Origin of the sequence: Hyphobacterium sp. SN044 (genome assembly GCF_021864465.1) — a bacterium.
GTDB lineage: Bacteria > Pseudomonadota > Alphaproteobacteria > Caulobacterales > Maricaulaceae > Hyphobacterium.
The window spans coordinates 14,061-96,689 of record NZ_JAKKUV010000008.1; the positions used below are offsets into that span (position 1 = coordinate 14,061).

Sequence of the window (82,629 nt, forward strand, 5' to 3'; positions counted from 1 at the left end):
CCCCCCCCCCCCCCCCCCCCCCCCCCCCCCCCGTCCCCCCTCGCCCCGGACTTGATCCGGGGCACTCCCCCCGCAGGCGGGGGGAGAAAACTGATCAGAAGGTCAGCACAATTCCCCGACCCGGTTCAGCGCGGCGGTGATGCCCGACAACGAGAATTCATAGGCCGTGGCCGTGCCGCGGGTAGAGGTCGCCTCGACCCGCATCAGCGCGCCGGCCTTCATCGCCCGGACGAGGCGGCGCTCGTCCTCGGTCTCCTCGACGAAGCCGTCGCGGTCGGCGGCGAACATCTCGAACCGGTCCGACCCCACCCGCGCCAGCGGGGGATTGTCCGGACGCAGCGGATAGCCGGCAATGAAGCGGGGTTGTTCGCTGGCCTGACCATTGGCCCAGCTCGACACCATGAAGAAGACCTGGCCGTGATCGACATTCTGCGGCGCCATGTCGGTCGGCTGGGTCAGCGCGTAGCAGACGAGGCCGTCGGCGGTGTCGACGGTGAAGACGTGCCAGTCGGAGTAATTGCCGCGCGAAGTCTGGGCCGCGGCAGGCGCGCTGACCAGGACGAGGGCGGCGGCAAGGCAGGCAAGTCGGCGGAACATCACGTCTTTCTCCAGAGCGGCCGGATTCGCGGAACGCGCCTTGTCCAGCAGGGTTTCGCGGCAGTTTCAAGGCGCTGCGGATTTCAGCCTAGATTGATTCACGGAGTGTGAACGGGCTTGATCGCGCCGCCCGCCTCGCTCACAAGCAGGAGGCAAGGCGAAGGGGCTGCCCCGCGTGAATGACACTGCCGCACAGGATGATGATGCCTCCCGCCGGGCCCGGCTCGACGGGCTGGTGGAGGCGTGCGCGCGCAAGGACCGCGCCGCGTTCGCGGAGCTGTTCGGCTTCTTCGCGCCGCGCATCAAGGCCTATCTGAAACGCCTTGCCAGCGATGACGCCACGGCCGAGGAGCTGACCCAGGAGGTCATGCTGACGGTCTGGCGCAAGGCCGGCCTGTTCGACCCGAAACAGGCTTCGGCCTCGACCTGGATCTATCGCATCGCGCGGAACCGCCGCATCGACCTTGCCCGCAAGGACGGCAAGCCGGCGCTCGACGCCGACGAGCCGCTCTTGCAGCCCGGCGGGGTGGAGGCGCCGGACGATGCGGTCTTTGCCCGCGACCGCGAAGCGAAGGTGCGCGAGGCGCTGAAAACCCTGCCCGCCGAACAGGTCGAGCTTCTGCGTCTCGCCTTTTTCGAGGGGCTTAGTCATTCGGAAATCGCCGAGCGGCAGGATCTGCCGCTGGGAACGGTGAAGTCGCGCCTGCGGCTGGCCTTCGACAAGCTGAGGGGGGTGCTCGGCCGTGACGATCTCTAGACGTCTTGACCCGCGCGCGAACCGATCCATATCCGGCGGCTTCGCGTATACGGCACGACAACCATGACCCAGATCACCGCAACATCGCTGGCAACCGAATACGCGGCCGGACGCCTGTCCGCGCCGCTGCGCCTGCTGGTCGAGACCCAGGCATCGATGCGCGGCGATGTCGCCGCGGCGATCGCCGAGGGCGAAGTGCTCGGCGGGGCGCTACTGGAAAGCGCCGCGCCCGCCGCCATGGCCGGCAATGCCGAAGCCATCGCGCTGGCCGCGATCGAGGCGCTGGAAAGCGGGGCCGGCGAAGCCGCCGGGCTGGGCAGTGCCGCGGTCGATCCGGTGCGGGCCGCGGCGAGCGGATCGAAATGGCTCGACGAAATCCTTGCCCTGCCCGATCCGCTGCGCGAGCGCGTGCTGGAATCCGGGCTCGACTGGCGGTTTGCCGCGCCGGGCGTGCGGCGGATTGCGCTGATGAAGGACGCGGGCGCGGAAGCCGAGCTCCTGCGCATCGAGCCGGGCCATGGCGCGCCGCGCCACAGTCATGCGGGACGGGAATTCACCCTGGTTCTGACCGGGGCCTTCCATGACGGCATCCAGCGCTACGGGGCCGGCGATCTGGCCGCCGCCGACAGCGAGACCACCCACCGCCCGATCGCGGAGGCCGGCGAGATCTGCTACGCGCTCGCCGTCACCGACGGGGCACTGGAGTTCAAGGGCCTCATCGGCACCGTCCAGAAGTGGCTGGGGTAGATTTAACGGTTTCGGTTAGGTGGTGTGTGTGCTCTCCCTTCTCCCCTTCCTTAAGGGGAGAAGGTGCCCGCCAGGGCGGATGAGGGGTTCTGCTCCGAAATTGCGGTGAGTGGCTGTCCCCCTCACCCTAGAGGGGGCGAGGGGAAGATCAGCGCCGGACCCTTGGTGCATCCCAGCTGCCGGGAGAGCCGAGTTCCGGACCGCCGGGCATGAGCGGTCGGTCGGGATAGCCGCCCATGGCCAGGGTGCGATCGTAGAGCGTGATTGCCGCCGCCACCGAGACATTGACGCAGAATTTCGTCGGGATGCGCACGATGTGCTCGCAGCGCGCCTGCATTTCCGGCGTCAGCGATCCGCGCTCGCGGCCGAGCACATAGGCGCAGGCGCGCGGGTGGCGGAAGCTGGGCAGGTCGACCGCGTCCTCGGTCAGTTCGATGCCGACGAGGCTGCAGCCTTCCGGCAGCGCCATGTCGCTGATCCCGTCCCAGCCGAAATAGGGGACATTCTTCAGGCTGCGGGCGGTGTCTGACTGGAATATGTCGAGCGCCTTGTGGTGGGCGTCGACGGTGAAGGCGAAGCTGGCCCCGAAGGCGTGAGCGGTCCTGAGGATCGCACCCAGATTCATCGCCTTTGAAATGCCTTCGACGCCGACGCCGAAATAGCCTTTCAGCGGGCGGACCGGGCGAACGCCCGTGGCGCCCGTCATCCGGCTTTCACGCCCGCGGTGATGCGGCCGTCGGGATGCAGGACGGCGTGCTTCATGCCCTCGGAATTCCACGGGAAGGCGACGCGGCCATCCTTGCCGACCGCGATGATGCCGCCATCGCCGCCCAGACGCTTCACATCCTTCAGCGCCCAGCGGCAAGCCTCGTCCGGGCTTTCCTGGAGATAGCGGATGCGCGCGGCGACCGTGCCGGCGGCGAGCGAGCGGATGAAATACTCACCCTGACCGGTGCAGGAGACGGCCACTTCGGTATCGGCCCAGGTGCCCGAGCCGATCAGCGGGCAATCGCCGACGCGGCCCGGCGTCTTCTTCAGCGTGCCGCCGGTCGAGGTCGCGGCGGCAAGACGGCCTTCGAGATCGAGCGCGACGCAGCCGACCGTGCCGGTGGCGATGGCGCGATTGTCGGGCACGGCGGCGGGTTTGTAATAGAGGTCCGGGTCCTCGACCTCTTCGAGGCCATTCTTGCGCGCGAGACGCGCCGCACCGTCGCCGGCGAGCATGACGTGCGGGGTCTTCTCCATGACCATGCGGGCGGCATCGATCGGCGAGACGAAGCCTTCGAGCGCAGCAACTGCGCCGGCCATGCGGCATGGCCCATCCATGATGGCCGCGTCGAGCTCATACCGGCCCTCGACATTCGGGGCCGAGCCCTTGCCCGCGACATAGAGGCCGGAGACTTCCATCGCGCGGGTCAGGTCGGCGACCACGTCCAGCGCGTTCGTCCCGTCCTGCAGCAGCGTGCGGCCACGCTCGGCCAGGGAATGCAGGTGTTCGACCTCGCGGTCATAGCTGCGCTTGGCGAGAACGCCCGCGCCACCATGAATAACCAGGGCCACAGGGGAGGAGGCCATGTGTGTTTCCTCGGTTTTGCCGCGCCTACGCGGCGGACTGAAAGCTCTATCACCGGTCGCGCGCGGCAAGAAGTCCCGACAGGAGGGCTTGGCGCGCGGGGCGGGGGCGGGTTATCTGCCTGCCAGAGAAGAGTCCACCTTTCGAAACGGGGAAACGCACACGATGAAACTGTCCAGGGATATCGCCGCTATCGTCACCGGCGGGGCTTCGGGCCTCGGTGAAGGCACCGCCCGCCGCCTCGCGGCCGGCGGCGCGAAGGTCGCCCTTTTCGACCTCAATGAGGAGCGCGGTGAAGCGCTGGCGAAGGAGTTGGGCGGCGTGTTCTGCAAGGTGAATGTCGCCGACGAGGCGAGCGTCACTGCCGGGTTCGAGAAGGCCCGCGCCGCGCACGGCCAGGAACGCATCCTCGTCAATTGCGCCGGTATCGGCTGGGCCGAAAAGACGGCGCGCCGGTCCTCCTCCGGCGAAATCATGAGCCACAAGATCGAGGGCTTTTCCAAAGTCATCGCGATCAATCTGATCGGCAGCTTCATGTGCGCGGCGAAGGCCGCCGAGGGCATGCTGGGCGCCGATCCGATGCAAGACGGCGAGCGCGGCGTGATCATCAACACCGCTTCGGTCGCGGCGCAGGACGGCCAGATCGGCCAGGTCGCCTATTCCGCCTCGAAGGGCGGCATCTACGGCATGACGCTGCCGATGGCGCGCGACCTCGCCCGCGAAGGCGTGCGGGTGAACACGATCCTGCCGGGCTTCTTCGAGACGCCGATCTACAAGCAGATGCCGCCTGAGGTGAAAACCAACCTCATGGCGCATTTGCAATTCCCGCAGCGTTTCGGCACGCCGGAAGAGTATGCCGATCTCGTCGCCTTCATGGTCGAGAATGTCTACATCAATGCCGAATGCGTCCGCCTCGATGCCGGCGCGCGGATGGGCCCAAAATAATCGCGCCTTTTCGTTGAATTGGAGCCCCGGAGCCCTTCGCTCCGGGGCTTTTTGTTTGCGTCCTCTGATCCCCGTGCGCCAAGGTGGGCGGACTGCAATGAGCCGGGGGGATTTATGACACTGACGATCCGCAGGGGCGCCACGGCGCTGGCGCTGGTCATCGCACTCGCCGCGCCGGCGGCTGCGCAATGGACGCACCGCTATGGCCAGGTCGATGATTTCGGGCACCAGATCTATCTGGAACAGCACGAATTGCCGATCCTTGCGGGCGGGGTGACCGACCCTGCTCCGGCCCCGGACGGGCGGCGCCTGGCCTTCGCCCAGGAAGGCTGGATCTGGATCCTCGATCTCGAAACCGGGGCGGCCGAACGGATAACGCGAGGCGCGGGCGTCGATTCCCGGCCGCGCTGGTCGGCCGACGGGACGCGGATCGCCTTCGTGCGCGACACCGGATCGGATACGGCGGTGATCGTGCGGACTCTTTCGAGCGGCGCGGAAACGGTGATCAACACGCCGGCGATCGAGCTCGATCCTGAGTTCAGCGCTGACGGGGCGTATCTCTTCTACACGTCCGGCGAGAGCGGCAGTCTCAGCGTGATGCGCCGGCATCTGGCGTCGGGCGCCGACGAGCGTCTGACCGATCTCAACCAGGTGGAACGCAATGCCCGCCGCCTGCCCGGCGGAACCGGGCTGATGTATCTCGCCGGGAATGGCGCGTCGCGCGTGTTGCGGGTCCGCGACTTCCTGAATGGCGGGGATAGTGTCGTCCACACCGAGACGCTGACCTATCACCTGACCGCCGACGTGCATCCCGAAGAGCGGGTGATCGTCTACAGCGCGCCGATCGACAATGACTATCACCTCTGGGTCAGCGATCTGGACCAGCCGGACGTGCATCACCGGCTGACCGAGGGACACCCTTACGCCCTGACCCCGGCCTTCAGCGCCGATGGCAACACGATCTTCTACACCGAGGCGGATGCGAACCGGGTGTTTCAGCTCAGGCGGATTGCGACGCATGGCGGCGCGCCGGAAACGATCGAGATCACCTCGCGCGACTATGGCGAGGCCACCGGAACGCTGTCACTGCAGGTGGCGGGGGCGGACGGGTCCCCCCTCACGGCCCGGGTCGCGATCGCCCGTGAAGACGGCCATCCCGTCGCCAATCCCGGCGGGGCCACCTATTTCGACGGCCAGACCGGGCGGCATTATTTCTACGTTGAAGGCGGGGCCGAACTGACCCTGCCGGCCGGACGCTACACGGTGCTGGCCGCGCACGGCCCGATGGCGCCTGTCGTGCGGACCGAGATCCGGGTGCGCGGCGGGCAAACGGCAGACGCCGCGTTTTCCCTGGCACCGATCTGGGATGCAGGCGAACAGGGCTATGTCTCGGCCGATCACCATGTTCACCTCAATGGCGACGGGCATCACCGGGCGACCCATGGGGATGCGCTGGTCGTCACGGCCGGCGAGGACCTGGACCTGCTGGCGCCGATGTCGTGGAATCGCTGGGAGCGGCGGATCGACGCCGCGCTGGTCGGCGAGATCACGACCGGGCCGGACGGTACGATCATCGATCAGGGCCAGGAAATCCGCTCGCATTTCCACGGGCATGTCGGCCTCGTCGGCGTCACGACGCCCTATGCCCCGTGGTTCTGGGGGCCCACCAATCCGGTGCTCGGCGATCCGGACCTGACCAATGGCGATGTCTTCGTCCATGCCGATCAGACGGGGGCTTTCGCGACCTATGTCCACCCGATCAGCGGCGACGGCGACCCGTTCGAGAACCCCGCCTCGATCCCGCTGGAACTGGCCGCGGACGCGGTTCTCAATGACCGCATGGGGCTGGAACTGGTCTGCGCCTGGACGAGTCCGCTCGGCAATTCGCAACTGTGGTACCGGCTTCTCAATATCGGCCGCCCGGTCGCGGCAATGTCGGGCACGGATACCTGGGTCGACTTCCACCGCACCCCGGCAATGGGGACGGGCCGCAATTATCTCCGCGTCCATGAGGGCGAGCCGGTCACGGCGGATGCGATCCTCGCCGCCGCCGAGGCGGGCCGGGGTTTCGTGACCACCGGCCCGGCTCTGGTCTTCACGCTCGGCGACGGGTCACGGCCCGGCGATGTCACCGAAGCCGGACCTGCCGAATGGCGCATCGATCTGACCAGCACGGTCGGGGTCGATGTCGTCGAGATCGTGGTCAATGGCCAGGTGGTCGAAACGCTGGACGGTGTCGCAGCCGGGGAAAGCCGGACGCTGACCGGAACGGTCGAGCTGCCGCAGGGCGGCTGGGTCGCCGCCCGGGCCTATGCCAGCGAGCGCCGGGACGACAGCTGGCCGAGCATGCATGCCCGCCCCTTTGCGCACGCCTCGCCGATCTGGATCGGCGCGGTCGGGTCGACCGAGCCGGGCGCGCGCGCCGCGGCGGCCGCGGATCTGATCACCGCCATCGATGCGTCGGAAGCCCGGGCGCGTGCCGCCTATGGCGAGCGCGACATGAGCCGCATGAATGGACGGTTCGACGCGGCGCGGGCGCGTTTGCGGGTGATGACGGGCGAGGCCGAATGATCCTCGCCCGCATAACCCGCGCGGTCCGCGAACAGAACTGGGTCGCCGTGGCGATCGAGTTCGTCATCGTCGTGGCCGGTGTCATGCTGGCCTTTCAGATTTCTGCCTGGAACGAGGCGAGGGCGGACCGCAGGGAGGAGGCCGGCTTTCTTCACGCGCTTGCCGCCGATACACGGTATTCGCGCGACCGGCTGGAACAGACCGCCGCAAGGCTCGAGGTTCAGCAGGCGGCGCTTGAACGTCTCCACCGGGTTCATCGCGGTGAGGCCGATGCCAGCGACGAAACCATCTCTGCCGATCTCGCCAACGGCCTGTTCTATCTGTCCTGGCTCGATGTGAACGAGTCGACATTCGACACGCTGGTCGGCTCCGGGCGCCTGAGTCTGATCGATGACCCGGTCCTGGTGGGTCTGCTCCAGACATTGAGCGCCAGCTATGACGATGCGCGGTCCACGATCGACAATGAGTTTCAGACCACCTACCGGTTCTCCGATCCCCTCCTGCTGCAATCGGCGGACATGGCCGCCGTCTTCGGAGCGAATGAGCGATATACCACCCAGGTGCCGTGGTCGTCTGACATTCCTCCTGCACCGCCCGCTTCAAACGACTGGATGTCGGATCGCGCGTTCGGAAATGTCCTTCTCTATCGCGCCGCCTTTGTCGGTGCACTGAGTGGGCAGATCGCGTCGCTGACGTCCGATCTCGATGCGATCCAGACACGGATTGATGCCCGCCTGCGCGCGATCGGCGAAACACCCTGACCCCGCACCGAACTGCAAAATCTTCTGACTTTCATTCTCAATTACTCTGGACGCACCACTCTTCCCCACGTTAAATGCGGGTCATTCTCAAGTTCGACGGGGGTCGAGACCGATATGCGTAACCTGTTTCTCGCCAGCGCGGCGCTGACCGCGCTGGTGCCTGCCGCCGCCCTGGCCCAATCCGACGACCAGCCCGAGTCCGGCCCGCTGCTGGCCGCCGCTGCCGCGGCGAGCGCGGCCGACGACGTGTTCTATGTCTATGGCACGCGCAATTCCTACCGCGAGGACGAGACCAGCTCGGTCACCCGCACCGAGACGCCGATCGAGGAAATTCCCCAGGCAGTGACGATCATCACCCGCGACGTGATCGACGACCAGGCGATGACGGGAATGGGCGAGCTTGTCCGCTATGTGCCGGGCGTGACGATGGGCCAGGGCGAGGGTCACCGCGACGCGCCGGTGCTGCGCGGCAATCTCTCGACGGCGGACTTCTTCGTCGACGGGTTACGCGATGACCTGCAATACCTGCGTGATCTCTACAATGTCGAACGCGTTGACGTGATCAAGGGCCCGTCGGCGCTGGTGTTCGGCCGTGGCACGGGCGGGGGCGCGATCAACCGCATCTCCAAGCCGGCCGACGGCGAAGAGGTCCGCGGCCTGTCGCTGACGCTGGGCAGCGAGGGCCAGCGCCGCATTGCGGGTGATTTCGGTACCGCAGCCTCCCCCGATTTCGGTTTCCGCCTCAATGGCGTGCTGGAAGACAGCGAGAGCTTCCGCGACGAGGTCGAGATCGAGCGCCGGGGCATCGCGCCGGCCGCCCGCTTCCAGCTTGGCGATACGCGGATCGACATCTTCGCGGAGCATTTTGCCGACGACCGCACGGTCGATCGCGGCGTGCCGTCGCAGGGCGCGCGCCCCTGGGACGGACCGGTCGACACCTTCTTCGGCAATCCCGACCTGTCGAACAGCGAGATCCGCGTCTCGACGCTGCGCAGCGTGGTGTCGCGCGATCTCGGGCAGGGCTTCAGCTTCCGCGGCGCGCTGTCCTGGGGTGATTACGACAAGTATTACGAGAACGTCTATCCGGGCGGGCCGGTAGACCCGGTCGCCAATACAGTGAGGATTTCCTCCTACACGTCCGAGACGCTGCGCGAGAATCTGCTCGCCCAGGCCGATCTCGTCTGGGAAGGCCTCTTCGCGGGCATGGAGCACACGCTGCTGATCGGCGTCGAGGCGGGGCGGCAGGACAGTGAAAATGTCCGCGTCAATTCGACCTCGGCGGTGTTCAGCCTCGCCGACCGCGGCCGCAACTACACGCCCGACTTCACCCTGGCCCCGGCGCAGGACAACACCAATGCGCTCGACCTGTTCGCGGTTCTGGTGCAGGACCAGATCCATGTCAGCGAGGCGCTGACCCTCGTCGCGGGACTGCGCTACGACCGTTTCGATCTCGATTTCACCGACCGCCGCCCCGGCCAGCCGGACTTCTCGCGCAGCGACGATTTCATCTCGCCGCGCCTCGGCATCGTCTACGAGCCGATGGCGGGCCTGTCGCTCTATGGCGGCTGGAGCCTCGCCCGCCTGCCGCAGTCGGGCGAGCAGTTCAGCTCGCTCAATGCGATGCGCGCGTCGCTCGAGCCGGAGGAGTTCGAGAGCACGGAAGTCGGCCTGCGCTGGCAGCCCAATGACCAGCTTCTCTTCTCCGCCGCGCTCTACCGGCTCGACCGGATCAACACGACCGCGCCCGGCGCAACGCCGGGTACGACGGTGCTGACCGGGTCGCAGCGTTCCGAAGGGCTGGAGCTGTCGGTGCAGGGCGAGGTCCGCGAGGGCTGGAACATTATCGGCGCCATGGCCTTCCAGAATGCCGAGATCACCTCGACCACAAGCGCGGCACCAGCCGGGCGCGAGGCGCCGCTGGTCCCCGATTTCTCCGCCTCGGTGTGGAACCGGGTGGCGATCACCGACCGGCTCGATATCGCGTTCGGCGTGATCCACCAGGGCGAGCAGTTCGCCTCGATCTCGAACGCGGTGGTTCTGCCGTCCTATACAAGGGTCGATGCGGGCGTGTTCTACGCCCTCAATGACCGGATCGACCTGCAGCTCAATGTCGAGAATCTGACCGACACGACCTACTGGTACAGCGCCCACAACGACAACAATATCAGCCCCGGATCGCCAGCGGCGGTGCGGCTGACGCTGGCCGCCAGCTTCTGATCGTGAAAAGGCCGGGCAAACGCCCGGCCTTTTGGTATTCGGCTTCGGCCTGTGCCCCGTGTGCGAGCAAGGCCGGTGTCCCGGCCGGTGTCCCGATCGACGGCCGGATCGCCTCCCTACATCTGCGGGCGGGCAATATTGTTGCCGAGATTGGCCATCACCTCGCGGGCATCGAATGTGTTCGGGTCATTCGGATGACCCCGGCCCAGAACGATTTCCGCGGAGGCCTCGTAGCGCGTGGTCTCGCGGTAGTGGTGGCGATCCCAGAAGGGGTCGTGCCACGGATACCAGCCATAGGCCGGGTGATAATAGCGGTAGTCCACGAGGAAGCCGGAATAGCGCCACGGATCACGTGACGGACCCCAGGTGCGCGAGTCCTCGTCGGTGGCGCGCGTGACGACGGTGAAGCGCTCATACCCGCGTTCCAGCGCCAGCTCGGCCGCGCGGTAGAGCAGATAGGTCTCGACCGTCTCGCGATCGGTCAGCGAGTTGCCGGAGAAGGAAATCCGGTAGCGGTCGGATTCCAGCGAAACCTGTTCATAGCCATACCCGCCCGGCCGGTCGGCGGCCTGATAGGGGGTCGGTGTTGCGCACGCCGTCAGTAGGGCGGCGGCGCCTGCGATCGTTGCGAACGTCGTGCGAAGCATCATGTCAGCTCCTTCAGTGGCGGGTCCCCGCAATCCCCGGAAAAGGGAATATGCGCGTTCTTCGCGCATTAAGCGAATCACACTCAGGCGGGGTTCATGTGAGGCAAACGATGTTAGGATGGCAGAAGATCCAATCGACGAGGCTTTTCATGACCCGATTTCTGACCGCCGCCGCCGCCGCGTTCCTGCTGGCTGGCGCTGCCGGCGCCGATATCGCCGACGATATCGCGGCGGAATGCATCTCCGAGGGCGAGAATGCCGAGGATTGCCGCTGTGTCGCCGATCAGATGGACGCACATCTGACCGAGCAGGAAATGCAGTTCATGCTGCGCATCGCCCAAGCCGAGACCCGCGACCAGCAGACGATGATGAGCATCGCCAGCGAGACCGGCATGACGGTGGAATCGCTCGCCGCGATGACCCAGAAAATGGTCGACGCCGAACCGACAGTGCGCGAAATCTGCGGCTCGTCGCTGTTCGAATAGTCAGCCCGCGAGCGGCCCGACCGCGCCCGGTGCGCGCGGATCGACGACGAAACTCGGCGGCAGGGGCTCGGGCGGACTCGGCTCCAGCCCCATCATCTTGGCGGTCCGCGCCAGAGCGAATTTCGCGAGGCTCGCAGGGTGCCAGTCGCCGCGCCGTTTCGGCGTCAGCCCCCAGCGGCGGCGTGCCAGCGCGTCGGCATAGACCGCGTTGGCGCTGACCAGCGCCGCCGGGCTGAGAAATTCGCAGGACAGCGAGACGTTGACGCTGTCGCCGTTGACGATGCGGTGCGGCGCATATTGCGGCCAGTGCAACAGGTCGCCGGGTTCGAGATCGAACACCGCTGCGCCCGCGTCGAAGTCCGGCATGTAGTCGAATTGTTCGGCGGTTTCCTTCAGCACGATGCGCTCGAGCGCCGCGTCCGTGACGTAGGGCGCACGGGCCGGATAGAGCCAGACGCGCTTCTGCCCGCGGATATGCCAGAGCGTCACGCGCGGCACGTCGAGATGGTAGAAGACCTGCGCCCCGGGCGAGGAGATCAGCAGGCCGACATCGCGCCGGAAGGTCTTCAGTCCCGGGATTTCGGCCTGAAGCGCGCCGAACATTTCGCCGGCGAGCGCGTCATAGTCTTCGAGCGCGGCGTTCGCCGCACGCAGATTCAGCCAGATGCGGCCTTCGGCGACGGATTTCAGAAGCTCGGCACCGGGCAGATCACCGGCCCGGCCGCGCCGCCAGGACCGCCAGTCAACCGGGTCATCGCCCATGGTGAAGACGCCCAGCTTGTCGCGCGGATAGCGGTCGAGCACATCGGCGAGCGCGGCATCGTCGAACATCGAACGCTGATGGAGCGTGTGGCGGAAGGCCTGCGGCGCGCGGCCGAAGTCGCGGCGGGCCAGCGCGTCGAACTGCCCGGGCTCGAACACCGGTGTCATGCCGCGCTGCCGTAGAATTTGAGCTTGAACGGCCCGCCCCAGAACAGCTTGCCGAGACCACGCACGGCCTTGTCGAGCATGCGCGCCCGTCGCGGGGCGCGGACCAGCCACAGGGCGGCGGCGGCGGTTCCGTAAACGGCGAACTGGGCGGCCCCGACCGCCATCCAGAAGGCGATGCCAGGCAGGTGGCGGGCGGCGGCGCAGGCCGCGCTGGGCCCCTGCCCGTAGGCGAAGGCGCGGCGCAACGTATAGCCGAGCCGCGTGCGGCTGAGCATCGGGTCTTCATAGACGAAGGCTTCGGCGCACCAGGCGAAACGCGCGCCGGCGCGCTCCATCTCCGCGAACAGGAGATCGTCCTCGCCGCCGATGTCATTACGCTCGGCGGAGAAGGGGGCGTCGCGCCGGGGCAAGGCGGCGCGACGGATCAGCGAATTGCCGCAGCCGTAATAGTGGTCGATCACGCCGGATTCTTCCGGCCCTTCGCGCGAGAAGAACTGGATGTAATAGGCGCGGTGGTCGGTGATCTCGTCGGGCAGACGGGCGCGGACCGGGCCAAAGACGACATCAGCCTCGTGAAAGCGCTGCTCGCCAACCAGTTCGCACAGCCAGGCCGCAGGCGCTTCCTCGTCATCGTCAAGGAAGGCGATGAACTCGCCCGTCGCAGCGGAAACACCGGCATTGCGCGCATTGGCGACGCCCGGCTCGGCGGCATGGATGTAGCGGACGGGAATGGCGGCCGCATCGGCCATCGCGCGAACCGCGTCGCAGGCGGAGGCGGCGGGATCGTTGTCGACGATGATCAGTTCGAGCCCGAGGCCGCAGGGATTGGCCTGCCGCAATATGCTGCGCGCGGCGCGGTCGAGGCCTTCGGGCCGCTTGAATGTCGGGATGATGACCGAGATGTCCGTCATGCGAGTCCCCCTTCCCCTTCTTCAGACCGTGCTGCTGCGCATCGACACGGCGCGCCACAGACCGCCCAGACGGCCGCGCCAGTCGAGTTCCGAGCTGGCGATCAGTTCGGTACGCCGATGCAGGCGGGCGACCTGGCGCGACACCGCACCCGGCATGGCTTCGCCGAGTGTCCAGGGCAGACGGACAAGGCCGGTCCGCGCGCGGGCGAGGCCCCCGGCGGTGACGAGGCCGGTGCGCATCGCCTCATGGGCATTGGCATAGTATTTCTTGTAGTGATCGTGCCCGCCGGCGAGGTCGACGCGGACCAGACCGAGATCCGGCATCTTTTCCATCAGCGCATGCAGGATGAGCTGGCCCGGCGACCAGGGCGCGAATTCGGGATCGAAGGCGGCAATCCAGGGATTGTAGTCGCGCCCCGCACGGATGCCGAAGAGGCCGGCGGCGACCCTGCCCTCGACCCGCAGAGTGACCATCAGGCCCTGCACGTCTCCGTGTCCCTCGCGGAACAGGGTGGTCATCATGTCGGAGGCCCAACGTGGCGCGAGAACGTCGTGGCGACCTGAGCGCTGGTATTGCGTGCGTTTCCAGCCGAGCAGCGCGGCGAGCGCCGCTTCGTCGCGGTCCGGCGCGACGAGTTCGACGCTGCCGCGTTCCCGCTCGAGCTGGCGGGCGAGCCGGCGATGATTCTTGTAGCGCTTGGCGTGCAGCGAACGCTGGGATTCCAGAACGGTTTCGAGATCACCCTCCATCCGCATCATGTGCAGGTCCTCGGCCAGATCGAGCCCGCCCAGCCGGCCTTGCGGATCGGCGGCGGCATCGAAGTGCAGGGCGCGTATTCCGGCCTTGTCGAACAAGGTCGCGAGCGGCATCGCGAAGTCGGGCGCCGCGATCAAACCCTGGACATCGGCGAAGGGCGCGCCCAGCGGGCGGGCGAGGCCGCCCGGACGGTGATGCAGCGGCAGGACGGCGGTGAGCCGGCCGCCCTCGAACGCGCAGACGATCCGCACATCCTTGCGGATCCGGCCCATCAGGACGGCGAAATCGGGATGCAGGAGCGGAGTGGTCAGTCCGCAATCGCGCGCCAGTTCGATCCAGGCCTGCCTGAGGCCGGGGTCGATCCTGTCCGGATTCATGACATCGATGCGGTACAACATGCAGGCTCCCGCCATTCCGGCGACGTCACCCGCAAGATTCACGCCATGAGGGAGGGGGTCAGATCGCCTCGATCTGGTTCGACATCGCCGACTGGCGGATCATGCCGGCGAGATAGATCGGTGCCTGGCCATCCGCGCCCGCGAGATGCTTGTTCTTGTCGAGCGTGTTGATGTCGTCCGGCAGCGCATCGGAATCGACCCGCATCGATCCCGACAGGACCAGAATCGGCGTGTCGCCGCACAGTTCGGCGACCGTCTCGTAGGTCTCGCGCGGGCGGACCGAGTCGGGCAGGCGCAGGTCGAGCAGGATCAGGTCGTAACCGCCGGCGGCCAGCTTGCGCTTGGCTTCGCGCAGCGTGCGGGCAACGGTGAAGGAGATATCGAGATCGCCCGCCTCGCACACGGCGTTCTGAACCAGAAGCGCATCGGCGAAATCGTCCTCGACGTGGAGCACTTTGATCGCTTCGTGAGTCATGTCCGGCCTCCGTCGATTCGCTAGCGGATGAGCCGGTTTTGCGCCTGAAATCCTAACGCGGTGTTTACATCTGGTCGGGCCGGGCGGGTACGCCGGAGATATCCACACCTTCGCGCCGTGCCATGGCCTGGACCGTGTTGCGCAAAAGGAGGGCAATGGTCATCGGGCCGACCCCGCCGGGGACCGGCGTGATCGATCCGGCAATCTCCTTTGCGGTCTCGAAATCGACGTCACCGACGAGGCGGGTGCCGCCTTCGCCCTTTTCCGGCGCGGGGACGCGGTTGATCCCGACATCGAGCACGCACGCGCCCGGCTTGATCCAGCCGCCCTCGATCATCTCCGGCCTTCCGACCGCGGCGACGAGAATGTCCGCGCCGCGGCAGAGTGCCGGCAGGTCCTGCGTGCGGGAATGGGCGATGGTGACAGTGCAATTCTTCTCGAGGAAGAGGAGGGCGGCGGGTTTTCCGACGAGGATCGAGCGCCCGACCACGACGACCGACTTGCCGTCGAGCTTGCCCATCGCGCGTTCGGCGAGGATGACGCAGCCCGCCGGCGTGCAGGGGCGCAGGCCCGGCTGGCCGAGGAGGAGGCGGCCGGCGCTGACTGGCGTCAGTCCGTCGACATCCTTGTCGGGGTCGATCGCCGCGATGACCTTGCCGGAATCGATGTGTTCGGGCAGCGGCATCTGGACGAGAATACCGTCCACCGACGGGTCGGTGTTGAGTCGCTCGACGATGGCGATGACCTCGGCCTGGCTGGTCGAGGCGGGCTTGCGGATCTCGATCGAGCGCATCGAGGCAGCCTCGGCGCGGCGGCCCTTGTTGCGGACATAGACGTCGCTGGCGGGATCGTCGCCGATCAGGACCACCGCGAGACCCGGCTTGCGGCCGGCGATGCGGGCGAGCGCCTCGGCGGTGTGTTTCGCGCGGGCGTCGATATCGGCCGCGATGGCCTTTCCGTCGATGATGCTGGCACTCATGCCTCACCCTTCCCGATCAAGGACTCGAGGGCGCGCCGTGTGTCCGGACCCGGTTCGATCCGGACGGTTTTCACGCGCGCCGTGCTTCCGCCTATCACGGCGACGGCGGATTTGGGAGCCTTCAGGGCCTTGGCGAGAAGCGTCTCCAGCGCGGCATTGGCCGCACCCTTTTCCGGGATGGCCCGAACCCGGCATTTCAGGTGCGCCGAGCCGTCGGCGGCTGTCTCGACCCCCTCGATCCGGTCGGCCGAGGCGTTCGGCGTGAGCCGGACGCGCAGGAGAAGGACGCCATCCGTTTCGCGCAGGGCGTCAGATGCCGATACGGGTGTAGATCCAGCCAAGGGTGATGATCGCGAACTGCACAAGCAGCATCAGGATGATGGGCGAGAAATCGATGCCGCCGAGCGAGGGCAGCAGGCGCTGGATCGGTCTCAAGGCCGGCTCCACCAGAACGCCCGTTCCGCGCTGAACCGCCTGAACGAAGGGATTGTGGCGATTGACCACGTTGAAGGCGACGAGCCAGCTGAGCACCACCCAGACCAGGATCACGATGATGTAGATCTGCAGGAGGGTCGTGAGCAGCCAGAAGATCGGATAGGGCATGAAAGGCGGTCTCCGGGATTTCTTCCCGCCTGTCTAGCCGGGGCGGGCCTCCCCCGGCAACTGCGCAAGCACATGCCAGAAATTGTGCAGGCCGGCGGCGATCATGTCGTACTCGTCGAGACCATAGGGTTTGACGATGTAGGCATTGGCGTGCAGCGCATAGCTGTCGTCGATATCGGTCCGCTGGGTGGAGGTCGACAACACGATGATCGGTGTCTTGATCTCGCTTTCGGCACGCACGGCGCGCAGCACGTCGCGGCCGGACACGCCGGGCATGTTCAGGTCGAGCAGGACGAGGTCGTGCGCCTCCAGCCTGATCGCATCGACCGCGGCGGCGCCGCTGGTGACGAGATCGCTTTGCGTGTCCCCGGCCTGTTCGAGGGCGTTCATGATGAAATAGGCATCCTGCCGGTCATCCTCGACGACCAGCACGCGCAGCGGCCCCGTCCGCCGTCCAATCCGTTTCGCCATCAAGTCTCTCCCGGTTTGTCCTTTGGCAGTCTGACCACGAAGCGCGCGCCATGTGCGTGGCCGGTATCGAGGCGGATCGAGCCACCATGGCCTTCCGCGATCCGGCGGCACAGGGACAGGCCGATTCCCGTGCCCGGCCGCTCCTCGCCATGCAGGCGTTTGAGCATTTCGAATATGCGGTCGGCGAATTCGGCCGGCACGCCGATGCCGTTATCCGTGACCGTGATGACGGTTTCGCGACCGTCCCCAAACGCCTCGATGGCGAGTTCGAGGGGTGTGTCGGACCGGTATTTGACGGCATTGTCGACGAGGTTGGAAAACAGGCGGACCAGAAGATCCCGGTCGCCATAGACCGTGCCTTCGGCCGACACGGTCACTTTCGCGGAGACGGCCTCGAGCTCGGCGCGGTTCTCCGCGAGCGCGGCCTCAAGAACCGGCCGGATATCGAGTTCCTCCGGGTCGGGGACCTGGTCGACGAGCTGGGAGTATTCCAGAAGGCTGAGCACCATGCCGCGCATGCGGCCGGTGGCGCCATTGATCTGATCGAGCAATTCCCGTCCGTCCTCGTCGAGGGAGGCGGCAGACTTGCGCGACAGCATTTCGGAGAACATCGCGATGTGGCGCAGCGGCGTCTGCAGGTCGTGCGCGACGGTGGCGGCGTATTCGCGCAGCGTCTCGTTGGAGCGGGACAATTCGGCGGTGCGCGCCGCAACCCGTGTCTCGAGATTGCGCGCCAGGCTGCCAAGCTCGGCTTCGGCCGCGGTGCGGCGTGCGATTTCACCCGTCAGATCCCGGTTGGCCGCTTCCAGCTGCTCCAGCGATGGAATGCGCAGCGCCTTGGGCAGGAGCGGCCAGAGCACGATGGCGGTCGCGACGGACGCCAGCGCCGTGGCCGCCTTGACCACGCCCTCTGCGATGTAATCCGGGTTCCAGATTACCCAGATCGCGAAGAAATGGGTGGTGCCGCACAGGAGGATGAAGGCGGTGAACAGCCAGAGGACCGGCTTGTAGCGGGTTTCCGGCCGCTTCCAGGCGAAGAGGGCGAGAACGACCGGAATGGAGAAGTAGGACAGGGCGATCAGGCTGTCCGATACCGCGTGGAGCGACAACAGCCACGGCGTCCAGAGGAAGCACATGCCGTGCGGCATGAAGCCCGTCGCCATGACCATGTCCTGCATTCTGCCCCCGCGCCGGATGGTTCGCCTCGTAACCTGCCGGAGGTTGCAGATATTGCGGTTGAAACGCAAGACAGTAATCGGCCCCGCCGGTCGAAATTCCCGGAGACCTGCAGACCTGCTTGACGGTTTCGGGCGTGGACCGTATGTGTCCGCTCCCTTGGTGCGGGGCCGTAGCTCAGTTGGGAGAGCGCGTCGTTCGCAATGACGAGGTCAGGGGTTCGATTCCCCTCGGCTCCACCATGGCTTTTCCCGAAGAATCCGTCGCGTTTGTCCGAGTCGATGTACCGATCGACCGTCGGCATGGGTTTACCGTACCCGGCATGCGACGACCAAGGTCTTAGAAGTCCGAATTAAATCAGGTATTTATGTAGATATAGGTTGACCAATCGCCCACCCCCTTTTCATCCGGGTCCGGATAGAATACAGTTTTGTGAAGGTTCGGTGTCACAAACATCTCTGAACCGTCACAAAAGCCGCCGGGGAAGGGCGGCGAAGCTGTCGGACCCGGGAGGCCGCCATGAAGATTTTTTCGACCCTCACCCTCTCTGCCGCCCTGGCGCTCGGCGCCGCCGCGCCGGCCCTGTCGCAGGACGACCCTGACACCGAATTCTACTTCGTGGTCGACCGGTCTGACATTTCCGGCGAACGGAGCGCTCAGGAAATCTATGCGGAACTCGTCGCGACGGCCGACGCCTATTGCGCGCAATTCGGCGATGCCCGCGGCGACTGCACCGAGCAGATGGTGGAACTGGCGATTACCGAGATCGAGGATGTCGAACTTACCGCAATCCACGCCGAGGTCACGGCGCAGCCGGACGGCGTGATGACGGCGTCCTATTCCGGCAACTAGCCGTTCCCGATCCTGTCAGACCAACGCCGCCCCGGTTTCGACCTGGGCGGCGTTTTCGTTCGGATCAGAAGCGGCGGCCGATGCCGATTCCGGCAAAAACCGGCGTGTCGCTGCCGCGAATCGTCACGATCGGGCTGTCGGCATAATCGCCCTGCAATTGCGAGACGCCGAGCACGCCGGTGACCGACCAGTTCTCGGAGACCTGGTGGTCGAGGAAGAGGGTCAGACCAATGTCCTGGACCCCGCCGTCCGCCGCGTAGACCGGCAGGCCGCTCGCCGCAAAACCGGCGGCATCGACCGAGAACAGCTGATCGGCAAAGGAATCCGGCGTGCCACTGACTGACAGATTGGCGATGAAAAGCGTCGAGCGCGACAACGGCGTCGCATAGGCCGCAGAGGCCGACCAGAACAGACCGTCATATTCGCCGGTCACGTCGGCACCCGCGCGGGCGCTGAAATAAACGCGGTCGAATTCGCTTGCCAGGCCTTGTGCCGCGAGCACGCGGACAAATCCGCCCGCCACCACGCCGCCATCGGCCTCGGGGAGGAGGCGGACGACCGCATCGTCGATGTCATTGTCGCGGCCGCCATACCAACGGGCATAGGCGCCGGCTTCCACCCGGCCGGTGTCGAGGAAGGCCGCCGAAAGGCCGGGGCCTTCGACCTGAAGCACGACCCCGCCCAGACGGGCCCGGCCCGCACCGAAGGGCAGGATGCGGTATTCGTCCGAGCCGGGGTGATCGGGCGCGGTGGCTACGCCGAGCGCGACGAAGTTGGGGGCGTCGCCCTCCTGGGCGGACGCAGAAGCGGCGATGGCGATGGCGGCGGCGGATGCGGCGAGCGCGGTTCTGATCATGAGACCCTCTTGGAAGCCTGGTATGACCCGATTTACGTATTGAATCGGGTTTCGGATCCATCCTGCAGTTTGAAAACCGGAAATTTACCCCGGTGTGGCAGAATTTCTGCCATGACGATACGCCAGACCCTCTTCGCCGCCCTTGTTCTTGCGCTCGCCGGAACAGCGTCGGCCCATGCTTCGCCGCCGCCGTCCTCGGGCGATGGCCATGGCGCTCCACCGCAGCAGACACAGCGCGGACGGTCGATCACCTCGTCTCCGGATTTCGTGCCGCTCGCGCCGCTAACGGCCACGCTTCAGGCAGACTACCGGCTGCGCGGCATTCTCCAGATCGAGGCGGGGCTCGAAATCCCCGACAGCCGTCTTCGCGCCCGGGCGGAAGAAATGATGCCAAGGCTGCGCAATGCCTATGTCACGCAACTGTCCATCTATGCCGGCGCGAATTATCGCTATGGCGAGATGCCGGATGCTGAGCGGATTTCCGTGATGCTGCAGCGCGCCACCGATGAGGTGCTCGGCCAGGAAGGCGCACGGGTGCTCTTGGGCATGGTCGTCATTCACGACCGGTAGAATCGGATTCCTGGCCGCATTTTCGAACCGCGAAACCGGTTCCCGCTTCCGCTGAAAATGCTCTGGGCTTGGTCGTCATTCACGACCGCCAGGCCAGCTTCCAACCGCTATTTCGAGGACAGGCGGCGGCAGAGATCGTCGAGCTGTTCCAGCGTGGAATAGGCGATCCGGATTTCCCCGGCTTCCTTTTTCGGCCCCTTGCCATGCCGGATGTCGATGGCGAGGCCGAGCCGGCCGGCGAGGTCGGCTTCAAGCGCCTGCGTGTCGATATCCTTCTCCGGCGAGGTCGCGCGGCCCTTGCGTTCCGGTGCCTTGCCGGAGGCGGCATCGCGGGCGAGTTGTTCGGCGGCGCGCACGCTCATGCCCTTTTCCACGATCAGGTCGGCCAAACCGGCAGGATCGGGAGCGGAAGCAATGGCGCGGGCATGGCCCGACGACAGGCGCCCGGTCTCGAGATGATCGAGCACGCTTTCAGGCAGCGCCAGCAGGCGCAGCGCATTGGCGACATGGCTGCGGCTTTTCGAGACCGCGCGGGCAATCTCCTCCTGGGTGTGGCCGAAGCGTTCGGTCAGCTGTTTGAAGGCGCGGGCCTCTTCCACCGGGTTGAGGTCGGCGCGCTGGACATTCTCGACGATGGCAATCTCGATCGCCTCGCGGTCGGAGAGATCGCGGATGATGACCGGGATGTCGTGGACGCGCGCCCGCTGCGCCGCGCGCCAGCGGCGTTCGCCGGCGACGATCTCATAGCCCTGGCCATCGGGAGCGGGACGCACGAGTAGCGGCTGAAGAACGCCCTTCTCGGCGATGGATTCGGCGAGCGAGGCGAGGTCGGCTTCCTCGAAGCGGCGGCGCGGCTGGTCCGGATTGGCGCGGATATGGTCGATCGGGACCGTCTTGACGCCCGGTCCGTCATTCGTCGTTCCGGCGGCCGTCTCGGTTTCGCTGAGCAGGGCAGACAGGCCGCGGCCCAGGCCGCGCGTGCGTTCGGCGCTCATGCCAATTCCTTATTTCTTTCAGCGGCTTGGCGGCGTTCTTGCCGCAGAATTTCCTTGGCGAGCGCGATATAGGCCTGGCTGCCGGCGCAAGTGAGATCGTAGAGCAGGACGGGCTTGCCGAAGGACGGGGCCTCACTGACGCGGACGTTTCGCGGGATCAGCGTTTCATAGACCTTGTCGCCGAAATGCTCGCGCACATCACTGGCGACCTGGTCGGACAGATTGTTGCGCCGGTCATACATGGTCAGCACGACGCCCTGCAGCGACAGGGCGGTGTTCAGATTGGACCGGACCAGGTCGATCGTCCGCATCAGCTGGCTGAGGCCTTCGAGCGCGAAAAACTCGCACTGCAAGGGCACCAGCACGGAGTCAGATGCTGTCAGGGCGTTGACCGTGAGCAGGTTCAGCGAGGGCGGACAATCGATCAGGACATAGTCGATCCGCTTGCCTTCGTCGGCAAGGCGATCGCGGAAACGTTCGATCGCATGGCGCAGCCGGTAGGAGCGGCGCGGGGCATTGGCGAGTTCCAGTTCCGCACCCGACAGGTCAGGGTCCGACGGGGCCAGCGACAGGCCCGGGATCGTCGTCCCGGTCAGCGCCTCGATCAGCGGGCGCTCGCCGACGAGCACGTCATAGGTGGTCGAGACCCGTTGCGCCGGCGGGACGCCCAGGCCCGTCGAGGCATTGCCCTGCGGATCGAGATCCAGCAGCACGACTTTCTGACCGATCGCGGCGAGGGCGGTTCCGAGATTGATGGCCGTCGTGGTCTTGCCCACGCCGCCTTTCTGGTTGGCGACGGCGATGACTTTCGGAGACGGTTTCCGCGATGTGTCAGACATGGGCCAGCTCCGTGATCTCGATGATCGTTCCGCCACCCCCGGTCAGACTGTCATGCAACCGGGTATGGAACCGCCACGCCTTGCGCGCCTCGGCGATCTCATCCTGATGCTTCGACCCTTTGAGGAACAGTCCCTTTCCGCCGTTTTTCAACAGCGGATGCGCATAAGACAGGAGTTTCGGCAGCGCCGCCATCGCCCGGGCTGTCACGACGTCGAAACCGGGCCCCTTGTCCAGCGCCTCCGCCCGCACCGGAGCGACACGCGCCGGAGCGCCGGTGGCCTCGGCGACCTGTTTCAGGAAAGCGGCCTTCTTGCCGATCGATTCGACCAGAACCACTTCGCCGCTTCCCGCCTCCTGCATGGCAAAGGCGACGGCGAGCCCCGGAAACCCGGCACCGGATCCCAGATCGGCCCAGCGGCCCTCGGCGGGGAGGACCTGCGTCACCTGCCAGGAATCCAGCGCATGCCGGTGCCAGAAGTCGTCGAGCGTCGCGCGGCCGACGAGATTGGTGTGGGCGCTCCACTCCACCAGCAGCTGGCGCCAGGTCTCGTAGCGATCGAGTGTTTCACGTGAAACACCGGTGCGCTCGGCGAAGTCTTCGCGCGTCATCATGCGCTCAACCTGCCTTGCGCTTGGCTGATTTGAGATAAGCGAGCAGGGCGGTCAAAGCGCCCGGCGTCACACCTTCGATGCGGCTGGCCGCGCCGAGCGTAGGCGGACGGGCGGCGATCAACTTCTCCCGCACCTCGTTCGACAGGCCTCCGACCGCGGCATAGTCGAGATCGGCGGGCAGGCGGATCCCCTCGTCGCGGTGGAAGGCGAGAATGTCGGCTTCCTGCCGGTCGAGATATCCGGAATAGAGCGCTTCGATCGCGATCTGCTCCCTGACATCCGGAGTCACCGCGGAGAGTTCCTCGGGCCAGACCCGCTCGATATCGGCCCATTCGATCCCGGGATAGGAGAGCAGGTCCATCATGGACCGCCGCCGGCCATCGGCATTGACCTTGATGCCGTGCTTCAGGGCCTCAGGCGGAGTCAGGGTGAGTCTGGATGCCAGTTCACGCATGGAGTCCAGATGAGTCATCTTGCCAGTAAAGGCGTCCGAACGCCGCGATCCGCACGCACCCAGCGAGATGGCGAGAGGAGTCAGACGCTGGTCGGCATTGTCTGCCCGCAGGGTGAGCCGGTATTCGGCGCGGCTGGTGAACATGCGATAGGGCTCACTGACACCTCGAGTCACGAGATCATCGATGAGAACGCCGATATAGCCTTCCGACCGGCTGACCGTGACCGGATCGGTCCGGCCACCGGCGCCAAGCGCGGCGTTGAGCCCGGCCATTAGGCCCTGGGCGGCCGCCTCCTCATAGCCGGTGGTGCCGTTGATCTGCCCGGCGAGCCACAGGCCCGGCACGGCGCGGACCTCCAATCCCGGCGTCAGTTCGCGCGGATCGACATAATCGTATTCGATCGCATAGCCGTAGCGGACCACTTCGACCTTTTCGAGCCCGGCCATGGTGCGCAGGAAGGCGTCCTGGACCTCGGCGGGCAGGGAGGTGGAAATGCCGTTCGGGTAGACGACCGGATCGTCGAGCCCCTCCGGTTCCAGGAAGACCTGGTGCGCCGTCTTGTCCGCGAAGCGGTGGATCTTGTCCTCGATCGACGGGCAATAACGCGGACCCCGGCCGGAAATCGCGCCGCCATAGACAGCGGAACGGTGGATGTTCTCGGCAATGATGGCGTGAGTACGCGCATTCGTGTGCGTGATGCCGCAGGCGATCTGCGGCACGGTGATCTTCTCCGTCAGGAAGGAAAAGGGGTAGGGCGTGTCATCGGCCGGTTGGCTGTCGAGGCCGGACCAGTCGATCGTGCGCCCATCGAGCCGCGCCGGCGTGCCGGTCTTCAGCCGGCCCATCTTCAGACCCAGCGCGTAGAGCCGGTCGGACAGGCCGATCGCCGGGGCTTCGCCGACCCGCCCCGCCGGGATGCGTTCCTCACCGCGATGGATCATGCCCTTCAGGAAGGTGCCGGTGGTCAGGACCACGGAAGCGCAGCGCCATTCGCGGCCATCGCCGGACGTGACACCCGTCACGCGGCCGGTCGTGTCGAGAACCAGATCCTCGACCGCGGCCTCCTCGATGGTGAGATTATCCGTGGAAGCGAGCTCGGCCTGCATCGCCTCGCGATAGAGTTTGCGGTCGCTCTGGGTGCGCGGGCCGCGCACTGCCGGGCCCTTGGAGCGGTTCAGCAGACGGAACTGGATGCCGGATGTATCGGCGATCCGGCCCATGATGCCGTCCATGGCATCGATCTCGCGCACGAGATGGCCCTTGCCCAGGCCGCCGATGGCCGGATTGCAGGACATCTCACCGATCGTCGCCGCCTTGTGGGTCAGAAGGAGGGTGCGCGCACCGGCGCGCGCCGACGCCGCGGCGGCTTCACAGCCGGCGTGTCCGCCTCCGATCACGATGACATCCCACAGGGACGATGTCTGGGTCATGGCACGGGCCTCGTCCGCCCCGGGATTGGCATCAACCGGGCGGGAGGCGGTGCATAAGGGTTTCGCGCGCGCGAGTCGAGGCCCGCTTCGCGTGATGTTTCACGTGAAACATCACTTGCCGATGCAGAACTGGCTGAAGACGCGGTCGAGCACATCCTCGACATCGATCCGCCCGGTGAGGCTTTCCATCGCCCTTATGGCGAGACGCACGTCCTCCCCGGCCAGCTCCGGAGCCCGGGACAGCATGGACCGACCACGCGCCAGAGCCTCGCGGCCCTCCGTGACGGCGCGGCGGTGGCGGGCGCGGGACAGGGCCGGGGCTTCTCGGGCCGACAGCAACGACCGCACCGTATCCTCGAGCCAGGCCTCGGCCTGATCGAGCCCCGCGCCGGACCTGGCCGAGACGGCAATGGACCGGCAGGGAAGAGTCAGGGCTTCCGCCTGCGCCAGGTCGGACTTGTTCAGAACGGCCAGATCCGCGCTTCGCAACGGGAGCGGTGATTCCTGATTCCTGCTGACATCCGTCGAATCGATAACCCCGATACGGATATCCGCCTCTTCGGCACGGGCGAGCGCCCTCCTGATTCCTTCTGACTCCACGATCTCCGCCGTCTCGCGCAAACCCGCCGTGTCAGCGAGAGTCACGGAGAAGCCGGCGATGACCAGCCGCACCTCGACGATGTCGCGCGTCGTCCCGGGAATGTCGGTGACGATCGCCGCCTCGCGCCGGGCGAGCCGGTTCAGCAGGGAGGACTTGCCGGCATTCGGCGCGCCGATGATGGCAATGGACAGGCCTTCGCGGACCCGTTCGCCGCGATGGGCGTCATCGAGATGGGCGTCCATTTCCGCGATCAGATCGTCAATCGGTGGACCGGCGGTGGCGGCGAGGGCGTCCGGCACGTCCTCCTCGTCCGGGAAATCGATCTCGCCCTCGATCGCCGCGAGAATGGAGATCAGCCGTTCGCGCCAGGCCTCGTAGAGCTGCTTCAGCGCGCCGGACATCTGCGCGAGCGCCTGCAGGCGCTGACCTTCGGTCTCGGCGTCGATCAGGTCGGCGAGGCCTTCGGCCTCGGTCAGATCCATCTTGCCGTGTTCGAAGGCGCGGCGGGTGAATTCGCCCGGTTCGGCCGGGCGGCCGCCCAGCGCGGTGAAGGCCGCGATCATCGCCTCGATGATGGCCGGTCCGCCATGGACATGGAATTCGGCCACATCCTCGCCCGTGAAGCTGCCCGGACCCGGGAACCAGAGCACCAGCGCCCGGTCGATCAGCCCGCCGTCATGGCGGAGGCTACGCAAGGCCGCATCGCGCGGGTCCGGCCGCGCCCCTGCCAGCGCGTCCACCATCGGTCCGGCCTGCGAACCGCTGACACGCAGCACAGCCACGCCGGACCGCCCCGGCGGGGTCGAAAGAGCGAAAATGGTTTCAGTCACAACGACTTAACGAATCACGACTTGCCGGAAGACGACCCGCCAGCCGCCTGGCGCATCAGGGCCATGAACTGGTCCTGCATCTGGCCGCCATAGCTCATCCAGCTCTTCATCAGCGTTTCGGGATCGAGCGCGGACATGTTCTCGCTCATGCGCTTCGACATTTCCGCGACGAGCTGGTCGTTCAGCGGCGTGACGTCCGGCAGGCCGAAAAAGGCGCGGGCCTCCTGCGGCGTGCATTCGATATCGAGCTTGACCTGCATCCTTACCTTCCCTGAACCTCTGGCGACCTTAGGACGGGCCGACGCGGGTGAATAGAGGAGCCATTCATGGGCCACATGATCGAAATCGAATCACCGGACGGCAAGTTCGCCGCCTATCGCGCAGATCCGATGCATGCTGCACGGCGCCCCGCCGTGATCGTGCTGCAGGAAATCTTCGGCGTAAACGCCGTGATGCGCGGGGTGTGCGACGACCTCGCGGCGAAAGGCTTCCTGGCCATCTGTCCGGACCTGTTCTGGCGCATCGAGCCGGGGGTCGACATCACCGACAAGTCGGACGCCGAGTGGAAGAAGGCGTTCGACCTGATGAACAGATTCGATCCCGATACAGGGATCATCGACATCCAGCGCACGATCGACCAGGTGCGCCGCGACAGGATCTGCAACGGCCATGTCGGCGCGGTCGGTTACTGCCTCGGCGGGCTGCTCGCCTATCTCACAGCCTGCCGCACCGATTGCGAAGCCAGCGTGGGCTATTACGGGGTCAATATCGCGAAATATGCCGACGAGGCGAAAACGATCAAAGGCCAGCTGATGCTGCACATCGCGGGCAAGGATCAGTTCGTCGACGCCGAGGCGCAAAAGGCGATGCATGCCGCACTCGATCCGTTGCCGAATGTGACGCTGCACGATTATCCCGAGCGCGACCACGCTTTCGCCCGGATCGGCGGCGATCACTATGACGAGGCCGATGCCGCGACCGCCAATGCCCGCACGCTGCAATTCCTGTCCGCCCATTTGCAAGGCTGATCCGATGAGAGTTTTCGCCGCGCTGTCCCTGTGTGTCCTGCTCGCGGCCTGTGGCGGAGAGGGCGGAGAGACGGGTCAGACGGCCAGCACCCCCGCCGCCAGCACACCGGCACGCAATCAGACCGAGGTGGCACGCCTGCTCGATTGTGCGCGGGAGGAGGGCGTGACGCTGATCTCCGCGCATCGCGGCGGGCCGGGGCCGGGCCGGCCGGAAAATTCGCTCGCCGCCATACGCCATGCCGCGGAAACCGGGGCGGCCTTCGCCGAGATCGACCTCGCGCGGACGGCCGACGGGGCGATCGTGCTGATGCATGACGACACGCTGGACAGGACGACGACCGGGACCGGCCGCGTCGATGCGACCTATCTCGGCGATCTGCGGCGCTTCCGCCTCGTGGACGCCGAGGGCAATGAGACGTCCGAGACCGTACCCACGCTCGACGAGGCGTTCGCGCTGGCGCTCGACGCGGGCATTTTCCTGCAACTCGACCTCAAGGACCTTGCGCCGGAGGATGCGGCGCGGATCGCCAGCGATGTCGGTCAGGCCGGGCGCAGCCTGATCATTGCCTATACGGTCGATGACGGCCGCGCGGCGCGCGGCGCGGTTTCGGCCATCGGCCTGTCACTCGGGGTCGAGGATCCGGCAGCGCTGGAGGCAACCGGGCTCGACACGGACGGCCTCTTTGCCTGGCTCGGTGGCGGCGTGCCTTCGGCGGCGCTGGACGACCGCTTCGCAGAGAACGGGGTGGAGACCGGCTCGCACGCCTTCCGAGAGGAAGAAGCGGGCAATGCCGACTATGCCGCCTGGCGCGCGGCTGGCGTCGAAGTTCTGGCGGTGGACGACGTCATCGCGGCAGCCGAAGCCCTCGGCGCGGCGCGGACGCATTGTCCGGCCGTTTTCCGGTGATCTCCGCAGCATTCCTGATTGCCGTTACGCCGCTGCCTGACGTGGCGGACCTGCTCGATTGTGCCCGGGAAGAACGCGTGAGTCTGGTCGCGTCGTCGGAACCGGCCGATGGCGTGGCCTTCAGAACCGTCCGGTTTTCAGATGCTTACGCCTTCCTCGCCGAACTCCTGGCCGCGGAGACGGGCGAATACCTGCTGATCGTCTGGCCTGACGGAGCCGATCTGGCGGGCCTCGCCCGACAGGTCGAGTCCACCGGGATGAACCGGCGCGTGCTGATTGCGGCCGCCACTGAGGCCGAAGCGGCAACGATCCGCGCGGAAACTCCCGACGCCGGACTTCTGATGACCGGGATCACCGAGCATTACGAGGTGCTGTCGAGCGAGCTCGACCAGCGGGCGATGGCGGCCTGGTTCGACTATTTCCCTGACGCGCACACGGAATACTTCCTCGCCGGGCAGGGGATCGAGACCGTCATTCCGGACTTTCCCTTCGCCGAAACAATGTCGGCGGAGGATTTCGCCCTCGTGCGCCAGCAGCACATCGAGATCCTGATCACCGACCAGCCCGAAGACGCGATCGCCGCGTTCGGCCGGGCCGGGGATAATTGTCCGGCAGGGGGCGAGTAGTCCCGTTTCCCTTCTCCCCCCAAGAGGGGGCGAGGGGAATATCCAGGGCGAGGGACTGGACTAGTCCGCCGTCGCGCGCTTCCACGCCTCGCGCTCCGTGGCGCGGACGAAATAGGCCTTCACGCCCTCCGGCGCGGTGTCGAATTCCCGGATCAGCTTCAAGAGCAGCAGCATGTAGACGACCGAAATATCGGCGGCGGTGAAGCGGCCGGCGGCCAGCCATTCACGGCCCTGAAGGCCGTGTTCGTCTATATATTTCAATAGCTTGGGGACTTCATGCTTGGCCCATTTAGCGAGCGCCGGATTGCGCTGTTCTTCCGGCAGCAGGAAGGTGTGCGCGAGCAGGAGCGAGACCGGCATGGTCATCCCGCCCTCGCCGAAATGCAGCCATTGAAGGTAGCGGCCGTAATCGGCCTCGTCCGGCTTCACCTCGATGTCCGTCGGACCGTAACGGCCGATCAGATACTGGATGATGGCGTTGGATTCGGAGATCGCTGTGCCGTCATCGGTCAGCGCCGGGAGTTTCTGCAGCGGATTGATCTTCGCAAAGGCCTCGCCGCCGGGCGGGCGCTTGGTGAAGTCGACGCGCTCCAGCCGGTAGTCGAGCCCCATCTCCTCCAGCGCCCAGCGGACGCGGACCGAACGGGTGCGGGGGGCGTGGTAGAGGACGAGGTCGGACATTGCGCGCTCCGGAAAAGAAAAGGCCGCCCGGACGCTAGCGTGTCCGGACGGCCTGATCGAGTGGAGATATTGAATATCCCGCTTACGTATTCATCGAGTCGAAGAAATCCGAATTCGTCTTGGTCTCGCGCAGCTTGCCGAGCAGGAATTCGATCGCGTCCTGGGCGCCCATCGGGTTGAGGATGCGGCGCAGGACATAGGTTTTCTGAAGATCGACCTTGTCGACGAGCAGTTCTTCCTTCCGGGTGCCCGACTTGATGATGTCGATGGCCGGGAAGACGCGCTTGTCGGCGACCTTGCGGTCGAGGATGAGCTCGGAATTGCCCGTCCCCTTGAACTCTTCGAAGATCACTTCGTCCATGCGCGAGCCGGTATCGATCAGCGCCGTCGCGACAATGGTCAGCGAGCCGCCATTCTCGATATTCCGCGCCGCACCGAAGAAGCGTTTCGGGCGTTGCAGGGCGTTGGCGTCGACACCGCCGGTCAGCACTTTCCCCGAGGAGGGGACGACGGTGTTGTAGGCGCGGCCGAGACGGGTGATGGAGTCCAGAAGGATGACGACGTCACGGCCGTGTTCGACGAGGCGCTTGGCCTTCTCGATCACCATTTCCGCGACCTGGACGTGGCGGGTCGCCGGTTCGTCAAAGGTCGAGGAGATGACCTCGCCCTTCACCGAACGCTGCATGTCGGTCACTTCTTCCGGTCGCTCGTCGATCAGAAGGACGATGAGGTAGCAGTCGGGATGATTGGTCTCGATCGCGTGGGCAATGTTCTGCAGCAGGACGGTCTTGCCGGTTCGCGGCGGGGCGACGATCAGCGCGCGCTGGCCCTTGCCGAGCGGGGCGACGATGTCGATCACGCGGCCGGAGCGGTCCTTCACCGTCGGATCGGGCAGCTCCATGTTGAAGCGCTGTTCCGGGTAAAGCGGCGTCAGATTGTCGAAATGGACCTTGTGGCGGGCCTGTTCGGGATCAGTGAAATTGATCGAGGAGACCTTGAGGAGCGCGAAATAGCGTTCCCCGTCGCGCGGCGAGCGGATCTCGCCCTCGACCGTGTCGCCGGTCCTGAGGCCGAATTTCTTGATCTGCGCCGGGGAGACGTAGATGTCGTCCGGACCGGCGAGATAGTTGGCTTCCGGCGAGCGCAGGAAGCCGAAGCCGTCCTGCAGCACTTCCAGCGTGCCGCCGCCGTGGATCTCCACGTCGTGCTCGGCCAACGCCTTGAGGATGGCGAACATCATCCCCTGCTTGCGCATGGAGGAGGCGTTCTCGATCTGCAGGGATTCGGCGAGGGAAAGGAGCTCGGTCGGCTTCTTCTCCTTCAATTCCTGCAGGGTCATGCGCTGAACGCCCTTCAGGGATTCGGGGAGTTCGAGCGGGGTATCGTCTTCGTAATCGTCGGACATGGGAGGTCTTCGTCAGGGAAGGTGGATGGGGAGGCGGCGGCCGGAAAGCCGCAAGACAGGGCGCCACGACGACGGCCGCGGACGGGCCGGTTACGGTCGGGACGAGGTTCGGTCTTATTGGGACAACGCGCCAGACGGACTGGCGTTTCGTCCGGGAAGAAGGGAAACCTGCGCGGTGGTCACCGCCGGTATTGATGCGACGAGTCGCACGAGATGCCCGGCCCGTCAAGCGACAGGGTGACGCGGGGTCACGGCCGCGGGACGCTTCAGAAGGGTTTCACCACCGCCAGGAAGACGATGACGATCACGGCGATGGCCGGGATCTCGTTCATGATGCGCCAGAATTTCTCGGTCCGCGGGCGCTCGCCCTTCGCGAATTTCTTCTGCGCGCCGGCATAGAAGCCATGCACGCCCGACAGGGCGAGGACGAGGAGGAGTTTCACGTGAAACCAGCCCGACGTCCAAAGCGCGGAGTTCGCGGCGATCATCAGAATGGCCAGAAGCCAGACCGCGATCATGGCCGGATTGATGATGATCTTCAGGAGGTTGCGCTCCTGAATGAGAAGCGCCGATTCAAGCTCGCCGCCCGGCTGGGCCTGGTGGTGATAGACGAAGAGGCGCGGCAGGTAGAGCATGCCGGCCATCCAGAAGATCACCGCCGTGATGTGAAGCCCCTTCACGATGGCATAGGCCATCGACCCGGGCAGCATGAAATCAAACATCCATCGTCTCCGCGCGGCAGGGGCATTGCCCGAATCCGGCCGGGCAGAGGCGCTGTCCGCCCGGGGGTTTCAGCCCGGTGTCGCCTTGCAGCGCGGTTTTGACAAGCCCAGCCAGCCCGGAAACGAAGTCCGGCGCGGTCCCGGCGGCCGGCACGCGGGTATAGCCCGACGCGCCGTGACGCTCGGCCAGCTCGGCATATTCGATGTCGAGCTCGACCAGGGTCTCGATGTGCTCGGACACGAAGGCGACCGGCGCGAGGAGGATGTGCTTGCCTTCCCCGGCGGCCGCTTCGATCGTCTCGTCGGTCGAGGGGCCAATCCATTTCAGCGGTCCGACGCGCGACTGGTAGCAGACTTGCCAGTCGGACAGTTCCGGCAGGCGCGCGGCGATGGCGGCGCAGCTCTGTTCGACCTGCCACTGATAGGGGTCGCCGGCCTTCACGATCTTTTCCGGCAGGCCGTGCGCAGAAAAGAGCAGGCGGGCGTTGGCCGGTTTTCCCGCCTTTTCCCAGCTTTCGCGGATCAGTTTCGCATAGGCCGCGATGAAGCCAGGCTCTTCGGGATAGCAGCAGATCGTGCGCGCCGGACCACCGCCCGCCTTGTTCCACGCGGTCAGGGATGACCCCGTCGTGGTGGTGGAAAATTGCGGGTAGAGCGGCAGAAGCACGGTTTCATCAGGCGCCCAGGCCTTCACCGCGGCGACGGCCTCTTCCACGAAGGGATGCCAGTAGCGCATCGCGATAAAGCAGCGGATCTCGTCGCCCGGCAGGGCAGATTTCAGCGCCGCGGTCAGCGCCGTGCTCTGCTTCTTCGTTTCGGGATAGAGCGGCGAGCCCCCGCCCATCAGCGCGTAGTTCGCCTTGGCCGATTTGGCGCGCGTGGTGGAAATGAACCAGGCCAGCGCCTCGCGGACCGGGCCCGGCGCACCGATGATGGCCGGATCGCGGAAGAGGTTGCGCAGGAAGGGCTTCACATCCTCCTGACCGTCCGGTCCCCCGAGATTGAACAGGACGATGGCGATCCGCCGGGCCATGGCGTGCTCCCTACTGCCTGATGGCGGCCATCAGGCGTTCGACATGGGCGACCGGCACTTCGGGCGTGATGCCGTGACCGAGATTGAAGATGTGCGGCCGCGATTGCCATGCCGAGATAATCCGGCGGGTTTCATTGTCCAGCGCCTCGCCGCCGGCCAGCAGTGCGGCGGGATCAAGCTGGCCCTGAACCGGCATGCCGGCGGGCAGAACCGCATCGGCCCAGGCCGGGTCGACACCCTGGTCGAGCGCCACGGCGGTAACGCCGGTTTCGCGGGCATAGCGCGGCAGCATCGAGCCGCAGCCGCGGGCAAAGCCGATCACCGGCACGGTGACCCCTTCGGCGCGCAGCCCGTCGACGATTGCCTTCGTCGGCCGCAGGACGGCGCGCTCGAACAGCGGCACGCTCATCCCCTCGGCCCAGGAATCGAAGAGTTTGAGGACTTCAGCGCCGGACTTCGCCTGCATGACGAGGTAGCGCACGGTCGCTTCCGCGAGACGGTCCATCAGCGCGTCGAAGCGTTCGGGATGGCTCCAGGCCAACGCGCGGGCCTTCATCCGGTCCTTCGAACCGCCGCCCTCGATCATGTAGGTCGCGACCGTCCAGGGCGAACCGGCAAAGCCGATCAGCGTGGTTTCGGCCGGAAGCTCGCGCGTCAGGCGCGATACGGTTTCGCCGACAGGACCCAGAATGCCCTCGACATCGCCAACACTCATCGTATCGATCTCTTCCGGGGCCAGCGGATCAAGCTGCGGGCCTTCGCCGGCGACGAAGCGGACATCGCGCCCCAGCGCCATCGGCACAAGGAGGATGTCGGCGAACAGGATGGCGGCGTCGAAACCGAAGCGGCGGATCGGTTGCAGCGTTACCTCGACGGCCAGATCAGGCGACAGGCAAAAGTCGATGAAGTTCTTCGCTTGGGACCGTACCTGCCGGTATTCGTCGAGATAACGGCCTGCCTGGCGCATCAGCCAGACCGGAGGCGGATCCCGGCGTTCGCCCGACAGGACGGCCAGAACGGATTTCATCATTTTCGTATCGCTCATGGAGGCTTCCCTAGGCGGGCGGTTTTCCCCTGTCCATCTCGTGCCCCATTCTTCTTCATTCTTTCTGAAGGAAAGAGAGTCGGAGTCGTTGGTCCGCCGGCAGGTGGGATAAGTACGGGTATGACCGTTCTCAACACCTGCGTGAAGTTTGCACAGAGGATAAGTTGCCGCAGCTAACTGTCAGCATGAAGAAAGCCATCCTGACATATCGAGTCAGGGAGTTAGACGAGCCTGCTGACAGATCGAGTCAGGGAAAAGCCTGTGGACAGTCTCCGGCCGGGCAGGAAAGATCGCGCGTCGTCCACAGGGTGTTCCGCCTGTGGGTAGTGCCCGGTCATACGGGTGGTTTTTCCTCCCTCGGAGGCCGGCTCGCCAGGTGAGACCGGAGTCTTGGGGAAGCGGCGCGGAGTTGTTAACACTTCGTCAACACTTTTGGAGGCCGCTCGGCTTCATGACCGATCCGATCGAGGCCGAACCGGCCAAACCCGTCCGCTTTCACCTGCACCTCGTCTCCGACTCGACAGGGGAGACGCTGCTCGACGTCATGCGTGCCTCGATCGCACAGTTCGACGGGGTCGAGCCGGAAGAACATCTCTACGCCCTTGTCCGATCACCGCGCCAGATGGAGCGCGCGCTGAAGGAGATCGAGGCGGCGCCCGGCGTCGTCATGTTCACCCTCGTCGGGACGGAGATGCGGCGCATGCTGGAAACGCGCTGCGCCGAACTGGGGATTCCCGCCGTGGCGGTGCTCGACCCGATCCTGGCGACGCTGTCGGGCCATCTCGGCCTGCCGATGTCGAGCCGCGCCGGAGCGCAGCACGAGCTCGATGCGGAATATCACCGCCGGATCGAGGCGCTGAATTACGCCATCGTCCATGATGACGGGCAAGGACAGAATCTCGAGGGCGCGGATGTCGTCCTGTTCGGGATCAGCCGGACATCGAAAACACCGACCTGCATCTATCTCGCGCATCGCGGGGTGAAGGCGGCGAACATCCCGCTCGTGCCCGGCGCGCCGCTGCCCGAACGGATCCTGTCATTGAAACGCCCGCTGGTCGTCGGCCTGACTGCGCAGCCGGAACGGATCGTGCAGATTCGCCGCAACCGGCTGCTCTCGCTCAATGAGGACCGCAATACCGACTATGTCGACGAGGATGCGGTACGCGAGGAAATCGTCGAAGCCAAACGCCTGTTTGCCCGCCAGGGCTGGCCGGTGATCGATGTGTCGCGGCGCTCGGTGGAGGAAACCGCCGCGAAGATCATCAATCTTCTCTCCGACCGGCGAGGGCAGGCATGACCGGATTCATCCTCGCATCGGGCAGTGCGATCCGCCGCCAGATCCTGACCGGAGCTGGCGTGCGTTTCGAGACGGAATCTCCCGGCGTCGACGAGGATGCGCTGAAGGAAGCGATGATCCTGTCGCCGCCCGGCGAGGTCGCACAGGCTCTGGCCCAGGCGAAGGCGCTGGCGGTTTCTGCGCGTCACCCCCAAGCGCTGGTGCTCGGCGCCGACCAGGTGCTGGCAATGGACGGCAAGGTGTTCGACAAGGCGAAGGACGAGGCCGAGGCGCGGCAGCGTCTCGAAACCCTGCGCGGCCGCACCCATACGCTCGAAGGCGGGCTCGCCGCGGCGCGCGGCGGCGATCTGGTCTGGACGCACCGGTCCACGGCCACGCTGAAGGTCCGGGAGTTTTCCGATGTCTTTCTCGACTTCTACATGGAGCGCGCCGGCGGCGAACTGACCGCGAGCGTCGGCGCCTATGCCTATGAAGGGCTGGGCGCGCAGCTCTTCGAAGCGGTCGAGGGCGATTATTACGCCATTCTCGGCCTGCCGCTTCTTCCGGTGCTCGACCTCCTTCGACGCGAAGGCGTGGTGATGACATGACGCTGTCGGCCGCGACCCGGATTGCCGGTGTGGCCGGATCGCCGGTGACGCACTCGCTGTCGCCGCTGCTGATGAATGCCTGGATCGCCGCGGCGCGGATCGACGCGATCTATTGCGGCTTTCCGGTCGATCCCGACCGTGCCGAAACCGCTTTCCGGGGAATCGTGCCGCTGGGGCTTGTCGGCCTCAATGTCACCGCACCCCTGAAGACCGTCGCGCTCAATGCCGCCGATACCGCCAATGTCACGGCGCGGAAGATCGGCGCGGCAAACGTGCTGGTCAGCGAAAAGGGGTTCCTGCACGCCTACAACACCGATGCGCCCGGCTTCATCGACGCTTGCGAGATGCACGATATCGACGTGCGCTCCGGCCCGGTCCTTGTCCTCGGGGCCGGCGGTGCGGCGCGGGCAATCGTGCACGGGCTCGTCTCCGCCGGGGCGCCGGAAATCCGTCTCGCCAACCGCTCGAAGGACGCGGCCCACCAGCTGCGCGACGATCTGGCGCCGACGGGCATCGTCTATGACTGGGAGCAACGCAACCGGGCGCTTGGTGATATCCGCCTCGTGGTGAATGCCACGACGCTCGGCATGGCGGGAAAGGGCGAGCTCGATCTCGACTGGTCGCGCTGCGATCCTCGCACCGCTGCCTTCGACAGCATCTACGCGCCCGCCGTCACGGGTTTCCTGGCCGGAGCCAGGGCGGCACGGCTGAAGACGGTCAACGGGCTTGCCATGCTGATCGGACAGGCGCGGCCCGCCTTCGAACTGTTCTTCGGCCAGCGTCCGCCGGACAGCGTCGATGCGGACAGCCTCCTGACCGGCGTGCTCGAGGCGCGGCGATGAAGCTGATCGGGCTGACCGGGTCGATCGGCATGGGCAAGTCGACCACGGCGAACATGTTCGCCGAGGAAGGCGTGCCGGTGTTCGATGCCGACGCCGCGGTCCACGCGCTCTACGCGCCGGGCGGGGATGCCGTCGCCGAGATCGAGGCCGCCTTTCCAGGAACGACCGGTTCGCAGGGTGTCGACCGGACGCGCCTGTCCGAAGCCCTGGCGCGCGATCCCGCGGGATTCGAAAAGCTGGAAGCGATCGTTCACCCGCTGGTCGCCGCAGCACGCGAAAGCTTCATCGAGGAGGCTCGGGCGGCGGGGTGCTGGGCCGTCCTTCTCGACATTCCGCTGCTGTTCGAAAGCGGGCGGGAAGACGCCTTCGACGTGCTGGTCGTGGTCAGCGCGCCGGAAGACGTGCAGCGGGAACGGGTGCTCGCCCGGCCCGGCATGACGGTGGAAAAGTTCGAGGCGATCAAGGCGCGCCAGACTCCCGATCACGAGAAACGGACACGGGCCGACTTCGTGGTCGACAGCTCGAAAGGCCTCGCCGATGCGCGCGAACAGGTGAAGCGCATCATCGCCGTCTTGAGGCCGGCGGCGAATGACGGCATGAACTGAGCCATGCGCGAAATCATCCTCGATACCGAAACCACCGGCCTCGACTGCAATCTGGGCGACCGGATCACGGAAATCGGCTGCGTCGAGGTGGTGGACTGCATCCCGACCGGGCGGACCTTCCACACCTATGTGAATCCACAGCGCGACGTGCCGGAGATCGTCACCAAGATCACCGGCCTGACGGCGGAATTCCTGGCCGACAAGCCGCTGTTCGAGGACGTGGCCGAGAAATTCTGCGCCTTCGTCGGCGACGCGGTGATCGTGGCCCATAACGCGCCGTTCGACGCCGGCTTCGTGAACATGGAGCTCGGCCGGCTCGGCCGCGACATCTATCCCAGCCAGCGTTTCAAGGACACGGTGCGGATCGCGCGGGAGAAATTCCCCGGCGCGCACGCCTCGCTCGACGCGCTGTGCAAGCGTTTCAACATCTCGCTCGAGACGCGCGACAAGCACGGCGCGCTGGTCGATGCGCTCCTGCTCGCCGAAGTCTATCTGGAACTGAATGGCGGACGGACCCGCGCGCTCGACCTCGCCGGCGATGGCGGCAATGCCGGGGCGAAGGTCGCCTTTCCGGCGCGCCCGCAACGGCCGGTCCCGCTGGCGTCGCGGATCCGGGATGAGGAACGCGCCGCCCATGACGCCTTTCTGGAAACGCTGGGCGGCGCGTTGATATGGAAGAAGTTCGGCTCGGCCTGAGCGCTTTAAGCGTTGCCGGCCGGCGGATTGCCGCCTTCGCCCTGCTGGGCGGCCCGCTGGGCCATCTGCTGGCGATAGATTCCCGAGAAATCCACCGGTTCCAGCATCAGCGGCGGGAAGCCGCCATCGCGGGTCGTGTCGGCGAGGACGCGGCGCGCGAACGGGAAAAGCAGGCGCGGGCATTCGATCATCAGCACCGGATCGCGGGTGCGGTCGTCGAAATTGCGCAGCTCGAACAGGCCGGCATAGTCCAGCTCGACGAGGAAGATGTTGGCATTGTCGCGGGTCGCGGTGACGCGGAAGCGGATCGACACTTCGTGCACGTCGGTTCCGGCATTGCGGGTCTTCACCTCGATGGCGACATCGATCTTCGGCGGCTCGGTCGCCCGGAAGGCGTCGGGCGCACCCGGATTTTCGAACGACAGGTCGCGGACATATTGCGCGACGACGCGCATCTGCGGCATTTGCGCGGCCTGCGGATTGGCGCCGGGAGTGGCACCAGGGTTTGCGGGCGTGTCAGCCATGGGAAATCCCCCGGAAACGGTCTATGTTGATACGCGAAAGGAGGGCGCGCGGTAGCACGCGGCCCCTGCCGGGGCAAGCTTCGCCCTGACATGCGGGGCTGACGCTGCGGGCGGCGCACCCTATATCTGGGCCGGACATCGAACCGAGCGTATCGAGGACAAGCATTCGACATGGATGTTGTGACACTGCTCATCGCCGCCGGCGCGGCCCTGTTCTTCGCCATTCGCCTCTACCAGGTGCTGGGGCGGCGCACCGGGCATACGCCCGAACCCCAGCCTGCTCCGGCCAATGACGGTCCGAAAGCGGCCGATCCCGAAGCGCCCATGTCGCCGGCCTTTTCCGGACCGGCCGGCAGCGGCCTGACGGCGATCGCCGAGGCCGATCCGCGTTTCGACCCGGTCGAATTCGTCGCGGGCGCGCGCGCGGCCTACACGATGATCGTCGAGGCCTTTGCCCAGGGCGACAAGGAGACGCTGCGTCCGCTCCTCTCCGACAAGGTCTATGGCCGCTACGCCGAGGCGATTGATGCGCGTATGGCCAAGGACGAGGTCACGACGACCGAGATCGACCGCATCGCCGAAGCCCAGATCAGCGGCGCGGAACTCGACGGCAGGACGGCGCGCGTGAAAGTCCATTTCAAGGCCGATATCGCGACCGAAACCCGCGACAAGGACGGCCAGCTGGTTGCCGGCGATCTCGCCAACAAGATCGACGCCGACGAGATCTGGACCTTCGAACGCCCGATCGACAGCCGCGATCCGAACTGGGTTCTGGCCGGTGTCCGGACGAATTAGGGCCGCCCTCATCGGCCTTGCCTTCGTGGCGGCGTGTTCTCCGGAAAGCCCGGCGCCGCCGCCTGAAGATACCCCCATCCCCGATGAACCGCCCGTCGAGGCGGCCATCCTCTATGCCCCGACCGGCTGGGACAGCGTGTCCGGCTGGTCCGGGACCGATCCGCGCGCGGCGCTAGGGGCCTTCTCCCGCTCCTGCGCGCGTCTCGCCCTGCGCCCCGACGATGCGGTGATGAATCCGCGCGTCGCTGCGACCGGAACGGCCGGCGACTGGCGCGCCGCCTGCACGATTGCGAACCATGATTATACCGACTCCGAGGAAGCGCGCGCGGCGATCGAGAGCGTGTTCACGCCGGTGCGGGTGACCGCGCCCGACGCCGAAACCGGCATGCTGACCGGCTATTACGAGCCGGAGGTGGAGGTCCGCCGCCAGCGCGAGGGCGAGTTCACGCAGCCGCTTCGGGCGCGGCCGGACGATCTGCTGATCGCCGATCTCGGCGCCTTCGAACCCGACCTCGCCGGGCGGCGCATTGTCGGGCGCGCGGCGGAACGCAATTTCGTGCCCTATCGCACGCGCGGCGAGATCGAGGCCGAGGAAGCGGGCGAACCGCTGGCCTGGGGACGACCGATCGATGTCTTCTTCCTGCAGATCCAGGGTTCGGGCCGCATCGTCTATCCGGACGGGGCGCAGGCGCGCGCGGCCTTCGCGGCGCATAATGGCCGACCCTACAACTCGATCGGCCGGGTGCTGATCGACCGGGGCGAGATGGAATTGTCCGATGCCTCGAAAGACGGGATCGAAGCCTGGCTCAATGAGGCCGGACCCGAGGCGGCGCGCGAATTGTTCAACCAGAATCCGCGCTATGCCTTCTTCGCGCTCGAACCGCTGAGCGACCCGTCACTGGGTCCGCGCGGGGCGGAGGGCGTGCCGCTGACCCCGATGGCATCGATCGCGGCCGATCCGGCCTTCCATGCCTTCGGCACGCCGGTCTTCCTGTCGGCCGAACTTCCGGGCGAACCCGGCTGGCAGGGGCTGGTCGTGGTGCAGGATACGGGCGGGGCGATTACCGGACCGATGCGCGGCGACATGTTCTATGGCTGGGGTGAGACCGCCGAGCGCCGCGCCGGGTCGCAGCGCTCGCAAGGGGAATGGATCATCCTTTTGCCGCAAGAACTCGCTGCCCGCCTGACCCAGGCGTCATGAGCAAGTCCGGAAAGTCCGGACGCGATCTGCGGCCGGAGGAGCGGGCGATCTGGCGCAAGGTCGCGCGCACGGCGCGGCCACTCAATCCCGGCCAGTCCGGACCAACGCGCGAACATTTCGCCGGGCTTCTGGACGGCAAGGTGAAGGAGACGGCGATCCGCCTTCCGGCGGCGAAGCCGCTCGACCCGCCGAAGACCCCGCCGGCAGACCGGTCGGCGGAAAAGCGGCTGCGGCGCGGGAGGGTCGAGATCGAGGCGCGGATCGATCTTCACGGCATGACGCAGGAGCGGGCGCGGGCGCTGCTCGGCCGCTTCCTGCACTCGGCGCGGGCGCGGGGACTCTCGACGGTTCTGGTGATTACCGGCAAGGGCGTGACTGTCCCCTGGCGGGAACGCTCCGAGGAGGAAGCCCCGCCCGGCGTCCTCAGACGGAAGCTGCCGGAATGGCTCGCCGAACCCGAATTGCGCCATCTCGTTTCAGGCTACGCCCCGGCTCACCGCCGTCATGGCGGGGAGGGGGCGTTCTACGTGACGATGCGCTTCCCGCGGGAAGGGTGAAGACCCCTCACCCTAACCCTCTCCCTGCAGGGAGAGGGAATTCTGTCCGGCGTTTCTTTCCCTCTCCCTCGAGGGAGAGGGTGGCCCGAAGGGCCGGGTGAGGGGGATCAGAGAATAAACTTCGACAGATCGGCATTCTTCGCCAGGTCACCGACCTGTTCGCGCACGTAATCGGCGTCAATCCGGATTGTCTCGCCGGTCTTGTCGGACGCGGTGTAGCTGATCTCCTCGACCAGCTTTTCCATGATGGTCTGGAGGCGGCGGGCACCGATATTTTCCACGCTCGCATTCACTTCCGCCGCCGCATCGGCGATCGCCTCGATGGCGTCGTCAGTGAAGTCGAGCGTCACTTCTTCCGTGGCCATCAGCGCGGTGTATTGCCGGATCAGGCTGGCATGCGGCTCGGTCAGGATGCGGCGGAAATCGTCGCGGGTCAGGGCGCGCAGCTCGACCCGGATCGGCAGGCGGCCCTGGAGTTCCGGAAGCAAGTCGGACGGTTTGGCGACGTGGAAGGCACCCGAGGCGATGAACAGGATGTGGTCGGTCTTGATCGGCCCATGCTTGGTGGCGACCGTCGTGCCCTCGATCAGCGGCAAGAGGTCGCGTTGCACGCCTTCGCGGCTGACATCCGCGCCGCGCACGTCGGAGCGGGCGGTGATCTTGTCGATCTCGTCGAGGAAGACGATGCCGTCATTCTCGGCCAGCCGGATCGCTTCGGCGGTGATGGCCGCGTCATCAATCAGCTTGTCCGCCTCCTCGGCGATCAGCGGCTCGTAAGCCTCCTTCACCGTGGTGCGCACGCTTTTCGATTTCTTGCCGAAACCCTTTCCGAGCAGGTCGGAGAGGTTGAGCACGCCCGCGCCGCCCGGCATGCCGGGAATGTCGAGCGTCTGCATCGGCGAGCCGGTATCGGCCAGCTGGACCTCGATCTCCTTGTCGTCGAGCTCGCCGGCGCGCAGCTTCTTGCGGAAGCTGTCGCGGGTGCCGGCCTGGGCGTTCTGGCCGACGAGGGCGTCGAGCACGCGTTCCTCTGCGGCGGCGTGCGCCTTGGCGTGGACATCCTCGCGTTTCTGCTCGCGGACCATGCCGATGGCCACCTCGACGAGGTCGCGGGCGATCTGGTCGACATCGCGGCCGACATAACCGACCTCGGTAAATTTGGTGGCCTCGACCTTGATGAAGGGCGCGCCGGCCAGCTTGGCGAGCCGGCGGGAGATCTCGGTCTTGCCGACCCCGGTCGGCCCGATCATCAGGATATTCTTCGGCGTGATCTCTTCACGCAGATCCTCGGCCTCGACCCGGCGGCGGCGCCAGCGATTGCGCAGCGCAATGGCGACGGCGCGCTTGGCGTCCTTCTGGCCGATGATGTGGCGGTCGAGTTCGGAAACAATCTCGCGGGGAGAGAAATCACTCATGGAAGAAATGTATCCAACAGGCTATCGGAGGTTTGCCCGACCCATTTAGGAGGGGAGAACGGGCCTGACCAGTGCCGGAGGGTGCCGCAATGACAGAGCGTCCGCGTTTCCACCTCGCCTTTCCCGTCCACGACCTCGAAGCCGCGCGCGCCTTCTATGGCGGGATTCTCGGCTGTCCGCAGGGGCGGGAAGACCCGGGCCGCTGGGTCGATTACGACCTCTACGGCCATCAGGTCGTGACCCATTACGCGCCCGAGGAATGCGGCGGGGCGGTCACCAATGACGTCGATTCCAAGAAAATCCCGGTCAAGCATTTCGGCCTGATCCTCGAATGGGACGCATGGGAAAAGCTGGCGGAAAAGCTGAAGGCCGCGAAGGTGCCCTTCCTGGTCGACCCCTATGTCCGCTTCGCCGGCAAGCCGGGCGAGCAGGGCACGTTCTTCGTCATCGACCCGTCGGGCAATGCGCTGGAATTCAAGACTTTCCGCGAGGAGCGGATGATCTTCGAGAAAGATCTTCAGGCGCACTAGACGCTGGCGTTCAGGCCGCGCAGCGCAATTCGGAATGAAGCTGCCCGTGCCGGACGAGTATGCGGGCGATGTCAGGCGTTTGCGGCGTGGCCTCCCAGACGCCGCGCTCGAACGTGCCGCCGAGGACGATCCCGTCCGGGCGCGGGAACATGTATCCGAACCGTCCGGTATAGGCGTAGTTGATCTCGGGCTGGGGCAGGAGGATGGCCAGCTGGCCGCGCACCGGGATCAGGCCTTCATCGCCGAACAGCGCGTGTGATCCGAGGCCCGTGCAATTGAACACCAGCGTTTCTGGCAGTCCGGCGATATCCGCCGGTTCTGCGAAGCGCCGCCGCCTGATCGTGCCGCCGGCGATCCGGAAATCACGGATCAGCTGGCGCAGATAACGTCCCGTCTCGACATACATCGTCGTGAAACGCGTGACCCGTTCGACCGGAAACGGGTGCTGCGGTGAGGCAAGTTCGCGCAGATCAGGCGGAAAGGTTGGCAGCAATTGCTGTTCGGTTCCGCCGAGATTGTAGGTCGGCAGCCAGCGGATCGAATACTCGTCCCCGACCATGAGCTGGAAGCGGTTCCAGCTGTAGGCGGCCGCGGCGCGGAATTGTTCGCGCCATTCCGGCGTCACGCTGTCGGCGTTGAAATGGCCGTAGGGGTGCCATTGCCCGCCGGAGATATTCGACGTCGTGTCGGGCGGCAGATCCTCGGTATAGATGGTGACCGGGAAGCCCTCGTCCTGAAGCAGGCGCGCGGTCGACAGGCCCATAACGCCGCAGCCGATCACCGCGACCGGGCCCTGATGACCGGGCAGGCCGAGATCGGCCGCGAGGCGGGATGTGCCCCAGCTGAGCGTGATCCCGGCGCCCCCATGGCCGTAATTGTGGACCAGCGCCTTCTCGCCCAGCGCCTCGCGGCGCACGACGAAGCCCGACGCGCGATAGGGGCGCAGGCCGGCGACGCTGCGGATCATCCGCTCCGGCGAAACATTCACCGGCGCGAGGCAGTTCGCTTGCGCATTGATGCTGGATCGCGATGCCGGGGTCGCGCAGCCCGCAAGCGCCAGCGCGCCGAGGCTGGCGGTGACCGCCCTGCGATGGGGAGAAAAAGTTGGCGCTCTACGCATCTCCCGACCCTAGGGGATGATCGCGCGGGGCGGGAAGCGGAATTTCCGGTTCGGGGGCGGCCCAGGTCAGTCGCCCAAACTCTCCACCACGAGATTGCCGTTGGTGTAGACGCAGATGTCGGCGGCGATGGCCATGGCGGCGCGGGCGATCTTCTCCGGATCGTCCTCATAGGCGTTGAGCGCGCGGGCGGCCGACAGGGCGTAATTGCCGCCCGAGCCGACCGCGACGATGCCGTCTTCCGGTTCCAGCACATCGCCTGCCCCGGTGATGAGGAAGGTGGTTTCCGCGTCGCCGACGATCAGCATGGCGTCGAGGCGCCGGAGATAGCGGTCGGTGCGCCAGTCCTTCGCGAGTTCGACGCAGGCGCGGGCAAGCTGGCCGGAGAATTGTTCAAGCTTGGCTTCGAGCCGTTCGAACAGGGCGAAGGCGTCGGCGGTGGCGCCGGCGAAGCCGGCAATCACCTTGCCGCCGGCCAGGCGGCGCACCTTGCGGGCATTGGATTTCATCACGGTCGGGCCGACCGAGACCTGGCCGTCGCCGGCAAGTACGAACCGCCCGCCCTTGCGCACGCCCAGGATCGTGGTGCCGCGCCAGCCGGGTTTCGTGTCATTCTGCGTTGTCATGGAATTGCGCCCGTTCGTGAGTGATTGCGGACGCCAGATGTGGACCGGGGGCATGGGGTGATCAACCCCGCACCCCCGTCACTCTCCCCCGAGAATGTTGCGATTGGCCGCGATCAGGCGGTGCGACGCGATCCCATCGGCTGGGCCATATAGGCCTCGAACTCGTCCGCTGGGATTGGCCGCGAGAACAGGAAGCCCTGGGCGAGGGTCGCGCCCTCTTCCTTCAGAAGAGCCAGCTGTTCGGCGGTTTCCACGCCTTCGGCGACCGTCTTCAGCTTCAGCGCCTTGGCCATGGCCAGAATGGTCTCGACCACGATGCGGGCGTGCTTGTCCTGGGCGACGCCGCGCACGAAGCTCTGATCGATCTTGAACACGTCGAAGGGCATGCGCGTCAGGTAGGACAGCGAGGAATGCCCGGTGCCGAAATCGTCGATCGCGAAGGAAATGCCGCGGTCGCGCAGCGGCTGAACCTGTTCGATCACACGTTCCGGATCCTTCATCGCGATGGATTCGGTCAGCTCGATCTCGAGGAGGTGCGGGTCGAGGCCGCACTGTTCGAGCGTCTCCATCACCGACAGGGCAAAGCTTTCGCGCTCGAACTGCATGGCCGAAACATTGACGGCGATCGGCACATTCATGCCCTGGCGCGCCCATTCGGCGGCCTGCTTGCACGAGGCCTTCATCACCCAGTCGCCGATTTCGCCGATCAGGCCGCATTCCTCGGCCGCGCCGATGAAGGCGCCCGGCGAAAGGAGGCCGGCGGTGGGGGGGTTCCAGCGCACGAGGGCCTCGGCACCTTTGACCTCGCCGGTCTCGATGCAGATTTTCGGCTGGTAGAAGACGACGAGCTGGTCTTCCTTGACGGCTTCGCGCAGCTCGTTTTCCAGCACCAGACGCTCGAAGGCGGACTGGTTCATGCTCGGCTCGAAGAACTGGACCGCATTGCCGCCTGACCGCTTGGCGTGAGCCATGGCGAGGTCGGCGTGACGCAGGAGGGTTTCCGGATCCGCCCCGTCTTCCGGGAACATGGCGACGCCGACGGAAGCGCCGAGGAAGACCTGGTGACCGGACACTTCGAACGGGCGGCGGATCGCGCCGATGATCTGCTGACCGATGCGCGCGGCGTCGGCCTCGTTGTCGATCTGCGGCAGCATCAGCGTGAATTCGTCACCGCCAAGGCGCGCCACGAGCGAGGGTTCGCCTTCCGACCCGTTGGCGAGATCGCAGGCCCGGGCGGTCTCGCGCAGGCGGCGCGCGACCATCTCCAGCAGGCGGTCGCCTTCGCCGATCCCCAGCGAGTCGTTGACGCGCTTGAAGCGGTCGAGGTCGAGGAAGAGCACGGCCCCGCGCTTGTTGTCCTCGACGGCGCGGCGCGCGACCCGCTCGACTTCCTTGCGGAAGCGCTCGCGGTTCGGCAGCTCGGTGACCATGTCGACATAGGCGAGGCGGTGAATGCGTTTCAGGTTCGCGTCGATGCGCGCCAGCATGCGGTTGAAGGCATTGGCGAGCACTTCGAGCTCGTCGCCCGTCTTAACCTCGATGCGCACATCGAGCGACTTGGTCGAGGCCTGGCGCGCGGCTTCGGTGAGCTGGGCGATCGGCCGCATGGCGCGGCCGATGGCGATGGCCGCAACCGGCAGGACGAGGCCCAGCGCGAACAGCGCCAGGAAGAAATGACGCTGCGCGGTTTCAGCGGCGGCGGCGCGCAACTCGTCGAGCGGCGAGACGATGTAGACCGCCCCGGCCAGACGCCCGGCGCTGGTGTAGACCGGAGTCGCGACGTGGACGGTGTCTCCGCGGCGCTCCAGGCGCATTTCGCCCGCACCCAGCGCCATGACGATCAGGGGATCGGCAGCCATTGAGGCGTGCTCGATAAGATTGGTGTCGGTCTCGACGATGACCCGCCGGCGGATGTCGGTGATGAAGGCTTCGGACACGTCCGGGCGTTCGATCATCCGCTCGACGCGGCGCGTCATCAATTCCTCGTCGAGGTCGATGATGTCGTCGGACACGTTGAGCGCCAGAATCTGGCCCAGCATGCCCGCGCGTTCGATCAGGCGCTCTTCGAGGTCCTGACGCGCGGCATGGTTTTCCATCAGCACGAGCAGCGCCGTGGCGAAGGCCAGCAACAGCCCCACCAGCAGGGTGAATTTCATCACCAGCGAACGCATGCAGCGTGCGACGACGTTCCGGATCGGGGCCATCAGATCAGCCTTCCTGCAAGGTGGAAGGCGCGTCCCTCGACCGCGCGGACCGGATCGCCCGCGAGACGTTCAAAGACCGGATTCATGCGTTCCACCACCCGTGGTTATCCATCTGGATGGGGGACATTTGCAGAAATGCCTTGAAACGCGGTTAAGGCCGCGATCAGGTTTCGTTAACGGGGGACCGGAAAATTGCCAGCCCCCCGTTCACTTTACGGTAATCCCTTCATACCGCGCCTATGGTTGACGCGGCCGCGGGCCTCATTCCGTTCAATCCAGGCGCGCATTCTTGCGGCTGGCCAGTTCGGACAGCTTGGTTTCCGGACGGGCGCCGAAATGGGAGATGACCTCGCCTGCCGCGATCACGCCGAGGCGGCCGCAATCGGCCAGCGGCAGGTCGCGCGCCATGCCGAGCAGGAAGCCTGCGGCGAAGAGGTCGCCCGCGCCGGTCGTGTCGACGACCTTCTCCACCTTTTCGGCCGGCACTTCCGCCGTTTCGTCGCCGCGCACGATCACCGCGCCCTTTTCCGACCGGGTCACGGCCGCGACCTTGGTTTCCGCGCGGGCGCGCGACAGCGCCTCCTCGAAATCCTCGGTTTCGAACAGGGATTTCAGCTCGGCTTCGTTCGCCATCAGGATATCGATGTGGTTGCGCACCAGGTGGCGGAAGCTCGACCGGTGACGGTCGACGCAGAAGGTGTCTGACAGGGTCAGCGCGGTGCGGCGCCCGGCCGCTTCGGCCAGTTCGGCGGCGCGGACGAAGGCGCGCTTCGCGTCGTCACGGTCGAACAGATAGCCTTCCATGAAGGTGATGTTGGCGGCGGCGATCTTTTCCGCGTCGACATCGTCTTCGGAGAAGAAGACCGAGGCGCCGAGGAAGGTGCACATGGAACGCTGGGCGTCCGGCGTGACATTGATCAGGCAGCGCGCGGTCGCGGGGCCGAATTTCAGCGGCAGGGTCGCGTAATCGACGCCCGCGGCATTGAGGTCATGGGTGAAGATTTCGCCCAGCGCGTCGTCGGCGACCTTCCCGACATAGGCGCCGCGGCCGCCGAGCGAGGCGACGCCGGCCAGCGTGTTGGCGGCCGATCCGCCGGAAACCTCGCGGCCCGGGGCCATCTTCGAATAGAGGTCGCGGGCGCGGTCCTCGTCGATCAGCGTCATGCCGCCCTTCTCGATGCCGTTGTCGGTCAGGAAGGCGTCGTCGCACGGGGCGATGACGTCGACGATGGCATTGCCGACACCAAGAATGTCGTAGCGCAGATCGGCCATGAAAAACTCCGAAGGATCAGTGTGAGGGGCGGGACATGCCGCCCGTTTTGAAAGGTTCGCGCGTGCTTTACGGGAGCGCGCCGCGCGGCGCAAGGCGAAGCAAAAGGCGGCACTTTGCCGGTCACACGATCTCGTCGCTTGCGCCCCGCCGGCGGGAGGGCTAATCGCCGCGCCATGACACGGATCGCCTTTCTCACCGCCGATTGCATGATCGAGGGAAATCCCGGCGCGCGCAGCGACGCCTGGGAACACACGCTGGAATTCGGCGCGATCCGGCCGGCCTGCGCCGCGGCGGGGATCGATCTTGTCGAGGCGATCTGGGACGCGCCGGACCTCGATCCGTCCGCATTCGACGCGCTCGTGGTCGGCACGTGCTGGGACTATACCGAGAAGCCGAACGCGTTTTTCGCGGCGCTCAAGCGCTTCGCGTCGGTGCGGCCGCTGCTCAACCCGGTCGGCACGCTCATGTGGAATCTCGACAAGGGTTATCTCGCCGATCTTGCCGGGCGTGGCATTCCCACCGTCCCGACCGTCTGGGCCGACCGCGCCGATGCCGAGGCCGTGGCGCGCGGTTTCGCGGCCTTCCCGGAGGCCGACCGCATCGTGGTCAAGCCGCGGGTCGGCGCGAGCGCCTGGCGTCAGGCGCGGATCGCGCGCGGCGAGGCCCTGCCGCCGGCCAACGAATTGCCGCCGGGGGCCTGTCTGGTCCAACCTTTCCTGACGGCGGCGGAGACTGAAGGCGAAGTGACGCTGATGTTCTTCGACCGGGTGTTCTCGCACGCACTTGTGAAGCGGCCGAAAGCCGGGGATTACCGCACCCAGTCGATGTATGGGGCGACAGAAACGGCGGTCGAACCCGATGCGGAGGCCGTCGAGACCGCCGCCGCGGCGCTCGATGCCGTTGAAGGCGATCTCCTCTATGCGCGGGTCGATCTGATGCGAAGGGGCGACGGAAAATACGCCGTCATGGAACTCGAACTGATCGAACCGTATTATTATCCTGTACAGGGGCCTGATCTGGGGCGCCTGTTTGCGGCCGGGCTGAAGCGTCTGGCGGGATAATTTTCCCCGATTGCCTTGTCAGGGCAGGAGGGGGTTGTTAGGCCACAACCGCCCGCGCCCCTCGCGGGCTTCAAAGCAGCGGAAAATGCGGAGGCCTCCCTCGATGGACGGAGCCGAAACGCGCCATGACGCCCCCGAGCTGGACGATACCGGCAAGGCCGTCTTCACCGAGATTTACGACAAGCCGGACCCGCGGGACTATTATCTCACGCTCGGGCGGCACAATTACCTGATCCCCGACGCGGCAGCGCCGGTCTTCCAGTCGGTCTATGCGGCCTACCGGGAAGTGCGCCATGCCAACCGGCTGCACATCACCGATATCGGCTGCTCCTACGGGATCAATGCGGCGCTGCACAAATACGGGCTGTCGATGTCGCAACTGCTGGCGCGCTACGCCGCCAAGGATGCGGCCGGGATCGATACGAAAGACCTCGAGGAAGATGACAAGCGCTTCTTCCGTTCGCTCGAACCGGTCGACGACCTGGTGTTCTACGGGCTCGATGTGGCGGCGAACGCCATTCGCTACGGCATCGCGACGCGGATTCTCGACGACGGATCGGCGCGCAATCTCGAGAACGACCCGCTCATCGCCAACGAGGCGCGGCCGCTGGGCGCGACCGACATCATCATTTCCACCGGCGCGGTGGGCTATGTCACCGAGACGACATTCAAGCGCGTGATCGACGCCTGCGGCAAGGAGAAGCCCTGGATGGCGCTGTTCGTCCTCCGGCAATTCGATGCCGGGGACATCGCCAGGGCGCTGGAGGCGGACGGTTATGTCTGCGAAACGCTGGACAGCGCACTCTTCCCGCAGCGCCGCTTCACCGATGCGGGTGAGCAGCGCGAGGCGCTCGCGCGACTGGCCGAGATCGGACGCGAGCCCACGCCGGTGGAAAAAGCCGGCTGGTATGCCGCCGAATTCGTACTGATGCGGCCGAAGGCCGATGCGGAAAAGCTGCCGCTGGCGAAGATGATGCCGGCCTCACGCCTGCCCACGGCCAGCTATATTTAGACCGCAATCCGGGGCAGAATGGTCCGGACAGACAGGGAGTGACACCGATGCGTGCTTTTCTGATCGCCGTTGCCGCCTTCGCCATCGCCAGCTGTGCGACCACGACCGACACCGGCGGCAATGCCGAAGTGCGCTCGATCACGATGGAAGACGAACCCTGCTTCGGTTTCTGCCCGGTCTACCGGATCACGCTGACACCGGGGGATGCATACGTCCTCGACGGGCAACGCCACACGGCCACGCAGGGGATCAGCGAAGGCATGCTTCAGGCGGGCAGTTTCGAAGCGGCGGTCCAGGCGCTGGAGACGGCGGGTTTCCGCTCGCTTCCCGAAGACCTGACCTACAACAACGAGACGGCCTGCCCGGGCCCGCAGATCTCCGACATGCCCTATACGCGCATCACGGTCGACTATGCCGACGGCACGCATTCGGTGCACCACTATCACGGCTGCACCGCACCGGAGATGCGAAACCTGCGCGAAACGCTGCGCGGCCTGATCGATTACGACACGCGGATCCGCCCGCAGAACTGACAATAAGCGCCGGCCCTCAGGCCGGCGTTTTCGCCTCATAGCGGCACAGATCGGCGAGGGCGCAATTCGGGCAGTCGGGCTTTCTGGCCTTGCAGACATAGCGTCCGTGCAGGATCAGCCAGTGGTGCGCGCCCTTCATGAAGTCGGCGGGCGTGATCGCTTCGAGGCGCTTTTCCACCTCCAGCGGGTTCTTGCCCGGTGCCAGGCCGGTGCGGTTGGAGACCCGGAAGATATGGGTGTCGACGGCGATGGTCGGTTCGCCGAAGGCCTCGTTCATCACAACATTGGCGGTCTTCCGGCCGACGCCCGGCAGGGATTCCAGCGCTTCGCGCGATGTCGGCACCTCGCCGCCGAATTCCTCGATGATGCGCTTCGACAGCGCGTAGACATTCTTCGCCTTGTTCCGGAACAGCCCGATCGTCTTGATGTGCTCGCGGATCCCGTCCTCGCCGAGCGCGACCATCTTTTCCGGTGTGTCGGCAGCGGCAAACAGGCCCTTCGTGGCCTTGTTCACCCCGACATCGGTCGCCTGCGCCGACAGGGCGACGGCGACGACGAGGGTGAAAGGATTGGTGTATTCCAGCTCGGTACGCGGATCGGGGCGAAGCTCGGCCAGCCGGGCATAGAGATCGGCGGCTTCCTCGGTGGTGAAGGGCGGGATTTTCTTCTTCTTCGGCATGTCACCGGATTAGCGGGGCGCGTCCGGCGCGTCATCCCGTTTCTTGCTGGCCGTCAATCCGTCAGGCGGGATCGCGGCCGGTCTCGAAGAACAGCCAGATGGCGATGACGACCAGCAGGGCGGAGAGGACGCGGCGCAGGATTTTCAGCCGCCGCGGATTGCTGACCAGCGCCCGGGCCGGGGCGGCGGCGAGCACGATGGCGGTGTGAATGAGCGTCGCGATGATCACCGACAGCAGCGTCAGAAGCGCCGCCTGCAGGGGCAGGTTTCCGGCCGGGTCGATGAATTCGGGCAGGACGGCGACATAGAAGAGCGCCGCCTTGGGGTTCAGCGCATTGATCAGGAATCCGCGGGAGAAATGCTTCAGCGACCCGTTCGGCAGTTGCGCGGGCGAGGTTTCGCCGGCTTCGCGCCAGCCCTCGATGGCGAGATAGACTAGGAACAGGACGCCGCCCCAGCGCAGGACTTCATAGAGGGCGGGCGCGGCGGTGATCAGGGCAGCAAGGCCCAGGCCTGCGGCCGCGCCGATGACCAGCAGGCCGAGCGCGATCCCGGCCGCGGCTGAGAGACCCGCCCGGCGGCCTGTTCCTGCCGACAGGACGGCCAGCCAGGCCATGTTGGGTCCCGGCGTCACCTCGATGACGAGGACGGCAATCGCAAAACCGAGCAGGCCGGAGGGGTCGGGCATGGCGCAAGGCTAGTCCGGGCCGGGTGAAATCGTCACCTGCCAATCGCGCTCACACGCCTATATTCTGCACCGCGATGAGCATGGTCGTTGAAACCTGGCCCGCCGAGGCCGAAGCGCCGCCCCCGCCGGAGGGCGAGCTGTTTCTCGATGCGGTTCTCTCGCCCAACCGGTCACTGCCCAATCCCGGCTTCGCGGCGCTGATGGCGGTGGTCGTGGCGATCAGCTTCGCGGCGGGGATCGTTTTCTTCTCCATCGGTGCGTGGCCGATCCCCTTTTTCTTCGGGATCGACGTGCTGCTCGTCTGGCTGGCCTTCAGGATCAGCTACCGGGACGGGCGGCGGCGCGAACTGATCCGGATCGACCGGCGGCATGTCTTCGTGCATCGCCGCCATCCGAACGGTCAGGTGCGCCACTATGTGATGCCGACCGCCTGGGTCCGTGCCGCCGTTGCCGACCGCGGCGAGCATCACGCGCAGTTTTCCCTGAGCGTCCGGGGGCGGGCGCTGGTACTGGGCAGCTTCCTGTCGCCGCCCGAGCGCGAGGACCTGGCCGATGCCGTGGCGCTGGCGCTCGCCCGCGCAAAAGCGCCGCAAGAAGCGGGTGGCGCGCCGGTCTAGGCCGGGGCAAGGTCGCCAGCATGACGACCGCAACTCTCCATTCCTACGATGTCGAAGCCGCCGCGCGGGACTATCCGCGCGTCACCGAGGCGCTCAACTATCTCGGCGACCGCTGGCAGGAACATCCCGATCTCGCCGAGGCCGCGCGCGCGGCGGGATTGTCGCCGCACCATTTCCAGCGCGTCTTCACCCGCTGGGTCGGTGTCTCCCCGAAACGCTATGTCGGCGCGCTGGCCCATGGCGCGGCGCGCGAAGCCATCGACGACGGGGCGAGCGTGCTCGACGCCGCCTTCGAGGCCGGCCTGTCCGGTCCGGGGCGGCTGCACGACCTCTTCATCGCGCACGAGGCGATCACGCCGGGCGATGCCAAGCGCAGGGGCGAGGGGCTGGAGTTTACCTGGGGGATCGCGCCGACGCCGTTCGGCGAGGGGGTGTTCCTGATCGCGCCGCGCGGCCTCTCCGCGCTCGCCTTCACCGACGGGCGGAGTGAGGCGGGGTTCGAGGATCTGCGCGCGCGCTATCCGGCCGCGTCCTATGTCCGTGATGATCACGAGGCGCGGGCCTGGGCGACACGCATCTTCGAGCGTGCGGGCGAACGCATTCCGCTGGCGCTCTACGGTACGCCCTGGCAGCGGCAGGTGTGGCGGGCGCTCCTGTCCATCCCGCCGGGCGCGACGACCACCTACAAGGCAATCGCGGAACAGGTCTGCACCGCCAAGGCTTCCCGCGCCGTCGGGGCGGCGGTCGGGGCCAATCCAGTCAGCTTCCTGATCCCGTGCCACCGGGTGCTGGCGTCGGACGGGCGGCTGACCGGCTATCACTGGGGGGTGGAGCGCAAGCGCGCCATGCTGACCTGGGAGGCGGTCGGGTAGGTTTGCTGATCGCTTTTCCTCCCGCGTTCACGGGGGAGGTGTCAGCGAAGCTGACGGAGGGGAAAAACCCCCCTCGCCCCGGAACCAGTCCGGGGCACTCCCCCGGCAAGCGGGGGGAGAAAGAACGAGACGCCTTCGCGGGAATGACGGGTGCGCGACAAGGGATGAAAGCGGAGCGAAAACGCCCTAGATAGAGGGCGATGCCGAATATCTTCCTGATCGCGCTTTCCATTGCCCTGATTGCCGCCGGACTGCTGGTCCTGCGCTGGGCGCTGGCGCGTGCCGCCCTCCTGAAGGATGCGAAAGAGGAATATGACGCCCGCCGTATCGACCGTCCGGGAACCGTCGCTGGTGTGGAGCGGGACGATTTCATCCGCATCTATGTCTCGGCGAACGAGCCGCGCTGGGCGCTCTACGCTGCCGGGTCCCTCATTGGCGCTGTGCTCCTGACCTTTCCGGGCCTGTTCCTGCTCAACACGATCTGGGAAGGCGTGCGCGCCGCGACCGGGGCGTCGGACGTGTTCGCGCCGGGCTATTATCCCTGGATGTTCTTCATGGCCTTCGGCCTCGTCGGCACCTGGGCGGTGTCCGGCATGATCGCGTCGAGCCTTTATTACCGCCGTGCGCCGGAAGGCTTCGAGGCGGCGATGATGCGCGCCCGCGGCACGCCGATCGAGGAGGTCGAGATCAGGCGCCGCCGTCCGAAATGGGCGCGCCGCGCGCGACCAGACTGAATGTTGGCCTGACTACACTGAAGCCGAACGAAACGAGGGCTCTCCCGATGCGCTATCTTCACACCATGCTGCGGATTTCCGACGTGGACGAATCGCTGCGCTTCTTCTGTCAGGGGTTGGGGCTGAAGGAAGTCCGCCGGATGGACAGCGAGAAGGGCCGGTTCACGCTGATCTTCCTCGCCAGTCCGCGCGACATCCAGCGCGGCGGATTTCACATCGACGGCACCAGCGTGCCCGATGGCCTGCCCTGTATCGAGCTGACCCATAACTGGGACCCCGAGGAGTATACGGGCGGGCGGAATTTCGGCCATCTCGCCTACCGGGTGCAGGACATCTACGCGATCTGCGCGCGCCTGAAGGGCATGGGTTACACCATCCACCGGCCGCCGCGCGACGGGCGCATGGCCTTCGTGAAAAGCCCGGACGGGATTTCGATCGAATTCCTGCAGTCTGGCGATCCGCTCGCGCCGCAGGAGCCCTGGGCGTCGATGGAGAATACGGGGAGCTGGTAACTACCTCGCCGTCACCGTCAGGCGCTTGATACGCTCGGCGCGCAGCGGGCGCGGCCCGGCCTCGGTCAGAAGCGTCAGGATGACGGCGTCGCCGATCATGGTCAGCGCGCTGGGGCGGCCCTCGATCTTCATTTCGCTCTCGTCGAGCTCGACATAATCCACCCGCAGCGTCCGGCCGGCGTCGATGGCGCGCTCAAGCGCGTTCAGCACCGCCGGGACGGGTTTCAGCTCGCCCGGTTCAGGCAGGACGGGTTCGGCGGCGAGGCGCTGGACCCGGTCGTCGCCCAGCACAGCCGACAGGGCGGCGAGCGAGCGCGCGGCGGTCTGCGCGCCTTCTTCCTTCGCCACTAGCGAAAGAATGCGGGCTCCCCGCCACAGCGTTTCGGCCTGGCGCCAGGTCAGGGCCGGCATGGGCGGGCCGTCACCGGGGGCCAGGACATAGCCGAGGCCCGCCTCGCCCTCGATCGGGATGCCGGATTCGATCAGCTTCGACATGTCGCGGTAGATCGTCCGCTCCGACACCGAGAAACGCTCGGCCAGCGCCTTGGCGGTCAGCGCGCCCGGGGCGGCCTCCTTCAGGGCGCGGACAAGGTCGACGAGGCGTTTGGAGCGGCTCATTGGAAGTCCTTCGAGGGGCAGGCCGGTCTTCTTCGCCCCGCTTGCGGGCGGCGTCAATGTCGGGAGCGGCGAAAGCGCTGTCGGGAGATGTCAGCCGGCGATCACATCCCGCATGGAATAAAGTCCGGCCGGCTTTCCGGCGATCCAGCGCGCCGCATCGATCGCGCCGCGCGCGAAGACCCGGCGGTCATGGGCGACATGGCCCACCGTGATGGTTTCGTAGTCGGACAGGAATCTCGCCTCGTGCTCGCCGATCACCGACCCGCCGCGCACTGACGCGACCCCGATCGTGCCCGGCGCGCGGTATCCGGTCTGACCGGTGCGGCCCATCGTGGCGACCTGGTCGAAGGCCTGACTGCGCGCTTCCGCGATCGCTTCGCCCATCATCAGAGCGGTTCCGGAGGGGGCATCGGTCTTGGCACGGTGATGGGTCTCGACGATTTCCGCATCCCAGCGATGCAGCGGCAGGGCGGCTGCGGCCTGGCGGATCAGATCCTCCACGATGGCGACGCCGAGCGAGAAATTTCGCGCCGCGAGGATCGGAATTTTCTCCGAGGCGGCCTTGAGGCGTTCCGACTGTTCAGGGGTCAGGCCGGTGACACCCGTGACCATCGCCACGCCGCCCATCGCGGCGAGCCGCTCGGCGGCGGCGACGGTTGCGTCAGGAACGGAGACGTCGATCACAACGTCAGCGCCCTGGGAAGCGTCCTCGATCCGGACGAGCGCATTGACGCCGGAATATTCGACCCCGGCGAGCGTGCCGATATCCTGACCGTCATGTTCGGAGTCCGAACGCACGATCCCGCCATGAAGATTGAAGCGCCGGTCGAGCGCGATCTCTGCGACAATCGCGCGACCCATACGCCCCGACACGCCGAGAATAGTAATGTTCACGGGCATGGTTGGTCTCCCTTCCCATCACATCCCTGCGAGCTTTGTAGCGATCCGGTGAAGGAAAAGAAAAGATATTGCTGAAACACTTCCGGGGGGAATGATGCCGATCCTGACTCTTGCCGCCGCAGCGCGTTTCAGCCGTCCGCCCTCTCCCGCGCCGCCATCGGGCCGATGACGCGCTGATAGAGAATGCCGATCCCGACCAGGGCCGCGCCGAGCCCGATGAAGGAAAAGGCGCGCCACGCCCCGTCGAGGCCCGACAGGTCGAAGAGGAAGACTTTCAGCGTCGCCAGCGTCAGCCCGACAAGCCCGGCATAGCGCGCCGCCGGCATGCGCCGCCACGCGCCGATCAGCAGGAGAGCCGTGGCATATCCCACGGTAACCGCGGAATAGGCCCAGCTCTCGCCTGGCAGGATCGGCGCGTCGATCATGTCCCGGCCATGTTCGAACCAGCGGATGAGAAGGATCAACGCTTCGTAGAAGACCGCCGCGCCGATCAGCCCGATTGCGGTGCCCCACTTGCGATAACCCTGACGGCGCAGGGCGGCGGCGTGGAGGACGAGGAAGATGGCCGGCACGGCATAGGCCAGCAGAATGCCGCTGCCGAGGTCATTCCGGGTCAGCGCATAGCCCCACCACGGATTGAATGCGGTCAGCAGGGCGAACAGGCCCAACCCGGTGCCGATCAGCGTCACCCCCTCGATCAGGCGCGGGGCAAGGCGCAGCTTCGGTCCCAGGCGCCAACGCAGAGCCGCGGCGGTCGCAGCCCAGCTCGACAGGTGCAGTCCCACCTCCCGGAAATCGTTAAGGATGTTGCGGCCGAGATCACCCCCGCCCATGGCGTGGCGGATCTGCATGAAGACGAGGCCGATGCCGAGAATAAGCGCGCCGCCGGTCAGGGACTGGACCGGCCAACTGTCCGGATCGTCTCCGCCGGCGCGCAACTCGCGCGCGGCCTGCCAAAGGGCCAGCGCGGACAGGCCGTAGCCGACGAGCAGCGTGTTGAGGATCGGCCAGGGCCCGACGTCGAAATCGAAGGCCTCGCCCAGCACGGTCAGGCGGAAGACGGCGAGCGCGCCGAAAACCAGTGCCGCGCCCTTGAGGGCGGGCAGGTCGAGCCTGCGCCACAGCCAGGCGGCCGCGAGTGCCTCGAGCGCGAAGGCGGCGCTCATCCAGACCTGATCGAGTGCGAACCCGGCGGCGAGACCGGCGCTGCCCGCGCTGGCGAGGGCGTAGACCGCAATCGCGCCGGGCTGGCGCTGCCGGCCATCACCCTTCAGGAGGCCCTGGGCCGCCGCCGCGAGGAGGCCGGTCAGGGCCAGTGCGGCCAGCCCCCAGAACCCCGATTGCGGTTCGTCGGCCAGCCGGTACCAGGCGGCGGCGAGGATGAGGACGGGCGTCATCGCTCCGGCCATCGCCATCGGGGTCTTCACGCGGAGGCGGGCCAGCGCGAACCGCCCGAACAGGCCGAAGACCGAGGCCGCGATCAGGCAGGCGGGCAGGAAGTCGGGGATGGCCGGACGGCTGCCGAAGGGGGCGAAGGCGCGATCGAGCTCAACCCCGCTATCGACGATGAAGGACAGGCTTTGCGGCCAGGCGAGGATGACGAGGGCGGTCGCGATGCCCGCGGCCGGGGCCAATCCGGCGAAGCCTTCCTTTCGCCAGGGGGCCATCAACGCGATCAGCGCCGTGGCGGCGAACCCGGCGAGCGTGACCGGGGAATGCCCGTCCGCCTCGGCCAGCAGGCCTGCGAGCGCGAGCGCGGCGAAACCGCCGAACCACGCCCCGATCAGCCCGGCCGGGAAGGGGAAATAGTCCTTCAGCTTGCGGTCGACCGGAGGCGGATCGTCTGCGTCGCGCCAGCCGAAAGCGAGCGCGGCGATCAGGAAGGCGGGCAGATAGACGGACAGCGCCCAGGCCTGGTCTGAACGGAAGGCAAGGACGAGCCAGATCAGCGGCCAGAGTGCGCCGCCGGCCACCGCGATCCAGCCCGCCCAGGTCCAGCGTGCGACCCGGGCCACTGCGAGTGCGGCCGCCGCGACTGCGAAAACATAGGTGAAGAGACCCGCCGCGTTCGGATCGTCCGATCCGATCAGCAGCGGCACCGCAAAGGCCCCGGCAATGCCGAAGGCGGCAATAATGCCGCCATGCAGGAGGGCCAATGCCAGCGCACCTGCGGCGACCAGTGCCAGCAGCGCGAAAGCAAGAAGGGGCGGCAGGAAGCCGTATAGCGCGAACGCGGCCCAGATCGCGGCATAGAGCGTGATCAGGCCCGCGCCGGTCGTCGCGGCCGGTGCGGCGCTCTTGCCCGGCAGGGGCAGGCGGGCGGGGTGACGGCGGAGCCATTCGCCCGCGCCGATCATGGCGAAACCGGCGAGCAGGGCAGTCCCGATCCGCATGCCCGGTCCGAACAGGCCGATATCGACAGCGGCCTTCACGAGGAAGGCCCCGCCCAGCGCCAGCGCGGCCGCACCGACCCAGACGAGCCAGTTGCCGGTCAGGCTGGCTTCGATTCCGGACAGGGGGCGGGCCGGCGGCGTGGCCGGTCGGGGTTCGGCGACCGGTTCGGGCTCAATTGGCTGCGGGGAGTCCTCCGTATGGGGAGGAAGGGGTGTGGTCGCGCTATCGGCGGAAGGTGTCGATTCGGGTACGGAGGGTTGTGGCGCAGGAGCCGGTGCGCTTTGTGCCGGGGCTTCGGCCGGAGCTTGTGCGTCCAGCCGGGCCCGCAGCGCGGCGATCTCGCGCTGAAGCGAGCCGGTTCGCGCGAAGGCGATCCAGCCGAGAATGGCGCCGATCAGCATCAGGCCGAACGCACCGAGTATCAGCATGGCCAGGGCTTCCAAGCGCGCCTCCTTCCGTCGGGTAAAAGACTAGGCAGGCCCGCACCTGGCGCTCAAGCGAAAAGACGGGAGATGAATTCACTCTACCGAAACCCGGAATTCTCCCGAGTGCGTCATGCGATCGCCGGTCCAACCAGACGGTATGACCCATGGACGTCACCGAAAAAGAATCATAATCTTGTTCGGAATTGGCAGCAGGACCTGTTTGTTGAAAAACAGGTGTTTAGCCGGATGTCATGAGATGGCGATTCAAAGGACGCCGGTCATACCCCCGCAGCAGATGCGCAGCCGGCGCACGTATGACCGGCTGATCGCGGCGATCACGGCGTCGGCCGCCGATGGATCGCTGTACGCCCTTACCCTGCCGCAGCTCGCGAAGCGCGCCGGGGTGTCGACCGGGGCCTTCTATGGCCGGTTCGCGGGGAAGGCGGCGGCGATCGCCGCTGTTCTCGAGCGGCAGCAGGCCGCGCTGCGCTCGCGCCTGTCGCTGCTGGGTGCGCAGGCCCGCCCGACCCGGGATGTGCGTGGCTGGATCGAACAGGTGACGCGGGCGATGGACGGGTTCGAGCGCGGCGTCTGTCCGCTTGTCCGTGTACTGATCGGCGAGGGTGGCAGCCTCCCGGAGCCGGTCTCGGCCGATCCGGGCCTGCACCGCGAGGCCGGCCTGCTGCTGTCCGAATGGGGGGTGGTTCGTCCGGACCGCGCCGAAGCCCGGGCCGGATTCGTCCTGACCCTGATCGGATCGATGACGCGTGACGCGGCGCTGCACGATCGCAAGCCGGATCTGAAAGGGATCGAGACCGCAGCGCTCTGGTATCTCAGCGCGCCCTAGCCAAGATTGTGAGGTTAGACGTTCGGCCGGCCGTCGTCGCTGGTCAGATCGTCCCAGAAGCGTTTGGCCTTGCCGACGAAGCTCTCCGAGTCCGGATTGCAGTTGCCGCCCGAAAGTTCACAGAACTCGCGGAGCAATTCCTTCTGCCGGTCGGAGAGGTTGCGCGGGGTTTCCACGAACAGCTCGACGATCAGGTCGCCGCGCGGCCCGCCGCGCAGCCGGGGCATGCCCTTGCCCTTCAGCTTCATGCGCTTGTTGGTCTGGGAGCCGGACGGGACTTTCAGTTCCACCTTGCCGCCATCGACCACGGGCACGCAGACACTGCCGCCGAGCGCGGCGGTGACCATCGGCACGGTGGCGCGGCAGTAAAGGTTCGGACCGTCCCGCTCGAACAGGTCGTGATGGGCAATGTGGACGAAGATGTAGAGATCGCCGCGCGGCCCGCCCTGGGGACCGGCCTCGCCTTCGCCGGCGAGGCGGATACGCATGCCGTCCTCGACGCCGGCGGGAATTTCGACATTCAGCGTGCGGGTCTTGCGCACGCGGCCGACACCGTCGCATTCGGTGCAGGGCGTGGCGACATACTTGCCCTGGCCGCCGCATTGCGGACAGGTCTGGCGGATGCGGAACATGCCATTGCCGCCGGTGATCACGCCCTGGCCATGGCATTGCGGACAGGTCTCGAGCGAGGTGCCCGGTTCCGCGCCATTGCCTTCGCAGCGCTCGCAGGTAACGGCGGTGGGGACGCGCACCGTCTCCGACTTGCCGGCAAAGGCGTCCTGCAGCGAGATTTCGAGGTCGAAACGCAGGTCCGAGCCCCGTGCCGGGCCGCGGCGGCCACGCGGACCGCCGCGCATGCCGGCGCCGAACACATCGCCGAACATCTGTTCGAAAATGTCGGAGAAATCGGCCGCGCTGGCGCCGCCGCCGAACGGACCTTGTCCCCCACCCATCCCGCCTTCAAAGGCGGCGTGACCCATGCGGTCATAGGCAGCGCGCTTCTGGTCGTCGGACAGGACGGAATAGGCCTCGCCGACCTCCTTGAACTTGGCCTCGGCCTCGGCATCACCCGGATTGCGGTCCGGGTGGTATTGCATGGCGAGCTTGCGGTAGGCGCTCTTGATCGCCGCCGCGTCCGCGCCCTTTTGCAGGCCGAGTACTTCGTAATAGTCGCGTTTCGAGGCCATGACCCGCCCTTGTTGCGATGCGAAGGGCCGGGCGAACCATCAGGCCGCCCGGCACTCGTTTCGCAGGATTACGCGCTCTTCTTGTCGTCGCCGTCGACTTCGGAATATTCCGCGTCGACCACGTCGTCATCGGACGAGGCGCTGCCGTCAGAGCCGCCCTCATCGGAGCCGCCTTCAGCCTGCTGCGCGGCATACATCGCCTCGCCCAGCTTCATGGCGGCCTGCATCAGGGCCTGGGTCTTCTGCTGGATGGCCTCGACATCGTCGCCATCCTTGACCTCTTTCAGCTCGTTCAGTGCGGTTTCGATCGCGGACTTCTCTTCCGCGCCGACCTTGCCGCCGAACTCTTCGAGCTGCTTTTCGGTCTGGTGGATCAGGGCCTCGGCGCCGTTGCGGGCCTCGACCAGTTCACGGCGCTTCTTGTCCGCCTCGGCATTGGCCTCGGCGTCCTTGACCATGTTGTTGATCTCGTCGTCCGACAGACCACCCGACGCCTGGATGCGGATCGCCTGTTCCTTGCCGGTCGCCTTGTCCTTGGCCGACACGTTGACGATGCCGTTGGCGTCGATGTCGAAGGTGACCTCGATCTGCGGCACGCCGCGCGGTGCGGGCGGGATGCCCATCAGGTCGAACTGGCCGAGCAGCTTGTTGTCGGCCGCCATCTGGCGCTCGCCCTGGCTGACCTTGATGGTCACTGCCGACTGGTTGTCGTCAGCGGTGGAGAAGGTCTGCGACTTGCGCGTCGGGATGGTGGTGTTGCGGTCGATCAGGCGCGTGAACACGCCGCCCAGCGTCTCGATGCCCAGCGAGAGCGGGGTCACGTCGAGCAGCAGCACGTCCTTCACATCGCCTTGCAGCACGCCGGCCTGGATGGCGGCGCCCATGGCGACGACTTCGTCCGGATTGACGCCCTTGTGGGGCTCGCGGCCGAAGAATTTCTTCACCGTCTCCTGGACTTTCGGCATGCGGGTCATGCCGCCGACGAGAATGACCTCGTCGATGTCCGAAGCCGACAGGCCGGCATCCTTCAGCGCCTTCTTGCACGGCTCGACCGTGCGCTGGACGAGATCGTCCACCAGCGCTTCGAGCTTGGCGCGCGACAGTTTCATGGTCAGGTGTTTCGGACCCGAGGCGTCGGCGGTGATGAAGGGCAGGTTCACTTCGTAGGAGGCGGCCGAGGAAAGTTCCTTCTTGGCCTTCTCCGCTTCTTCCTTCAGGCGCTGGAGCGCGAGCTTGTCGGAGCGGAGATCGATGCCGTTCTCCTTCTTGAACTCGTCAGCGAGGTAATCGACGATCTTCAGGTCGAAATCCTCACCGCCGAGGAAGGTGTCGCCATTGGTCGACTTCACCTCGAACACGCCGTCGCCGATTTCCAGAACCGAGACGTCGAACGTGCCGCCGCCGAGGTCGTAGACGGCGATCGTCTTGTTCTCGCCCTTGTCGAGACCATAGGCGAGCGCGGCCGCGGTCGGCTCGTTGATGATGCGCAGGACTTCAAGCCCGGCGATCTTGCCGGCGTCCTTGGTGGCCTGACGCTGGGCGTCGTCGAAATAGGCCGGAACGGTGATCACGGCCTGGGTGACGGTCTCGCCGAGATAGGCCTCGGCGGTTTCCTTCATCTTGGTGAGGATGAAGGCGGAGATTTCCGACGGCGCGTACTTCTTGTCGCGGCCCTCGACCCAGGCATCGCCATTGTCGGCTTTCACGATCGCGTAGGGGACCATGTCGGCGTCTTTCTTGACGGTCGGGTCGCCGAACTTGCGGCCGATCAGGCGCTTGATCGCGAAGAAAGTCTGTTCGGGGTTGGTCACCGCCTGGCGGCGGGCCGGCTGGCCGATCAGGCGCTCGCCGTCCTTGGTGAAGGCGACGACGGACGGGGTCGTCCGCATGCCTTCGGAATTCTCGATGACCTTGGGCTGTCCGCCTTCCATGACGGCGACACAGGAATTGGTCGTGCCGAGGTCGATGCCGATCACCTTGCTCATAAGCTCATTCACTCCCGTTCTTCTTGGGCAGGGTTTCAAGGAGAGGACACGGCCCGGAGCGCCGCTGCCGTCGCTGAAAACCCCCCGGTTTCAGGCGTTTGGCCTGGACTGTTCAAACCTGTTCGGACCGGAGGCCCGGTTCGGCAGGGGATTTAGGGAGGGCGTTCGATCCCCGCAAGGGGCGTGGGGATATTGGAGTCTGCCGCGAACGCAGCGCTTTCCGGGTGGAAGCGGCGCGCGCATCGCTCCATCTTCACGGCGATGCCCGCCCGCCCCGCCTTCTCGCCGCCCGACGGCTTCCGCCTCCTGCCCGGCTATTTCAGCCGCGCGCAGCAGGAAAAGCTGATCGATGCCGTCTTCGCCGCGGCGGAGACGGGGGCACCCTTCTTCCAGCCGCGCATGCCGCGGACCGGACAGCCCCTGTCCGTGACGATGACGAATTTCGGCCCGCTCGGCTGGGTGACGGACCGGACGAAAGGCTATCGCTATGAGCCGGCCCATCCGGAAACGGGCCAGAACTGGCCGGCGATGCCGGACGCACTGATGACGCTCTGGAGCGAGGTCTCCAACTATCCCGCGCCTCCGGAAGCCTGTCTCGTCAACTGGTACCGGGCCGATAGCCGGATGGGGCTGCATGTCGATTTCGACGAGGAAGCGACGGACGCGGCGGTGGTTTCCGTCTCGCTGGGCGACAAGGCGCGTTTCCGGATCGGCGGGCCGGAGCGGAAAGGGCCGACCGCCTCGATGGTGCTGAGCTCAGGCGATGTCGTCGTGCTCGGCGGGGCGGCTAGGCGCAGTTATCACGGCGTCGACCGTATCTATCCGGGCGCGTCGACCCTCGTTCCGGGCGGCGGGCGGATCAATCTGACAATGCGGCGGGTGACGATCCCCGCTTAGGGCGTTTCGTCCGGCCGGCGCTCGGCCGAAATATCGGTCTGGCGCGGTTCGCCAAGGGCGCTGATACCGCTGTCTTCCATGACCCAGATCGCGCCGCTTGGCCGCATCTGTGATGCAGGCAGGGCGCGGCCCGACGCCACGGCATCAGCGACACGGGCGCGCGGGCGCTCGCGCATGCGCGAGACGAAATGCGCGGAACGCAGCAGCGGGGTTGTGAAGAAGGTCCCGACCAGCTGACCTCCATCGGGCGACGATTGAGCCGGGCCATAGAGGCCAAGATCACCGCCATTCTCACCCAGAACGGACATCGACATCAGCGGGCCGGGGTCGAGATACCAGCGGCCGCCGATCTCGACGAAGGCGAGGCAGATGAAGGGATCTGCGGTCGACGCGGCCGTCACCATTTGCGGGGACGGCGCGGCGAAGGCTGCGCATTCGGCCTCAAGACACAGGCAAGCGGCCGCAATGCGCGGCGTGAAGGGGTCTTCGGGGAAGGTGAGGATGATGGCGGGTCCGTCCGCCGCGTCTGCAAGGCGCGCGCGCCAGGCATGCGGACCGGTGAAGAGCAGCCAGCTCCCCCGGCTGCGTGGATCGGCGAAATCTGCGCCAAAGGCTGTGCGATCGGCCTCCGGAGCGAGGGCGACCAGCGCTTCCCGGTCGCGCGATTCGATGGCGGCGAAGGCTGCCGCCGCGATCCCGCCCAGTGGCGTTTCGGCGTCCAGCGCTGTGGCGTATGGCCGGTCCCAAAGCGTCTCCAGCGGCGGCGCGCGATAGCCAGCCGGCGGATCGTCGCTTCGCACTTCGACTCCCTCGACGATCAGAACGCCCTGACCGGCGAAGTTCGAACACCACCAGTCGGCCTGGGCGCAGCGATGATCGTATCGCGCAAAAACGCGGACGAAGCGCCGCTCATAGAGGTCCCGGCGGTCGAGCAAATGGTCCGGGACGACGATGGGAATGCCCTGGCCGAAACGGCCAGCCTCGAAATCCTCGCGCGTTGCGAAAAGGGTCCGGGCATAGTCGTCGAAGCTGACATGGCCGTCGATCGAGATCGTCCTGCCGTCAAACCCGGCGGGGTCGGCCAGGAAATCTGACATCGGCGTATTGAATTGCGCGGCGGCCGGACCGGTCAGGCCCGCCCAGATCGCGCATACCAGCGCCGCTGCCCAGCCTGTTCTCATGATCCGTCCTCCCCGGGGCACAGGCTAGCCGGGGCGGGAGCGTGTGACGAGATACAAGATTTGCCACAATCGCCTGTCAGAGTGAGAACCGATTCGACCCGCCGGCCTTTCATCCGGCGGGATTTCCTCGACCCGTGAAAGGATCGCACGATGAAAAAGCTTCTGATCGCACTGACGGCCCTGCCGCTGATGGCCTGCACCCAGACCGGCAATGTGGAGCGCGGCGCACTCTCCGGCGCGGCGCTGGGCGCGGCGGCCGGAGCCATTATCGGCAACAATACCGGGTCCGGCGATGCCGAGACCGGCGCGATCATCGGCGGCATCGTCGGTGCGGCCGGCGGAGCCTATGCCGGGTGCCGGGCCGATGGCGGTTGCCGCTGGAACCAGAACAATCCGCAGCATTCCGAGCAGTACTGGGACCCGCAGGCGCGGCAATACTATTATTTCAACCGCCAGGACGGCTGCACCTATTGGGTGAACGGTCAGTTCCGCGGCTGCTGATCAATTTTCCGGCTGACGCGCGAGGCTGAAGGGTTCGCTCCAGTAAGTCTCGCGCCACGCCGCCCCGGCGCGCTCCAGAAGGTGCGCTTCGGCGGCGCCGAGCGCATAGACGGTGACGCGCCGCCAGCCGGCGAGGTCCATGCCGGCGAGCTCCTGCAGCATGCGCCGCAACTCCTCGCCGACCTGACGCTGGCGGCCTGACAGGCGCGCCAGTTCGTATTCGGTCCAGCGAGCCGCGCCCTCCTTCCACATCTGGAATTCGTAATAGCGCGCATCGCGCTGCGACACCGACGCCATGAAATCCGCGCGCGCCTGCCGGTAGGCGGCATGGGCGGCGGGGAAGGCGTCGTTATCGGCTTCGAGGGCCGCGGCAGCGGCGTCCGCCCAGGCGCGAAGCGCCTCGCCCGCTTCCGGGTCGTCATAGGGGAAGGGGTAGTTCAGCATCCACATGCCGGACGTGTCGCCGTCATGCAGGTCGAGCGCGAGCGCGCCTGCCCAGGCGCCCGGCTGCGCGTCCTGCATCTGATGGAAATGTTCGTGCAGCAGGGTGAACATCCAGCCGGACGGGGATTTGCCGGTCGCCTCCGGCGTGCCGACGACGATGGTCGGGATGCCGTCGACGGCGGGAAAGCTGGCCAGGAAGTTCGCCGGGAATTGCCGCTCACGCGTCGCCGTTTCGCACCCGGTTGCGGGGTCGATCCCGGCCGGCGCGAATCCCTCGCCCGCGCCTTCGCTGCAGACCAGCGTCTCGGTTTCGCCGTCGATCAGGAGGATCTGGAAGGGCGCATCGGCGAAGCCCGGCCAGACCCGCTCCCCCTCGGCTTCGGCAATGGCGCGCGCTTCGGCGTAGAGCGCCAACGGATCGACCGCGTCCGGGCCGGCGGCCTGCAGGGCAATGGCGGCGAGTATGGGCGTCATGATTCCCCCTTCGATCTGACCCGGTCCTTTCTTGCCTGGCGTCACATGACGGGAGACCGGCCCGGATATGAAGTTTTCGTGAGGCAGGTGCCGCGGGCACCCGGGGCGGCTAGGGTCACCCCGGGAAGGGAGAAAGGCACCCTCATGAAAACCCTGATCACCGCAGCGCTCGCTGCGGGGCTGACGGCGGCCACAGCCTCCGCCGAGGACTTACCGTGCGGCAATTTCGCCATCGGTTTCGACTTTACCGCGCTCGACGCGCTGACCCCGATCCTGCGGGGCGAGGGCGGGGAAGCCGCCATTGATGCGGCGCTGGACCTGCCGTCGGTGCAGGCCATCGTGCGCAAGCAAACGCAAATCCACGAGGACCGGTCGACATCCGGGCGTCTGCGTGAGGAGCTGGTCGCGTGGCAGGCCGGTACCGAAGCGGACATTGAAGACCCGGTCTATCCCTTCCCGGATGATGAAACGCTTGATGCGATGGAGGCGGCGCTGACGGCGCTGCGCGCCGATCCGGACGCGCTGATGGCGCCGGCGTGCGAGCGGCTGTCGGCCTATGTGCCCGCCGGGTACGACACGCCGTTGCAGAGCGTTTTCGTGATGGGGGTGAATTCAGCCGGTTTCGCCTTTGGCGACCCGGTCCTCTATATCGGCTTTCACCGCATGCATGACGATCTGCCCGCGCTGGAGCTGGTGCTCGTTCACGAGCTCTATCACGGCGCGCAAGGCGCGATGCGGCCGGTTCCCGAAGGCCTCGAAGAAGCCTTGAGCGATACCGACTGGCGGGCGCTGCAATATCTCAATTACGGCTATCTTGAAGGCAGTGCGACCTGGGTCGCCGACCCGGCCGACTTCGAGGGTGACGGGGAGATGCTGGCCTATTTCCAGGAACGGCTGGCGCGCGGCGTCAATGAGCGCGCCAACCTCTTCACCCTGTTCGAGGCCTCGCTCTACCAGCTGGCCAACGATCCCACGACCGATCCGCTGCGGCACTACTTTGCAGGCTTCACCGGGGAAGAGCGCAATTACAATGTCGGCTACATCATCGCGCGCGAGATCGAAGCGAATTACGGCCGCGAGCGGCTGGCGGAGGTGATGCGCGAATCGCCGACCGTTTTCTATCGGCTCTATGCCGAGGCGGAGAATCGCAACGGACCGGAACTGAGCGACACCTTCATCGGTATTCTCGACCGGATCGACGCGGCGCTGGCAGCAACCGGGATTGATCCGGTTCCCGGCCCATAAGGCGGTTCCGTTTACTGCGAATTCACCATGGCGCGCCCACAAATCCGCCATGGGGCTGAACCGACTGATACCGATGCTGTTCGCCGCGCTGGTGCTGGCCGCACCGGTTGCTGCGCAGGACGCGCCGACGCCGTCAGGCTTTCCCGTGCCGCGCTTCGTGTCGCTGAAGGCGGGCGTCGCGAATGGAAGGGCGGGACCGGAACAGGCGCATCCGATCGTGTGGCGCTATGTGCGGGCCGGCCTGCCGATGGAGGTGATCGCGGAAACCGCCGACTGGCGCCGCGTGCGCGATCCGGACGGCGAGGTGACTTGGATGCATCGCAGCCTTTTGTCCGCGCGCCGTTCGGTGATTGCGCTCAGCGAAACACCGCTTCTGGCGCGGCCGGCCGCCGATGCTCCGGTCGAGGCCGTGGCGGACACAGGGGCCGTGATGTGGCTGGAACGCTGCCGCGACGGCTGGTGCCGGATCGAGGCGCAGGGCCATCGCGGCTGGGCCGATGTTTCAACCTTATGGGGCATTTATGACAGCGAGCGGGACGGGTCCGCTGCCGCAGCGCAGCGCAGCCCCGCCTTGAGCGCCTCCGCCCCCCATGATACCGCTCCGGGCTGACACATATTGACCGCCGGGATGCCGGGCCTTCGGGCCCGACTTCAAGTGTTCCGGCCCCGACCGGACACGGTATGACCGAAAGACTTCATTCGCTTGGTATCGACGACCTGATGCGCTCTGCCCGCGGCGAGTTGCACGGCCCTGAAAACGGCAAGCTGCCGGCCCCGCCCATGCTGATGTTCGACCGCATCACCTCCATCACGGAGGAGGGCGGCGCACACGGCAAGGGCCAGGCCGTTGCCGAACTCGACATCCACCCGGACCTCTGGTTCTTCCAGTGCCACTTCCTGGGCGATCCGGTGATGCCGGGCTGTCTCGGCCTCGACGCCATGTGGCAATTGCTGGGCTTCTGGCTCGTCTGGCGCGGCATGCCCGGGCGCGGCCGCGCGCTGGGCGTCGGCGAGGTGAAGTTCACCGGCCAGGTGACGCCGGACATCAAGACGGTCCGTTATGAAGTCGATCTGAGCCGGGTCATCGACCGCCGCCTGAAAATGGGCATTGGCGAGGGCAAGGTGTTTGCCGACGACAAGCTGATCTACACGGCCAGCGATCTGCGCGTCGGCCTGTTTTCCGCAGACCAGATGAAAGCGGACGGTGCCGGCGCCTGACCGGCGGACCGGACCGAAACTCAAGAGGAGTAAGGCATGCGTCGTGTCGTGGTGACGGGTCTCGGCGTGATTTCCCCCATCGGCAACACTGCCGGAGAGGTCACGCAATCCCTGAAGGACGGCCGCAGCGGAATCCGCCACATGGAGGATTTCGCCCGTCTGAACTTCAAATGCCATGTCGGGGCCAAGCCGGACATCGATCCGGCCGAACATGTCGACAAGCGCGTCTACCGCTTCATGGGCGAGGGCGCGGGCTGGAATTACATGGCGATGCAGCAGGCAATCGCCGATGCGGGCCTGGAAGACGCCACCGTCTCCAATCCGCGCACGGGGATCATCATGGGATCGGGCGGCCCCTCGGCCGGCACGATCATCGATGCCGCCGACATCACGCGGGACAAGGGTCCGCGCCGGATCGGACCGTTCGCGGTCCCCAAGGCGATGAGCTCGACCGCCTCGGCGACGCTGGCGACGCCGTTCAAGATTCTCGGCGTGAACTACTCGATCACCTCGGCCTGCACGACCTCGCTGCACTGCGTCGGCGCGGCGGCGGAGCAGATCCAGTGGGGCAAGCAGGACGTCATGTTCGCGGGCGGCTGCGAGGAGAATCACTGGGGCCTCTACAACCTCTTCGACGCCATGGGCGCGATGTCGACCAAGTACAACGACACGCCGGAGGAGGCTTCCCGGCCCTTCGACAAGGACCGCGACGGTTTCGTCGGCGGCGGCGGGGCGGGCGTGCTGGTGCTCGAGGAATACGAGGCGGCGAAGAAGCGCGGCGCGAAAATCTATGCCGAAATCACCGGTTATGGCGCGACCTCGGACGGCTATGACATGGTCGCCCCGTCGGGCGAGGGCGCGATCCGCTCGATGAAGCTGGCGCTCGAAACCGTGAAGGCCGCGCCGGACTATCTCAATCCGCACGCCACGGCGACGCCGGTCGGCGACATCGCGGAAATGAAGGCAGTGAAAGAGGTGTTCGGCGGCAATGCGCCGATGATCTCCGGCACCAAGGCGATGACCGGCCATGCGCTGGGCGCCGCGGGCGTGCATGAGGCGATCTACACGCTGCTGATGATGCAGCACGGCTTTGTCGCGCCGTCGATCAACTGTTTCGAGATGGATCCGGAGATCGCGGAACTCGATCTGCCGATCGTGACGGAAACGCGCGATGCGGCGATCAACACCGCCATGTCCAATTCCTTCGGCTTTGGCGGGACGAACGGCACCGTCGTCTTCTCCAAGGTCTAGAGCTCAAGCGAGGCTTTCATGTCCGACGTGACTTTCCCCAAGGGCGATCTGATGAAGGGCAAGCGCGGGCTTGTCATGGGCGTCGCCAACAAGAATTCGATTGCCTGGGGCATTGCCCAGCAGCTCGCCGCGCAGGGCGCGGAACTGGCCTTCTCCTATCAGGGCGAGGCGCTGGAGCGCCGGGTGCGCCCGCTGGTGGAAAGCCTCGGCGGCGAACCCTTCATGCTCTCCGCCGACGTCACGGACGATGCCTCGATGGATGCCTGTTTCGCGGCGATCGAGAAGAAGTGGGGCAAGATGGACTTCCTGGTCCACGCCATCGCCTTCGCCGGCAAGGATGAGCTGGTCGGCTCTTTCACCGAGAACACGACGCGCGAGGGCTGGCGCCGGGCGATGGAAATCTCGGCCTTCTCCTTCGTCGATGCGGGCAAGCGCGCCTCGCGCCTGATGCCGGATGGCGGATCGATGATCACGCTGACCTATCTCGGGTCGGAGCGGGTCGTGCCGTCCTACAATGTGATGGGGGTCGCCAAGGCGGCGCTCGAGGCCTCGACGCGCTACATGGCGCGCGATCTCGGCCCCGCCGGCATCCGCGTCAACGCGCTGTCGGCCGGGCCGATGCGGACGCTGGCCATGGCCGGCATCACCGGCGGCAAGGCGCTGATGCGCACCGGCCGCGAATGGTCGATGATGAAGGAAGACACGCGCATGGAAGGTGTCGCCGGCGCGGCGCTCTACCTCCTCTCAGACCTCGGTCATTCCTGCACGGGTGAGACGCTCCACGTCGATGCCGGCTTCCACGCGGTCGCCGTGCCGTCGATGGAGGGGGATGAGGAGTAGGTGTTGATCGGGTTGGTCACATGTTCGAAGAGCTCAAAGAACTTGGGTATGACTTAAAGTTCAGCCACCATGCTGATGCGCTGATCGCATCAAGCTTCCAGGCAGTTGAATGGGAAATTTCTACGGTTCTAAGGGATTTCCGAATACCGTTGTCTTCCCTTGTGGGAAGTGGTGGCGGTGTGACCAAGGGAACCCAGAAACTTCGAGATGAGCTATATCGAATTGGATGGGTAAAAAAGACAATTCAAACGAGAAAGTACATTGTAGAATACAAAGGGACGCCGGGCGTTAAAAGTTATAAGGAAATAAGCTCTGAAGAAACTGCTGTTCTTAGTCATGAGGTGGATCACGTTAAGACATTTGCGAGCGGCAGGGTTCTTCTTGAAATAGAGTGGAACAACAAAGATCCCTTTTTTGATAGAGACTTAGAAAATTTTAAGCGTCTTCACGCCGACGGTGCGGCGAGCTTTGGTATCATAATTACCAGAGGCAAAAGTTTTCAGGATAACATCGAGCGCGTTGTCGGCGACTTCGCGGAGAAAGTGGGAATCGGGTCGATCACGGACTTACAGAAAAACAAACTTTCCCGAACAGATCGCCAGAGAAAGGCGATTCCTGCCGCCGTCCAAAAATGTGGCGGTAACTTTGCGAGAGGTTGGGCGAACGCATTTGTATCCGACAAATACGGTGCCGCGACCACTCACTGGGCGAAATTGGATGATCGCATTTCAAGAGGCGTTGGAAGTCCATCGCCGCTTGTTGCTATTGGAATACCAATAGATGCCATCGATATTGCTAGGTGAAATTACTCCGCCGCTGTCGCGACAGATGAATTGTAGGCGTAGGTTTTCCAGTCGGGCTTGTACTCCGCATCAGCTTGGTTGCCCCAAACCGTCCAGCCTGGACGTCCGCCTCTGGCAAACATCTCCAAAAAAGGCCCGCGACTACAGGCTTCGATAATATCGTACTGCTCGTCGGGTTTGCGCGAATGTTCGCGCTTTCGCGTTGCAAGGAAGTTCACTTGCCTGCGCCCCGGGGCGAGGGTTCGCGCCTTCTTTCCGCGAACGCCGAACAACAATAGTTCGGTTACGTTACGGAAATAGAATCCCACTCCGCGGCCATCCGGTCCGCCGTCCTTGCGGATTTTTTCCCAAACGATGTTCGATTTGTATTCAAAGCCCCATGCATCCATGACCTTAAGGCCGTCAGGAAGCAACGCATTTGGTACCCACAAATAGAGGTGAGCAGGCTCGACAGCGACGTCGGCAACCGGCAAATCGCAGATATCCGAAAGAGACATCGTCCCGTAGCGGGATAGCCGTCGATGTTCTGGTGCCACCTTCCCCGTTCGATTTGTGAATTGCCACGGCGGATCGGCTAGGATCGTGTGAAACTTCGATCCACGGAGCTTGTTCGCAAAGTCCAAGGTCGCGTCCATCGACTTCAATTAGATCCTGATTTGTTCCGATGTCTGAACCTTACCAGCGTTCGAATCAAATTCAACAAATCGTTCTTCAGAAAAAAGCCCCGGCGTTTCCACCGGGGCTTTTCAGTGTGTGAGACGGGCGGGTGTTACTGCGCGCCGTCGCTGGCGGCTTCGTCCGCGTCAGACGCCATCGGGTCCTCCTCCGGCCTGACATAGCGGTCGAGCCAGTCGAAGCTTTCCGCCAGCGTGTGCAGCACGCTCTCGCGCCCGCGATAGCCGTGGCTCTCGTAAGGCAGCATGACGAGGCGGACCGTGCCGGCATTGCCCTTCACCGCCGCGAACATGCGTTCGGACTGCAGCGGGAAGGTGCCGGAATTGTTGTCCATCTCGCCATGGATCAGCAACAGCGGCTCGTTGATCTGGTCGGCATGCATGAAGGGCGAGAGGTTGTAATAGACCTCCGGCGCTTCCCAATAGGTCCGCCGTTCCGCCTGGAAGCCGAAGGGCGTCAGCGTGCGGTTATACGCGCCCGACCGGGCGATGCCGGCGCGGAAGATGTCCGAGTGGGCCAGAAGGTTCGCCGTCATGAAGGCGCCATAGGAATGGCCCGCCACGGCGACGCGTTCGCCGTCGCCGAAACCGCGCCGCACGCTCTCGTCAACGATCGCTTCGGCGGACATGACGAGCTGGTCGATGAAGGTGTCATTCACCGTCTGCGGGTCGGAGCCGACGATCGGCATGGTGGCGTCCTCCATCAGGGCATAGCCCTGGGTCAGGAAGAAGCGCGGGCTGGTCCCGGCGATGCGCGAGAACTCATAGGGGCTGCCGCGCACCTGACCGGCGGTCGCCGCGTCATTGTATTCCAGCGGATAGGCCCAGACGACGACCGGGACCCGGTCCCCGTCCTCATAGCCCACAGGCAGATAGACGGTGGAGGACAGCATGACGCCATCCTCGCGTTCGAAGGTGATCAGCTCGCGGCGGATCTCATTCAGCTGCGGGTGCGGGTTCTCGAAATCGGTCAGCTGCGTCACCGCGCCGTCCCGGTGCAGGCGGACATTCGGCGGGGTGACCGGGTCTTCCCAGCTGGTCAGGAAGGCCGAGCCGTCCATTTCGACGAGGCCGATGACGGATTCCAGATTTTCCCCGGAATTGCGCCAGATCTCCTCGGTCTCGAAGCTGTCGAAGCTCACCCGGTTCAGGAAGGGACGATTGCCTTCCGGCGTCGCGCCCTCGCCGGTCATGTAGATATAGCCGTCGGTGACGGCGACGACCGGGCGGCCGAATTCGTTGCGCGTCGTCACCGGCGAGCCCGGATTGGCGTAGCTGTCCTGATAGTTGCGCTCTTCAGCGAGGCGGGGTTCGACCGACGGGTCGGCGAAGTCGACGAGCCAGCGGCGGATGACGCGCGTGTCGCGGTCATATTCCATGGCGAAGCCGGTCTGGCCGATCTCGGTGAACTGGGTGCCATAATAGCGGTCCTCGGTGCGCAGGATTTCCACCGGTTCTCCGGTGAAAGGCGCGGTCTGCGCCCAGACGCTGTCGCGCTGGTCGGCCTCGACCCGCGGATCGCCGCCATCAAGGGCTTCCGCCCAGGTCAGGCGCGCGGGATGGGAGGCCTGCCAGGAAATGCTCCGGCGGCCGCGGATGACGCCGCCGATCGGCACATAGTCGGCCACCGGCTGGCGCGCGATGGTGGCGACTTCCTCGCCGTCCATGTCGAGAACATAGGTGCGGTCCGGGAAGGACGACCACGGCACGTCATAGGAGAAGGGCCGTTCCATCGCGCCGACCAGGATGTATTCGCCGCTCGGCGAGGGGTCGGAGGAATAGATGAAGCCAGGCTCACCGATCATCTCCGCGTCGCCGGTGTCGGCGTCGACGAGGGCAAGCTGGCTGGTTGCCAGCCAGGCAAAGAGGGCCGCATCGGCCGGGCCGGTCAGCAGGTCCTGATAGGTGCGCACCTGCGCCTCGACACCGGAGGCTTCCTGCGTCACCGGGCCGGTGGGCACGCGCGGGCGTTCGGGGAGCGGCCCCCGGCTGTCCGGCGTCAGGTGGACGAGGAGGTGTTCGCCGTCCGGCATCCAGGAGACGGGCGAGAAAACCGCGTTGATCCCGGAGGACACCAGTTCGCGGGCGGTGGCGGTTTCGATATCCGCGACCCAGAGGCTGAGCGTGTCGCCGCGCGTCATCACGAAAGCGATCTCGCTGCCGTCCGGCGACCATGTGGTGTTGGAGATGCCGCTGTCGGCGGGCAGGGCGATGGTCCGTTCTTCCTGCGTGTCGAGATCCATCACGCTGAGGCCGACCACGGAGCGCGGGCCGTGGCGGCCATTGGTCGCCGCGTCGAGGCGCAGGCCGGCAAGGCGTTCCATCGGGCGGGCGAGCTCGGAGACCGGCGGCAGCGCCTCGCGGTGCATCAGCAGCAGCGTGTCGCGGTTCGGCGACAGGGAGGGAAAGGGCGGCAGCGGCGCGTCGACAATGTCGACGACATCCTGCGGCGGCAGGCGATAGGCCTCCTGCGCGCCCGCCGTGGCGGCCGCCATGACCGTCAGGCTGGCCAGAGCCAGAGTGGAACCGAACCAGTTGCGTGCGTGCATGCCGCGCCTCCCCGAGGATTTCAATCGAGGGGGAAGATAGAGCCGGATTCGCCGGGCGACATTAAAAAGCGGACAGGTTCGGGGTGTTCGGGACACCAGAAGCAAAAAGCCCCGGCGCGAGGGCCGGGGCTTTCCGTTTCGATCGAATGACGGCTGGATGGAGAGGACTATTCCTCTTCTTCCTCGCCGCCCTTCTTGATCTCTTCGCCGGTTTCCTGGTCGACGACCTTCATCGACAGGCGGACCTTGCCGCGATCGTCAAAGCCGAGAAGCTTCACATAGACTTCCTGGCCTTCGGACACGACGTCCTTCGGGTGGCTGACGCGCTCTTCCTTCATCTGGGAGACGTGGACGAGACCGTCCTTCGGCCCGAAGAAGTTCACGAAAGCGCCGAAGTCCATGACCTTGACGACCTTGCCCTTGTAGATCTCGCCTTCTTCCGGCTCGGCCGTAAGGCCCTTGATCCAGGCGAGCGCCGCGCGGATGGACTCGCCATTCGCGGAAGCGACCTTGATCACGCCGTCATCGTTGACGTCGACCTTGGCACCGGTTTCCTCGACGATCTGGCGGATCACCTTGCCGCCCGAACCGATCACGTCGCGGATCTTGTCGACCGGGATGGTGATCGTCTCGATGCGCGGCGCGTATTCCGCCAGTTCGCCGCGAGAGGTGTTCAGCGCCTTGTTCATCTCCTCGAGGATGTGCATGCGGCCGCCCTTGGCCTGTTCCAGGGCGGTCTTCATGATGTCCTCGGTGATGCCGGCGATCTTGATGTCCATCTGGAGCGAGGTCACGCCCGCTTCCGTACCGGCCACCTTGAAGTCCATGTCGCCGAGGTGATCTTCGTCACCCAGGATGTCGGACAGGACCGCAACGCCTTCCGGGTCCTTGATCAGGCCCATGGCGATACCGGACACCGGACGCGCGATCGGCACGCCCGCATCCATCAGCGCCAGGGACGAACCGCAGACGGTCGCCATGGAAGACGAACCGTTGGACTCGGTGATCTCGGAGACGAGACGGATGGTGTAGGGGAAGTCTTCCGCGGTCGGGAGGACGGCGCGAACCGCCCGCCAGGCCAGCTTGCCGTGGCCGATTTCGCGGCGGCCCGGAGCCAGGCGGAAGGAGGTCTCACCGACGGAGTAGGGCGGGAAGTTGTAGTGGAGCATGAAGCGCTCCTTGTACGTTCCCGTCAGGGCGTCGATGAACTGCTCGTCCTCGCCCGTGCCGAGCGTGGTGACCACGAGGGCCTGCGTCTCGCCGCGGGTGAAGAGGGACGAACCGTGCGTGCGCGGCAGAATGCCGGCTTCCGCGACGATCTGGCGGACCTGATCGAGCGAACGGCCGTCGATGCGCTTGCCGGTCTTGATGATTCCGCCGCGGACGATGGAGGCTTCCACCGCCTTGAAGGCGTCCTTCAGGACCGTACCGTCGATGCCATCGGGGCGATCCTCGGTCTTGCCCAGTTCCGCCACCGCCTTCTCGCGCGCGGCGCCGACAGCGGCATAGCGTTCGGTCTTGTCGGTGATGGTGTAGGCCTTTTCCAGGTCCTTGCCGACGAGCCCGCGAACCTTGTCCTCGACGTCGGAATTGTCTTCCGGCACGAAGTCCCACGGCTCTTTCGCGCCCTTCTCGGCGAGGCGGATGATCATGTCGATCACCGGCTGGAATTCCTTGTGACCGAACATCACCGCGCCAAGCATGATGTCCTCGGACAATTCCTTGGCCTCGGATTCCACCATCATCACCGCGTCGCCGGTACCGGCGACGACGAGGTCCAGTTCCGTTTCCGGCATCTGGTCTTCGGTCGGGTTGAGGATGAATTCGCCGTCCTTGTAACCGACGCGCGCGGCGCCGATCGGGCCCATGAAGGGCAGGCCGGACAGGGTGAGGGCCGCGGATGCGCCGATCATGCCGACGATGTCCGGGTCGTTCTCGAGGTCATGCGACAGCACGGTCACCATGACCTGAACCTCGTTCTTGAAGCCCTTCGGGAAGAGCGGGCGAACGGGGCGGTCGATGAGGCGGGAGGTCAGCGTTTCCTTTTCGGTCGGCCGGCCTTCGCGCTTGAAGAAGCCGCCCGGGATCTTGCCCGCGGCGAAATACTTCTCCTGATAATTGACGGTGAGCGGGAAGAAATCGGCTCCCGGCTTCACATTCTTCACGCCAACGGCGGTCGCGAGGACCGTGGTTTCGCCATAAGTGGCGAGCACCGCGCCGTCGGCCTGTCGGGCCATGCGCCCGGTTTCGAGCGTGAGCGTACGACCGCCCCACTCGATGCTTTCCTTGTGAATCTCAAACATATCTTGCGTACAGAATTCCCGTTTCGTCTGAAGGGGTGGGCGTCACGCGGCGACTAGCGGCGCAGGCCCAGCTTTTCGATGAGGCTCGTATAGCGGCCATGATCCTTCGCCTTCAGATAGTCGAGAAGACGGCGGCGCTGCGAGACGAGCTTCAGAAGGCCCCGGCGGGAATGATTGTCCTTCTTGTGGGTTTTGAAGTGCTCGGTGAGGTTGGCGATCCGCTCGGTCAGGATAGCGACCTGGACCTCCGGAGAACCGGTATCACCCGACTTCTGGCCATGTTCGGAAATGAGCGCGCTCTTGCGCTCTTGCGTAATCGACATCGGTCATCCTTTCTCAGTGCGGGCGTCAGGCCCGTTTCGGTGTCAGGTTGAAGACCCGGACCGGCTGGAATTTGCCGGCGCGGGCTTCGCCAATGGCCGCCGCGGTTTCCCCCCACATCGCCACAGCGAGTTTCGAGGCGTCCTTGCCAGCGATCTCACGGGGGCGCCGCTGCGCACGCAATTCCTGCGCTTGCCGCGGAAGGAGGACGATCGGGCGTCCCTGCTTCAAATTGAAGACCTCGTCCTCGGTCACGGCCAGGGCCGGGATGTCGTCCAGCGCGGTCTCGACCGGGCAGAGGGCTTCGAAAGCGCGGCCCTTATGGGCCATTTCCGTCAATTCGTCCAGCGATACCGCAGCGTCGATCCCGAAGCCGCCCACACGGATCCGGCGGAGTGCCGCGACATGGCCCTCGGCCCCGACGGCGGCGGCGATATCGCGCACCATGGAACGGACATAAGCGCCCTTGCCGCAGCGCATCTCGAACACCGCGAGGTCGGCTGTCGGGGCGTCCAGAAGCTTCAGTTCGTGGATCGTCACCGGGCGGGCGGCAAGCTCGACGGCTTCGCCCGCGCGGGCGAGATCATAGGCGCGCTCGCCATCGACCTTGATGGCAGAATAGGCGGGCGGGATCTGGTCGATCTCGCCGACGAAGCGGTCCAGCACGGCTTCGATCTCTGCCTTTGCGGGACGGACATCGCTCTCGGCGACGATCTCGCCCTCGGCGTCGAGCGTGTCGGTGCTCTCGCCCCACTTCACGGTGAAGCGGTAGGTCTTCTCGCCCTCCTGGGCGAAGGGCACGGTCTTGGTCGCCTCGCCGAGCGCGATCGGCAAGAGGCCGGTGGCCAGCGGGTCGAGCGTGCCGGCATGGCCGGCCTTCTTGGCGTCAAATATCCGGCGGACGGCGGAGACGGCCTGGGTCGATGTCATGTCGGCGGGCTTGTCGAGGATGATCCAGCCGTCGACGTCCTGGCCCTTCTTGCGCCGACCCATCAGACGTTATCGCCTTCGTCGTGATCGAGATCTCGGGCCACCTCGGGGCGGGCGAGAATCTCGTCGACCTTTTCCGCGGCGTCATAGCGGTCGTCGGCGTGGAAACGCAGGTCGGGCGTGAATTTCATGTCGATCTCGCGCCCCAGCTTGGCGCGCAGGAAGCTGGCCGCACGGTTAAGGCCCTTCACCATGGGCTTTGGGTCAGTGTGGCCGAGCGGCGCGACATAGACGTTGGCGTGCTTCAGGTCGGGCGACATGCGCACTTCGGTCACGGTCACGATCACGCCGGACAGGCCGGGGTCGCGCAATTCCTCGCGCTGCAGAATGCCGGCGACGGCGTGGCGGATCAGCTCGCCCGCGCGCAGCTGGCGCTGCGTCGGGCCCTTATCGGAAGCGTGGCGGGACATGGTTCTTCTTCTTTCTTCGGCCCGGCCGGCGCGGGGATCGAACCCGCCCGGTCATCGAAGGAGGCGCGTCCTAACGCGTGGAGGCGCGGAAGGCAAGGCGGGGGCGCGGGCCGCCTATTTCCTCCCCCGTTTACGGGGGAGGTGTCAGCGCAGCTGACGGAGGGGGATATTCCCCCCCTCGCCCCGGACTTGATCCGGGGCACTCCCCCCGCAAGCGGGGGGAGAAACGAGGAAGGGCAAGCCATGCCCCGGACCCCCCTGACCAATCGGTAAGGCTTGTGCCGCGAATGTGAGTGGCGGGTGATCGGCTAAAGGCGTCTATCGGCATGTCTTCAATTTCGAGGGGAGATCATGATCAGAACACTGACAGCTGCCGCGGTGCTGACCTTCACCGGCGCGGCAGCACAGGCGCAGGACGCGCCCGAGGCAGTTGCCGAAGCCTATCTCGCCGCCTATCAGGCGCAGGATTTCGTGGCGCTCGAAGCGCTCTATGCCGAGGATGCGGTCTTCATCGATCCGACGTCCGAGGCGATCCAGGGCATTGGCGGACCCTTCAACTGGACCGGGCGCGAGGCCATTCTGGCCGGCATCCGCGGCTGGGGCGCGACCCGCCTCGAATACGAGATCGACCGGACCTGGTCGGCGTCCGGCCACGTCGTCTTCGGCGGGGCGGTCGCCGCGATCTACGAAACCGAGACCGGCTCGGTGGCCTATCGCTATCCCATCATCACCATTGTCACGATCGAGGACGGACACGTCACCGAACACCGCGACTACACGGATTTTTCCGGCATGACGCAGGAGGCCCGCTGATGCTCCGTACGATCCTGATTTCCGCCGCTCTGGCGCTGATCGGCGTATCCGCCCAGGCCCAGGAGACAAGCGAGGCCGAGACGGTCGCGCGGGCCTATATGGAGGCTTATTCCGAGCTCGACTGGGCGGCGATGGAAGCCCTGATGTCGGAGAATATTATCTTCGCCGACCATACGGCGACCGGAACGGACGACCCTGAGGGCATCGTCACCGAAGGCCGCGAAGCCCTCCTCGAGATGCTGCGCGGCTTCGAGGCGCAATACCACCCGATCGAGCTCGGCTTTGTCTGGGAGACGGTCTTCAACAGCAATGACACGGTGGTGTTCATCGGCCATGTGAACGCGCTCTATCCGACCGAGGACCCGGCGCGGCATTTCCGCTGGCGGTCGCAACAGGTCGCGGCGGTCACGGTGCGCGACGGCATCGTGATCGCGCACCGGGATTTCGCCAATTATCCCGGCGCGGAACAGGGCCTGGTGCCGGCGGAGTAGTAGGGCCGCTTTCCCTTCTCCCCTTTTTGAAGGGGAGAAGGTGCCCGCCAGGGCGGATGAGGGGTTCTGCTCCGTCGTTGAAGACTGCGCGCGCCCCCTCACCCCTGACCCCTCTCCCCCTAAAGGGGGCGAGGGGAAATCAACCCGGGGCAGAACAGGCATTGAAAAGAAAAAAAGGGCGGCTCACGGAGCCGCCCTTTTCATGTCCGGTGAGGGAAGGATCAGAGCTTGCGCTCGATCTCCTCGATCTCGAAGCACTCGATGAGATCGCCCTTCTGGAGGTCTTCGTAATTCTCGAAGGCCATGCCGCATTCCATGCCGGAACGGACCTCGGCGACTTCGTCCTTGAAGCGCTTGAGGGTTTTCAGCATGCCTTCGTGGATCACGGTGTCGTTGCGCAGCAGACGCACGCCCGAACCGCGCTTCACGACGCCTTCGGTCACCTTGCAGCCGGCGACCTTGCCCGACTTGGAAATGTTGAACACTTCCAGGATCTCGGCGTAGCCGATGAAGGTTTCCCGCTTCTCCGGCGCGAGCAGGCCTTCCAGCGTGGCCTTCACGTCGTCGAGCACGTTGTAGATGATCGAGTAGTAGCGGATCTCGACGCCTTCACGCTCGGCCATCTCGCGGGCCTGCTTGTTGGCGCGAACGTTGAAGGCGAAGACCGGCGCACCCGAGGCCTTTGCCAGGAGGACATCGCTTTCGCTGACACCGCCGGCGGCGCCGAGAATGACGCGGGCCTTGACCTCGTCATTGCCGATCTTCTCCAGCGCCTGGGTGATGGCTTCGGCAGAGCCCTGCACATCGGCCTTGAGCACGATGGGCAATTCCTGCGTCTCGTTCTGCTGCAGGCGCGCCATCATCTGCTCGAGCGACGTTCCGCCGCCCGATGCCGCACCGCCGCCCGACTTCTTCTGCCGCTGGCGGTAGCTCGCGATTTCGCGGGCGCGCGCCTCGCTGTCGACGACGGCGAACAACTCGCCGGGTTCCGGTGCGCCGTCGAGGCCGAGAATCTCGGCCGGCTGGGACGGGCCGATGTCCTTCAGCTGCTGGCCGCGCTCGTCGATCAGGGCACGGACGCGGCCCCACTGGGCCCCGGCCACGACGATATCGCCGCGCTTCAGCGTGCCGCGCTTCACAAGGACGGTCGCCACGGAACCGCGGCCCTGTTCGACCTGGGATTCCACCACGACGCCGTCGCCCGGACGGTCCGGATTGGCTTTCAGGTCGAGAATCTCGGCCTGCAGCGTGATCGCTTCGGTCAGGGCGTCGAGGCCGGTCTTCTTCAGGGCCGACACTTCGATGGCCTGGGTCTCACCGCCCATCGATTCCACGATGACTTCGTGCTGGAGCAGTTGCTGCAGCACCCTCTGCGGGTTCGCCCCTTCGCGGTCCATCTTGTTGACCGCCACGATGATCGGTGCCTGGGCCTGCTGGGCGTGTTTGATGGCCTCGATGGTCTGCGGCATGACGCCGTCATCGGCCGCAACGACCAGGATGACGATGTCGGTCGCCTGGGCCCCGCGCGAACGCATGGCAGAGAAGGCGGCGTGGCCCGGCGTATCGAGGAAGGTGATCTTGTCGCCCGACTTCAGCTGGACCTGATAGGCACCGATATGCTGGGTGATGCCGCCGGCCTCACCCGAGGTCACGTCGGTTTCACGCAGTGCGTCGAGCAGCGAGGTCTTGCCGTGGTCGACATGGCCCATGACCGTGACGACCGGCGGACGCGGCTTCTTCGTATCTTCCGGATCGTCCTCGGCGATGAAGCCTTCCTCGACGTCGGACTCGGAGACCCGCTTCGAGGTGTGACCGAAGTCGGCGACGATCAGCTCGGCCGTATCGGCGTCGAGCAGATCGTTCACGCGGACCATCTGGCCCTGCTTCATCAGGTATTTCACGACGTCGGCGGCGCGTTCGGCCATACGGCTGGCGAGATCCTGGACCGAGATGGCCTCCGGAATCACGACTTCGCGCTGGATCTTGTCGCGTTCGCCGCCCGAGGTGGCGCGGCGCTGCTTTTCGCGTTCGCGGGCGCGGCGCACGGAGGCGAGCGAACGCTGACGTTCCTCGTCGCCCTCGGTGACGGCCTGGATGGTCAGCTTGCCGGCGGAGCGGCGGCGGGATTCACCGCGCTGGCGCGAGATGGCCGGTGCCTTGTTGGCCCCGCCCTTCCGCTTCACGCGGCCGCCCATCTCCTCAAGCGCGCTTTCCACGTCGTCGGTGTCACCCTTGGCGGCCTCGCGGGCCTTTTCCTTGGACGGGTCCTTGCGGGCCGGGGTGACGACAGCGTCGGGATCGGGGATGTCGGCAGGGTCGGGAGCTGCGACAACCTGTTCGGCTTCGCGCTTCTTCGCTTCCTGCTCGGCGGTGCGGCGCGCCTCTTCCTCGGCTTCCTGACG

Annotated in this window: 86 protein-coding genes and 1 tRNA gene; 40 read left to right on the forward strand and 47 right to left on the reverse strand. The window is 66.0% G+C overall.

Features of this window, described 5'->3' with window-relative positions; translation table 11 throughout:
* Positions 1 to 102: 102 nt before the first annotated feature.
* Complete coding sequence (locus L5876_RS11365; RefSeq protein ID WP_236956475.1) at positions 103 to 597, reverse strand: invasion associated locus B family protein; 495 nt, start codon at positions 595 to 597, stop codon at positions 103 to 105.
* 175 nt (positions 598 to 772) lie between these two features.
* Here L5876_RS11365 and L5876_RS11370 point away from each other — a divergent pair, with 175 nt between their 5' ends.
* Both L5876_RS11370 and L5876_RS11375 read left to right on the forward strand, forming a co-directional pair.
* Positions 773 to 1,354 (forward strand): sigma-70 family RNA polymerase sigma factor, encoded by a 582-nt coding sequence (locus tag L5876_RS11370; RefSeq protein WP_236956476.1) that lies wholly within the window; start codon positions 773 to 775, stop codon positions 1,352 to 1,354.
* 63 nt (positions 1,355 to 1,417) lie between these two features.
* Positions 1,418 to 2,101 (forward strand): cupin domain-containing protein, encoded by a 684-nt coding sequence (locus tag L5876_RS11375; protein WP_236956477.1) that lies wholly within the window; start codon positions 1,418 to 1,420, stop codon positions 2,099 to 2,101.
* A 148-nt stretch (positions 2,102 to 2,249) separates the two neighbouring features.
* Here the strand turns inward: L5876_RS11375 and L5876_RS11380 are convergent, their stop codons facing one another.
* Both L5876_RS11380 and L5876_RS11385 read right to left on the reverse strand, forming a co-directional pair.
* On the reverse strand, positions 2,250 to 2,771 hold the full coding sequence (locus tag L5876_RS11380) for an RNA methyltransferase (RefSeq protein ID WP_369281038.1): 522 nt from the start codon (positions 2,769 to 2,771) through the stop codon (positions 2,250 to 2,252).
* A 32-nt stretch (positions 2,772 to 2,803) separates the two neighbouring features.
* Positions 2,804 to 3,676, reverse strand: a complete 873-nt coding sequence (locus L5876_RS11385; RefSeq protein WP_236956479.1) for an isoaspartyl peptidase/L-asparaginase family protein — start codon at positions 3,674 to 3,676, stop codon at positions 2,804 to 2,806.
* Positions 3,677 to 3,839: 163 nt separating this feature from the next.
* Between L5876_RS11385 and L5876_RS11390 the strand changes: the two genes are divergently transcribed.
* The 4 genes from L5876_RS11390 to L5876_RS11405 all read left to right on the forward strand — a co-directional run bounded on the left by L5876_RS11390 (position 3,840) and on the right by L5876_RS11405 (position 10,168).
* On the forward strand, positions 3,840 to 4,619 hold the full coding sequence (locus tag L5876_RS11390; protein ID WP_236956480.1) for an SDR family NAD(P)-dependent oxidoreductase: 780 nt from the start codon (positions 3,840 to 3,842) through the stop codon (positions 4,617 to 4,619).
* A 114-nt stretch (positions 4,620 to 4,733) separates the two neighbouring features.
* Positions 4,734 to 7,190 (forward strand): CehA/McbA family metallohydrolase, encoded by a 2,457-nt coding sequence (locus L5876_RS11395; RefSeq protein ID WP_236956481.1) that lies wholly within the window; start codon positions 4,734 to 4,736, stop codon positions 7,188 to 7,190.
* A complete protein-coding gene (locus tag L5876_RS11400) occupies positions 7,187 to 7,951 on the forward strand; it encodes a hypothetical protein (protein WP_236956482.1) in 765 nt (254 codons plus the stop codon). Before L5876_RS11395 ends, L5876_RS11400 begins: the two co-directional genes overlap by 4 nt.
* A gap of 114 nt (positions 7,952 to 8,065) precedes the next feature.
* A complete protein-coding gene (locus L5876_RS11405; RefSeq protein ID WP_236956483.1) occupies positions 8,066 to 10,168 on the forward strand; it encodes a TonB-dependent siderophore receptor in 2,103 nt (700 codons plus the stop codon).
* A 116-nt stretch (positions 10,169 to 10,284) separates the two neighbouring features.
* On the opposite strand, the gene L5876_RS11410 is transcribed toward L5876_RS11405, so the two are convergent.
* Positions 10,285 to 10,818 (reverse strand): hypothetical protein, encoded by a 534-nt coding sequence (locus tag L5876_RS11410; protein ID WP_236956484.1) that lies wholly within the window; start codon positions 10,816 to 10,818, stop codon positions 10,285 to 10,287.
* Positions 10,819 to 10,964: 146 nt separating this feature from the next.
* On the opposite strand from L5876_RS11410, the gene L5876_RS11415 reads away from it, so the two are divergent.
* On the forward strand, positions 10,965 to 11,300 hold the full coding sequence (locus L5876_RS11415) for a hypothetical protein (protein WP_236956485.1): 336 nt from the start codon (positions 10,965 to 10,967) through the stop codon (positions 11,298 to 11,300).
* Here L5876_RS11415 and L5876_RS11420 read toward each other — a convergent pair whose 3' ends face one another.
* From L5876_RS11420 to L5876_RS11460, 9 genes are all read right to left on the reverse strand, one after another.
* Positions 11,301 to 12,230, reverse strand: coding sequence for a cupin-like domain-containing protein (locus L5876_RS11420; RefSeq protein ID WP_236956486.1), 930 nt, complete (start codon positions 12,228 to 12,230; stop codon positions 11,301 to 11,303).
* Entirely contained in the window at positions 12,227 to 13,141 is a 915-nt protein-coding gene (locus tag L5876_RS11425; protein ID WP_236956487.1) for a glycosyltransferase family 2 protein, read from the reverse strand. The genes L5876_RS11420 and L5876_RS11425 overlap by 4 nt, the downstream gene beginning before the upstream one ends.
* Positions 13,142 to 13,162: 21 nt before the next feature.
* Positions 13,163 to 14,296, reverse strand: coding sequence for a GNAT family N-acetyltransferase (locus L5876_RS11430; RefSeq protein WP_236956488.1), 1,134 nt, complete (start codon positions 14,294 to 14,296; stop codon positions 13,163 to 13,165).
* Positions 14,297 to 14,354: 58 nt separating this feature from the next.
* Positions 14,355 to 14,771, reverse strand: coding sequence for a response regulator (locus L5876_RS11435; RefSeq protein ID WP_236956489.1), 417 nt, complete (start codon positions 14,769 to 14,771; stop codon positions 14,355 to 14,357).
* 64 nt (positions 14,772 to 14,835) lie between these two features.
* Complete coding sequence (gene folD / locus L5876_RS11440; RefSeq protein ID WP_236956490.1) at positions 14,836 to 15,750, reverse strand: bifunctional methylenetetrahydrofolate dehydrogenase/methenyltetrahydrofolate cyclohydrolase FolD; 915 nt, start codon at positions 15,748 to 15,750, stop codon at positions 14,836 to 14,838.
* Complete coding sequence (locus tag L5876_RS11445; protein WP_236956491.1) at positions 15,747 to 16,091, reverse strand: DUF167 family protein; 345 nt, start codon at positions 16,089 to 16,091, stop codon at positions 15,747 to 15,749. Before L5876_RS11445 ends, folD begins: the two co-directional genes overlap by 4 nt.
* Positions 16,060 to 16,353 carry a YggT family protein gene (locus L5876_RS11450; protein ID WP_236956492.1) on the reverse strand — a complete coding sequence of 98 codons (294 nt, stop codon included), beginning with the start codon at positions 16,351 to 16,353 and terminating at the stop codon, positions 16,060 to 16,062. Before L5876_RS11450 ends, L5876_RS11445 begins: the two co-directional genes overlap by 32 nt.
* Positions 16,354 to 16,386: 33 nt before the next feature.
* Positions 16,387 to 16,824 (reverse strand): response regulator, encoded by a 438-nt coding sequence (locus tag L5876_RS11455; RefSeq protein ID WP_236956493.1) that lies wholly within the window; start codon positions 16,822 to 16,824, stop codon positions 16,387 to 16,389.
* Positions 16,824 to 18,002 (reverse strand): ATP-binding protein, encoded by a 1,179-nt coding sequence (locus L5876_RS11460; RefSeq protein WP_236956494.1) that lies wholly within the window; start codon positions 18,000 to 18,002, stop codon positions 16,824 to 16,826. Before L5876_RS11460 ends, L5876_RS11455 begins: the two co-directional genes overlap by 1 nt.
* Before the next feature lie 164 nt (positions 18,003 to 18,166).
* Between L5876_RS11460 and L5876_RS11465 the strand changes: the two genes are divergently transcribed.
* Together L5876_RS11465 and L5876_RS11470 are read left to right on the forward strand one after the other, a co-directional pair.
* Positions 18,167 to 18,242: transfer RNA gene (locus tag L5876_RS11465), tRNA-Ala, on the forward strand.
* Positions 18,243 to 18,519: 277 nt separating this feature from the next.
* Positions 18,520 to 18,852: a hypothetical protein gene (locus L5876_RS11470; protein WP_236956495.1), complete on the forward strand. Its 333-nt coding sequence runs from the start codon at positions 18,520 to 18,522 to the stop codon at positions 18,850 to 18,852.
* Between the two features lie 64 nt (positions 18,853 to 18,916).
* Here the strand turns inward: L5876_RS11470 and L5876_RS11475 are convergent, their stop codons facing one another.
* On the reverse strand, positions 18,917 to 19,708 hold the full coding sequence (locus tag L5876_RS11475) for a MipA/OmpV family protein (RefSeq protein WP_236956496.1): 792 nt from the start codon (positions 19,706 to 19,708) through the stop codon (positions 18,917 to 18,919).
* Between the two features lie 111 nt (positions 19,709 to 19,819).
* Between L5876_RS11475 and L5876_RS11480 the strand changes: the two genes are divergently transcribed.
* Entirely contained in the window at positions 19,820 to 20,278 is a 459-nt protein-coding gene (locus L5876_RS11480; protein ID WP_236956497.1) for a hypothetical protein, read from the forward strand.
* Between the two features lie 107 nt (positions 20,279 to 20,385).
* Here L5876_RS11480 and L5876_RS11485 read toward each other — a convergent pair whose 3' ends face one another.
* The 6 genes from L5876_RS11485 to L5876_RS11510 form a co-directional block, all read right to left on the reverse strand.
* Positions 20,386 to 21,273, reverse strand: coding sequence for a ParB/RepB/Spo0J family partition protein (locus L5876_RS11485; protein ID WP_236956498.1), 888 nt, complete (start codon positions 21,271 to 21,273; stop codon positions 20,386 to 20,388).
* Complete coding sequence (locus L5876_RS11490; protein ID WP_236956499.1) at positions 21,270 to 22,112, reverse strand: ParA family protein; 843 nt, start codon at positions 22,110 to 22,112, stop codon at positions 21,270 to 21,272. Before L5876_RS11490 ends, L5876_RS11485 begins: the two co-directional genes overlap by 4 nt.
* Entirely contained in the window at positions 22,105 to 22,725 is a 621-nt protein-coding gene (gene rsmG, locus L5876_RS11495) for a 16S rRNA (guanine(527)-N(7))-methyltransferase RsmG (RefSeq protein WP_236956500.1), read from the reverse strand. The genes L5876_RS11490 and rsmG overlap by 8 nt, the downstream gene beginning before the upstream one ends.
* A 4-nt stretch (positions 22,726 to 22,729) precedes the next feature.
* A complete protein-coding gene (mnmG, locus tag L5876_RS11500; RefSeq protein WP_236956501.1) occupies positions 22,730 to 24,610 on the reverse strand; it encodes a tRNA uridine-5-carboxymethylaminomethyl(34) synthesis enzyme MnmG in 1,881 nt (626 codons plus the stop codon).
* A 111-nt stretch (positions 24,611 to 24,721) separates the two neighbouring features.
* Positions 24,722 to 26,041: a tRNA uridine-5-carboxymethylaminomethyl(34) synthesis GTPase MnmE gene (mnmE, locus tag L5876_RS11505; protein WP_336886693.1), complete on the reverse strand. Its 1,320-nt coding sequence runs from the start codon at positions 26,039 to 26,041 to the stop codon at positions 24,722 to 24,724.
* A gap of 14 nt (positions 26,042 to 26,055) precedes the next feature.
* Complete coding sequence (locus L5876_RS11510) at positions 26,056 to 26,301, reverse strand: DUF6489 family protein (RefSeq protein ID WP_039718360.1); 246 nt, start codon at positions 26,299 to 26,301, stop codon at positions 26,056 to 26,058.
* 66 nt (positions 26,302 to 26,367) lie between these two features.
* Here L5876_RS11510 and L5876_RS11515 point away from each other — a divergent pair, with 66 nt between their 5' ends.
* Genes L5876_RS11515 through L5876_RS11525 form a run of 3 tightly spaced genes read left to right on the forward strand, consistent with a single transcriptional unit; the run spans position 26,368 to position 28,602 of the window.
* Complete coding sequence (locus tag L5876_RS11515) at positions 26,368 to 27,069, forward strand: dienelactone hydrolase family protein (RefSeq protein WP_236956503.1); 702 nt, start codon at positions 26,368 to 26,370, stop codon at positions 27,067 to 27,069.
* A gap of 4 nt (positions 27,070 to 27,073) precedes the next feature.
* A complete protein-coding gene (locus L5876_RS11520; protein ID WP_236956504.1) occupies positions 27,074 to 27,976 on the forward strand; it encodes a glycerophosphodiester phosphodiesterase family protein in 903 nt (300 codons plus the stop codon).
* Entirely contained in the window at positions 27,973 to 28,602 is a 630-nt protein-coding gene (locus tag L5876_RS11525; RefSeq protein WP_236956505.1) for a hypothetical protein, read from the forward strand. The genes L5876_RS11520 and L5876_RS11525 overlap by 4 nt, the downstream gene beginning before the upstream one ends.
* 60 nt (positions 28,603 to 28,662) lie before the next feature.
* On the opposite strand, the gene L5876_RS11530 is transcribed toward L5876_RS11525, so the two are convergent.
* From L5876_RS11530 to hemE, 5 genes are all read right to left on the reverse strand, one after another.
* Entirely contained in the window at positions 28,663 to 29,283 is a 621-nt protein-coding gene (locus L5876_RS11530; protein ID WP_236956506.1) for a glutathione S-transferase family protein, read from the reverse strand.
* Positions 29,284 to 29,365: 82 nt separating this feature from the next.
* Complete coding sequence (rho, locus tag L5876_RS11535) at positions 29,366 to 30,688, reverse strand: transcription termination factor Rho (protein WP_369281036.1); 1,323 nt, start codon at positions 30,686 to 30,688, stop codon at positions 29,366 to 29,368.
* Between the two features lie 266 nt (positions 30,689 to 30,954).
* Positions 30,955 to 31,410, reverse strand: coding sequence for a protoporphyrinogen oxidase HemJ (gene hemJ, locus L5876_RS11540; protein ID WP_236956507.1), 456 nt, complete (start codon positions 31,408 to 31,410; stop codon positions 30,955 to 30,957).
* Positions 31,403 to 32,443, reverse strand: coding sequence for a ferrochelatase (gene hemH, locus L5876_RS11545; RefSeq protein WP_236956508.1), 1,041 nt, complete (start codon positions 32,441 to 32,443; stop codon positions 31,403 to 31,405). Before hemH ends, hemJ begins: the two co-directional genes overlap by 8 nt.
* Before the next feature lie 10 nt (positions 32,444 to 32,453).
* On the reverse strand, positions 32,454 to 33,488 hold the full coding sequence (gene hemE / locus L5876_RS11550; protein WP_236956509.1) for a uroporphyrinogen decarboxylase: 1,035 nt from the start codon (positions 33,486 to 33,488) through the stop codon (positions 32,454 to 32,456).
* Between the two features lie 451 nt (positions 33,489 to 33,939).
* Here hemE and L5876_RS11555 point away from each other — a divergent pair, with 451 nt between their 5' ends.
* Genes L5876_RS11555 through dnaQ form a run of 5 tightly spaced genes read left to right on the forward strand, consistent with a single transcriptional unit; the run spans position 33,940 to position 37,515 of the window.
* Positions 33,940 to 34,785, forward strand: a complete 846-nt coding sequence (locus tag L5876_RS11555) for a pyruvate, water dikinase regulatory protein (RefSeq protein ID WP_052290379.1) — start codon at positions 33,940 to 33,942, stop codon at positions 34,783 to 34,785.
* Entirely contained in the window at positions 34,782 to 35,372 is a 591-nt protein-coding gene (locus L5876_RS11560) for a nucleoside triphosphate pyrophosphatase (protein ID WP_236956510.1), read from the forward strand. Before L5876_RS11555 ends, L5876_RS11560 begins: the two co-directional genes overlap by 4 nt.
* Positions 35,369 to 36,214: a shikimate dehydrogenase gene (locus L5876_RS11565; protein WP_236956511.1), complete on the forward strand. Its 846-nt coding sequence runs from the start codon at positions 35,369 to 35,371 to the stop codon at positions 36,212 to 36,214. The genes L5876_RS11560 and L5876_RS11565 overlap by 4 nt, the downstream gene beginning before the upstream one ends.
* Complete coding sequence (coaE, locus tag L5876_RS11570) at positions 36,211 to 36,819, forward strand: dephospho-CoA kinase (protein WP_236956512.1); 609 nt, start codon at positions 36,211 to 36,213, stop codon at positions 36,817 to 36,819. Before L5876_RS11565 ends, coaE begins: the two co-directional genes overlap by 4 nt.
* 3 nt (positions 36,820 to 36,822) lie before the next feature.
* Positions 36,823 to 37,515, forward strand: coding sequence for a DNA polymerase III subunit epsilon (gene dnaQ / locus L5876_RS11575; RefSeq protein WP_236956513.1), 693 nt, complete (start codon positions 36,823 to 36,825; stop codon positions 37,513 to 37,515).
* Positions 37,516 to 37,520: 5 nt separating this feature from the next.
* On the opposite strand, the gene secB is transcribed toward dnaQ, so the two are convergent.
* On the reverse strand, positions 37,521 to 38,039 hold the full coding sequence (secB, locus tag L5876_RS11580) for a protein-export chaperone SecB (RefSeq protein ID WP_236956514.1): 519 nt from the start codon (positions 38,037 to 38,039) through the stop codon (positions 37,521 to 37,523).
* 171 nt (positions 38,040 to 38,210) lie between these two features.
* Between secB and L5876_RS11585 the strand changes: the two genes are divergently transcribed.
* From L5876_RS11585 to L5876_RS11595, 3 genes are read left to right on the forward strand one after another with little or no spacing between them, the layout of a single operon-like run.
* Positions 38,211 to 38,834 carry a Tim44/TimA family putative adaptor protein gene (locus L5876_RS11585; protein ID WP_236956515.1) on the forward strand — a complete coding sequence of 208 codons (624 nt, stop codon included), beginning with the start codon at positions 38,211 to 38,213 and terminating at the stop codon, positions 38,832 to 38,834.
* A complete protein-coding gene (locus tag L5876_RS11590) occupies positions 38,818 to 40,035 on the forward strand; it encodes an MltA domain-containing protein (protein ID WP_236956516.1) in 1,218 nt (405 codons plus the stop codon). The genes L5876_RS11585 and L5876_RS11590 overlap by 17 nt, the downstream gene beginning before the upstream one ends.
* A complete protein-coding gene (locus L5876_RS11595; RefSeq protein ID WP_236956517.1) occupies positions 40,032 to 40,592 on the forward strand; it encodes a Smr/MutS family protein in 561 nt (186 codons plus the stop codon). Before L5876_RS11590 ends, L5876_RS11595 begins: the two co-directional genes overlap by 4 nt.
* 107 nt (positions 40,593 to 40,699) lie before the next feature.
* Here the strand turns inward: L5876_RS11595 and hslU are convergent, their stop codons facing one another.
* The gene (hslU, locus tag L5876_RS11600) at positions 40,700 to 42,007 is read right to left on the reverse strand and encodes an ATP-dependent protease ATPase subunit HslU (RefSeq protein ID WP_236956518.1); all 1,308 of its coding nucleotides are present in this window, start codon (positions 42,005 to 42,007) and stop codon (positions 40,700 to 40,702) included.
* An 89-nt stretch (positions 42,008 to 42,096) separates the two neighbouring features.
* Here hslU and L5876_RS11605 point away from each other — a divergent pair, with 89 nt between their 5' ends.
* Positions 42,097 to 42,537 (forward strand): VOC family protein, encoded by a 441-nt coding sequence (locus L5876_RS11605; RefSeq protein WP_236956519.1) that lies wholly within the window; start codon positions 42,097 to 42,099, stop codon positions 42,535 to 42,537.
* 10 nt (positions 42,538 to 42,547) lie between these two features.
* Here L5876_RS11605 and L5876_RS11610 read toward each other — a convergent pair whose 3' ends face one another.
* The 4 genes from L5876_RS11610 to L5876_RS11625 form a co-directional block, all read right to left on the reverse strand.
* A complete protein-coding gene (locus tag L5876_RS11610) occupies positions 42,548 to 43,657 on the reverse strand; it encodes an FAD-dependent oxidoreductase (RefSeq protein WP_236956520.1) in 1,110 nt (369 codons plus the stop codon).
* 66 nt (positions 43,658 to 43,723) lie between these two features.
* The gene (gene hslV, locus L5876_RS11615) at positions 43,724 to 44,281 is read right to left on the reverse strand and encodes an ATP-dependent protease subunit HslV (protein ID WP_236956521.1); all 558 of its coding nucleotides are present in this window, start codon (positions 44,279 to 44,281) and stop codon (positions 43,724 to 43,726) included.
* A 113-nt stretch (positions 44,282 to 44,394) separates the two neighbouring features.
* Positions 44,395 to 46,485: a bifunctional diguanylate cyclase/phosphodiesterase gene (locus L5876_RS11620; RefSeq protein WP_236956522.1), complete on the reverse strand. Its 2,091-nt coding sequence runs from the start codon at positions 46,483 to 46,485 to the stop codon at positions 44,395 to 44,397.
* A gap of 270 nt (positions 46,486 to 46,755) precedes the next feature.
* A complete protein-coding gene (locus L5876_RS11625) occupies positions 46,756 to 47,757 on the reverse strand; it encodes an adenosine kinase (protein ID WP_236956523.1) in 1,002 nt (333 codons plus the stop codon).
* Between the two features lie 174 nt (positions 47,758 to 47,931).
* Here L5876_RS11625 and L5876_RS11630 point away from each other — a divergent pair, with 174 nt between their 5' ends.
* The 3 genes from L5876_RS11630 to L5876_RS11640 all read left to right on the forward strand — a co-directional run bounded on the left by L5876_RS11630 (position 47,932) and on the right by L5876_RS11640 (position 50,364).
* The gene (locus L5876_RS11630; protein WP_236956524.1) at positions 47,932 to 48,819 is read left to right on the forward strand and encodes a RimK family alpha-L-glutamate ligase; all 888 of its coding nucleotides are present in this window, start codon (positions 47,932 to 47,934) and stop codon (positions 48,817 to 48,819) included.
* A gap of 103 nt (positions 48,820 to 48,922) precedes the next feature.
* The gene (locus tag L5876_RS11635) at positions 48,923 to 49,831 is read left to right on the forward strand and encodes a hypothetical protein (protein ID WP_236956525.1); all 909 of its coding nucleotides are present in this window, start codon (positions 48,923 to 48,925) and stop codon (positions 49,829 to 49,831) included.
* A 47-nt stretch (positions 49,832 to 49,878) separates the two neighbouring features.
* The gene (locus L5876_RS11640; protein WP_236956526.1) at positions 49,879 to 50,364 is read left to right on the forward strand and encodes a DUF6438 domain-containing protein; all 486 of its coding nucleotides are present in this window, start codon (positions 49,879 to 49,881) and stop codon (positions 50,362 to 50,364) included.
* 16 nt (positions 50,365 to 50,380) lie between these two features.
* Here L5876_RS11640 and nth read toward each other — a convergent pair whose 3' ends face one another.
* Entirely contained in the window at positions 50,381 to 51,043 is a 663-nt protein-coding gene (nth, locus tag L5876_RS11645) for an endonuclease III (protein WP_236956527.1), read from the reverse strand.
* Positions 51,044 to 51,104: 61 nt separating this feature from the next.
* On the reverse strand, positions 51,105 to 51,731 hold the full coding sequence (locus L5876_RS11650) for a LysE family translocator (protein WP_236956528.1): 627 nt from the start codon (positions 51,729 to 51,731) through the stop codon (positions 51,105 to 51,107).
* Between the two features lie 80 nt (positions 51,732 to 51,811).
* On the opposite strand from L5876_RS11650, the gene L5876_RS11655 reads away from it, so the two are divergent.
* The 4 genes from L5876_RS11655 (at position 51,812) to L5876_RS11670 (ending at position 54,466) form a co-directional block, all read left to right on the forward strand.
* The gene (locus L5876_RS11655) at positions 51,812 to 52,348 is read left to right on the forward strand and encodes a DUF2244 domain-containing protein (protein WP_236956529.1); all 537 of its coding nucleotides are present in this window, start codon (positions 51,812 to 51,814) and stop codon (positions 52,346 to 52,348) included.
* A 20-nt stretch (positions 52,349 to 52,368) separates the two neighbouring features.
* Positions 52,369 to 53,220: a bifunctional helix-turn-helix domain-containing protein/methylated-DNA--[protein]-cysteine S-methyltransferase gene (locus L5876_RS11660; protein ID WP_236956530.1), complete on the forward strand. Its 852-nt coding sequence runs from the start codon at positions 52,369 to 52,371 to the stop codon at positions 53,218 to 53,220.
* Positions 53,221 to 53,420: 200 nt separating this feature from the next.
* On the forward strand, positions 53,421 to 53,954 hold the full coding sequence (locus L5876_RS11665) for a hypothetical protein (protein WP_236956531.1): 534 nt from the start codon (positions 53,421 to 53,423) through the stop codon (positions 53,952 to 53,954).
* A gap of 47 nt (positions 53,955 to 54,001) precedes the next feature.
* Entirely contained in the window at positions 54,002 to 54,466 is a 465-nt protein-coding gene (locus L5876_RS11670; RefSeq protein ID WP_236956532.1) for a VOC family protein, read from the forward strand.
* On the opposite strand, the gene L5876_RS11675 is transcribed toward L5876_RS11670, so the two are convergent.
* From L5876_RS11675 to L5876_RS11685, 3 genes are all read right to left on the reverse strand, one after another.
* Positions 54,467 to 55,084 (reverse strand): YafY family protein, encoded by a 618-nt coding sequence (locus L5876_RS11675; RefSeq protein WP_236956533.1) that lies wholly within the window; start codon positions 55,082 to 55,084, stop codon positions 54,467 to 54,469. It lies immediately after the preceding gene.
* A gap of 90 nt (positions 55,085 to 55,174) precedes the next feature.
* Entirely contained in the window at positions 55,175 to 55,984 is an 810-nt protein-coding gene (gene dapB, locus L5876_RS11680) for a 4-hydroxy-tetrahydrodipicolinate reductase (RefSeq protein ID WP_236956534.1), read from the reverse strand.
* Between the two features lie 128 nt (positions 55,985 to 56,112).
* Positions 56,113 to 58,821 (reverse strand): DUF2339 domain-containing protein, encoded by a 2,709-nt coding sequence (locus tag L5876_RS11685; protein WP_236956535.1) that lies wholly within the window; start codon positions 58,819 to 58,821, stop codon positions 56,113 to 56,115.
* Positions 58,822 to 59,059: 238 nt separating this feature from the next.
* Here L5876_RS11685 and L5876_RS11690 point away from each other — a divergent pair, with 238 nt between their 5' ends.
* Positions 59,060 to 59,650 carry a TetR/AcrR family transcriptional regulator gene (locus L5876_RS11690; protein WP_236956536.1) on the forward strand — a complete coding sequence of 197 codons (591 nt, stop codon included), beginning with the start codon at positions 59,060 to 59,062 and terminating at the stop codon, positions 59,648 to 59,650.
* A gap of 14 nt (positions 59,651 to 59,664) precedes the next feature.
* Here L5876_RS11690 and dnaJ read toward each other — a convergent pair whose 3' ends face one another.
* Both dnaJ and dnaK read right to left on the reverse strand, forming a co-directional pair.
* Positions 59,665 to 60,837, reverse strand: coding sequence for a molecular chaperone DnaJ (gene dnaJ, locus L5876_RS11695; protein WP_039718335.1), 1,173 nt, complete (start codon positions 60,835 to 60,837; stop codon positions 59,665 to 59,667).
* Positions 60,838 to 60,905: 68 nt separating this feature from the next.
* Entirely contained in the window at positions 60,906 to 62,822 is a 1,917-nt protein-coding gene (gene dnaK, locus L5876_RS11700; RefSeq protein WP_236956537.1) for a molecular chaperone DnaK, read from the reverse strand.
* 261 nt (positions 62,823 to 63,083) lie between these two features.
* On the opposite strand from dnaK, the gene L5876_RS11705 reads away from it, so the two are divergent.
* On the forward strand, positions 63,084 to 63,719 hold the full coding sequence (locus L5876_RS11705; RefSeq protein WP_369281039.1) for an alpha-ketoglutarate-dependent dioxygenase AlkB: 636 nt from the start codon (positions 63,084 to 63,086) through the stop codon (positions 63,717 to 63,719).
* On the opposite strand, the gene L5876_RS11710 is transcribed toward L5876_RS11705, so the two are convergent.
* Positions 63,716 to 64,900, reverse strand: coding sequence for a hypothetical protein (locus L5876_RS11710; protein WP_236956539.1), 1,185 nt, complete (start codon positions 64,898 to 64,900; stop codon positions 63,716 to 63,718). The two genes, L5876_RS11705 and L5876_RS11710, sit on opposite strands and share 4 nt — an antisense overlap.
* A 150-nt stretch (positions 64,901 to 65,050) precedes the next feature.
* Between L5876_RS11710 and L5876_RS11715 the strand changes: the two genes are divergently transcribed.
* The gene (locus L5876_RS11715) at positions 65,051 to 65,401 is read left to right on the forward strand and encodes a glycine zipper domain-containing protein (RefSeq protein ID WP_236956540.1); all 351 of its coding nucleotides are present in this window, start codon (positions 65,051 to 65,053) and stop codon (positions 65,399 to 65,401) included.
* On the opposite strand, the gene L5876_RS11720 is transcribed toward L5876_RS11715, so the two are convergent.
* Positions 65,402 to 66,319 carry a hypothetical protein gene (locus L5876_RS11720; protein ID WP_236956541.1) on the reverse strand — a complete coding sequence of 306 codons (918 nt, stop codon included), beginning with the start codon at positions 66,317 to 66,319 and terminating at the stop codon, positions 65,402 to 65,404.
* A gap of 144 nt (positions 66,320 to 66,463) precedes the next feature.
* Between L5876_RS11720 and L5876_RS11725 the strand changes: the two genes are divergently transcribed.
* The 6 genes from L5876_RS11725 to L5876_RS11750 all read left to right on the forward strand — a co-directional run bounded on the left by L5876_RS11725 (position 66,464) and on the right by L5876_RS11750 (position 71,676).
* Complete coding sequence (locus tag L5876_RS11725; RefSeq protein WP_236956542.1) at positions 66,464 to 67,564, forward strand: DUF5700 domain-containing putative Zn-dependent protease; 1,101 nt, start codon at positions 66,464 to 66,466, stop codon at positions 67,562 to 67,564.
* A 49-nt stretch (positions 67,565 to 67,613) separates the two neighbouring features.
* On the forward strand, positions 67,614 to 68,174 hold the full coding sequence (locus tag L5876_RS11730; RefSeq protein WP_236956543.1) for an SH3 domain-containing protein: 561 nt from the start codon (positions 67,614 to 67,616) through the stop codon (positions 68,172 to 68,174).
* Between the two features lie 71 nt (positions 68,175 to 68,245).
* A complete protein-coding gene (fabA, locus tag L5876_RS11735; RefSeq protein ID WP_236956544.1) occupies positions 68,246 to 68,782 on the forward strand; it encodes a bifunctional 3-hydroxydecanoyl-ACP dehydratase/trans-2-decenoyl-ACP isomerase in 537 nt (178 codons plus the stop codon).
* 36 nt (positions 68,783 to 68,818) lie between these two features.
* On the forward strand, positions 68,819 to 70,033 hold the full coding sequence (gene fabB / locus L5876_RS11740; protein ID WP_236956545.1) for a beta-ketoacyl-ACP synthase I: 1,215 nt from the start codon (positions 68,819 to 68,821) through the stop codon (positions 70,031 to 70,033).
* A gap of 18 nt (positions 70,034 to 70,051) precedes the next feature.
* Positions 70,052 to 70,873 (forward strand): enoyl-ACP reductase, encoded by an 822-nt coding sequence (locus L5876_RS11745; protein WP_236956546.1) that lies wholly within the window; start codon positions 70,052 to 70,054, stop codon positions 70,871 to 70,873.
* Between the two features lie 20 nt (positions 70,874 to 70,893).
* Complete coding sequence (locus L5876_RS11750; protein WP_236956547.1) at positions 70,894 to 71,676, forward strand: BglII/BstYI family type II restriction endonuclease; 783 nt, start codon at positions 70,894 to 70,896, stop codon at positions 71,674 to 71,676.
* Between the two features lie 2 nt (positions 71,677 to 71,678).
* On the opposite strand, the gene L5876_RS11755 is transcribed toward L5876_RS11750, so the two are convergent.
* From L5876_RS11755 to rbfA, 6 genes are all read right to left on the reverse strand, one after another.
* Entirely contained in the window at positions 71,679 to 72,311 is a 633-nt protein-coding gene (locus L5876_RS11755; protein ID WP_236956548.1) for an MT-A70 family methyltransferase, read from the reverse strand.
* Positions 72,312 to 72,445: 134 nt separating this feature from the next.
* Complete coding sequence (locus tag L5876_RS11760) at positions 72,446 to 74,899, reverse strand: prolyl oligopeptidase family serine peptidase (protein WP_236956549.1); 2,454 nt, start codon at positions 74,897 to 74,899, stop codon at positions 72,446 to 72,448.
* Between the two features lie 167 nt (positions 74,900 to 75,066).
* Positions 75,067 to 77,202 (reverse strand): polyribonucleotide nucleotidyltransferase, encoded by a 2,136-nt coding sequence (gene pnp, locus L5876_RS11765; protein ID WP_236956550.1) that lies wholly within the window; start codon positions 77,200 to 77,202, stop codon positions 75,067 to 75,069.
* A 53-nt stretch (positions 77,203 to 77,255) separates the two neighbouring features.
* Complete coding sequence (gene rpsO / locus L5876_RS11770; RefSeq protein WP_236956551.1) at positions 77,256 to 77,525, reverse strand: 30S ribosomal protein S15; 270 nt, start codon at positions 77,523 to 77,525, stop codon at positions 77,256 to 77,258.
* A 25-nt stretch (positions 77,526 to 77,550) separates the two neighbouring features.
* Positions 77,551 to 78,516 (reverse strand): tRNA pseudouridine(55) synthase TruB, encoded by a 966-nt coding sequence (gene truB, locus L5876_RS11775; RefSeq protein WP_236956552.1) that lies wholly within the window; start codon positions 78,514 to 78,516, stop codon positions 77,551 to 77,553.
* Positions 78,516 to 78,923 (reverse strand): 30S ribosome-binding factor RbfA, encoded by a 408-nt coding sequence (gene rbfA, locus L5876_RS11780; RefSeq protein WP_236956553.1) that lies wholly within the window; start codon positions 78,921 to 78,923, stop codon positions 78,516 to 78,518. Before rbfA ends, truB begins: the two co-directional genes overlap by 1 nt.
* Before the next feature lie 351 nt (positions 78,924 to 79,274).
* Between rbfA and L5876_RS11785 the strand changes: the two genes are divergently transcribed.
* Together L5876_RS11785 and L5876_RS11790 are read left to right on the forward strand one after the other, a co-directional pair.
* The gene (locus L5876_RS11785; RefSeq protein WP_236956554.1) at positions 79,275 to 79,736 is read left to right on the forward strand and encodes a nuclear transport factor 2 family protein; all 462 of its coding nucleotides are present in this window, start codon (positions 79,275 to 79,277) and stop codon (positions 79,734 to 79,736) included.
* Positions 79,736 to 80,227, forward strand: coding sequence for a nuclear transport factor 2 family protein (locus L5876_RS11790; RefSeq protein ID WP_236956555.1), 492 nt, complete (start codon positions 79,736 to 79,738; stop codon positions 80,225 to 80,227). Before L5876_RS11785 ends, L5876_RS11790 begins: the two co-directional genes overlap by 1 nt.
* Positions 80,228 to 80,448: 221 nt before the next feature.
* Here L5876_RS11790 and infB read toward each other — a convergent pair.
* Positions 80,449 to 82,629: translation initiation factor IF-2 (gene infB, locus L5876_RS11795; protein WP_236956556.1), on the reverse strand; the 2,181-nt coding region annotated here is incomplete at its 5' end.

Excerpts from the sequence above, each read along its gene's own strand:
- L5876_RS11365 (WP_236956475.1), bottom strand. The coding sequence starts at position 597 with ATGTTCCGCCGACTTGCCTGCCTTGCCGCCGCCCTCGTCCTGGTCAGC.
- L5876_RS11375 (WP_236956477.1), top strand. The coding sequence starts at position 1,418 with ATGACCCAGATCACCGCAACATCGCTGGCAACCGAATACGCGGCCGGA.
- L5876_RS11385 (WP_236956479.1), bottom strand. The coding sequence starts at position 3,676 with ATGGCCTCCTCCCCTGTGGCCCTGGTTATTCATGGTGGCGCGGGCGTT.
- L5876_RS11390 (WP_236956480.1), top strand. The coding sequence starts at position 3,840 with ATGAAACTGTCCAGGGATATCGCCGCTATCGTCACCGGCGGGGCTTCG.
- L5876_RS11395 (WP_236956481.1), top strand. The coding sequence starts at position 4,734 with ATGACACTGACGATCCGCAGGGGCGCCACGGCGCTGGCGCTGGTCATC.
- L5876_RS11400 (WP_236956482.1), top strand. The coding sequence starts at position 7,187 with ATGATCCTCGCCCGCATAACCCGCGCGGTCCGCGAACAGAACTGGGTC.
- L5876_RS11405 (WP_236956483.1), top strand. The coding sequence starts at position 8,066 with ATGCGTAACCTGTTTCTCGCCAGCGCGGCGCTGACCGCGCTGGTGCCT.
- L5876_RS11410 (WP_236956484.1), bottom strand. The coding sequence starts at position 10,818 with ATGATGCTTCGCACGACGTTCGCAACGATCGCAGGCGCCGCCGCCCTA.
- L5876_RS11415 (WP_236956485.1), top strand. The coding sequence starts at position 10,965 with ATGACCCGATTTCTGACCGCCGCCGCCGCCGCGTTCCTGCTGGCTGGC.
- L5876_RS11420 (WP_236956486.1), bottom strand. The coding sequence starts at position 12,230 with ATGACACCGGTGTTCGAGCCCGGGCAGTTCGACGCGCTGGCCCGCCGC.
- L5876_RS11425 (WP_236956487.1), bottom strand. The coding sequence starts at position 13,141 with ATGACGGACATCTCGGTCATCATCCCGACATTCAAGCGGCCCGAAGGC.
- L5876_RS11430 (WP_236956488.1), bottom strand. The coding sequence starts at position 14,296 with ATGTTGTACCGCATCGATGTCATGAATCCGGACAGGATCGACCCCGGC.
- L5876_RS11435 (WP_236956489.1), bottom strand. The coding sequence starts at position 14,771 with ATGACTCACGAAGCGATCAAAGTGCTCCACGTCGAGGACGATTTCGCC.
- folD (WP_236956490.1), bottom strand. The coding sequence starts at position 15,750 with ATGAGTGCCAGCATCATCGACGGAAAGGCCATCGCGGCCGATATCGAC.
- L5876_RS11450 (WP_236956492.1), bottom strand. The coding sequence starts at position 16,353 with ATGCCCTATCCGATCTTCTGGCTGCTCACGACCCTCCTGCAGATCTAC.
- L5876_RS11455 (WP_236956493.1), bottom strand. The coding sequence starts at position 16,824 with ATGGCGAAACGGATTGGACGGCGGACGGGGCCGCTGCGCGTGCTGGTC.
- L5876_RS11460 (WP_236956494.1), bottom strand. The coding sequence starts at position 18,002 with ATGCAGGACATGGTCATGGCGACGGGCTTCATGCCGCACGGCATGTGC.
- L5876_RS11470 (WP_236956495.1), top strand. The coding sequence starts at position 18,520 with ATGAAGATTTTTTCGACCCTCACCCTCTCTGCCGCCCTGGCGCTCGGC.
- L5876_RS11475 (WP_236956496.1), bottom strand. The coding sequence starts at position 19,708 with ATGATCAGAACCGCGCTCGCCGCATCCGCCGCCGCCATCGCCATCGCC.
- L5876_RS11480 (WP_236956497.1), top strand. The coding sequence starts at position 19,820 with ATGACGATACGCCAGACCCTCTTCGCCGCCCTTGTTCTTGCGCTCGCC.
- L5876_RS11485 (WP_236956498.1), bottom strand. The coding sequence starts at position 21,273 with ATGAGCGCCGAACGCACGCGCGGCCTGGGCCGCGGCCTGTCTGCCCTG.
- L5876_RS11490 (WP_236956499.1), bottom strand. The coding sequence starts at position 22,112 with ATGTCTGACACATCGCGGAAACCGTCTCCGAAAGTCATCGCCGTCGCC.
- rsmG (WP_236956500.1), bottom strand. The coding sequence starts at position 22,725 with ATGATGACGCGCGAAGACTTCGCCGAGCGCACCGGTGTTTCACGTGAA.
- mnmG (WP_236956501.1), bottom strand. The coding sequence starts at position 24,610 with ATGACCCAGACATCGTCCCTGTGGGATGTCATCGTGATCGGAGGCGGA.
- L5876_RS11510 (WP_039718360.1), bottom strand. The coding sequence starts at position 26,301 with ATGCAGGTCAAGCTCGATATCGAATGCACGCCGCAGGAGGCCCGCGCC.
- L5876_RS11515 (WP_236956503.1), top strand. The coding sequence starts at position 26,368 with ATGGGCCACATGATCGAAATCGAATCACCGGACGGCAAGTTCGCCGCC.
- L5876_RS11520 (WP_236956504.1), top strand. The coding sequence starts at position 27,074 with ATGAGAGTTTTCGCCGCGCTGTCCCTGTGTGTCCTGCTCGCGGCCTGT.
- L5876_RS11530 (WP_236956506.1), bottom strand. The coding sequence starts at position 29,283 with ATGTCCGACCTCGTCCTCTACCACGCCCCCCGCACCCGTTCGGTCCGC.
- rho (WP_369281036.1), bottom strand. The coding sequence starts at position 30,688 with ATGTCCGACGATTACGAAGACGATACCCCGCTCGAACTCCCCGAATCC.
- hemJ (WP_236956507.1), bottom strand. The coding sequence starts at position 31,410 with ATGTTTGATTTCATGCTGCCCGGGTCGATGGCCTATGCCATCGTGAAG.
- hemH (WP_236956508.1), bottom strand. The coding sequence starts at position 32,443 with ATGGCCCGGCGGATCGCCATCGTCCTGTTCAATCTCGGGGGACCGGAC.
- hemE (WP_236956509.1), bottom strand. The coding sequence starts at position 33,488 with ATGAGCGATACGAAAATGATGAAATCCGTTCTGGCCGTCCTGTCGGGC.
- L5876_RS11555 (WP_052290379.1), top strand. The coding sequence starts at position 33,940 with ATGACCGATCCGATCGAGGCCGAACCGGCCAAACCCGTCCGCTTTCAC.
- L5876_RS11560 (WP_236956510.1), top strand. The coding sequence starts at position 34,782 with ATGACCGGATTCATCCTCGCATCGGGCAGTGCGATCCGCCGCCAGATC.
- L5876_RS11565 (WP_236956511.1), top strand. The coding sequence starts at position 35,369 with ATGACGCTGTCGGCCGCGACCCGGATTGCCGGTGTGGCCGGATCGCCG.
- coaE (WP_236956512.1), top strand. The coding sequence starts at position 36,211 with ATGAAGCTGATCGGGCTGACCGGGTCGATCGGCATGGGCAAGTCGACC.
- dnaQ (WP_236956513.1), top strand. The coding sequence starts at position 36,823 with ATGCGCGAAATCATCCTCGATACCGAAACCACCGGCCTCGACTGCAAT.
- secB (WP_236956514.1), bottom strand. The coding sequence starts at position 38,039 with ATGGCTGACACGCCCGCAAACCCTGGTGCCACTCCCGGCGCCAATCCG.
- L5876_RS11585 (WP_236956515.1), top strand. The coding sequence starts at position 38,211 with ATGGATGTTGTGACACTGCTCATCGCCGCCGGCGCGGCCCTGTTCTTC.
- L5876_RS11595 (WP_236956517.1), top strand. The coding sequence starts at position 40,032 with ATGAGCAAGTCCGGAAAGTCCGGACGCGATCTGCGGCCGGAGGAGCGG.
- hslU (WP_236956518.1), bottom strand. The coding sequence starts at position 42,007 with ATGAGTGATTTCTCTCCCCGCGAGATTGTTTCCGAACTCGACCGCCAC.
- L5876_RS11605 (WP_236956519.1), top strand. The coding sequence starts at position 42,097 with ATGACAGAGCGTCCGCGTTTCCACCTCGCCTTTCCCGTCCACGACCTC.
- L5876_RS11610 (WP_236956520.1), bottom strand. The coding sequence starts at position 43,657 with ATGCGTAGAGCGCCAACTTTTTCTCCCCATCGCAGGGCGGTCACCGCC.
- hslV (WP_236956521.1), bottom strand. The coding sequence starts at position 44,281 with ATGACAACGCAGAATGACACGAAACCCGGCTGGCGCGGCACCACGATC.
- L5876_RS11620 (WP_236956522.1), bottom strand. The coding sequence starts at position 46,485 with ATGGCCCCGATCCGGAACGTCGTCGCACGCTGCATGCGTTCGCTGGTG.
- L5876_RS11625 (WP_236956523.1), bottom strand. The coding sequence starts at position 47,757 with ATGGCCGATCTGCGCTACGACATTCTTGGTGTCGGCAATGCCATCGTC.
- L5876_RS11630 (WP_236956524.1), top strand. The coding sequence starts at position 47,932 with ATGACACGGATCGCCTTTCTCACCGCCGATTGCATGATCGAGGGAAAT.
- L5876_RS11635 (WP_236956525.1), top strand. The coding sequence starts at position 48,923 with ATGGACGGAGCCGAAACGCGCCATGACGCCCCCGAGCTGGACGATACC.
- L5876_RS11640 (WP_236956526.1), top strand. The coding sequence starts at position 49,879 with ATGCGTGCTTTTCTGATCGCCGTTGCCGCCTTCGCCATCGCCAGCTGT.
- nth (WP_236956527.1), bottom strand. The coding sequence starts at position 51,043 with ATGCCGAAGAAGAAGAAAATCCCGCCCTTCACCACCGAGGAAGCCGCC.
- L5876_RS11650 (WP_236956528.1), bottom strand. The coding sequence starts at position 51,731 with ATGCCCGACCCCTCCGGCCTGCTCGGTTTTGCGATTGCCGTCCTCGTC.
- L5876_RS11655 (WP_236956529.1), top strand. The coding sequence starts at position 51,812 with ATGGTCGTTGAAACCTGGCCCGCCGAGGCCGAAGCGCCGCCCCCGCCG.
- L5876_RS11660 (WP_236956530.1), top strand. The coding sequence starts at position 52,369 with ATGACGACCGCAACTCTCCATTCCTACGATGTCGAAGCCGCCGCGCGG.
- L5876_RS11665 (WP_236956531.1), top strand. The coding sequence starts at position 53,421 with ATGCCGAATATCTTCCTGATCGCGCTTTCCATTGCCCTGATTGCCGCC.
- L5876_RS11670 (WP_236956532.1), top strand. The coding sequence starts at position 54,002 with ATGCGCTATCTTCACACCATGCTGCGGATTTCCGACGTGGACGAATCG.
- L5876_RS11675 (WP_236956533.1), bottom strand. The coding sequence starts at position 55,084 with ATGAGCCGCTCCAAACGCCTCGTCGACCTTGTCCGCGCCCTGAAGGAG.
- dapB (WP_236956534.1), bottom strand. The coding sequence starts at position 55,984 with ATGCCCGTGAACATTACTATTCTCGGCGTGTCGGGGCGTATGGGTCGC.
- L5876_RS11690 (WP_236956536.1), top strand. The coding sequence starts at position 59,060 with ATGGCGATTCAAAGGACGCCGGTCATACCCCCGCAGCAGATGCGCAGC.
- dnaJ (WP_039718335.1), bottom strand. The coding sequence starts at position 60,837 with ATGGCCTCGAAACGCGACTATTACGAAGTACTCGGCCTGCAAAAGGGC.
- dnaK (WP_236956537.1), bottom strand. The coding sequence starts at position 62,822 with ATGAGCAAGGTGATCGGCATCGACCTCGGCACGACCAATTCCTGTGTC.
- L5876_RS11705 (WP_369281039.1), top strand. The coding sequence starts at position 63,084 with ATGCCCGCCCGCCCCGCCTTCTCGCCGCCCGACGGCTTCCGCCTCCTG.
- L5876_RS11710 (WP_236956539.1), bottom strand. The coding sequence starts at position 64,900 with ATGAGAACAGGCTGGGCAGCGGCGCTGGTATGCGCGATCTGGGCGGGC.
- L5876_RS11715 (WP_236956540.1), top strand. The coding sequence starts at position 65,051 with ATGAAAAAGCTTCTGATCGCACTGACGGCCCTGCCGCTGATGGCCTGC.
- L5876_RS11720 (WP_236956541.1), bottom strand. The coding sequence starts at position 66,319 with ATGACGCCCATACTCGCCGCCATTGCCCTGCAGGCCGCCGGCCCGGAC.
- L5876_RS11725 (WP_236956542.1), top strand. The coding sequence starts at position 66,464 with ATGAAAACCCTGATCACCGCAGCGCTCGCTGCGGGGCTGACGGCGGCC.
- L5876_RS11730 (WP_236956543.1), top strand. The coding sequence starts at position 67,614 with ATGGGGCTGAACCGACTGATACCGATGCTGTTCGCCGCGCTGGTGCTG.
- fabA (WP_236956544.1), top strand. The coding sequence starts at position 68,246 with ATGACCGAAAGACTTCATTCGCTTGGTATCGACGACCTGATGCGCTCT.
- fabB (WP_236956545.1), top strand. The coding sequence starts at position 68,819 with ATGCGTCGTGTCGTGGTGACGGGTCTCGGCGTGATTTCCCCCATCGGC.
- L5876_RS11745 (WP_236956546.1), top strand. The coding sequence starts at position 70,052 with ATGTCCGACGTGACTTTCCCCAAGGGCGATCTGATGAAGGGCAAGCGC.
- L5876_RS11750 (WP_236956547.1), top strand. The coding sequence starts at position 70,894 with ATGTTCGAAGAGCTCAAAGAACTTGGGTATGACTTAAAGTTCAGCCAC.
- L5876_RS11755 (WP_236956548.1), bottom strand. The coding sequence starts at position 72,311 with ATGGACGCGACCTTGGACTTTGCGAACAAGCTCCGTGGATCGAAGTTT.
- L5876_RS11760 (WP_236956549.1), bottom strand. The coding sequence starts at position 74,899 with ATGCACGCACGCAACTGGTTCGGTTCCACTCTGGCTCTGGCCAGCCTG.
- pnp (WP_236956550.1), bottom strand. The coding sequence starts at position 77,202 with ATGTTTGAGATTCACAAGGAAAGCATCGAGTGGGGCGGTCGTACGCTC.
- rpsO (WP_236956551.1), bottom strand. The coding sequence starts at position 77,525 with ATGTCGATTACGCAAGAGCGCAAGAGCGCGCTCATTTCCGAACATGGC.
- truB (WP_236956552.1), bottom strand. The coding sequence starts at position 78,516 with ATGGGTCGGCGCAAGAAGGGCCAGGACGTCGACGGCTGGATCATCCTC.
- rbfA (WP_236956553.1), bottom strand. The coding sequence starts at position 78,923 with ATGTCCCGCCACGCTTCCGATAAGGGCCCGACGCAGCGCCAGCTGCGC.
- L5876_RS11785 (WP_236956554.1), top strand. The coding sequence starts at position 79,275 with ATGATCAGAACACTGACAGCTGCCGCGGTGCTGACCTTCACCGGCGCG.
- L5876_RS11790 (WP_236956555.1), top strand. The coding sequence starts at position 79,736 with ATGCTCCGTACGATCCTGATTTCCGCCGCTCTGGCGCTGATCGGCGTA.